The organism is Streptomyces cinereospinus (assembly GCF_042430725.1).
Taxonomy (GTDB): Bacteria; Actinomycetota; Actinomycetes; order Streptomycetales; family Streptomycetaceae; genus Streptomyces; species Streptomyces cinereospinus.
Genome location: NZ_JBHMCY010000026.1, coordinates 1 through 93408, shown reverse-complemented (window position 1 = coordinate 93408; position 93408 = coordinate 1). Strand labels below are relative to the sequence as shown.

General features: G+C 73.0%; 69 protein-coding genes, 1 tRNA gene, 1 other RNA gene and 4 pseudogenes. 28 read left to right on the top strand and 47 right to left on the bottom strand.

The genetic code is table 11. The features are described 5' to 3' along the window. Together ACFF45_RS15930 and ACFF45_RS15925 are read right to left on the bottom strand one after the other, a co-directional pair. Window positions 1-654: DUF2510 domain-containing protein (locus ACFF45_RS15930; protein ID WP_381346682.1), on the bottom strand; the 654-nt coding region annotated here is incomplete at its 3' end. 133 nt (window positions 655-787) lie between these two features. Continuing rightward, the gene (locus ACFF45_RS15925) at window positions 788-2194 is read right to left on the bottom strand and encodes an FAD-binding oxidoreductase (RefSeq protein ID WP_381346681.1); all 1407 of its coding nucleotides are present in this window, start codon (window positions 2192-2194) and stop codon (window positions 788-790) included. A 91-nt stretch (window positions 2195-2285) separates the two neighbouring features. Between ACFF45_RS15925 and ACFF45_RS15920 the strand changes: the two genes are divergently transcribed. Continuing rightward, window positions 2286-3752, top strand: a complete 1467-nt coding sequence (locus ACFF45_RS15920) for a tetratricopeptide repeat protein (protein ID WP_381346680.1) — start codon at window positions 2286-2288, stop codon at window positions 3750-3752. 6 nt (window positions 3753-3758) lie between these two features. Here ACFF45_RS15920 and hppD read toward each other — a convergent pair whose 3' ends face one another. Continuing rightward, complete coding sequence (hppD, locus tag ACFF45_RS15915) at window positions 3759-4904, bottom strand: 4-hydroxyphenylpyruvate dioxygenase (protein ID WP_381346679.1); 1146 nt, start codon at window positions 4902-4904, stop codon at window positions 3759-3761. A gap of 124 nt (window positions 4905-5028) precedes the next feature. On the opposite strand from hppD, the gene ACFF45_RS15910 reads away from it, so the two are divergent. Genes ACFF45_RS15910 through ACFF45_RS15890 form a run of 5 tightly spaced genes read left to right on the top strand, consistent with a single transcriptional unit; the run spans window position 5029 to window position 9243 of the window. Beyond that, on the top strand, window positions 5029-5499 hold the full coding sequence (locus ACFF45_RS15910) for an Lrp/AsnC family transcriptional regulator (RefSeq protein WP_381346678.1): 471 nt from the start codon (window positions 5029-5031) through the stop codon (window positions 5497-5499). Between the two features lie 58 nt (window positions 5500-5557). Then, entirely contained in the window at window positions 5558-6205 is a 648-nt protein-coding gene (locus ACFF45_RS15905) for an ABC transporter permease (protein WP_381346677.1), read from the top strand. Then, window positions 6198-7430 carry a betaine/proline/choline family ABC transporter ATP-binding protein gene (locus ACFF45_RS15900; RefSeq protein WP_381346676.1) on the top strand — a complete coding sequence of 411 codons (1233 nt, stop codon included), beginning with the start codon at window positions 6198-6200 and terminating at the stop codon, window positions 7428-7430. Before ACFF45_RS15905 ends, ACFF45_RS15900 begins: the two co-directional genes overlap by 8 nt. Continuing rightward, window positions 7427-8287 (top strand): ABC transporter permease, encoded by an 861-nt coding sequence (locus tag ACFF45_RS15895; protein WP_381346675.1) that lies wholly within the window; start codon window positions 7427-7429, stop codon window positions 8285-8287. Before ACFF45_RS15900 ends, ACFF45_RS15895 begins: the two co-directional genes overlap by 4 nt. After that, window positions 8284-9243 (top strand): glycine betaine ABC transporter substrate-binding protein, encoded by a 960-nt coding sequence (locus ACFF45_RS15890; protein ID WP_381346674.1) that lies wholly within the window; start codon window positions 8284-8286, stop codon window positions 9241-9243. Before ACFF45_RS15895 ends, ACFF45_RS15890 begins: the two co-directional genes overlap by 4 nt. Before the next feature lie 49 nt (window positions 9244-9292). On the opposite strand, the gene ACFF45_RS15885 is transcribed toward ACFF45_RS15890, so the two are convergent. The 4 genes from ACFF45_RS15885 to ACFF45_RS15870 all read right to left on the bottom strand — a co-directional run bounded on the left by ACFF45_RS15885 (window position 9293) and on the right by ACFF45_RS15870 (window position 15187). Next, entirely contained in the window at window positions 9293-10084 is a 792-nt protein-coding gene (locus ACFF45_RS15885; RefSeq protein ID WP_381346673.1) for a S16 family serine protease, read from the bottom strand. Window positions 10085-10663: 579 nt separating this feature from the next. After that, window positions 10664-11305, bottom strand: coding sequence for an IclR family transcriptional regulator (locus tag ACFF45_RS15880; RefSeq protein WP_381346672.1), 642 nt, complete (start codon window positions 11303-11305; stop codon window positions 10664-10666). A 378-nt stretch (window positions 11306-11683) separates the two neighbouring features. After that, window positions 11684-13480: a DEAD/DEAH box helicase gene (locus tag ACFF45_RS15875; protein WP_381346671.1), complete on the bottom strand. Its 1797-nt coding sequence runs from the start codon at window positions 13478-13480 to the stop codon at window positions 11684-11686. A 261-nt stretch (window positions 13481-13741) separates the two neighbouring features. Beyond that, window positions 13742-15187: an MFS transporter gene (locus ACFF45_RS15870; protein WP_381346670.1), complete on the bottom strand. Its 1446-nt coding sequence runs from the start codon at window positions 15185-15187 to the stop codon at window positions 13742-13744. 179 nt (window positions 15188-15366) lie between these two features. Here ACFF45_RS15870 and ACFF45_RS15865 point away from each other — a divergent pair. Then, window positions 15367-15438 (top strand) — tRNA-Cys (locus ACFF45_RS15865). Between the two features lie 408 nt (window positions 15439-15846). On the opposite strand, the gene ACFF45_RS15860 is transcribed toward ACFF45_RS15865, so the two are convergent. From ACFF45_RS15860 to ACFF45_RS15820, 9 genes and pseudogenes are all read right to left on the bottom strand, one after another. Further along, complete coding sequence (locus tag ACFF45_RS15860; protein WP_381346669.1) at window positions 15847-17025, bottom strand: SUKH-4 family immunity protein; 1179 nt, start codon at window positions 17023-17025, stop codon at window positions 15847-15849. Between the two features lie 244 nt (window positions 17026-17269). Next, on the bottom strand, window positions 17270-19579 hold the full coding sequence (locus ACFF45_RS15855) for a xanthine dehydrogenase family protein molybdopterin-binding subunit (RefSeq protein WP_381346668.1): 2310 nt from the start codon (window positions 19577-19579) through the stop codon (window positions 17270-17272). Beyond that, window positions 19576-21519, bottom strand: coding sequence for a 2Fe-2S iron-sulfur cluster-binding protein (locus tag ACFF45_RS15850; RefSeq protein ID WP_381346667.1), 1944 nt, complete (start codon window positions 21517-21519; stop codon window positions 19576-19578). Before ACFF45_RS15850 ends, ACFF45_RS15855 begins: the two co-directional genes overlap by 4 nt. Next, window positions 21516-22409 carry an FAD binding domain-containing protein gene (locus tag ACFF45_RS15845; protein WP_381346666.1) on the bottom strand — a complete coding sequence of 298 codons (894 nt, stop codon included), beginning with the start codon at window positions 22407-22409 and terminating at the stop codon, window positions 21516-21518. Before ACFF45_RS15845 ends, ACFF45_RS15850 begins: the two co-directional genes overlap by 4 nt. A 329-nt stretch (window positions 22410-22738) precedes the next feature. Continuing rightward, window positions 22739-24364, bottom strand: coding sequence for a beta-N-acetylhexosaminidase (locus ACFF45_RS15840; protein ID WP_381346665.1), 1626 nt, complete (start codon window positions 24362-24364; stop codon window positions 22739-22741). Window positions 24365-24368: 4 nt separating this feature from the next. Then, window positions 24369-25223: pseudogene (locus ACFF45_RS15835) on the bottom strand (carbohydrate ABC transporter permease). Window positions 25224-25254: 31 nt separating this feature from the next. After that, window positions 25255-25560: pseudogene (locus tag ACFF45_RS15830) on the bottom strand (extracellular solute-binding protein); the annotation flags it as partial. Between the two features lie 298 nt (window positions 25561-25858). Continuing rightward, window positions 25859-26143: a DUF3039 domain-containing protein gene (locus ACFF45_RS15825; RefSeq protein ID WP_189699146.1), complete on the bottom strand. Its 285-nt coding sequence runs from the start codon at window positions 26141-26143 to the stop codon at window positions 25859-25861. A gap of 51 nt (window positions 26144-26194) precedes the next feature. After that, the gene (locus tag ACFF45_RS15820) at window positions 26195-26767 is read right to left on the bottom strand and encodes a YqgE/AlgH family protein (RefSeq protein ID WP_381346664.1); all 573 of its coding nucleotides are present in this window, start codon (window positions 26765-26767) and stop codon (window positions 26195-26197) included. 263 nt (window positions 26768-27030) lie between these two features. On the opposite strand from ACFF45_RS15820, the gene murA reads away from it, so the two are divergent. After that, window positions 27031-28371, top strand: coding sequence for a UDP-N-acetylglucosamine 1-carboxyvinyltransferase (gene murA / locus ACFF45_RS15815; RefSeq protein WP_381346663.1), 1341 nt, complete (start codon window positions 27031-27033; stop codon window positions 28369-28371). Between the two features lie 97 nt (window positions 28372-28468). Here the strand turns inward: murA and ACFF45_RS15810 are convergent, their stop codons facing one another. The 8 genes from ACFF45_RS15810 to ACFF45_RS15775 all read right to left on the bottom strand — a co-directional run bounded on the left by ACFF45_RS15810 (window position 28469) and on the right by ACFF45_RS15775 (window position 38445). After that, a complete protein-coding gene (locus ACFF45_RS15810; protein WP_365454050.1) occupies window positions 28469-28750 on the bottom strand; it encodes an HU family DNA-binding protein in 282 nt (93 codons plus the stop codon). Window positions 28751-29080: 330 nt separating this feature from the next. After that, window positions 29081-30514: an NAD-dependent malic enzyme gene (locus tag ACFF45_RS15805; RefSeq protein WP_381346662.1), complete on the bottom strand. Its 1434-nt coding sequence runs from the start codon at window positions 30512-30514 to the stop codon at window positions 29081-29083. Window positions 30515-30912: 398 nt separating this feature from the next. After that, entirely contained in the window at window positions 30913-33210 is a 2298-nt protein-coding gene (locus ACFF45_RS15800; RefSeq protein ID WP_381346661.1) for a HelD family protein, read from the bottom strand. Between the two features lie 118 nt (window positions 33211-33328). Further along, a complete protein-coding gene (locus tag ACFF45_RS15795; RefSeq protein WP_381346660.1) occupies window positions 33329-34096 on the bottom strand; it encodes an anti-sigma factor family protein in 768 nt (255 codons plus the stop codon). Between the two features lie 50 nt (window positions 34097-34146). Further along, entirely contained in the window at window positions 34147-34731 is a 585-nt protein-coding gene (locus ACFF45_RS15790; RefSeq protein WP_381346686.1) for a sigma-70 family RNA polymerase sigma factor, read from the bottom strand. Window positions 34732-34897: 166 nt separating this feature from the next. Further along, window positions 34898-35491: a CGNR zinc finger domain-containing protein gene (locus tag ACFF45_RS15785; protein WP_381346659.1), complete on the bottom strand. Its 594-nt coding sequence runs from the start codon at window positions 35489-35491 to the stop codon at window positions 34898-34900. Window positions 35492-35782: 291 nt separating this feature from the next. Further along, entirely contained in the window at window positions 35783-36955 is a 1173-nt protein-coding gene (locus ACFF45_RS15780; protein WP_381346658.1) for a uroporphyrinogen-III synthase, read from the bottom strand. Window positions 36956-37059: 104 nt separating this feature from the next. Next, on the bottom strand, window positions 37060-38445 hold the full coding sequence (locus ACFF45_RS15775; RefSeq protein WP_381346657.1) for a nitrate/nitrite transporter: 1386 nt from the start codon (window positions 38443-38445) through the stop codon (window positions 37060-37062). Between the two features lie 300 nt (window positions 38446-38745). Between ACFF45_RS15775 and ACFF45_RS15770 the strand changes: the two genes are divergently transcribed. Then, a complete protein-coding gene (locus ACFF45_RS15770; RefSeq protein WP_381346656.1) occupies window positions 38746-38991 on the top strand; it encodes a hypothetical protein in 246 nt (81 codons plus the stop codon). A 318-nt stretch (window positions 38992-39309) separates the two neighbouring features. Here the strand turns inward: ACFF45_RS15770 and ACFF45_RS15765 are convergent, their stop codons facing one another. The 6 genes from ACFF45_RS15765 to ftsE form a co-directional block, all read right to left on the bottom strand. After that, window positions 39310-40293, bottom strand: coding sequence for an extracellular catalytic domain type 1 short-chain-length polyhydroxyalkanoate depolymerase (locus tag ACFF45_RS15765; protein WP_381346655.1), 984 nt, complete (start codon window positions 40291-40293; stop codon window positions 39310-39312). Between the two features lie 107 nt (window positions 40294-40400). After that, window positions 40401-40769, bottom strand: a transfer-messenger RNA (tmRNA) gene (gene ssrA / locus ACFF45_RS15760). Window positions 40770-40912: 143 nt separating this feature from the next. After that, window positions 40913-41392 (bottom strand): SsrA-binding protein SmpB, encoded by a 480-nt coding sequence (gene smpB, locus ACFF45_RS15755; RefSeq protein ID WP_381346654.1) that lies wholly within the window; start codon window positions 41390-41392, stop codon window positions 40913-40915. A 60-nt stretch (window positions 41393-41452) separates the two neighbouring features. After that, window positions 41453-42616 carry a S41 family peptidase gene (locus tag ACFF45_RS15750; RefSeq protein WP_381346653.1) on the bottom strand — a complete coding sequence of 388 codons (1164 nt, stop codon included), beginning with the start codon at window positions 42614-42616 and terminating at the stop codon, window positions 41453-41455. Window positions 42617-42683: 67 nt separating this feature from the next. Further along, window positions 42684-43601 carry a permease-like cell division protein FtsX gene (ftsX, locus tag ACFF45_RS15745; protein ID WP_381346652.1) on the bottom strand — a complete coding sequence of 306 codons (918 nt, stop codon included), beginning with the start codon at window positions 43599-43601 and terminating at the stop codon, window positions 42684-42686. 39 nt (window positions 43602-43640) lie between these two features. Further along, a complete protein-coding gene (gene ftsE, locus ACFF45_RS15740) occupies window positions 43641-44330 on the bottom strand; it encodes a cell division ATP-binding protein FtsE (RefSeq protein ID WP_189699163.1) in 690 nt (229 codons plus the stop codon). A 255-nt stretch (window positions 44331-44585) separates the two neighbouring features. On the opposite strand from ftsE, the gene ACFF45_RS15735 reads away from it, so the two are divergent. After that, window positions 44586-44777 (top strand): hypothetical protein, encoded by a 192-nt coding sequence (locus tag ACFF45_RS15735; protein ID WP_381346651.1) that lies wholly within the window; start codon window positions 44586-44588, stop codon window positions 44775-44777. Between the two features lie 123 nt (window positions 44778-44900). On the opposite strand, the gene ACFF45_RS15730 is transcribed toward ACFF45_RS15735, so the two are convergent. The 4 genes from ACFF45_RS15730 to ACFF45_RS15715 form a co-directional block, all read right to left on the bottom strand. After that, window positions 44901-45614, bottom strand: a complete 714-nt coding sequence (locus tag ACFF45_RS15730) for an LPXTG cell wall anchor domain-containing protein (RefSeq protein ID WP_381346650.1) — start codon at window positions 45612-45614, stop codon at window positions 44901-44903. A gap of 295 nt (window positions 45615-45909) precedes the next feature. Continuing rightward, on the bottom strand, window positions 45910-47016 hold the full coding sequence (prfB, locus tag ACFF45_RS15725; RefSeq protein ID WP_381346649.1) for a peptide chain release factor 2: 1107 nt from the start codon (window positions 47014-47016) through the stop codon (window positions 45910-45912). Between the two features lie 48 nt (window positions 47017-47064). Beyond that, window positions 47065-48297 carry a serine/threonine-protein kinase gene (locus ACFF45_RS15720; RefSeq protein ID WP_381346648.1) on the bottom strand — a complete coding sequence of 411 codons (1233 nt, stop codon included), beginning with the start codon at window positions 48295-48297 and terminating at the stop codon, window positions 47065-47067. Window positions 48298-48405: 108 nt separating this feature from the next. Then, on the bottom strand, window positions 48406-50112 hold the full coding sequence (locus ACFF45_RS15715; protein ID WP_381346647.1) for a serine/threonine-protein kinase: 1707 nt from the start codon (window positions 50110-50112) through the stop codon (window positions 48406-48408). A 430-nt stretch (window positions 50113-50542) separates the two neighbouring features. Here ACFF45_RS15715 and ACFF45_RS15710 point away from each other — a divergent pair, with 430 nt between their 5' ends. The 6 genes and pseudogenes from ACFF45_RS15710 to ACFF45_RS15685 form a co-directional block, all read left to right on the top strand. Next, window positions 50543-54466 carry an FHA domain-containing protein gene (locus ACFF45_RS15710; RefSeq protein ID WP_381346685.1) on the top strand — a complete coding sequence of 1308 codons (3924 nt, stop codon included), beginning with the start codon at window positions 50543-50545 and terminating at the stop codon, window positions 54464-54466. A gap of 174 nt (window positions 54467-54640) precedes the next feature. Further along, window positions 54641-56023, top strand: a complete 1383-nt coding sequence (locus ACFF45_RS15705) for an ABC transporter substrate-binding protein (RefSeq protein WP_381346646.1) — start codon at window positions 54641-54643, stop codon at window positions 56021-56023. Window positions 56024-56099: 76 nt separating this feature from the next. After that, complete coding sequence (locus ACFF45_RS15700; protein WP_381346645.1) at window positions 56100-57380, top strand: ABC transporter permease subunit; 1281 nt, start codon at window positions 56100-56102, stop codon at window positions 57378-57380. Beyond that, the gene (locus tag ACFF45_RS15695) at window positions 57377-58252 is read left to right on the top strand and encodes a carbohydrate ABC transporter permease (protein WP_381346644.1); all 876 of its coding nucleotides are present in this window, start codon (window positions 57377-57379) and stop codon (window positions 58250-58252) included. Before ACFF45_RS15700 ends, ACFF45_RS15695 begins: the two co-directional genes overlap by 4 nt. A 167-nt stretch (window positions 58253-58419) precedes the next feature. Next, a pseudogene (locus ACFF45_RS15690) lies at window positions 58420-58943 on the top strand (glycosyltransferase family 2 protein); the annotation flags it as partial. A 418-nt stretch (window positions 58944-59361) separates the two neighbouring features. Then, a pseudogene (locus ACFF45_RS15685) lies at window positions 59362-59727 on the top strand (glycosyltransferase family 2 protein); the annotation flags it as partial. A gap of 606 nt (window positions 59728-60333) precedes the next feature. On the opposite strand, the gene ACFF45_RS15680 reads toward ACFF45_RS15685, so the two are convergent. Then, window positions 60334-60747, bottom strand: a complete 414-nt coding sequence (locus ACFF45_RS15680; protein WP_381346684.1) for an organic hydroperoxide resistance protein — start codon at window positions 60745-60747, stop codon at window positions 60334-60336. A gap of 123 nt (window positions 60748-60870) precedes the next feature. Between ACFF45_RS15680 and ACFF45_RS15675 the strand changes: the two genes are divergently transcribed. After that, window positions 60871-61356 carry a MarR family winged helix-turn-helix transcriptional regulator gene (locus ACFF45_RS15675; protein WP_381346643.1) on the top strand — a complete coding sequence of 162 codons (486 nt, stop codon included), beginning with the start codon at window positions 60871-60873 and terminating at the stop codon, window positions 61354-61356. Window positions 61357-61779: 423 nt separating this feature from the next. Here the strand turns inward: ACFF45_RS15675 and ACFF45_RS15670 are convergent, their stop codons facing one another. Further along, entirely contained in the window at window positions 61780-62406 is a 627-nt protein-coding gene (locus tag ACFF45_RS15670; protein ID WP_381346642.1) for a TetR/AcrR family transcriptional regulator, read from the bottom strand. Between the two features lie 173 nt (window positions 62407-62579). On the opposite strand from ACFF45_RS15670, the gene ACFF45_RS15665 reads away from it, so the two are divergent. Together ACFF45_RS15665 and ACFF45_RS15660 are read left to right on the top strand one after the other, a co-directional pair. After that, entirely contained in the window at window positions 62580-63509 is a 930-nt protein-coding gene (locus ACFF45_RS15665; RefSeq protein ID WP_381346641.1) for an ABC transporter permease, read from the top strand. Then, complete coding sequence (locus ACFF45_RS15660; protein ID WP_381346640.1) at window positions 63502-64377, top strand: ABC transporter ATP-binding protein; 876 nt, start codon at window positions 63502-63504, stop codon at window positions 64375-64377. Before ACFF45_RS15665 ends, ACFF45_RS15660 begins: the two co-directional genes overlap by 8 nt. 71 nt (window positions 64378-64448) lie before the next feature. On the opposite strand, the gene ACFF45_RS15655 is transcribed toward ACFF45_RS15660, so the two are convergent. After that, the gene (locus ACFF45_RS15655; protein ID WP_381346639.1) at window positions 64449-69377 is read right to left on the bottom strand and encodes an NAD-glutamate dehydrogenase; all 4929 of its coding nucleotides are present in this window, start codon (window positions 69375-69377) and stop codon (window positions 64449-64451) included. Window positions 69378-69941: 564 nt separating this feature from the next. On the opposite strand from ACFF45_RS15655, the gene ACFF45_RS15650 reads away from it, so the two are divergent. Continuing rightward, the gene (locus tag ACFF45_RS15650) at window positions 69942-70508 is read left to right on the top strand and encodes a DJ-1/PfpI family protein (RefSeq protein ID WP_381346638.1); all 567 of its coding nucleotides are present in this window, start codon (window positions 69942-69944) and stop codon (window positions 70506-70508) included. A gap of 60 nt (window positions 70509-70568) precedes the next feature. Here the strand turns inward: ACFF45_RS15650 and ACFF45_RS15645 are convergent, their stop codons facing one another. Continuing rightward, a complete protein-coding gene (locus ACFF45_RS15645) occupies window positions 70569-71234 on the bottom strand; it encodes an HAD family hydrolase (protein ID WP_381346637.1) in 666 nt (221 codons plus the stop codon). 421 nt (window positions 71235-71655) lie between these two features. Continuing rightward, window positions 71656-72171, bottom strand: coding sequence for a DUF6912 family protein (locus ACFF45_RS15640; RefSeq protein ID WP_381346636.1), 516 nt, complete (start codon window positions 72169-72171; stop codon window positions 71656-71658). A 316-nt stretch (window positions 72172-72487) separates the two neighbouring features. Here ACFF45_RS15640 and ACFF45_RS15635 point away from each other — a divergent pair, with 316 nt between their 5' ends. Beyond that, window positions 72488-72991 carry an Rv3235 family protein gene (locus tag ACFF45_RS15635; protein WP_381346635.1) on the top strand — a complete coding sequence of 168 codons (504 nt, stop codon included), beginning with the start codon at window positions 72488-72490 and terminating at the stop codon, window positions 72989-72991. A 134-nt stretch (window positions 72992-73125) separates the two neighbouring features. Here ACFF45_RS15635 and secA read toward each other — a convergent pair whose 3' ends face one another. Continuing rightward, window positions 73126-75942 (bottom strand): preprotein translocase subunit SecA, encoded by a 2817-nt coding sequence (gene secA, locus ACFF45_RS15630; protein ID WP_381346634.1) that lies wholly within the window; start codon window positions 75940-75942, stop codon window positions 73126-73128. 330 nt (window positions 75943-76272) lie between these two features. On the opposite strand from secA, the gene ACFF45_RS15625 reads away from it, so the two are divergent. Together ACFF45_RS15625 and ACFF45_RS15620 are read left to right on the top strand one after the other, a co-directional pair. Further along, window positions 76273-76851 carry a GNAT family N-acetyltransferase gene (locus ACFF45_RS15625; RefSeq protein ID WP_381346633.1) on the top strand — a complete coding sequence of 193 codons (579 nt, stop codon included), beginning with the start codon at window positions 76273-76275 and terminating at the stop codon, window positions 76849-76851. A gap of 77 nt (window positions 76852-76928) precedes the next feature. Continuing rightward, window positions 76929-78098 carry a winged helix-turn-helix domain-containing protein gene (locus ACFF45_RS15620; protein WP_381346632.1) on the top strand — a complete coding sequence of 390 codons (1170 nt, stop codon included), beginning with the start codon at window positions 76929-76931 and terminating at the stop codon, window positions 78096-78098. A gap of 14 nt (window positions 78099-78112) precedes the next feature. On the opposite strand, the gene ACFF45_RS15615 is transcribed toward ACFF45_RS15620, so the two are convergent. The 7 genes from ACFF45_RS15615 to mtnA all read right to left on the bottom strand — a co-directional run bounded on the left by ACFF45_RS15615 (window position 78113) and on the right by mtnA (window position 87458). Further along, on the bottom strand, window positions 78113-78859 hold the full coding sequence (locus ACFF45_RS15615) for a response regulator (protein ID WP_381346631.1): 747 nt from the start codon (window positions 78857-78859) through the stop codon (window positions 78113-78115). Between the two features lie 206 nt (window positions 78860-79065). Then, a complete protein-coding gene (gene hpf, locus ACFF45_RS15610; RefSeq protein WP_381346630.1) occupies window positions 79066-79758 on the bottom strand; it encodes a ribosome hibernation-promoting factor, HPF/YfiA family in 693 nt (230 codons plus the stop codon). Between the two features lie 311 nt (window positions 79759-80069). Next, window positions 80070-80939, bottom strand: coding sequence for a ComF family protein (locus tag ACFF45_RS15605; protein WP_381346629.1), 870 nt, complete (start codon window positions 80937-80939; stop codon window positions 80070-80072). 613 nt (window positions 80940-81552) lie between these two features. Next, window positions 81553-83391 carry an LpqB family beta-propeller domain-containing protein gene (locus ACFF45_RS15600; protein WP_381346628.1) on the bottom strand — a complete coding sequence of 613 codons (1839 nt, stop codon included), beginning with the start codon at window positions 83389-83391 and terminating at the stop codon, window positions 81553-81555. Continuing rightward, window positions 83381-85459, bottom strand: a complete 2079-nt coding sequence (gene mtrB, locus ACFF45_RS15595; RefSeq protein ID WP_381346627.1) for an MtrAB system histidine kinase MtrB — start codon at window positions 85457-85459, stop codon at window positions 83381-83383. The genes ACFF45_RS15600 and mtrB overlap by 11 nt, the downstream gene beginning before the upstream one ends. 1 nt (window position 85460) lies before the next feature. Continuing rightward, a complete protein-coding gene (gene mtrA / locus ACFF45_RS15590; protein ID WP_187284748.1) occupies window positions 85461-86150 on the bottom strand; it encodes a two-component system response regulator MtrA in 690 nt (229 codons plus the stop codon). Window positions 86151-86318: 168 nt separating this feature from the next. Next, window positions 86319-87458: an S-methyl-5-thioribose-1-phosphate isomerase gene (gene mtnA / locus ACFF45_RS15585; RefSeq protein WP_381346626.1), complete on the bottom strand. Its 1140-nt coding sequence runs from the start codon at window positions 87456-87458 to the stop codon at window positions 86319-86321. Between the two features lie 140 nt (window positions 87459-87598). Here mtnA and ACFF45_RS15580 point away from each other — a divergent pair, with 140 nt between their 5' ends. The 5 genes from ACFF45_RS15580 to ACFF45_RS15560 are packed head-to-tail and all read left to right on the top strand — an operon-like array spanning window position 87599 to window position 93260. Continuing rightward, a complete protein-coding gene (locus ACFF45_RS15580; protein WP_381346625.1) occupies window positions 87599-88951 on the top strand; it encodes a DUF7847 domain-containing protein in 1353 nt (450 codons plus the stop codon). Between the two features lie 4 nt (window positions 88952-88955). Then, window positions 88956-89768 carry a DUF4129 domain-containing protein gene (locus ACFF45_RS15575; protein WP_381346624.1) on the top strand — a complete coding sequence of 271 codons (813 nt, stop codon included), beginning with the start codon at window positions 88956-88958 and terminating at the stop codon, window positions 89766-89768. Beyond that, window positions 89765-90958 (top strand): DUF4350 domain-containing protein, encoded by a 1194-nt coding sequence (locus ACFF45_RS15570; RefSeq protein WP_381346623.1) that lies wholly within the window; start codon window positions 89765-89767, stop codon window positions 90956-90958. Before ACFF45_RS15575 ends, ACFF45_RS15570 begins: the two co-directional genes overlap by 4 nt. After that, window positions 90958-91947: an AAA family ATPase gene (locus tag ACFF45_RS15565; RefSeq protein WP_381346683.1), complete on the top strand. Its 990-nt coding sequence runs from the start codon at window positions 90958-90960 to the stop codon at window positions 91945-91947. The genes ACFF45_RS15570 and ACFF45_RS15565 overlap by 1 nt, the downstream gene beginning before the upstream one ends. Then, window positions 91947-93260: a DUF58 domain-containing protein gene (locus tag ACFF45_RS15560; protein ID WP_381346622.1), complete on the top strand. Its 1314-nt coding sequence runs from the start codon at window positions 91947-91949 to the stop codon at window positions 93258-93260. The genes ACFF45_RS15565 and ACFF45_RS15560 overlap by 1 nt, the downstream gene beginning before the upstream one ends. The last annotated feature ends 148 nt before the right edge of the window (window positions 93261-93408 follow it).

The window sequence follows — 93408 nt, the reverse complement described above, 5'->3', positions numbered from 1 at the left end:
CGGGGCGCCCGCGCCGGCGTCCTGCCGCCCCTGGCGCGGGGTGAGCGCGCGGAACGTCATCGTGCCCGGGTCCTCGGCCGGCGCCTCCCGCGCACCGGCGGCCGCGCCCGGGGACGGGGCGGACGGCCGGCGCAACACGAAGGTGTTGCCGGAGTCCGCCCCCTCGGACTCGCCGGGCGCGGCGGGTCCGCCCGGCCCGGGCTGTGCCGGGAAGTCGGGGGCGGGCACCACGCCGTCCGGGCGCGCGGCGGAGCCGCTCGCCGGCTCGGCGGGGACGCGCGGGTCGGAGCCCTGGGCGGCGGGCCAGGCGACGCGCTGGTCCGGGTCGCCGCCGAAACCGGTCCGCCGGGCGCGGTCGGCGCCCCAGGCGGAGGCGGGCGCGGGCCGGCTGCCGTGCTGGGCGCCGGAGGCGTCCGGGTGGGCGGACGGGGGGTCCTCGTCGAAGAAGTGCGGGCCGGTCTCCTCGACGGCGGGCTGCGCGGGGCGCGCGCCGGGCGGCGGGGCGAGCGGTTCGCCGTCGGCCGGTGCCGGGCGGCTGGTGCCCGGCACCCAGGCGGCTCCGTTCCAGTACCGGACGTATCCGGGGATGGAGGGGTCCGGGTAATAGCCCTCGCGGGGCCTGTCGTCGCCGGGTGCCGGGGTTGGGGCGCTCATGTCCGTCGTCCCGTATCTGCTCGGGGGTGTTAAGGGGGCCTCCACATCTATCAGACCGGCGCAACCCCCACCGCCCGTCCTGCCGGACCCGCCCCTTTCGAGCATGCTTGTGCTACCTCGCGAAGAGGCCGCGTCAGAACAGTTTGCCGGGGTTGAGGATCCCCAGTGGGTCGAACACCTGCTTGACGGCGCGCTGCATCTCCACGCCGACGGGGCCGATCTCGCGGGCCAGCCACTCCTTCTTCAGCACGCCCACGCCGTGTTCGCCGGTGATGGTGCCGCCGAGTTCCAGCCCGAGCGCCATGATCTCGTCGAAGGACTCGCGGGCGCGCCGGCTCTCGTCGGGGTCCGCCGCGTCGAAGCACACGGTCGGGTGGGTGTTGCCGTCGCCCGCGTGGGCGACGACCCCGATGGTGAGCCGGTACTTCCCGGCGATGCGCTCGACGCCCTCGATCAGGTCGCCGAGCCGGGAGCGGGGCACGCACACGTCGTCGATCATCGTGGTGCCCCGGACCGCCTCCAGCGCGGGCAGCGACAGCCGCCGCGCCTCCAGCAGCAGTTCGGACTCGGCCGCGTCGTCCGCCGGGACGACCTGGCCGGCGCCGGCGGCCTCGCACAGCGCGCCGAGGGCGGCGAGGTCGGCGGCCGGGTCGGCGGTGTCGAAGGCGGCGAGCAGGAGGGCCTCGGTGCTCTCCGGCAGCCCCATCCGGGCCAGGTCGTTGACGGCCCTGACCGTCGTACGGTCCATCAGTTCGAGGAGGGAGGGCACGTGCCCGCCGGCCATGATCCGGCACACGGCGTCGCAGGCGGCGGCCGCGGAGGCGAACTCGGCGGCCAGCACCAGCCGCCGCGGCGGCTTGGGCCGCAGGCCCAGGACGGCCCGCACCACGACGCCGAGGGAGCCCTCGGAGCCGACGAACAGGCGGGTGAGGTCGTACCCGGCGACGCCCTTGGCGGTGCGGCGGCCGGTGGACATCAGGCGGCCGTCGGCCAGGACGACGTCGAGGCCGAGGACGTACTCGGCGGTCACCCCGTACTTCACGCAGCACAGGCCGCCCGACGCGGTGCCGATGTTGCCGCCGATCGTGCACGTCTCCCAGCTGGAGGGGTCCGGCGGGTAGGACAGGCCGTGCTCGCCGACGGCGCGGGCGAGGTCGGCGTTGACGACGCCGGGTTCGACGACGGCGATGCGGTCGACCGGGCTGATTTCCAGGATCCGGTCCATCCTGGTCAGCGACAGCACGATGCAGCCGTCGGTGGCGTTGGCGCCGCCCGACAGGCCGGTGCGGGCGCCCTGCGCGACCACCGGGACGCGCAGGGCGGTGGCGGTGCGCAGCACGTGCTGCACCTGTTCGACCGTGCGCGGCAGCACCACCACGGCCGGGCTGCCGGCCGGGCAGAAGCTCGCCATGTCGTGGGCGTACGAGGCGGTGACGTCGGGGTCGGTGAGGACGGCCTCGGCCGGCAGGCCCGCCAGCAGCCGGTCCGTGAGGTTGCCCTGCGCTTCGCCGGGAGCGGCGGGGATACGGCTCATGATCACAGAGTGTCACCCGGGGCCATCGGTGTGAACCCGTCTGCGGCACCCTTCACCTGCCGGGACGCGGTCGTCGTACTGACGCACAGTGTGCGCCATGGAGACCGGTGTGAAGACCGCCAGCGAGGCCGGCACGGAGAACGGGACGGGCGATCCGCGCGGCGCGGGCGGGGGCCCGGGGCGCCGGCGCGCCCGGTGGGTCACGGGCGGGCTGCTCGCCCTGCTCGTGGGCGCCCTCGTCGTGGCCGGGCTGCTGTGGCTGCCGCGCCCGCAGCCGCGGCCCGCCCCGCCGCCCCGGCTCGCCCCCGCGCAGCGGGCGCTGACCGCGGTCACCGCCGGGGTGCCGGCCGCGCTGCCGGACCTCGTGGAGCTGATCGGCGCGCAGGAGACACGGCTGAAGACGCGTCCGAGGGACGCGCGGGCGTGGGCGGTGCTGGGGGCGGCGTACGTGGAGCGGGGGCGGCGGACGGCCGACGCCGCGCACTACCCGACCGCCGAGCGGGCGCTGCGCACCTCGCTGAAGGTGCGCCCGCGGGGCAACGCCCAGGCGCTGGAGGGCATGGCGGCGCTGGCCAACGCCCGCCGGGACTTCCGGGCGGCGCGCACCTGGGGCGAGGCCGCGCTGAAGGCGGACCGCAAGCGCTGGACGACGCACGCGCTGCTGATCGAGGCGTACACGGGTCTCGGCGACTACGAGGCGGCCCGCGGCACCCTCGACCGGTTGCAGGCGCTGCACTCGGGCCCGGCGGTGATGGCCCGGTCGGCCGCCGTGTACTGGGACCGGGGCTGGCGGGAGGACGCGGCGGCCACCCTCTCGGACGCGGCGGCGGCCGCCGAGGCGCCGGCCGAGCGGGCGGCCTGGCTGGAGCGGGCCGGGCACCTCGCCTGGGAGCGCGGGGACCGGGAGGTCGCCCTGCGGCACTTCACGGAGGCGGTGCGGCTCGATCCCGACCAGCGGGCCGCGCAGGCCGGGCAGGGGCGCGTGCTGGCGGCGCTGGGGCGGACGTCGGAGGCGCTGAGCGCCTACCGGCTGGCCCTCGCCGCCCAGCCGTCGCCGCAGTACGCGCTGGAACTGGGCGAGCTGTACGAGTCGCTGGGGCTGGAGCAGGCCGCCCACGCGCAGTTCGACCTGCTGCGCGCGCAGGTCCGCAGCGCCACCGCGGGCGGGGTGGACGAGGATCTGGTGCTGGGCCGCTTCGAGGCGGACCACGGCGATCCCGGGGAGGCCCTGCGGCGGCTGCGGGCCGAATGGCGCAGGCAGCCCGGGATCGCGGTGGCCGACGCGCTGGGGTGGGCACTGCACCGGGCCGGGGAGCACGAGGAGGCGCTGCGCTACGCCGTGCGGGCCACCGACAAGGAGCAGGGGGGCGGCGTCCGCAGCGCCCTGTACGCCTACCACCGGGGGATGATCGAGCACACCCTGGACCGGTCCGGGCCGGCCCGGCGGCATCTGGCGGAGGCGCTGCGGATCAACCCGTACTTCTCGCCGCTGTGGGCACCGGTGGCGCGCGGCGTGCTGGAGGAGCTCGGCGAGCCGCCGGAGGTGGACGTTCCGGCGGCCTGAGCCGGGTCAGAGGTTGCCGCGCCTGGCCTGCTCCCGTTCGATCGCCTCGAACAGCGCCTTGAAGTTGCCCTTGCCGAAGCCCATGGAGCCGTGCCGCTCGATGATCTCGAAGAAGACGGTCGGGCGGTCCTGGACCGGCTTGGTGAAGATCTGCAGCAGATAGCCGTCCTCGTCGCGGTCGGCGAGGATCTTCAGTTCGCGCAGGGTGCCGACCGGCACGCGGGTCTCGCCGACCCACTCCCCCAGCGTGTCGTAGTACGAGTCGGGGGTGTCCAGGAACTGGACGCCGGCCGCGCGCATCGTCCGGACCGTCCGGACGATGTCGTGGGTGTTGAGGGCGATGTGCTGGACGCCCGCGCCGCCGTAGAACTCCAGGTACTCGTCGATCTGGGACTTCTTCCTGGCGACGGCGGGCTCGTTGATCGGGAACTTCACCTTGAGGGTGCCGTCGGCGACCACCTTCGACATCAGCGCGCTGTACTCGGTCGCGATGTCGTCGCCCACGAACTCCTTCATGTTCGTGAAGCCCAGGACCTTGTTGTAGAAGCCGACCCACTCGTTCATCCGGCCGAGCTCGACGTTGCCGACGCAGTGGTCGATCGCCTGGAAGGTGCGCTGGGCGAGCGGCTCGACGATCGGGTCGGCGGCGGCGTAGCCGGGCAGGTACGGGCCGTCGTAGCCGGACCGGTCCACCAGGGTGTGCCGGGTCTCGCCGTAGGTGGCGATCGCGGCGAGGACGACCGTGCCGTGCTCGTCCTTCAGCTCGTGGGGCTCGGCGACCGGGCGGGCGCCCTGCTCGACGGCGTGGACGTACGCGGCCCGCGCGTCCGGCACCTCGATGGCGAGGTCGACGACGCCGTCGCCGTGCGCGGCCACGTGCTCGGCCAGGAAGTGGCCCCAGGTGGTGGCGGGCTTGATCACCGAGGTGAACACGAAGCGCGCGGAGCCGTTCTCCAGCACGTAGCTCGCGGTCTCGCGGCTGCCGTTCTCCGGTCCGGAGTAGGCGACCAGCCGCATGCCGAAGGCGGTGGAGTAGTAGTGCGCGGCCTGCTTGGCGTTGCCCACGGCGAACACGACCGCGTCCATCCCCTTGACCGGGAAGGGGTCGGCCCGCCGTGCGGTGTCGGGAGTCTGGTGTGTGGTCTGCGTCATAGCCGCAGCGTCTCCCCGGTGACACAAGCTGCGCAATAGTTTGCGTGTTCACTGGGCAATGTGTTCAGCCGCAAGGCCCCGGAGGCGGGCTCTCTGTACAGGATGACCACTGCGGGAGGCTGAGGTGGCGATCGACCGACTGGACGGGCGGATCATCGTGCTGCTGGCGCGGGAGCCGCGGATCGGCGTGCTGGAGATGTCCCGTCGGCTCGGGGTGGCGCGGGGCACGGTGCAGGCCCGGCTGGACCGGCTTCAGTCGAACGGAGTCATCCGCGGCTTCGGCCCGCAGGTGGACCCGGCGGCCCTGGGCTACCCGGTCACCGCGTTCGCCACCCTGGAGATCCGGCAGGGACAAGGGGCCGACGTCCGGGCGCACTTGGCGACCGTGCCGGAGGTGCTGGAGCTGCACACCACGACCGGCCGGGGGGACATGCTGTGCCGTCTGGTGGCCCGCTCGAACGCCGATCTCCAGCGGGTGATCGACCGGGTCGTCGGCTTTGATGGCATCGTGCGGGCCGCCACGGCGATCGTGATGGAGAACCCCGTTCCGCTGCGGATCATCCCGCTGGTGGAGCAGGCGGCGCTCCAGGAGTGAGTCGACGATCAACGGGAAGGCGACGGACGGAGCGACCGACGTGGCGGGGTGAGGGTGTGTGAACTTCTGGGAGTACCTCGGCAACCGCCACCAGCAGCTGCTCGTCGACGCCTACCAGCACGCCAGCGTCGTCTTCCAGTGCATGGTCGTGGCGACCGTGCTCGGCGTGCTGATCGGCGTGGGCACCTACCGCTCCGCGTGGGCCGGCGACCTGGCGACCCTCGCCACCTCCAGCATCCTCACCATCCCGTCGCTGGCCATGATCGGTCTGCTCATCCCGATCGTGGGGCTCGGCGTGCCGCCCACCGTCATCGCGCTGACGCTGTACGGACTGCTGCCGATCGTGCGCAACGCGATCGTGGGACTGCGCGGCGTCGACCCGGCGCTGGTGGACGCGGCCACCGGCATCGGCATGTCCCGGACGAGGCGGCTGGTGCGGGTCGAGCTGCCGCTCGCCTGGCCGCCGATCCTGACCGGCATCCGGGTCTCGACCCAGATGCTGATGGGCATCGCCGCCATCGCCGCGTACGCCTCGGGCCCCGGCCTGGGCAACCTGATCTTCCGCGGAATCGCCTCCCTGGGCAGCGCGAACGCGCTGAACCAGGTGCTCGCGGGCACGCTCGGGATCATCGTCCTGGCCCTGCTGTTCGACGCCGCGTACGTCCTGATCGGGCGGCTGACCATTTCTAGGGGGATCCGTGTCTGAGTCCCATGGCGCGACCATCGAGCTGGAGAACCTGAGCAAGCGGTACCCAAGCAGTCCGCAGCCCGCCGTCGACAACGTCAGCATGGAGATCAAGGCGGGTGAGACGGTCGTCTTCGTCGGCCCGTCCGGGTGCGGGAAGTCGACGACCCTGAAGATGATCAACCGGTTGATCGAGCCGACCGGCGGCCGCATCCGCATCGACGGCGAGGACGTCACCCACATCGACCCGGTCGGGCTGCGCCGCAAGGTCGGCTACGCCATCCAGGCGTCCGGCCTGTTCCCGCACATGACGGTCGCCCAGAACATCGCGCTGGTGCCCAAGATGGTCGGCTGGTCGAAGACGCGGATCCGGGACCGGGTCGAGGAGATGCTCGACCTGGTCGGGCTCGATCCGGGCGAGTTCCACGGCCGCTACCCGCGCCAGCTGTCCGGCGGGCAGCAGCAGCGGGTGGGCGTGGCGCGGGCGCTGGCCGCCGATCCGCCGGTGCTGCTGATGGACGAGCCGTTCGGCGCGGTGGACCCGATCACCCGGGACCACCTCCAGGACGAGCTGATCCGGCTCCAGCGCGAGCTGCACAAGACCATCGTGTTCGTCACGCACGACTTCGACGAGGCGATCAAGCTGGCGGACCGGATCGCGGTGCTGCGCGAGCGGTCGCACATCGCGCAGTTCGACACCCCGGAGGCGATCCTCACCAACCCGGCGGACGACTTCGTCTCCGGTTTCGTCGGCGCCGGCGCGGCGCTGAAGCGGCTGAACCTCAGCCGCGTACGGGACGTGGAGATCACCGACTATCCGACGGTGACCGTGGACGACCCGCTCCAGATCATCTTCAACCGGCTCCGCTCCAGCGGCACCAACGAGATCCTGCTGCTGGACAAGCGGGGCCGCCCCTACAAGTGGCTCCGGCGGGGCGACCTGATGCGGGCCAAGGGCTCGCTGGCCCGGGCCGGGACCCTGGTGCACGACACGGTCACCCGGGACGCCACCCTGCGGGACGCGCTGGAGGCGGTGCTCACGGACAACACCGGGCGGGTCGCGGTGACCGGGCGGCGCGGCGAGTACACAGGCGTCGTCGACATGGAGACGCTGATGAACTCCGTGCACGAACTGCTGGAGGCCGACCGGCTGGAGGCCATGGAGCACCAGCACGACCTGGAGGAGACGCGGTCCGCGCAGACGCACGCGGAACAGGAGGGGCACGGAGGGGAGCCGAAGGCGTGACCACCTCTGCGGACCAGAGCCGTCCCCCCGGCGAGCACGACGTCCACGGGCACGTGTTCCGGGACGAGGGCGAGGTGCCCGGCGACCGGGAGCCGCCGCCTCCGCCGAGCCGGACCGGCCCGCGCGTCGGCTGGCGGAAGCTGACGTTCCTGCCGGCCTTCGTGGTGGCCGTGCTGCTGGCGACCTGGCTGTGGTTCCGGCAGGCCGACCTGGACGCGATCTCGCAGAACGCGCTGTCCGGCGGCCAGGTGTCCGAGGCGCTGTGGGAGCACGTCCAGCTCACCGCGATCTCCACGTTCTTCGTGCTGGTCATCGCGATCCCGCTGGGCATCCTGCTGACCCGCGGGGCGTTCCGGAAGATCGCCCCGGTAGCCATGGCGTTCGCCAACATGGGCCAGGCGACCCCGGCGATCGGCCTGCTCGCCCTGCTGTTGATCTGGCTGGGCGTCGGCCGCCGGGCGGCCCTGATCGGCATCATCGCCTACGCCATCCTGCCGGTGCTGTCGAACACGATCGCCGGCCTCAGGGCGAACGATCCGACGCTGCTGGAGGCGGCCCGCGGCATCGGCATGTCCCCGGCGGGCGTGCTGACCCGGGTGGAGCTGCCGCTGGCGGTCCCGCTGATCCTGGCGGGCGTGCGTACGGCCCTGGTGCTCAACGTCGGTACGGCGACGCTGGCGACGTTCGGCGGGGGCGGCGGCCTGGGCGTGCTGATCACGACCGGCATCACCAGTCAGCGGATGCCCGTGCTGATCCTGGGTTCGATCCTGACCGTCGTGCTGGCCCTGCTGGTGGACTGGCTGGCCTCGCTGGCGGAACTGCTGCTGCGGCCGCGCGGTCTGGAGGTGGGGACATGAGGCGGTTGCCGGTCCTGGCGGCGGTGCTCGCGCTGGCCTCCGGCTGCGGGCTGACCAGCGGCTCCCCGATGGTCGACGACGTGCGGCCCGGGTCGATCGGGCAGGGCGAGCCGCTCAAGGGCGCCGATCTGACGGTCACCTCGAAGGAGTTCACCGAGCAGCTGATCCTGGGCGCCATCATGGGGATCGCCTTCGAGGCGGCGGGCGCGAACGTGCTGGACCGCACCGGCATCCAGGGGTCCGTCGGCTCGCGGGAGGCGGTCAAGAGCGGCGAGGCGGACGCCGGGTACGAGTACACGGGCACGGCCTGGATCACGTACCTGGGCAACAGCGAGCCCATCCCCGACCCGCGGCAGCAGTGGGAGGCGGTGCGCGACGCCGACCGGAGGAACGGCCTGACCTGGCTGGCGCCGTCGACGCTGAACAACACCTACGCGCTGGCGATGAACCAGGCCAACGCCCGGAAGTACGGCACCAGGACCCTGTCGGACGTGGCCGGGCTGGCCGCGTCGGACCCGGAGGCGGTGACGCTGTGCGTGGAGGGCGAGTTCGCCAACCGGGAGGACGGGCTGCCGGGCATGGAGAAGGCGTACGGCATGGACATCCCGCCGTCCCGGATCACCCAGATGGACACCGGGATCATCTACACCCAGACGGCGAAGGGCGGCTGCACCTACGGCGAGGTCTTCACGACCGACGGCCGCATCAAGTCCATGGACCTGGTGGTGATGGAGGACGACAAGAAGTTCTTCCCGAACTACAACGCGGCCCCCGTGATCAACACCAGGACCCTGGAGGAATGGCCGGCGATCACGCGGATCCTCGACCCCATCACCAAGAAGCTGAACAACTCCGTCGCCCAGAGCCTGAACGCGAAGGTGGACGTGGACGGCGAGGACCCGCACCAGGTGGCGCTGGACTGGCTGGTGCAGGAAGGGTTCGTGCGGGAGGGATGAGCGGCCGGGCGGGATGAGCGGCCGGGCGGGATGAGCGGCCGGGCGGGCCTCAGCAGCTGGGGACCGCGCCCGTGCCCCTCTCCAGCGCGGTCAGGGACTGGACCGCGCCCTTCAGGTTGGTGACCGGGATCAGGCGCAGGCCCGCGGGCAGTTCCGACTTGGCGTCGGCGCACTCGGCGCTCGGGACCAGGAAGACGGTCGCGCCGTCCCGGCGGGCGGCCTGGGTCTTCAGGGCGACGCCGCCGACCGCGCCGACCGTGCCGTCGGCCGCGATGGTGCCGGTGCCGGCCACGGTGCGCCCGCCGGTGAGGTCGCCGCCGCTGCCGTCGCCCTCCAGCTTGTCGATGATGCCGAGGGAGAACAGCAGACCGGCGCTGGGGCCGCCGACGTCGGCCAGTTCGAGGTCCACCTCGATGCCCTTGCCGTCGAGGCCGAGGTGGGCGAGCGCGGCCTCGGTCGCCGCGTCCTGGGACGCGCGCATCTGGGCCTCGTTGTGCTGCTCGATCTCCTTGACGGTGTCGCCGCTCGGGTAGACGGCGTCCCGGGGCATGACCGCCTGGTCGGTGCGCCACCAGCCGTCGAGCACGTCACCGAGCCGGACCCGGGTGTCCGGGCCGGTCGCCTCGATGGTCGTCATCCGCAGCTGCCCGCTGGTCTCCCGGGTCGGCGCACCGGAGATGGTGATCACCGGTGTGCCCCGGTCCTCGCCGAGCACGTTCGCCGTCATCCCCGGCTGCGCCACCGAGAACGGCAACGGCGCGAGCCCGGCCACGGCGATCAGACCGACGACGGGCAGGGCGCAGACGGCGAGGGCCCAAGGGCGTGTGAGACGAGAGAGCACGGAGTCAATCTAACGCGCGGGGGTGTCCCCGCCACGGCCGGTCCCGATCCTGTCCGGCGTCAGCGCGGCATTCGCACCACCACCCGTCCCCACACCGTCCGGCGTCAGCGAAGGGGTCCGCACCACCACCCGTCCCCACACCGTCCGGCGTCAACGAAGGGGTCCGCACCGCTGCCAGCCCGTCCCCACACCGTCCGGCGTCAGCGCGACCTTCGCACCACCACCCGTCCCCACACCGTCCGGCGTCAGCGAAGGGGTCCGCACCGCTGCCGGCCCGTCCCCACACCGTCCGGCGTCAGCGCGACCTTCGCACCACCACCCGTCCCCACACCGTCCGGCGTCAGCGAAGGGGTCCGCACCGCTGCCGGCCCGTCCCCACACCGTCCGGCGTCAGCGAAGGGGTCCGCACCGCTGCCAGCCCGGGCCGACACCGTCCGGCGTCAACAAGGGATCCGCACCGCTGCCGGGCTCGATACCGTCCGGCGTCAGGGGGGTACACCACTGCTGGTCGCCGCCGCACCCGGCGTCAGCGCGCGAACGTGTTCGCGCCGCTGCCGGTTCCGGTCCTTCCGTCCGGCCTCAGCGCAGCGCCTCCGCCACCTCGCGCGCCGCGTCCATCACGCGCGGTCCGACCCGCTCCGGGACCGCGTCGGCCAGCATGACCACGCCGACGCTGCCCTCGACGCCGCTCACGCCGACCAGCGGGGCGGCGGCGCCGCACGCGCCGGCGTCCAGTTCGCCCTGGGTGAGGGTGTAGCCAGGGTCGCTGCTGGGGCGCTGGCGGGCGGCGAGGATCGCCTTGCCGGCGGCGCCCCGTTCCAGCGAGTGGCGGAACCCGGCCCGGTAGGCCACGTGGTAGTCGGTCCACGTCGGCTCGACCACGGCGACGGCCAGTGCCTCCGCCCCGTCCACCAGCGTCAGGTGCGCCGTCGCCCCGATGTCCTCGGCCAGCGACCGCAACGCGGGCAGCGCGGCCTCCCGTACCAGCGGGTGCACCTGCCGGCCGAGCCCCAGCACCCCCAGCCCGACCCGCGCGCGCCCGCCCAGGTCGCGGCGGACCAGCGCGTGCTGTTCCAGGGTGGCGAGCAGGCGGTACACGACGGTCCGGTTCACCCCCAGCTTGGTGGACAGCTCGGTGACGGTCAGCCCGTGGTCCGTGTCGGCCAGCAGTTTGAGGACCCGCAGTCCCCGGTCGAGTGTCTGAGAGGTCTCCGCGGTCACGACGCCCACTCCTTAGTGGTGAGGTCGGCAGCCCCCTAGCGGTGGATGCGTCGCCGAGTCCCGTCAGCGACGCGCCTCAGAGGCCGCCGATCGGCTGACGGCCCGGCCGGCGGTCCGGGCCCAGTCGCTTCACGGCTGCGCTCCGCGGCGGCGCTGCCACGGGGCGTGTGCGTAGCGGGACAGTAGCGAGCCGGTCCGCTGAGCGGAAGTCTCCGTCCAGAATCCGGTCAGAGACCGGGAGGGGGTACTCCGGTTTGTCCTCATCCGCACGGGCTCACAGCGCCCCCCAAGGGGTGCGGGGACCGCGCGAGCGACCGCCACCGGCCCGCGGCCGGGTACAGACAGAGGGTGCGCCTCGGCCAGGGCACGGCACCGGCGTCACCGCATGCGCGTGGCCCACTCCTGCACCTTGGCGATCCGCTGCCGCAGCTGCCCCGCCGTCGCCTCCGCGCTCGGCGGGCCGCCGCACACCCGGCGCAGTTCGGTGTGGATGACCCCGTGCGGCTTGCCGCTCTGGTGGACGTACGCGCCGACCAGGTTGTTGAGCTGCCGCCGCAGCTCCATCAGCTCCTTGTGGCTGACCACCGGCCGCCGCTCGGCGGGCAGTTCCAGCAGGTCGGCCTCGGTGTCCGGCTTCTTGCGGCTGTGCGCGATCTGCCGCGCCTGCCGCTTCTGGAGCAGCAGCTGCACCTGGTCGGGCTCCAGCAGACCCGGGATGCCGAGGTAGTCCTGCTCCTCCTCGCTGCCCGGGTGGGCCTGCATCCCGAACTCGGCGCCGTTGTACATGACCCGGTCGAAGACGGCGTCGGACTCCAGCGCCTCGAAGGGCAGCATGTCCTGCTCGCCGGTGTCCTCGTCCTTCTGCTGCTCCGCCTCCTTGAGGAGCTTGTCCTCCTCGGCGTACGGGTCCTCCTCGCCGTCCTTCTTCGGCTTGTCGAGCACGTGGTCGCGCTCGCGCTCCATCTCGTTGGCGAAGGAGAGCAGGTCCGGCACGGTCGGCAGGAACACGGACGCGGTCTCGCCGCGCCGCCGGGACCGCACGAAACGGCCGACGGCCTGTGCGAAGAACAGCGGCGTGGAGATCGTCGTCGCGTACACCCCGACCGCGAGGCGCGGCACGTCGACGCCCTCGGACACCATGCGGACGGCGACCATCCAGCGGTCGGTGCTGTTGCTGAACTCGTCGATCCGGTCGGAGGCGCCCGCGTCGTCGGAGAGCACCAGGGTCGCCTTGTGGCCGGTGATGTCCCGGATCAGCTTGGCGTAGGCGCGGGCCGAGTCCTGGTCGGAGGCGATGACCAGCGCGCCCGCGTCCGGGATCGCCTTCCTGACCTCGGTCAGCCGCTGGTCGGCGGCGCGCAGCACGGCCGGCATCCAGTCGCCGCGCGGGTCGAGCGCGGTGCGCCAGGCCTGGCTGATCGCGTCCTTGGTCATCGGCTCGCCGAGCCGCGCCTCGATCTCGTCGCCGGCCTTGGTCCGCCAGCGCATGTTGCCGCTGTAGGACAGGAAGATCACCGGGCGGACGACGTTGTCGGCGAGGGCGGAGCCGTAGCCGTACGTGTAGTCGGCCGACGAGCGCCGGATGCCGTCCGCGCCCTCCTCGTACGTCACGAAGGGGATGGGGTTGGTGTCCGACCGGAACGGCGTACCCGTCAGCGCCAGCCGCCGGGTCGCCGGCTCGAAGGCCTCCAGGCAGGCCTCGCCCCAGGACTTGGAGTCGCCGGCGTGGTGGATCTCGTCCAGGATGACGAGGGTCTTGCGCTGCTCGACGCGGTTGCGGTGCAGCATGGGCCGTACGCCGACACCCGCGTAGGTCACCGCGACCCCGTGGTAGTCCCTGCCGAGCGGCCCGGCGCTGTACTCGGGGTCGAGCCTGATCCCTATGCGTGCCGCGGCCTCCGCCCACTGCTTCTTCAGGTGCTCGGTGGGCGCGACCACGGTCACCTGCTGCACGACGTGGTGGTGCAGCAGCCAGGACGCCAGTGTCAGCGCGAAGGTCGTCTTGCCGGCGCCGGGCGTGGCGACCGCCAGGAAGTCACGCGGCTGCTCCTGGATGTACTTCTCCATCGCGCCCTGCTGCCAGGCGCGCAGCTTGCTGGCGGTGCCCCAGGGGGCGCGGCCGGGGAACGCCGGCGAGAGGTGATGGGAGGACGAGGAGGCGGCGGTGGTAGTCACGGTCTCCGTGGGGGTCGGGGCGGCGCGGCCGGGTGGGACGACCGGGCCACCCTACCGGCGGCCACCCGCCGCCAGGACGCGAACTCCCCCGGGTCGCCCGAGGGTGGGACCGACGTCACAGCGCCCCACCCGTCCCGCGCCACTTCCCGGTACGGACCGACGCCGCCCACCACTCGGACCGCCTGCACCGCCCACGCCACCGCACCACCTGCACGGCCGACGCCGTTTACACGCCCGCACCACCGGTACCACCGGTACCACTCACCGCCGCCGCAACCGCGTCGTCACCCAGGCTCCCAGCAGCGCCACCGCCGCCATCGGCAGGAACACCGCCGCGAACGCGGCCGGGTGGGCGGCCGTGGTCGCGGTCGCCCCGTGGGTCACCGTGCCGCCGCCCAGGGCCGCGAAGGCGGCGCCGCCCGCGGCGAGCAGGAGGACGTTGGAGAGGCCGTCGGAGATCTGCAGGGCGGCGGAGTTGGTGCCGGCCTGGTCGGGGGCGGAGAGCTGGAGCAGCAGCACGCTGGTGGAGGAGATCACCAGGCCCATGCCCAGGCAGCCGAAGCCCCAGGCGACGGCCACGACCCCGACGGGGACGCGGTCGAGCAGCACGCTCGGGGCGGCGGCGATGGCGGCGGCGACCAGCAGCATGCCCAGCGTCGTCAGGCGCTCCCGGTACGGCTCCAGGCGCGGGCGCGACTGCAGCCATGAGCCCAGCGCCCAGGTCGCCCCGCCCGCCGCCAGCGAGAAACCGGCGAGCGTGGGGGACAGGCCGCGCTGGGTGACCAGCATCAGCGGCACGAAGGACTCCGCGGTGATGAACGACCCCGCCGCGACGCCGCGCAGCAGCACGACCGAGGGCAGTCCGCGCGCCGCCCGGCAGGTACCGCGCGGCAGCAGGCCCAGGACCGCCGGGACCAGCAGTGCGGCGCCCGCCGCGCCGGGCAGCACGGCGAGCCAGCGCAGGTCCTGCGCGGCGTACTGGAGCAGGCCCGCGCCGAACGAGATGCCGAGGGCGAGGCGGATACGGCGCCGGTCGAAGGAGCCCGGCCCGGCCCCGTCCGCCACCGGTCCGGACGCCCGCGTACGGATCCGGGGCAGCGCGAGCGCCACGGGCAGCAGCACCAGCACCGGTATGCCGAGGAAGACCCAGCGCCAGCCCAGGTGCTCGGTCACCGCGCCCGACGCGAGCGGGCCGACCACCGACGGCACCACCCAACTCGCCGCGAACGCCGCTATGATCGCCGACCGCAGCCGCTCCGGATACGCCCGTCCTACCACGACGTACAGCGCCACGATCACCATCCCGCCGCCGAGCCCCTGCACCGCCCGGCCGAGGATGAACAGCCACATCGCCCCGGCCGTGCCGGACAGCAGCAGTCCCGCGGCGAAGGCGGCGATCCCGGTGGTCAGCGGGGCGAGCGGCCCCCGCCGGTCCGACCACTGTCCGGCCAGCACCATCGCGAACAGGCTCGTCGTGAAGTACGCCGAGAAGGCGAACGCGTACAGCGGCACCCCGTTCAGCTCCCGCGCCGCCACCGGCATCGCCGTGCCCACGGCCGTGGCCTCGAAGGCGATCAGCAGCACGACCGAGACGATGCCCACGCTCAGCGCCCGGTACGACCGGCCCAGCACCCCTTCGCTGTCGGGGGCCGACGGGGCGGGCGGGGCGGCCGCGACGTCGGTGTCGCGCGGGTCCAGGGCACTCATACCCGCCAGCGTAAGGGGCACGACCCGATATGACCCCTGTCAAAAGTCGGTGATCGCCTCAGACCTCCGGCGTAGTCCCCCCCTTTCATGAACGGCGTATGGCAGTCCTGTTGCACCCCCGCCCCTTCTCTTGAGGCCCGGCCTCCCCACCCCTACGGTCGAAGCACGTCACAGCACACGGCCGTGTGCCCGAGTGGTTGAGGGACTCGCCTGCAAAGCGGGTTACGCGGGTTCGATTCCCGCCACGGCCTCTGGATGGCCTGACCAGGCAGGACGACAGGGCGGCACCCTTCCCGAGGTGCCGCCCTTTTGCCGTGTCCGTCTCAGTTGCCGTCTCAGTTGGCCGGTACGAGGGCGCCGGCCGCTCCGTCGTCGTCATCGGGCCGGTCCGTCTCGGGCTTCCAGATCGGACCATCCACCACGCGGGTTCCATTCCCGCCACGGCCTCCAGGACCCGAACGGGACGTTCGGCAGAGCGCCGCTCCTGCGTCCAAGTCGTTCGCAGCCGCCCGTAGAACAGGCCTCACCTCCTCGAAGGCGGTTTCCGGAGGGTTCGCCGAGTTTCCCGGCGGCGGAACGCGAGGGGCACGAGGAACGGATGCCGGCACGGACCGATGACGGCTGCGAGGACGCACCCGTTTCGCCCGGCTGCCGAGGTCCTACAGAACGCCGCACGTCTCGTCCCGGAGCAGGTCCGTCCAGGCGTGCCAGCCCGAGCGGTCGACCGTGCCCGTGGGGTCGATCCGGCGCAGGACGTCGATCATCGTCGCCGCGAGCTGGTCGTAGGCCTCGGTCGTCAGCTCGTGGTCCGAGGCGGCGTCGATGGCCTTCTCGCGGTGCAGCAGCCAGAGGGTGAAGGCGAGGGTGGACAGGTCCGTGTTGAGAGGGCGGAGTCTCGCCTCGGGTTCGCTCCAGTTCAGGACCTCGCCCGTGGCGCCGTCGACGACCAGGCTGTTGCCCTCGACGAGGTGGCCAAGGCGTATCAGGTGGCCGGCCCGGTCGGGGAGCCGGTCGGCGGGGAGGTCGCCGGGGCGCTCGTCGGTGTAGTACTCGGTCAGGGTGGGCAGCGGGACGTCCGTGTCGAGGCGGAGGAGGAAGCCGTCCTCGGGCAGGCCGGTCTCGCGCAGGAAGCGGCGGGTCGGTTGGTGGGTGAGGGTGGTGGGGAAGTCGACGTCCTCGAAGCGGGCGATCCGGCCGGGGCCGAACTCCCGGTCCAGCAGGCGCGGCGGCAGGTCCAGGGCGAGGCCGGACCGGGTGCCGGGGCCGGCCATCAGGGCGAGCGGGCGGATCAGCGCCGCCATCCGCCAGTACGGCGGCAGCGCGCCGTCCGGTCCCGTCCCCTCCTCGAACACCGCCAGCAGCTGCCGCGTCGCCTCCGCCACCGCCTTCGGCCCGAAGCGCCCGGCGTAGGAGGCGAACTGGCCGCGCAGATCCGCCAGTTCCTCCGTCGCCGCGGCGAACCGCACCAGCGTCCGCAGCGACGGGGCCAGCGGGCGGCTGTCCATCAGGTCGGGGCGGTCGTGGAAGACGTACGTGGTGGAGACCTCGCCGGTCGCGCCGTCCAGCAGCACCGACTCCGACTGGAGGCCGTCCGGGACCGACAGGCCGCCTATGACGAGCTGTTCGCGCAGCCGGGCCACCAGGCGGTCGGGCTCGGACGTGGAGTCGGCCACCGTCCGCAGGCCGTTGCTGCGCAGGGCCTCGAACGTCATCAGGGCGCTGCCGCCCGGCAGTCCGGGACCCGTCAGCCAGCGGCGCGTGGGCGCGTGGGTGACGTACGGGTCGAGTTGGTCCTCGGTCAGGGTGATCACCGCGACAGCGGCGTCGATCGTGCTCATGGCTCCCCCGGCGCGTGCTGGTCCAGGGGGTACGCCCGCCGTCCGTGCCCGCGCGGCCGTCCCCACTGCCCAGCACACTACGCGCCACCACTGACAACGGCTCCGACCTGCGCGAACAGTCAGCGAACTTCAGCAAGCGAACGTCAGCAGGCGCGTGCCATTGAGCACACGTCACTGAGCGAACGTCAGCAGGCGCATGCCATTGAGCACACGTCACTGAGCGAACGTCAGCGGTCGAGCAGCCTCACTGCCCCGTCACCACCGCCGCCTGCGGCCGGATCGGCAGCCGGTTCACCGGCCGGCCCGTCGCCGCCCGCACCGCCGCGGCGATCGCCGCCGGCGACGCCACGACCGGCACCGCGCTGACCGCCTTGGCGCCGAAGGGCGCGACCACGTCCCGCTCCTCGACCAGCTTCACGATCCGGATGTCGGGCGCGTCCAGCGCCGTCGGCAGGGCGTAGCCGGTGAGGTCGGGATGCCGTATGACGCCCCGGGGCGTGCGCAGGTTCTCCGTGAGGGCGATCCCGACGCCCTGCGTGACGCCCGCCTCGATGCGCGCCGCCAGTTGCGCCGGGTGCAGCACCCGGCCGACGTCCTGGGCGACCGCCAGCTCCACCACCCGTACCGAGCCGAGCTCGATGTCGACGTCCACCACCGCGCGGATCGCGCAGAAGGCGAGCCCGACGAAGGCGTCGCCCTGCCCGGCCCCGTCCAGCGGCTCGGTCGGGTGCGGGCGGCACTGCGCGGTCGCCCACAGCTCCTTGCCCTCCAGCGCCTCGGTCACGGTGGTCGACAGCACCCCGTCGTACGACGTGATCTTGCCGTCGGTGATCTGCAGCAGCTCGGTGGACATGCCGAACTTGTGCGCCAGCGGCTGCAACAGCTGCGTACGGACCATCTTCGCCGCGCGTTCCACCGCACCGCCCGACACCCAGGTGTGGCGGCCGCGGCAGCCGGCGCCGGCCGGCGGCTGGTCGGTGTCGACCGGCGCCACGTGCACCTCGTCGATGCCGAGCGTCTCCTGGACGATCTGCCGGGCGAGGGTGGTGAAGCCCTGCCCGGTCTCGACGGCGGCGCAGAGCACGGTCGCCACGCCGTCCTGCACCTTCACGGTCGCCGTGGAGACCTCGTCGGCGCCCTCCGCGCCGAGCATGTGCACCATGCCCAGCCCGTAGCCGACGCCCCGGCGCACCGCACCCGGTTCGCCCGCGCCCTCGGGGCCGCCGGGCAGCAGCCACTCGTCCTCGGGCGTGTCCTTGGGGAGCCTGGGCAGCGGGAAGTCCCGTACCGCCTGGAGCAGTTCCGCGACCGGTGCCGGGCACGTCACCGTCTGACCGGTGGGCAGGACGTCCCCCGTCGCCATGACGTTGCGCAGGCGCAGTTCCGCCGGTTCGATGCCGAGCTTCTTGGCCAGCTTGTCCATCTGCGCCTCGTAGGCGGCGCAGACCTGCATCGCGCCCTCGCCGCGCACATGGCCGGAGGGCGGGTTGTTGGTGCGTACGGCCCAGCCCTCGATGAAGGCGTTCGGGACGACGTACGGGCCGCAGGCGAAGGCGACCGCCGCGGCCAGTGCCTCGGCCGAGGTGTCCGCGTACGCGCCCGCGTCCAGCAGGATCTGCGCCTCGACCTTCACCAAGGTGCCCTCGGCGTCGGCGTGGTGGCGGTAGCGCAGCAGCGTGGGGTGGCGGTGCGGGTGGCCCAGGAAGGACTCCTCGCGGGTGGCCGTCAGCTTCACCGGGCAGCCGGTCTTCAGCGCCAGCAGGCCGAGCGGGAGCTGGAAGCCCTGGTCCTCGCGGTCGGCGGTGGCGCCGGGCACGCCGGTGACGACGACCTTGACGCGCTCGGGCTCCAGCCCGTAGCAGGCGGCGGCCGTGTCGCGGTCGGTGTGCGGGTCGGTGGAGGCGAGGTACAGCTCCACGCCGCCGTCGGGGCGCGGGACCGCGAGGCCCGCCTCGGCGCCGATGGGGGCGGGGTCCTGACGGCCGATGCGGTACAGGCCCTCGACGACGACCTCGCCGGCCGCGTCGGGGTCGCCGTGCCGCAGCGGGATGTGCCGGATCAGGTTGCCGTCGGGGTGCAGCGGCTCCGCCTCGAAGGCCTGCTCCGGGTCGGTCACCGGGTCGAGCACCTCGTACTCGACGATGACGGCCGCCGCCGCCATCCGCGCGGTGTCCGGGTGGTCGGCGGCGACGGCGGCGATCGGTTCGCCGTGATGGCGTACCAGGTCGGAGGCGAACACCGGGCGGTCGGCCTTGCCGCGTCCGTGCAGCGGGGAGCCCGGCACGTCCTCGTGGGTGACGACGGCCCGCACGCCGGGCATCTCGCGCGCGTGGGAGGTGTCGATGGACACGATCCGCGCGTGCGGGTGCGGTGAGCGCAGGACGGCCGCCCACAGCAGGCCCTCGGCCCACAGGTCGGCGGCGTACGGGAAGGTGCCCTCGGTCTTGGCGCGGGAGTCGGCGGCGGGCAGGGAGGCGCCGAGGCCGTGCGGGAGCGGCTCCGCGGCGGGTACCGCCTCGGCGGTGGTGGTCGCGGTGGCGGCTTCGTCGCTCACGCCTGGCCTCCGTCCTGTCCCTGTCCGTACGGCTGGTCATGCGGTCCGGGCGGTGTCCCGGGGGACTCGAACGCCGACGGGTTGACGCCGGCCCCGGGGCCCGCCTGCTGAGGGATACGCGGTTCGCCGGCGTCGTGTTCGGGCGCGTCCGGCGCGGAGTGCGCCGCGCGCTCGGCGACGACGTCCTGGACGGCCTCCAGCACGGCCCGGTAGCCCGAGCAGCGGCACAGGTTGCCGCACAGCGCCTGGCGGCTCTCCAGCTCGGTCGGCGCCGGGTTGCCCTCCAGCAGGTCGTGCACGGTCATCGCCATGCCGGGCACGCAGAAGCCGCACTGCACGGCACCGCACCTGGCGAGTGCCCGCTGCACGTCCGACGGCTGCCCGTCGACGGCCAGGCCCTCCACGGTGCGCACCTCGCTGCCGGCCGCGGTGACCGCGGGCACCAGGCAGGAGGCGACGAGCCGCCCGTCGACCTGGACGTTGCACGCCCCGCACTCGCCTTGCGAGCAGCCGTCCTTGGCGCCCGCGAGGCCGAGCCGCTCCCGCAGCACGTAGAGCAGCGACTCCCCGATCCACGCGTCGGTGACGGGACGGTCGCTGCCGTTGACGCGCAGCACGTACGAGGCGAGGGGGTGCTCCTCGTGCGGGACGGTGCCGGCCGGCCCCGCCGCCGCGGCGTCCGGCTCGCTCCCGGGACCGGCGGGCACCGGCTCCCCGGCGGACTCGGGCCCGACCGGTACGGTCCCGCTCCGCGCGTCGCCGACCGGTACGGCCCCGGCCTGCGCGTTCCCGGCCTGCGTGTCCCCGGCGGATACGGCCCCGTTCTGCACGTCCCCGGCGGGCACGTCCCCGGCGGGTGCGGCCCCGATCGGCACGTCCCCGGCGGGCACGTTCCCGGCGGGCGCGGCCCCGATCGGCACGTCCCCGGCGGGCGCGGCCCCGATCGGCACGTCCCCGGCGGGCGCGTTCCCGGCGGGCGTGGCCCCGTTCTGCACGTCCCCGGCGGACGCGGCCCCAGTCGGTACGGCCCCGATCGGCACATCCCCGGCGGGCGCGGCCCCGGCCTGCGCGTCCGCCGTCGGAGCGAACCCGGCCGGCGCGGCCTCCTCGGCGGCCTGCGCGGCCGGGCTCCCGGCTCCGGCGAGGTCCTCGCCAGGGCCCTGGGACGGGCCCTCGGCGGCCTGTGCGCCCTCCGGCGCCTCCGGCGCGTCCTGCGGCGCCCCTGCGGGCCGTTCGGGCGTCTGCACGCCCTCCTGGCCCCCCGGCGCCCCCTGGGCACTGCCGTGCCCCGCGGCGCCCGCCCCGGTGCCGTCCGCCGGGTGCGCCTCGGGGGCGTCGGTGGAGAACCGCTGCCCCGCGGCGTGGCCCCACGGCTCCCCGGTGCCGGTGGCCCAGGGCGCGGGCGCGCCGCCCGGCAGCGTGGCCGGCGGCGTGCCGCCCCACTGCTCCACCAGCGCCGACGTCGTGAACTCGCCCGACTCGTCGGGGAGGTCGCCGTTCGCGACCGGGATGGACCACTGCCCGGTCACGTCGTGGCCGGGCGCGGGGGCGGCCTGCGGCTGCCCGGCGTCGCCCTGCTGCCCGGCGGCCTCCTCGAAGTGCCACTGCCCGGCGACCCCGGGGTCGTACGTGAACCGGTCCTGGCCGGCGCCCTGGTGCGCCGCGCCCGGTTCGGGCCACCGCGCCCCTTCAGGGGGCACGCCCCAGGTGCCGGGGGCGGCGGGGTCGGTGCCGGGGCCGGGCGTGACCGTGATCTGCGGCGGCACGTAGCCGTGGCCGGGCGCGGCGAGCGGGCTGTCGGCGGCGGCCAGCAGCGCGTCGATGCCGCCCTCGGGGAGCTGCACGAAGGCGGTGGCGCCGTCGTCGTAGTCGCCCTGGGGCAGCGGGTCCCAGCGTCCGCCGCCCTGGGGCGTGCCCTCTCCGTGCTGGTCGTCGGTCACGACAGCGCCCTCCCCAGTGCTCGTCGGGCCAGCGCGGCGACGGTGCGCCGCAGGTGCAGTACAGCGGGCGGAAGCTGTGGGACCGACCCGTCCTCGGCCTCGGGCGCGTCGGGGATGCAGGCCGCCGCGACGTACTCGCCGAAGGCGGTGAGCGCCTCGGGGACGATCGCACGGCCGTTGTCCCAGTCGATCAGCTGCGTGACCCACTGCTCGGCCTCCAGGGGCCGCAGCGGCATCGGCGCTATGGCTCCCACGGCGCACCGCACCCCCCGCCGGGCCGGGTCGAGGACCAGCGCGACGGAGGCGAGGGCCCGCCCCGGGCCGGTGCGACCGGTCGCCTTGAGGAAGACCTGCGGAGCGTGCAGCAGGGGCACGCGCACGTACCCGATGAGTTCACCGGCGCGCAGCATCTCCACGCCCGCCAGCAGGTGCGACACCGGGACCTCCCGGCGGGCTCCGCCCGGGCCCGCGACGATCAGCGTCGCCTCCAGGGCGGCCAGCACGGGCAGCGCGTCGCCCGTGGGGGCCGCGGTGGCGATGTTGCCGCCCAGGGTGCCGGCGTTGCGGATGTGCGGCGGGCCCGCGGCGCGCGCGGCGGCGGCGAGCGCCGGGATCAGGGCGGCGAAGTCGGGGCGGCCCATGCGCGCGTGCGTGAGTCCGGCGCCGAGCAGGGCGTGGCCGTCCTGGTACTGCCAGCCGCGGATCTCGCTGATCCGGCCGAGGCCGACCAGCGCGGCGGGCCTGAGCTGACCGGAGTTGACGGCGGTCATCAGGTCGGTGCCGCCCGCCACGGGTACGGCGGCGGGCATGGCGGTGAGTGCCGCCACGGCCTCGTCCAGCGTGCCGGGCAGGGTGACGGCCTGCGCCGCCTGCGGTGCGTGCGTGGTCAAACCGGCTGCCCCTTCCCGCTGCCCCACCTGGTCCCGCCTGTGTGGCCGTACGGTACGTGCCGACAGGGCGGACGTGGCAACTCTGGCACATCTTCGCAGCGACCGAGGACGGGGGTCCGCTAGGAGACGTTCGCCCACCTCATCGGGGAGATGGCCCGATTTGCACACACATCACCGCGCATCGCCGGTCAGCAGGAATGGGCACTCTCCGGTGACCCTTGTCCGCTTTTTTTCTCGCTTGTTCGAGACCTGCCCGTTCAGGCCCACCCGCCCGATCGGGCCCGCCCACCCGACCGGGGCTGCCCACCCGACCGGGGCTGCCCGCCGGTCTACCTGACCGGGGGCGGTCCGTCGATCGGGCGGCCGAGGACGCCGGGGCGCTGCTGCCAGGGCCGGGGCCCGGCGGGCGGCCGGTAGGCGACGCCCAGGGCGTCGAGTCGCCGGTAGTGGGCGGCCATCCGGCGTTCGAAGCCGGTGAAGTCCCGTGCCGCGGGGGCGGGCAGGGCGCTCCACGCCACCTCCGCGAAGGCGGCGAGCCGCGGGAAGACCTGGTAGTCCACGCGGGCCTGGTCCTCCATCACCTCGGTCCACACGTTGGCCTGCGTGCCCAGGACGTGCCGGGCCTGCTCCTCGCCGAGCCCCGGGGGAACGGGCTCGAAGCGGTAGACGTCCTCCAGGGTGCGCACGTATCCGATCGGCACGGGCTCGTCCGCGCCGCCGGCCTGCCGGTGGTCCAGGTACACCTGCTGCTCGGGGCACATCACCACGTCGTGGCCGGCCCGGGCGGCGGCGATCCCGCCCGCGTAGCCGCGCCACGAGGACACCGCCACCCCCGCGGGCGGCCCGCCTTCCAGGATCTCGTCCCAGCCGATCAGGCGGCGCCCGCGCGCGGTGAGCCACGTGTCGAAGTGGCCGATGAACCATGCCTGCAACGCGTCCTCGCCGGCCAGTCCGAGTTCCCGGATCCGTGCCTGCGCGGCGGGCGACCGCCGCCACTGCTCCTTCGGGCATTCGTCGCCGCCGACGTGAATGAACCGCGAGGGAAACAGGTCGAGGACTTCCTCGAACACGCCCTCGTAGAAGCGCAGGGTGGAGTCGGTGGGGGCGAGTACGTTCGGAGAGATCCCCCAGGTGTCCCAGACGGTGAGGGCGGTGGTGTCGATGACGTCGGTGTTGCCGAGTTCCGGATACGCGGCGACGGCGGCCTGCGAGTGCCCCGGTATGTCGATTTCCGGGACCACCGTGATATGCCGCTCGGCGGCGTAGGCGACGATCTCCCGGATGTCGTCGTGGGTGTAGTGGCCACCGTGCGGCTTCTCCTCCCACAACGGCGAGGCCCGGTGGCCGATTTTGGTGCGCGCCCGCCAGGAACCGATCTCGGTCAGCCGGGGATACCGCTTGATCTCCAGACGCCAGCCCTGGTCGTCCGTCAAGTGGAAGTGGAGGACGTTCAGTTTGTGCGCGGCCATGAGATCCAGGTAGCGCAGCACACCGTCCCTGGGCATGAAGTGCCGGGCCACGTCGAGCATGAGGCCGCGCCAGCGGAATCGGGGTGAATCCTCCACCCGGGTCAGCGGCAGGCGCCAGGTGCGGCCGGGCAGCGGGGCGCGCCGGAAGGCGTCGGGGCCGAGCAGTTGACGCAGTGTCTGGGCGCCCCAGAAGAGCCCGGCGGGGCCGCCGCCGGCCAGGTCCACGCCGGTGGGCGTGACGGCGAGGCGGTAGCCCTCCGCGCCGAGGTCGCCGGTGACGGCCGGGTCGACCGAGAGGCGGACGACGTCGTCGCCGGGCTCCTGCGCCGGGAGCAGCGGCAGGCCGGTGGCGGCGCCCAGCACGGCACGCAGCCAGCGTTCCGTGCGTTCGGTGCCGGCGGGCGCGGCCAGCCGCGTGCGGGGCCCGAGTTCGAGGAATCCGTCCTCGGGGGCCGTCGTCCGCAGGGGTTCGGGAATCACGTCCACCAGATCAGTCCTTTACCGCTCCACCGAGCCCCGACACCAGTCGGCGCTGCACCAGCACGAAGAACACCAGCTCCGAAATCGTCATCACCGTGGACGCCGCCATCACGCCGCCCCGGTCCGGCTCGTCCGGTGTGCGGAACACCAGCAGGGCCATTGGCAGCGTGGGCTGCGCGGTGTCGCTGATGATGAACGACTTGACGAAGAGAAAGCCGTTCCAGGCCGAGACGAAGGAAAACACGCTGGTGGCCACCAGCCCCGGGAAGACCAGCGGGAAAAGGGTCTGCCGGAGGAATCGCGCCCGGCTCGCCCCGTCGGTGTACGCGGCCTCCTCCAGCGCCCGCGGCACCTTCACGGACCCGCGCAGCATCCGGATCGCGAAGGGCAGTGAGAAGGCGATGTGCGGCAGGATCAGCGAGCCCAGGGTGTTCAGCCGGCCGAAGTCCCGCATGAGGGAGAACAGGAGGAAGAACAGGGGGATCGTCAGCCCCTCCACGGGCACCGTCCGGGCCACCAGGAACATGATCCAGCGGGGTGGTCCGGAAGCGGAACCGGAATCGGGTCACGGCGGTCGCGGCGAGAAACGCGATCAGCGCCGAAACGATCACGACGGTGCCGGCGACGACCGGACTGTCGACGGAGTACCGGCCGAATTCCTGTTGTCGAAGACCCGCCGGAAGGAATGCGGAGAAGGGGCGAGCGTCCACGGCCGGGGGGTCGCCGAATCGGTCTCCCCGGCCGGTTCGAAGGCGCTCAGCACCGTCGAGTACAGCGGGAAGGCGACCACCGCCGCGGTCAGCAGGGCCGCCCCCTCGGCGGCCGCCCGCCACGACCGCCGCACCGTGCCGGCGAAGTGATGCACGGCTCCTCCCCCTGTGTGCGCAGCAGCCGCCGCCGTACGCGATGACGTCGGGGGCGCTCGCGGGGTCGTTGAAGGCGGCCTTGATGCGCCGGGCGCGGGACTCGACCGGGAGGTGATCGGCGGTGACCTCGGTGCCCTCGCGCGCCTTCTCGAAGCCGTCGGCCACGGCCCGGACGACCCGTTCCTCCGGCTCGTCGTCGACCTCCTGGGACAGCCGGACGCGCAGGGTGCCGGTCTGTTCGTCCTTGCCGGAGGAGGAGGTGCCGGACGCCTGCGGGGCGCAGGCGGCGGTGGCCGGGGCGGCCGCCACGGCGGCCAGTCGGACGGACAGCTTCACGGAGTGCCTCCGAGGGATGTCGCGGCATCGCGTTGCACTGTGCGCAACCCAGGTTTCGCTCCGTACGACGACAAGCGGAGGCTATGGACTTCATGAACATGCCCACAAGAGGTCTCCACCACTCCGTGACATGCCGCAGGGGCGCGACGCGGAACCGCGGCGCAGAGCACGGCCGGCCCCGCAGCGGGGGAAACCGCCCGACGGCGGGCACGAGAAGGCCCCCGGGGCGCGCGGCGGCGCACCCCGGGGGCCTCCCGGACTTCGCTCAGGAACGGTCACTCAGCGAACGGCGGGGCGGTCACTTGTCGCCACCCTTGCCCTTGTCGTCACCGCCCGCGCCCATGGATTCGTAGATCTCCTTGCACATGGGGCAGACGGGGTACTTCTTCGGGTCGCGGCCCGGCACCCAGACCTTGCCGCACAGCGCCACGACGGGCGTCCCGTCGAGGGCGCTCGCCATGATCTTGTCCTTCTGGACGTAGTGGGCGAAGCGCTCGTGGTCACCGTCGCCGTGGGAAGTCTGCGGCGTGGGCTCTACGAGTGTCCCCGTACCAGTCCCGCGCTCGGGCTCGAGAGTGCTCATACGGCCAAGGGTACTGAAGCGCACACGCAAGGGTTGAGCGAAGGGCGCCCGTCAGTTGAGCGAGGGGTCGTCGGGGTACGTGGCCACCATCGCCAGCTCGTTGCGCTGACGGCGCAGCACCTCGCGCCAGAGCCGTTCGGGGAACGGCGAGCAGACGTCGCCGGGCTCGGACTCCACGACGTACCAGGCGCCTTCGGCCAGTTCGTCCTCCAGCTGGCCGGGGCCCCAGCCGGCGTACCCGGCGAAGATCCTCAGCGAGCCGAGCGCGGAGGCCAGCAGCTCCGGCGGGGCCTCCAGGTCGACCAGGCCGATCGCGCCGTGCACCCGCCGCCAGCCGAGCGGGGCGGCGTCGCCGGACGCGCCGCCCGGGATGACCGCCACGCCGAGGGCCGAGTCCAGCGAGACCGGCCCGCCCTGGAAGACGACGCCGGGTTCGCCGGCCAGGTCGGCCCAGCCCTCCAGGATGTCGCCGACGTCCACCGGTGTCGGACGGTTGAGGACGACACCCAGCGAGCCCTCCTCGTCGTGGTCGAGGAGGAGCACCACCGCACGGTCGAAGTTCGGGTCCGCCAGGGCGGGGGTGGCCACGAGCAGCCGCCCTGTGAGCGAGGACACCTCGGTCATGCCAGACATGATCCCGCATCTTCCCGTCCCATGGGGAGCCAATCAGGCACCAGGAGTGAACGCGGCTCAGGGCGGACGGCCGCGCCCCGGGCGCGCGGCGCCCCCGCCGACGGCCCCCGTGACCCCATGTGCCCGGTACGGAACGGTTCGTATTGTGACAGAGCTATGACAGTGCTGAGCGGTCCTCGGGCTTACAGCGGAGGGGGCGGCGGCGACTACTCTGTCTCTCCGGCCCTTGCCCAACTCATCGGAACGCGAGATACATGACCGTCAACGACGATGTCCTGCTTGTCCACGGCGGAACCCCGCTGGAGGGCGAGATCCGTGTCCGCGGTGCGAAGAACCTCGTACCGAAGGCCATGGTCGCCGCCCTGCTCGGCAGTGCGCCGAGCCGGCTGCGCAACGTCCCGGACATCCGCGACGTCCGCGTGGTCCGCGGACTGCTCCAGCTGCACGGCGTGTCGGTGCGGCCGGGTGAGGAGCCTGGCGAACTGGTGCTCGACCCGACCCGGGTGGAGAGCGCGAACGTCGCCGACATCGACGCCCACGCGGGGTCCAGCCGCATCCCGATCCTCTTCTGCGGCCCGCTGCTGCACCGCCTCGGCCACGCCTTCATCCCCGGCCTCGGCGGCTGCGACATCGGCGGCCGGCCCATCGACTTCCACTTCGACGTGCTGCGGCAGTTCGGCGCGCGGATCGAGAAGCGCGCGGACGGGCAGTACCTGGAGGCGCCGCAGCGGCTGCGCGGCACGAAGATCCGGCTGCCGTACCCCTCCGTCGGCACGACCGAGCAGGTGCTGCTGACCGCCGTGCTCGCCGAGGGCGTCACGGAACTCTCGAACGCGGCCGTGGAGCCGGAGATCGAGGACCTCATCTGCGTGCTGCAGAAGATGGGCGCCATCATCGCGATGGACACCGACCGCACCATCCGCATCACCGGCGTGGACCAGCTCGGCGGCTACGCCCACCGCGCCCTCCCGGACCGGCTGGAGGCCGCCTCCTGGGCGTCCGCGGCGCTCGCCACCGAGGGCAACATCTACGTCCGGGGCGCGCAGCAGCGCTCCATGATGACGTTCCTCAACACCTACCGGAAGGTGGGCGGTGCCTTCGAGATCGACGACGAGGGCATCCGTTTCTGGCACCCCGGCGGGCAGTTGAAGTCCATCGCCCTCGAAACGGACGTGCACCCGGGCTTCCAGACCGACTGGCAGCAGCCGCTGGTCGTCGCCCTCACCCAGGCCACCGGCCTGTCCATCATCCACGAGACGGTCTACGAGTCCCGTCTCGGCTTCACCTCCGCGCTCAACCAGATGGGCGCCCACATCCAGCTGTACCGCGAGTGCCTCGGCGGCTCCGACTGCCGCTTCGGACAGCGCAACTTCCTGCACTCGGCGGTCGTGAGCGGCCCCACCCGCCTCCAGGGCGCCGACCTGGTCATCCCCGACCTGCGCGGCGGCTTCTCGTACCTGATCGCCGCCCTGGCCGCCCAGGGCACCTCCCGGGTGCACGGCATCGACCTGATCAACCGGGGCTACGAGAACTTCATGGACAAGCTCGTGGAGCTCGGCGCGAAGGCGGAGCTGCCGGGCAAGGCGCTCGGCTGACAGCCGGTACAACGACGGGGCGGCCACCCGGTGCCGGGTGGCCGCCCCGTCGTCGTCTCTCAGACTTCGTACACCGTCCCGTGGTGTACGGGCAGCGTCACTTGCCCTTGGCCGCTTCCTTGAGCTTCGAGCCCGCGGAGACCTTCACGCTGTAACCGGCCGGGATCTGGATCGGGTCACCGGTCTGCGGGTTGCGCGCGGTGCGAGCGGCACGGTGGGTGCGCTCGAAGGTGAGGAAGCCAGGGATGGTGACCTTCTCGTCCCCCTTGGAGACGATCTCGCCGACGACGTCGGCGAACGCGGCCAGCACGGCGTCGGCGTCCTTGCGGGTCACCTCGGCGCGGTCGGCCAGCGCGGCCACCAGCTCACTGCGGTTCATGTTGTTACTCCCGTGTCTTTCTTGCCATTGAGGCGTGCCACGCGGCGGAGCCGCATATCGGGCACAGCGAAGCCGATGCTGCCAGGGTCCTCGGACGGTCCCCGGACCCGGGTCCGTCGTCAGACGCTCGCGCCCAGGGACGCATCCTGCCCCCACCTGCGGCGGGAATGCCAATCCGGCACCCGCAGGAGTCGTGAGAACACCCTAGGGAGTCACACGAAAAGCGCCACTGACCGGCCGCCCACCCTAGGGGGCGGCCGAGGGTACGAGGTTCCACGACGCGCCGGTGGCCGGCGCGGCCGTGGTGATCCTCACAGCACGGCCACCGGATCAGAGGCCGGACAAGGTGTCCGGGGCCGCACCGGCCGCCCTCGCGGCCTCCCGCACCGCGCCCGCGACCGCGCCCGCGACCTTGTCGTTGAACACGCTCGGGACGATGTAGTTCGGGTTGAGTTCGTCCTCGGTGACGACGTCCGCCAGCGCCTTCGCGGCCGCCAGCATCATCTCCGTGTTGACCGTGCGGGACTGCGCGTCCAGCAGACCGCGGAAGACGCCCGGGAAGACCAGCACGTTGTTGATCTGGTTGGGGAAGTCGGAGCGGCCGGTGGCCACAACTGCCGCGGTCTGGCGGGCGATTGCCGGGTCGACCTCGGGGTCGGGGTTCGCGAGCGCGAACACGATCGCGTCGTCGGCCATGGCCGCCACGTCGCCGCCGTCGAGGACGTTGGGGGCGGAGACGCCGATGAAGACGTCCGCGCCGCGCACGGCCTCCTTGAGCGTCCCCGTGACGCCCTCGGGGTTGGTGTTGTCGGCGATCCAGCGCAGCGCCGAGCCGGGGGCGGCGTCGACCAGGTCCTCGCGGTCGGCGTGCACGACACCGTGGATGTCGGCGACGACGGCGTGCTTCACGCCGGCGGCGATCAGCAGCTTGAGGATCGCCGTACCGGCCGCGCCCGCGCCCGACATGACGACGCGGATGTCCCCGATCGCCTTGTCGGCCACGCGCAGCGCGTTGGTCAGCGCGGCCAGCACCACGATCGCGGTGCCGTGCTGGTCGTCGTGGAAGACGGGGATGTCGAGGGCCTCGCGCAGCCGCGCCTCGATCTCGAAGCAGCGGGGGGCGGAGATGTCCTCCAGGTTGATGCCGGCGAAGCCCGGGGCGATCGCCTTGACGATCTCGACGATCGCGTCGGTGTCCTGGGTGTCCAGGCAGATCGGCCAGGCGTCGATGCCGGCGAACCGCTTGAAGAGGGCCGCCTTGCCCTCCATGACGGGCAGCGCGGCCTTGGGGCCGATGTTGCCCAGGCCCAGCACGGCGGAGCCGTCCGTCACGACCGCAACGGAGTTGCGCTTGATCGTCAACCGCCGCGCGTCCTCCGGGTTCTCGGCGATCGCCATGCAGACGCGGGCCACACCGGGCGTGTAGACCATGGAGAGGTCGTCACGGTTGCGGATGGGGTGCTTCGACGCCATCTCGATCTTGCCGCCGAGGTGCATCAGGAACGTACGGTCCGAGACCTTGCCCAGCGTGACGCCCTCGATGCCGCGCAGCTGCTGGACGATCTGGTCGGCGTGCGCGGTGGAGCTGGCCGCGATGGTGACGTCGATCCGGAGCTTCTCGTGCCCGGACGCGGTGACGTCGAGGCCGGTCACCGAGCCTCCGGAGGACTCCACCGCGGTGGTGAGCTGCGAGACGGCGGTTCCGCTCGCGGGCACCTCCAGCCGGATGGTCATCGAGTAGGAGACGCTGGGCGCCGTTGCCATGGCCGACTTCCTCTGCTTTCACCGTGTCGCGGATTGGTGCCGTCCGATCGTCGCACCTACCGCCGAGTACGTGGTAGCCGGGCCGGGCTGCGCTCATCGAGTTCACAGGCGACAGCTGCGATCACCGGACGGTGGGGTTGATTCGGAAAATATCTTCCACCATACGAGAGACGATCAGGCATGGAAAGAGGCCCACGTCACATCGGACGTAGGCCCCACTCCTGGTGTCTCACGTTGAGTGGCACCGACCCGCCATGCTCGCCTCGCGGCAAGTGGTCGCTCGTAGCGACGAAGGTTGGGCCCGGGGGCTTGGATCGGGCCGGTGCCACACCCAGGCTAACAAACGGATCCCGCGAAGCCATTCCCGCCCCGGGACCCGGTCTCCGTCCGGCTCGCCGTCAGTCCCTGAGCAGGTCCGGCACCCCGGCCGCGTCCGGCTCGTCCCGCTCCCCGGAGACGACCGTCAGCTGCTGGGTGGCCCGGGTCAGCGCGACGTAGAGCACCCGCAGCCCGGCGGGCGACTCGTCGGCGATCTCCGCGGGCGAGACGACGACGGTCGCGTCGTACTCCAGGCCCTTGGCCTCCAGGCTGCCGAGCGCCACCACCCGGTCGCCGAGCCCGGCCAGCCAGCGGCGGGCCTCCTCGCGCCGGTTCATCGCCACGACGACGCCGACCGTGCCGTCGACACGGTCGAGCAGCCGGGCCGCCTCCGCGCGCACGGTCTCGCCCAGGGAGGCGCCGGCCGCGGCGAAGCGCGGCTCCACGCCCGTGGAGCGCACCGCCCTCGGGGACCGCGAGCCGGGCATGGCCAGGGCCAGCACCCGGGCGGCCAGCCCGGCGATCTCGGCGGGGTTGCGGTAGTTCACCGTGAGCTCGAAGCGGCGGCGCGGGCGGGTGCCCAGGGCCTCGTCGCGGGCCTCGGCCGCCTCGTCCGGGTCGGACCAGGAGGACTGGGCCGGGTCGCCGACGACCGTCCAGGTGGCGTGCCGGCCGCGGCGGCCGACCATGCGCCACTGCATCGGCGTGAGGTCCTGTGCCTCGTCGACGATGACGTGCGCGTACTCGGTGCGCTCCTGCGCCAGCCGCTCGGCCCGCTCGCGCTGCGACTCCTCCCGCACCGGCATCAGCTCCTCCAGGCCGGTGAGCTGGTCGAGCGGATCGAGCTCGCGCTTCTTCCTCGGGCGGGCGGGGGTGCCGAGGATCGCCTGGAGCTCGTCGAGCAGGGCGATGTCGTGCACCGTGTGGCCGTCACGGCGGAGCGAGCGGGCGACCTTGCGCACCTCGCCGGGGTTGAGGAGCCGCCGGGCCCAGCGGCCGAGACACCGCTCGTCCGCCATGGCCGCCAGGACCGCCCCCGGGGTCAGCTCGGGCCACCAGGCGCCGAGGAACGCGACGAAGGCGTCCTCGGAGGCGACGTCCTCGTCGAACGACGAGCGCAGCTCGGCGGCCAGCTCCGGATCGGTGTGCCGGCCGGCCGCGCCCGACCGCTCCCACAGGGCGTCCAGCAGCAGCTTGCGGGCCCGTGGGCGCAGCAGGTTGACCGGGGCCGTACCGCCCAGCGCGGTGCGCCGGATCCGTTCCAGGTCCCCGGCCTCCAGTTCGAGCCGCCGGCCGAGGGCCACGACCCGCAGGCGCTGTGGCGAATCGTTCAGCTCCAGCGCTCCGCGGGCGGCCTTCCGCACCACCTTGAGCATCCGGTACGAGCCCTTGGCGCGGGCCACGGACGGGGAGTCGTACAGCGTCGCCTCGGCACCGTCCACCAGCGAGCCGATCGCCCGGACGGCGACCTGGCCCTCCTCGCCGAGCGAGGGCAGCACGCCCTCGGTGTACGCCACCAGCAGCGGGGTCGGCGAGACGATCAGGATGCCGCCCGCGTACCGGCGCCGGTCCTGGTAGAGCAGGTACGCCGCGCGGTGCAGGGCGACGGCGGTCTTGCCGGTGCCGGGGCCGCCCTCGACGTACGTCACGGAGGCGGCGGGCGCGCGGATGACCAGGTCCTGCTCGGCCTGGATGGAGGCGACGATGTCCCGCATCGTGTGGCCGCGGGCCTGGCCGAGCGCCGCCATCAGGGCGCCGTCGCCGATCACGGGCAGTTCGTGACCGCCGAGGAACGCCTTCAGCTCGGGACGCATCAGGTCGTCCTCGACGCCGAGGACCCGGCGGCCCTTGGAGCGGATCACCCGGCGGCGCACGACCCGGCCGGGGTCGACCGGCGTGGAGCGGTAGAAGGGCGCGGCCGCGGGCGCCCGCCAGTCGATGACCAGCGGAGCGTAGTCCGCGTCCAGGACGCCGATGCGGCCGATGTGCAGGGTCTCGGCGATGTCGGCCGAGTTGTCCGGCCGCACGGCCCCCTCCGCCGGCTCGACGGCGGTGTAGGCGCCGTCCGGGCCCTTCTTGCCGTCCTTGCCGGGCAGCAGGTCGATGCGGCCGAAGAGGAAGTCCTCGAACTCGTTGTTCAGCCGGCTCAGGTGGACTCCGGCCCGGAACACCTGGGCGTCGCGCTCGGCGAGCGCGCCGGGCGTGCCGACCTGGCCGCGCTGGGCCGCGTCGTGCATGAGGAACTCCGCCTCGTGGATCTTCTCCGCCAGGCGGCGGTACACCCGGTCCAGGTGTTCCTGCTCCACGCCGATCTCTCGGTCGCGTGCGGAGTCCTGGGCGGAGTCGAGCGCGGTTTCCTGTTGAGCCTGAGCGGCCACCGGGCCCCCTTCTGACGTGCTGGGCAGCCGTCCACCGTACGCCAAGGGGACCCCTGAAGGCTACGTGTGAGCCCCGGGTCCGTGACCGTGACGGACCCGGGGCTCGTGCCGCGGCCGGCTACGCGTCGATCTCCACCAGCAGATCACCGCCGAAGGTCATGACCTCGAAGTGGTCGATCTCGTTGGGGGAGAAGGCCGCGCCGCCCTGGACGTAGAGCGGGTCCTTGGCCTGCTCCGTGGTGGCGTCGGGCATGCCGTAGCCCCAGGTGGGCACGGACCAGTTGCTGAGCGTCTCCCGCTCGCCGTTCTTGCCCACGGCGATCAGCGAGCACTTCTCGGGGCCCTTGACGTTCTTCAGCTCCAGCACCGCGTCGGTGCCCCAGGCCTTCTCCTGCATGGCCACGGTGGCGCTGACCTGCGTCGTGGGGTCGGTCGCGGTGACCCGGTCGGGCATCGCGCGGAAGGCGTCCAGGGCCGGGCTGGACGCCTGGAGCGGCCGTTCGGTGCCGCCGGAGTCGTCCCCGCCGGTGGCGGCCACGGAGACCAGCGGGCCGCCGACGATCAGCGCGGCCGCGGCCGCCACCATGTACATGCCACGTCGGCGCTTCTGGGCCCGGCGTTCGGCGACCTCGTCGACCAGCTTCTCGGCCAGCCGCGGACTCGGCCGGGCGGACAGCGACTCGCCGATGGAGGGCGTGCCGGTGCCGGGCAGGTCGGCGAGCGCGGCCAGCATCGGCTCCATACCGGCGAGTTCGTCGAGCTGCTGGGCGCACCACTCGCAGGTCGCCAGATGGGCCTCGAAAGCGGTTGCTTCGGCGTCGTCGAGGATCCCGAGGGCGTAGGCGCCGACGGTCTCGTGCTCGTTCGGGCCCGTTGATCCCTCCATGGGGCCAGACATACCCGGGGCCCCCGCTCCGTATCCCCCGTACGCGTTCATCACGCCGTCACCCCCCGCTCCTCCAGTGCCAGCTTCATCGAACGCAGGGCGTAGAACACCCGCGAGCGCACGGTGCCACTGGGGATGCCCAGCGTCTCGGCAGCCTCATTGACGGTACGCCCCTTGAAGTACGTCTCGACGAGCACCTCCCGGTGGGCCGGGGTCAGGTCGTCGAGCGCGTCCGACAGCGTCATCAGCCACAGCGCCTTGTCGATCTCGTCCTCCGCGGGGATGACCTCCAGCGGCGACGGGTCGACCTCCTGCGGCCGGGCCTGCCGGCTGCGGTGGCCGTCGATCACGATGCGGCGCGCGACCGTCACCAGCCAGGGGCGTACCGAACCGGTCGCCCGATTGAGCTGACCGGCGTTCTTCCAGGCACGGATGAGCGTCTCCTGCACGACGTCCTCGGCGCGCTGGCGGTCTCCGGCGACCAGCCTGAGGACGTAGGCGAGAAGAGGTCCGGCGTGCTCGCGGTAGAGGGCACGCATCAGCTCCTCGTCGGGTTCCGAGGGCTGTGAGGACATGCGATGTCGGGCCCTCGATCCACGTTCCTTGGCCACGGCCGCATCCTTGCGCACGCCCACCTCCGGTGTCCGGGGGTTCCCCCAGTCGGTCGCTCGCCACGGAGTACGGACAGCGGGCGCCATGTGTTCAAAGTGAGGAGACGGTTTTCACGAAGGTGCCGCGGCGCCGGGAGACACGGGCGTACATTCCTCGCCAAGCAGACAGGGAACGGGGTATGACGGTACGTCAGGTCCGTGGCGGGGTGGCGCGCCGCCGGTGCCGGGCCGCCCGCTCCCGGTTCCCGCACACCTCGCTGGAGCACCAGCGCCTGCGCCGTCCCCGGGAGGTGTCGAGGTACACGACGGGACAGCGGTCCCCCGCGCACTGCCGCAGGTCCGCCCGCGCGACGGGGTCGGTGAGCAGTTCCACGGCGTCCCGGGCCACCGCCCCGAGCAGCGCCGCGCGCTCCGGCGGACCGTCCAACGCGCGTACCAGCGTGCCGTCCCGGCCGCGCCGGGCGCGCGGCGCCGGCGGCGCGGTGCGGGCTGCGGCGTTGACCCGGGCGAGCGGGAGGTCGTACGGCGGGGCCTCGCGGGACAGCGTGGCGCTGATCAACGGGTCGAGGTCTGCGCGCAGTTCGCGGAAGGCGGTGAGCCAGGAGGGGCCGACGTGGTCCAACGGGGTGCCCGGCGGGACGAGTCCGCAGCCGGTGATCCAGGCCCGCAGCACCGCGACGGAGCCGAGCCGCTCGTCGGGGTGCCGGGTCGCCAGGAGGTCGAGGCAGATGCGTCCGGTGTCGAATCGCAGCCCGTACGGGGCCGGGACCGTGCCCGGTGCCATGCGCGCCTCACCGCCTCACCGCTCCGCCGCGAGGCGCCGCGGGTCGTCCGCGGCGCCACCGTGGCCGGTCACGCGGCCCCGTGCCCCGTCCGGGCGCCGGAGAACCGCCTCCTCCCACAGTGCCTGCCCGCACCGGCGACCGGTACTCCGCACGGCACGCACTCGGGACGGGCCACCGCACGGACCGGGGCGACCACCGCGGTGCCCCCGCCCGGAGACCGGGGAACCGTTTCTGCCCAAGGACGGCACCGCGGGCACCCCGGCCGGTCACGTGGCCGTCCGTCCCAGGTGTCAGGCGTCGGCGTACTTGGCGTCGGCCGCCGGGTCCAGGGCGAGGCGGTAGCCGCGCTTGACCACGGTCTGGATCAGCTTCGGCGCTCCCAGGGCCGTGCGCAGGCGGGCCATCGCCGTCTCCACGGCGTGCTCGTCGCGCCCCGCCCCCGGCAGCGCCCGCAGCAGCTCGGAGCGGGCCACCACCCAGCCGGGGCGACGGGAGAGGGCGCGCAGCAGCGACATGCCGGCGGGCGGTACGGGCCGCAGTTCGCCGTCCACCAGGACCGCGTGGCCGCGGATCTCCACCCGGTGCCCGGCGACGGGCAGCGAACGGGCCCGGGTGGGCAGTTCCTGGCACAGCAGCTGGACCAGGGGGCCGAGCCGGAAGCGTTCGGGCTGGACCGTCTCCACCCCGCGGGCCTGCAACGGCAGCGCGGTGACCGGGCCGACGCAGGCCGGCAGCACGTCGTGCGCGAGGGCGGCGAGCAGCTCGGCCAGCAGCCCGCGCTCCTCGGCCCGGGACAGCAGCGACGCCGCGGCGGGCGCGCTGGTGAAGGTGAGCGCGTCGACGCCGCGGGAGACGGCGGCGTCCAGCAGCCGGTCCAGGGGCGACAGGTCCTCCGGCGGCATCCACCGGTAGACGGGCACGCCGACGACCTCGGCCCCGCCCGCCCGCAGCGACTCCACGAACCCCGGCAGCGGCTCACCGTGCAGCTGCACCGCGACCCGCCGCCCGTCGACGCCCTCCTCCAGCAGCCGGTCGAGCACCTCGGCCAGGGACTCCGAGGACGGCGACCAGTCCTCGGTCAGACCCGCGGCCCGGATCGCGCCCTTCACCTTCGGCCCGCGGGCGAGCAGCTCGACGCCCCGCAGCCGGTCGAGCAGCGCCTCCCCGAGCCCCCACCCGTCGGCGGCCTCGACCCAGCCCCGGAAACCGATCGCGGTCGTCGCCACGACCACGTCCGGCGTCCGGTCGAGCAGCTCCTTGGTGGCGGCCAGCAGCTCGCCGTCGTCGGCGAGCGGCACGATGCGCAGGGCGGGCGCGTGCAGGACGGCGGCACCGCGCCGCCCGAGCAGCGCCCCGAGCTCATCGGCCCGGCGCGCGGCCGTCACGCCCACGGTGAACCCGGCGAGGGGCCCGTGCTCCGCCCCTTGCTCCGCTTGTTCCGGCTGTTGCTGTGGTTCGTACATAGCTAACTCTCGTCCCGCACTCGAGTCGTTTGCACCTGCATGCCGAGCGAGCCTGTCAACGGTGCGTGACAGGCTCGGTTCGGCTCGATGTCGGCGGTGTTACGTCACACTTCGGCGTAGCTGAGCTGCGACTTCGTCTCGGTGGTGGCCTCGGTGGCCCGATCCTGGCCGGCCGGGCGGCGAAGGTATACGGCCCAGGTGACCACGAAGCAGAGGCCGTAGAAGACGAGGAAGGCGACGAAGGCGCCGGTACCGGAGCCCACGGTCAGGAACGACTGCCGGAAGGCCATGTTGATGCCGAGCCCGCCGACCGCGCCGACCGCGCCGATCAGCCCCATGGACGCCCCCGACAGCCGCCGGCCGTAGGCGGCGGCCTCCTCGCCCCGGAGCCCCATGGCCAGGGCCTTGTTCTGGAAGATGCCCGGGATCATCTTGAACGACGACCCGTTGCCGAGGCCGCTCAGCACGAACAGCACGATGAAGGCGGCCGTGAACAGCGGCAGCGACTCGCGCAGGCTGGCCAGGACGACCACGCCGGTGGCCGCGGCCATGGCGACGTAGTTCCACAGCGTGATCTTCGCCCCGCCGTACCGGTCGGCCAGCGCGCCGCCCACCGGCCGGATCAGCGAGCCCAGCAGCGGGCCGATGAAGGTGACGTACGCGGCCTGCAGCGGCGTCCGCCCGAACTGGGTCTGCAGCACCAGCCCGAAGGCGAAGCTGTAGCCGATGAACGAGCCGAAGGTGCCGACGTAGAGGAAGGCCATGATCCAGGTGTGGCCGGCCCGCACGGCCTCCTTGGCTGCGCCGGAGTCGTTCTTGAGCGACGCGATGTTGTCCATGTACACCGCGGCGAGCACGGCCGCTACGACGATCAGCGGGATGTAGATCCCGAGCAGCACGCGCGGCCCGCCGCCGGCGCCGATGACGGCCAGGCCGATGAGCTGCATCACCGGCACGCCGATGTTGCCGCCCCCGGCGTTCAGGCCGAGCGCCCAGCCCTTCTTCCGCAGCGGGAAGAAGGCGTTGATGTTGGTCATGGAGGAGGCGAAGTTGCCGCCGCCGACCCCGGTGAGCATCGCGCAGAGCAGGAAGGTGGTGAACGAGGTCCCCGGCTCCATCACCACGAAGGCGGCGACGGTGGGGATGAGGAGCAGGCTCGCCGAGACGACCGTCCAGTTCCGCCCGCCGAAGATCGCGACGGCGAAGGTGTAGGGGACACGGACGATCGCGCCGACCAGGGTGGCCATCGACACCAGGACGAACTTGTCCGCCGGGGTGAGGCCGTACTCCGGGCCCATGAAGAGCACCATCACCGACCACACGGTCCAGACGGAGAAGCCGATGTGCTCGGAGAGCACGGAGAAGAGCAGGTTCCGGCGGGCGACCTTCTCCCCGGTCTCCTTCCAGAAGGTCTCGTCCTCGGGGTCCCAGCGCTCGATCCAGCGGCCTCCCCTGCTGCTGGATGCGGGGGCTGTACTCGGGGGTGTCATCACGCCTCCACGGTGCTCCGGGCTCGGTGGTACTGCTCTGAGTGGCTGAGTTCTGAAGGTAGGGAGGGCGCGTTTCCGGTCTGTGGCGGTGGGTGACCGGAAAGGAACTTTGCTCTCACCCCTGGTGCGGGTGGGCTGAGAGGTCGTATGGCGCGCCGCGCCGCCGGAGCCCCGGTCGCCGGGCTCGGGCCGGTCCTCGTCCGGCGGCCACGCCCCGTCCGGCACCCGCGGCCACCCCTCCTTCCGCGCCGCCTCGGCGGCCGCCCGCCGCAGGGCCGCGGCGCCGGGTGCGCCGCCCCCGTGCGCCGCACCGGGGACACCGGCGACAGCGGCACGGGGTCCTCCCGCGGCCGCCGCACCGAGCCGGGCGTGGGCGGGAAGCCCGCCACGGCGAGGACCGGGCACCGGGTCCTGGCCCTCACGCGCTGGGACTCCTCCTCGCCCACCGCCGGCGGCAGCGGCGGCGCCGGCCCGGTCCCCCGCCCCTCGACCAGCCGCCGCGCCAGGGCGGTCCACTCCGGCGTGCGCGGGCGGTGGAGCTGCTGATGCGCGAGCTGCACCGCGCGCCCGTACCGTCGGGCGACGCCGCTCGCGCCCCGCCTGACGGTACGGGCGAGCACGGCCCCGCGGGCGGCCCCGGGTCCCGTCCGGCCCTTCCCGCCCGCCCCGCGACGCCATGCACGCACTGTCGCCGCACCGGACGCCGCCGGGCCGCCCCCCGGCCACGACGGCAATGGCCGGCGTGATGCGAGCGGCAGATCTCCATGCCGCGGCAGGCAACGTCCGCCCCGTCGCGACGCCCGGCACGCACTCTCGCCGCACCGGACGCCGCTCCTCCACGGACAAACGTTGCCCGCCGCGGCACTAGCCGAGCCCCCAGGCCCGCCCGAGCCGGTACGCGGCGCACAGGTTCACGTCGAGCGCGTACGCCCCCGCGGTCCCGCACTGCTCCGCGCCGCTGCCGGGATCGACGGGCTGGCCGTGGCCCATCCCCGTCAGCCCGTAGGTCTCGACGACCGCGCGCCCGTCGGCGCCCCGGAACACCTGGTGCGGGTACCCGGCGACGGTGTCCGTGACGTCGGCCGTCTGGTCGGTGCCGTGCACGTCGGTCCACTGCTTCACCAGGTCGGTCATGTTGACGGGCTTGACGGTGTAGTCGGCCGTGCCGTGCAGGACGGTGAGCGTCGGCCAGGTCCCGGAGTACCCGGGCCGCGCGGCGCGCACCCGGTCGCCCCACTGTCCCGGGGTCTGCGGGGCACCGACGTACATGCACACGTAGGGCGACCCGGCGGCCTGCGCGCAGCCGTACGGCAGCCCCGCGACGACGCCGCCCGCGGCGAACCGCTCCGGGTAGGCCGCCATCAGCACGGCGGTCATCGCGCCGCCCGCGGACAGCCCGGTGACGTACACCCGCCCCGGATCGCCGGCGACGTCGGCGAGCTGCCGGTCCGCCATCTGCGCCAGGGAGGCGGCCTCGCCCTGGCCGCGGGCGGTGTCGCCGGTCTGGAACCAGTTGAAACAGGAGGAGAGGTTGTTGGCGCTCTGCTGCTGCGGCAGCACGACGGAGAAGCCCCAGCGGTCGGCGAGTCGCAGCCAGCCGCTGCCGGTGCCGTACCCGGACGCGTTCTGGGTGCAGCCGTGCAGCGCGACGACGACGGGCCGGCCGGCGGGCAGCCCGTCGGGCACGTACCGGTACATCTTCAGCGCCCCGGGGTTGCTCCCGAACCCGGTGACCTCCTGGAGCGAGGCGGCCGCCGCCCGGCCGGGCGTGAGGACGGCGGCGAGCAGGGCGACCAGCAGGGTCGCCAGGACGGCGAGGCGGGGGTGTGCGGCTCTGGTCTGTGTCATGGGGAGGGACCGTAGAACCGTGAACGACCCCTCGATATGGAGTGAGAGCCCATAAACACGACGAGGGCCCGGTGGTTGAACACCACCGGGCCCTCGTCACATGGAGACTGTGGAGATGGCGGGAATCGAACCCGCGTCCAACGGTGCGGAACCAGGGCTTCTCCGTGTGCAGTCCGCTGTGCTTTTCTCGGCCCCGGAGATCACGCGGACAAGTCTCCGACGGGCTCAGTCACTGTGAGGTTTCCCTTTTCACCCCGTGACCGGGATCAAGGTTTAGTTCCCTAGCTGATGCCAGGATCCGGGTCGGGAACAGCCCCGGGCTGACACTTCGCGAGTCGCTACTTAGGCAGCGAGGGCGAAGGAATCGCGCTTGGTGTTGGCGATTATTGTTTTCGGCCGGTGGTTTACGAGATCATGGCCGCTTCCTCGACACGCTTCCCCTGCTTCGACAGCCGCTGTCGAAACCGATCATCCCCATGTTGATTTTTCAAACGCCGCACCCGCGGTGGGGTGCAGATGCCATCGTACGGGATCAACGTCCGCCGGTGCCACCGTATTCCCGGCGGTCACCCCGCCGTGGCACCTGGTTCAGCGCCGGCCGCCGCCGGGGCATTCCCGCTCAGGCCCGCTGCCGGCGCCGGACCGCCGACATGGCGCGCTCCGCTTCCCGGCGGTCCTGCTTCTCCCGCAGGGTCTGCCGCTTGTCGTACTCCTTCTTGCCCCTGGCCAGCGCGATCTCGATCTTGGCCCGGCCGTCCTTGAAGTACAGGGCCAGCGGCACGATGGTGTGCCCCGTCTCGCCCGACTTGGACTCCAGCTTGTCGATCTCCGCGCGGTGCAGGAGCAGCTTGCGCTTGCGCCGGGCGCTGTGGTTGGTCCAGGTGCCCTGGCTGTACTCCGGCACGTGCACGTTGTACAGCCACGCCTCGTGCCCGTCCAGCTGGACGAAGCCGTCGACCAGCGAGGCCCGGCCCTGGCGCAGCGACTTCACCTCGGTGCCCGTGAGGACCAGACCGGCCTCGTAGGTGTCGAGGATGTGGTAGTCGTGCCGCGCCTTCTTGTTCTGCGCGATCAGCTTGCGCCCTTTTTCCTTAGCCATAGTGCCGACCATTTTCGCACTACGCGGGGGGTGCGGGGGAAGCCGTTTACGCCCCCGGCGCTACCGGCCGAGGCCGTCGAGGACGGTGCGCGCCCGCTCCAGGGCCTGCTCGCCGGCCTCCAGGTCGGGGGTGATGCCGCGGCCGTCGACCTCGCGGCCGGAGGGGGTGCGGTAGTGGCCGACGGTGAGCTCGGCGACCGAGCCGTCGGGCAGCCGGCTGGGCATCTGGACCGAGCCCTTGCCGAAGGTGCGCGACCCCACGACGACCGCGCGGCCGCGGTCCTGGAGGGCGCCGGTGAGCAGCTCGGCCGCGCTCATCGTGCCGCCGTCGACCAGTGCGACCAGGGGCCGGGCGGTGTCGCCGCCGGGCTCGGCGTGCAGGGCGAGCTGCTCGCCGTCGACGTCGTAGGTGGCGACCAGGCCGCCGTCGAGGAAGGCGGAGGCGGCGGTGACCGCCTCGGCGACCAGGCCGCCGGAGTTGCCGCGCAGGTCGAGGACGACCCCCGAGCCGGCCGGGGCCCGGCGGACGGCGTCGCGGACCACCTCGCCGGCCCCCTTGGTGAAGGCGGCGATCCGGACCACGGTGGCACCGTCGGCGAGCCGGCGGACGGTCACGGAGTCGGTGGACAGGCGGGCCCGGCGCAGGTTCTCGGTCCACGCGCGCGTGCCGCGTTCCAGGCCGAGGCGGACGGCCGTACCGGCGTCCGCGCCGGTGGCGTCGCCGCGCAGCAGGGAGACGACCTCGGTGACCGGACGCCCGTCGACCTGCTCGCCGTCGACGCTGCGCAGCCGGTCCCCGGCGCGGATCCCGGCCTCGGCGGCGGGCGAACCGGCGGCCACACCGGTCACCTCGATCCGTCCGTCCCGCTCCCGGCGGGCGGACAGGCCCACGCCGGTGTAGGCGCCGTCGAGGGCCTCCTGGAACTCCTCGTACTCGCCCCGGGAGTAGACGGCGTCCCAGCGGTTGCCGCTGCGGCTGACGGCGCGTTCCGCGGCCTCGACGGGGGACGCGCCCTCGGCCATGGCCTCGGCGGCGGCGCGGGCGACGTCCTGCCGGCTGCCGACGGGGGCGGCGGAGGGCGTCGTCCCGGAGGCGGGGCCGCGCTCGCCCACCGGCAGCGAGCCGGTGGCGGCGCCGGCGACCAGCACGCTGGCGAACACCAAGGTCAGGGCGGCCCCGCGGCCGAAGCGGCGGGGCTGACAGAACAGGTCGCGACCTGACATGCCGGTGAGTCTAGGACAACGCGTAGGGCCGTACGGGCGGTTGACCGTACGGCCCTCTTGGCGTGCGTCACACCTTCAGGTACTTGCGCAACGCGAAGAAAGCGGCCAGGGCGGGCATCAGCAGGCTGGTCGCGAGGATGAGCGGCAGCTTGGTCAGGACGGCGTCCCAGCCGATGAAGGTGATCAGGTTCAGCTTCTCGGCGAGGGCCAGGCCGTGGTCGATGATGAAGTACCGCCCGAGCAGCAGGAAGCCGCACGCGAGAGCGCCGCCGATGAGTCCGGCGACCGCGGCCTCCATGATGAACGGCGCCTGGATGTAGAAGCCCGAGGCGCCGACCAGCCGCATGATGCCGGTCTCACGCCGGCGGCTGAACGCCGAGACGCGCACCGTGTTGACGATCAGCATCAGCGCCACCACCAGCATCAGCGCCATCACCGCCCGCGCGGCCCAGTTCATGCCGCCCAGCAGCTCGAAGAGGTTGTCCAGGGTGCCCTTCTGGTCCTGCACGGACTGCACGCCGTCCCGCCCGTTGTAGGCGGTCGCGATGACCTGGTACTTCTCCGGGTCCTTCAGCTTGATGCGGTACGACTCCTGCAACTGGTCCGGCGTGAGGGAGCTGGCCAGCGGCGAGTCGCCGAACTGCTCCGTGTAGTGCTTGTACGCCTGGTCCTGCGACTCGTACGTCACCGTGTCCACGACCGACATCTTCTTGAGGTCGGTGAGGATCTGCGTCTTCTGCTCCTCGGTGACCGCGCCCTTGGCGCAGTTGGGGTCCGACTCGGCGTCGCTCTTGTTGCAGAGGAAGATCGAGACGTTGACCTTGTCGTACCAGTAGCCCTTCATGGTGTTCACCTGGTCGCTCAGCAGCAGCGAACCGCCGAACAGGGCCAGGGAGAGGGCGACGGAGACGATGACCGCGAAGGTCATCGTCAGGTTGCGGCGGAGACCGACTCCGATCTCCGACAGAACGAACTGGGCGCGCATGGCGTCTGCTTCAAGCCTTTCCGGGATCTGGCTGCGGTCTCAGTGCTGGTAGCCGTAGACGCCGCGGGCCTGGTCGCGGACGAGGCGGCCCTTCTCCAGCTCGATCACGCGCTTGCGCATCTGGTCCACGATGTTCTGGTCGTGGGTGGCCATCACCACGGTGGTGCCCGTCCGGTTGATGCGGTCGAGCAGCTTCATGATGCCGACGGAGGTCTGCGGGTCGAGGTTGCCGGTCGGCTCGTCGGCGATCAGCAGCTTGGGGCGGTTGACGAAGGCCCGGGCGATCGCCACCCGCTGCTGCTCACCGCCGGACAGCTCGCCGGGCATCCGGTCCTCCTTGCCGCCGAGCCCGACCAGTTCGAGCACCTGCGGCACGGACTTGCGGATCTCGCCGCGCGACTTGCCGATGACCTCCTGGGCGAACGCGACGTTCTCGCCGACCGTCTTGTTCGGCAGCAGCCGGAAGTCCTGGAACACGGTCCCCAACTGGCGCCGCATCTGCGGCACCTTCCAGTTGGAGAGCCGGGCGAGGTCCTTGCCCAGAACGTGCACCTGGCCGTGGCTGCACCGCTCCTCGCGGAGGATCAGCCGCAGGAAGGTGGACTTTCCGGAGCCGGAGGACCCCACGAGGAAGACGAACTCGCCCTTCTCCACTTCCAGGGAGACATCCCGCAGGGCGGGGCGGGTCTGCTTGGGGTAGACCTTGGAGACGTTGTCGAATCGGATCACGGATGCACCACGGGTCGCCGGGGGTAGATGTGCGTGACCTTACGCGAAGCGGGGAGGGCGGCGCAGGCACAGGCAGTGGATGTGCGGCGGTTGTGCCCTTTTGTGACGAGGACGGGAACGTCTTGTGAGGCCCGGGCGCCCGCTTCCACGGCCGCCCGCGCCCTTTCCGGAGGAACCTGGCACAGTGGAGGGGAACGTTCGCGTTCCCCGAGGCGTTGTCACGACGAACCGGTACCGGTGCAAGGAGGCGAGCACATGACGTACGACCGGCTGGTGTGCGCGAACTGTGCCGCGCCCGTGAACGAGGGCCGCTGCCCCGTGTGCCGGGCCAACCGTGAGCGGTTGCAGCAGGAGAACTTCTTCGCCGGCCTCAGCCCCATGGCGCTGATCGCCTCGCTGGTGGTGCTGATCGCGGCGCTCGCGCTCCTCGCGCACCAGACCGCCTAGTTCCGCGGCGGGCACTGGTTTCTGAGCTTTCTGACCGGAGTACTGGCCGGTTCCCCCGCGGAGTCGTACGGAAGGGCCCGGAGCACTTGCTCCGGGCCCTTCCGCGGTCACGCTTAGCTACCGTCAGGCAGCCGCACCGCCACTGCCGCCCACCATGCGCGGCAGCACCCGGAAGCCGATGCCGCCGGCGATCATCGTCGCGGCGCCGATCAGCAGGAACGTGGTCTGCGCGGCACCCGTCTCGGCGAGCTCGTCGCCGCCGCCCTGGGCGACGGTGTCGGCGGCCGGGATCTCGCTGCCGGTGTCCGTCAGGGACGAGGAGCCCTCGCCCTGCGCGGAGGCGCCGCCGTCGGGGTCGGTGATGTTGCCGCCACCGGCCCCGTTGCCGTTGCCGTTCCCGTTACCGTTCCCGTTCCCGTTCCCGTTGCCATTGCCGTTCCCGTTGCCCGGGCCGGTCGTCGGGTCCTCGTCGCCGGGGTCCTCGCTCGGGTCCTCCGTCGGCTCGGTCGGCTCGGTCGGCTCGCCCGTGGGCTGCGTCGGCTCGTCCGTCGGAGCGGTCGGGCCACCCGTCGGCAGGGTCGGGCCCCCAGTTGGGATGGTCGGGTCGACCGTCGGGTCGACGGTCGGGCCGACCGTGGGCAGCTGCGGACCCGGGTCGTTGTCGCCGCCGTCGTCGTTGTCGTCCGGGCCCGGCGTCTCGTCGTTGCACAGGACGCCGATGAGGCAGTCCTCGGCCTCGGTGGCGGAAGCGGCACCCGCGGCGGTCAGCGAGGCGCCGGCCGCGATCACGGCGCCGGCCGCGATCCGCGCGACACGGATACGCGTCTTGTTGGTCATCTGGTTGCTACCCCCAGTAGCTGTCGTCAATGAGGCGGCGCTCGGGGGCCGTGATCGACGGGAGTAGCTGAGTGAAGCCCCCCGGTTCACATGCGCCCCAGAGATACGCATGCCACGCTTCACCCTTCCGATTTTTCACAGCAACGTCAAGGTCGTTGCGTACGCGATGTCCTGGTACGGGTTCTTTGCCGGAGACCGAAGCGTGTGAGTGTGATGTAAAACCCAGACATCCAGGAACAGATAAGGCAACTGCCGCCACAGCGGCGGCAGTTGCCTTGTCGACAAAACGCTTCTGTTACTTCTCCTGCTGCTTGCGCCAGCGAATTCCGGCCTCCAGGAACGCGTCGATCTCACCGTTGAACACGGCCTCCGGGTTGCCGACTTCGTGCTCCGTGCGCAGATCCTTGACCATCTGGTACGGGTGCAGGACGTACGAACGCATCTGGTTGCCCCAGGAATTGCCGCCGTCGCCCTTGAGCGCGTCCATCTTGGCCTGCTCCTCCTGACGGCGCCGCTCCAGCAGCTTGGCCTGGAGGACGTTCATGGCGGTGGCCTTGTTCTGGATCTGCGAGCGCTCGTTCTGGCAGGAGACCACGATGCCGGTCGGGAGGTGCGTGATGCGCACCGCGGAGTCGGTGGTGTTCACGCCCTGGCCGCCGGGCCCGGAGGACCGGTAGACGTCGATGCGCAGTTCGGACTCGTCGATCTCGACGTGGTCGGACTGCTCCACGACGGGCAGCACCTCGACACCGGCGAAGGAGGTCTGGCGGCGGCCCTGGTTGTCGAAGGGCGAGATGCGCACCAGGCGGTGCGTGCCCTGCTCGACGGAGAGGGTGCCGTAGGCGTACGGCGCCTGCACGGCGAAGGTGGTGGACTTGATGCCCGCCTCCTCCGCGTACGACGTCTCGTAGATCTCGGTCTTGTAGCCGCGCTGCTCGGCCCAGCGCAGGTACATCCGCTGCAGCCGCTCGGCGAAGTCGGCGGCGTCGACGCCGCCGGCCTCGGCGCGGATGTTCACGAGCGCTTCCCGGGCGTCGTACTCGCCGCTGAGAAGCGTCCGCACCTCCATCTCGTCCAGGGCCTTGCGGACCGCGGCGAGCTCGGACTCCGCCTCGGAGCGGGTGTCCGGGTCGTCCTCCTCCTCGGCCATCTCGAACAACACCGCGAGATCGTCGATCCGCCCGCGCAGTGCCTCCGCCTTCCTGACCTCGGCCTGGAGGTGGGAGAGCTTACTGGTGATCTTCTGCGCCTCGTCCGGGTTGTCCCACAGGGACGGCGCGGCCGCCTGCTCCTCGAGCACGGCGATGTCTGCCCTCAGCCTGTCCAGGTCCAGAACGGCCTCGATCGACTCCATGGTCGAGGAGAGGGACTTGAGCTCTTCGGATACATCGACGACTGCCACGCCTCCCAGCGTAACGGCTGTGGCAACCGATCCCGGCCGCGCCGGGGGTCACGGAGGCGCCGGGGCCGTGCTCCCCGGGTCCCGTGGGGGCGCCGCCTCCTCGCCCGAGACGACCAGCCAGGCGCCGGTGCCCGCGGCCGCAGCCAGCACGACCGCCGCGCCGGCCAGGACCAGGCGGCGGCGCCGGACGGCCGGGCGGTTGCGGGCGGAGCCGGGGCGGGGGGCGCCCGCGGTCCGCGGGGCGCGGGCCGTGCCCCGGGCGCCGCCGGCCAGCTCGTCCGGCGCCGGGACCCGCATCGAGGTGTGGGTGTCGCGGTTGGAGTCGGGCTTCGCGCCCGGGACCAGCGGGACCGCGCCCCGGCGGGCCCCGGCCGGCGGCTGCGGCCGCCCGGCCGGCGGTGCCTGCTGCGGCTCCTCCGGCTCGCCGTCCGGCTCGTCCACGTCCAGCGGGGGCATCCCGCGCAGCATCGGCAGCTGCTCCCGCAGGCGGGCCGCGAGCTCCGACGCGCGCAGCCGCGACGCCGGCGCCTTCGCCAGGCACTGCACCAGCAGCTGCCACAGCTCCTCCGGGATGCCGGGCAGGGGGACGACCGTCTCCGTGACGTGGCGGCGCAGCACCGCGCCGGGGTGGCCGCCGCCGAACGGGGTGAAACCGGCGAGCAGCTCGTAGAGCACGGTCGCCAGCGCGTAGATGTCCACCGAGGCCCGGGGCGGCAGGCCCTCCACGATCTCCGGTGCCAGGTAGTCCGGAGTGCCGATGATCTTGGTGGCGCGGGTCCGGCGGGGTGAGTCGATCAGCTTGGCGATGCCGAAGTCGGTGAGCAGCGCGCGGTGCGAGCCGCCGGGTCCGAGCGGGCCCTGCATGTCCAGCAGGACGTTCTCCGGCTTCACGTCCCGGTGCACCACGCCCGCGGCGTGGGCCGCCGCGAGCCCGTCGGCGACGTCCGCCGCGATCGCTACGGCCGCCTCGGGTGCCAGCCGCCGCTCCCGCTCCAGCCGGGTGCGCAGATCGGTCCCCCGGACCAGGTCCATGACGAGCGCGAGGTCGTTGCCGTCCACCACCAGGTCACGGACCGGGACGACGTTCGGGTGGTCGAGCTTGAGCAGGGCGGTCCGCTCCTGGACGAAGCGTCCGACGAGCTCCTGGTCGGAGGCGAGATCCTCCCGCAGCAGCTTGATCGCGACGGGCCCCTCGGGCCCCTCGCCCAGCCACACCGTGCCGGCGCTGCCCCGCCCCAGGATCTGGTTCGCGGTGTACCGGCTGCCGATCTTCCGTGCCAAGACTGCTCCTACAGACGCGTGTTGTCGCCAAAACTACGCGCCCGAGGAGCCGTCCTTCACCGCGAGGGCGGAAATCACCCGCCAGGTGTCGACAAATCAACACACCCGCTACGGCGTGGAGGCCCCTCCGGACTCACCGGAACCGCCGCCCAGCTCCCCGATCCATCCGGTCACCGTGCCGAACCAGTCGGTGAGCTGCTCCCAGTAGCCCTTGCCCGTGCCGATCCACTCCTGCAGCGGGCTCAGCTCCCAGATCAGCCATCCGGCCACGAACAGGATGACGACCGTGAACAGGCACCCCTTCAGACAGCCCAGCCCCGGGATCCGCATCGGGTTGGCGCCGCGCTGCCGCGGCGGACGCGGCTCACGCGCCGGCCGCTGCGGCTCGGGCGCGGGCGGCGGGGCGTACCGCTGGGGCTGCTGCTGGGGCCGTTGCTGCGGGCGCTGGGGAGCGTACTGCTGCGGCTGCTGTTGCTGATGCTGTTGCTGCTGATGCTGTTGCTGCTGTTGCTGATGCGGGTAGCCGTATCCGGGCGGCGGTCCCTGCTGGGGGCGGGGCTGCTGCTGCGGGCGCGCGACCTGCCGCTGGGGGCGGCGGCGCAGCGGGTCCTGATCGGGGTCGAGGTACTGCACCTGCGTCTGATCGTTGCGGTCGCGGGCGGCGCGCAGCTGGGTCTGCCAGGGATGCGGCTGCTCGGGCTGCTGGCCCTGGGGCAGCACCTGGGTGGGGTCGGCGCCGCCGGGGCCGGTGTTCGGCAGCACGGCGGTGGGGTCGGCGGCGCCGGCCGGGCCGCCGGTGTGGGGCAGCACGCTGGTCGCCGCGTTCGGGTCGTGTCCGGGGGTGCCGTGCGGCAGCACCTGCGTGGGGTCGGCCGCGCCGGGCGTCCCGGGTACGGGAGCGGGGGCCGGGTCGGGGGCGAGGAGCGCGGCGACGTTCTCGGCGGCGGCGATCTGCGCGGAGTTGGCGTGCACGCCGACGCCCTCGGCGACGACCCGCAGCCCGCGCGCGAGGTTCTCGGCGCCGGGCCGCTCCCCGGGGTTCTTGCGCAGGCAGCGCTCGATGACCGTCCACAGCGGTTCGGGGACGGTGGAGGGGCGGCGCGGCTCGGCGCTCAGGTGCTGGTGCAGTACCTCCAGCGCGGAACTGCCGGAGAACGGCGGACGGCCGGTGACCAGCTCGTACAGCAGGATGCCGGCGCCGTAGACGTCGACCGCGGAGGTCTGCGGGCGGCCCTCGGCGGACTCCGGCGCGACGTACGCGGGCGTGCCGACGAACTCGTGGGTGCGGGTCAGGCCGGGCGAGTCGGCGAGGCGGGCGATGCCGAAGTCGGTCAGCATCGGGTGCATCTGGCCGCCGTCCTGCTTGAGCAGCACGTTCGCCGGCTTGAGGTCGCGGTGCACCACGCCGTCGGCGTGGCTGGCGGCCAGCGCGTCGGCGATCTGCGCGGTGAGCAGCGCGGCGGCGACGGGGGTGAAGGGACCGTTCTCGCGCAGGTAGCGGTGCAGGTCGGGGCCGTTGACGAGGTCCATGACCAGGGCCAGCAGGTCGCCCTCGACGACCAGGTCGCGGACCCGGACGATGTTCGGGTGGGTCAGGCGGAGCAGCACGGACCGCTCGCGCAGGAAGCGCATGACGATGTCGGGGTCGCTCGCCAGCTCCTCCCTGAGGACCTTGATCGCGACGGTCTCGCCGGGCTGTCCGGGCACGGCCGCCTCGGCCCCCGCCGTCTCCCGCTGGCGGGCTCGCCAGACGGTGCCTGTGGCGCCGCGTCCCAGCGGCTCCTCAAGGAGGTACTTGCTCCCTACCGGCCGCACGTCATGGCTCCCTGCTGCTTGCTTGCATGGTCCGACCCACTGTAGGGCCTGTCGGACCATTCCCGTCTGCTGCGCGGCCCGCCCTCCGGACGGACGACGGGGCTTGCCGGACAGGCCCTGATGCCGTGGTGGAGGGACCGGGCTGCCCTCGCGCCGAAGCCCCCGGGGAGCTCGTTACCGCACGCGTTGGAAGGAAAGACGCACACCTCGGTCTTCAGGTTGCCGGAAACGGACGTGACCGATCCCGACCGGTCGCCGATGCCGCTTCCGGCAGGCATTTTTGCGGGCAGAGCCGACCATTCAAGATCACTTGCTCCCGAGCGGCGGGCACGTTGTCGGTGGCAGGTGCGAGGATGCGTGCAGTACTGGCCGACGTGCTCGTGCGGGGTGGGGGATTTCCGTGCCCGCGCAGAAGGGACCGCTCACGGCGATGCAGATCCGGCTGACCGTCGTAGACCCGCTGGGCCTGCCCTCCCCCGAGCCGTCGGCCTCGCTCGAACAGGGCGGGTCCGCACCGCCGCGCGACCGGGCCACCAGCCGCGACGTGCTGGTCACGGCGCCCGCCGGGACGGCCCTGGCCGCGGTGGCGTCGGGGCTGGCCTCGGCGGTCTCCGGCGACACCCCGTCCGGGCCCCCGGTGCTGTACGCCGGTGCGGAGCGGCTCGACCTCCAGCGCTGCACCCTGGGCGAGCCGCCGCTGCTCGACGGCGCCGTGCTGTCCGTGGGCCATCCGGCCGCTCCCGAGCCGCATCCCGAGCTGGACGACGCCCCCGCCCGCCTGGACGTGATCGCCGGGCCCGACGCCGGCGGTGTCCACCTGCTGCACGGCGGCGAGATCCGCGTCGGCCGCTCCGCCGAGGCGGACGTCCCGCTGGACGACCCCGACGTCTCCCGCGTGCACTGCGCGGTGACCCTCGGCGCGGACGGCCGCGTCTCGGTCGCCGACCTCGGTTCCACCAACGGCACCTCGCTCGACGGCACGCCCGTGGGGGCCCGGCCGGTGCGCTTCGCGCCGGGCGCGCTGCTGCGGATCGGGGAGTCCACGCTGCGGCTTGCTCCGGCCGGGGGACCGGGGCGTCGGATGGGCACCGCGCCGGACGGAGAGGGCTGCGTGCGGGTGGGGGCGGCGGGCGAGTCGGTCGCGGGCGCGGGCGGGGCGGTCGACACGCGGGCCGGGGAGCAGGGCGCCGCGGGCGCGCGGGCCGGAGAGCCGGGCGGCGCCGCGGGCGCGCGCGCCGGGGAGGAACAGGGCGCGCATCCGCGCGGGGCTGAGGCGCGGGCCGGGGAGCCGGGCGCGGGCGGGACCGCGGGTGCGCGCGCCGGGGGCCTGTCGGGGGCGACGGGGTACGCCTACGGGGGCGCCGGAGGGTGGGGAGCGCCGGGCGGCGATCCCGCTGGAGCGGAAGGTGCAGCTCCGGATGCTTCCCGGGCGGCACCGGACTCCGCCCCGGCCGACCCGTCGAGCCCGGAGCTTCGCCGGGCCACGCGCGAGGAGCGGGCGGACAGCCCGGGCTCCCGCCACGACCAGCGCCCCGGAGCGGGCGCCCACGCCTCACGTCACGAGCAGCACCCGGGAGCGGGCGCCCACACCCCCCGCCACGACCAGCACCCCGGAGCGGGCAGCCACGCCCCCCGCCACGACCAGCACCCCGACGCGGGCGCTCACGCCTCACGTCACGAGCAGCGCCCAGGGGCGGGCAGTCGCGGCCCCCGTCACGACCAGCACCCCGGCATAGGCACCACCGCCTCTCGGCACGACCAGCGCCCCCCTGCTCATCAGGACCGGCACCCGCCCGCCGAGCCGGGCCGCGTGCCCGGGCAGGGCGGACCGCCCCCGGTCGAGCGCCGCGGTGCCGGTGCGGGCCGGCACCCGGGCCCCGGCCCCGCCGCGCCCTCAGGCGACGGCACGCACGGCGGGCGGGCGCTCGACGGCGACGGCACCGGCCGCCGCAAGGGCACGCCGCCGCGCGGCACCGACGTACCGCAGGAGGTGCGCCGGCGCGGCGGGCTCACGGCGTGGGCCCGGCGGCTGACCGGCGGGCGCGGCACCGGGCAGGAGACGGCCGGGCCCGGGGGGTACGGCGAGGAGCCGGCCGGTGCTGCGGCAGTGCCGCCCGTCCGCGCCGACGCGCCCGAGACCTGGCCGGACCCGGCGGCGCTGCTGCTGACCGCGCTCGGCCCCGGCCCCCGGCTGTGGGAGCGCGGGCCGGACCACCCGGAGGCGCTCACCGTGCGGCTCGGCACGGCCGACCGGGCCACGCCGGACGGGTCGGGACTCCTGCCCGCCGTGCCGGTCACCGCCGATCTGCGCGAGGCCGGTGCGCTGGGCCTGGCCGGACCGCGCCCGCGGCTGGCCGGGCTGGCCCGCGCGGTCGTGGCCCAGCTGGCCGCGCTGCACTCGCCCGACACCCTGGAGATCGTCCTGATCAGCACGGACCGGGGGCGTTCCCTGGAGGAGCGCACGGCCGAGTGGTCCTGGCTCGGCTGGCTCCCGCACCTGCGCCCGGCCCACGGCCAGGACTGCCGCCTGCTGCTCGCGCACGACCGCGAGCAGGCGGCGGCCCGCACCGACGAGCTGCTGCGCCGCCTGGACGACCACCTCGCGGACCGGGACGGCACCGGCGCGCGGGCCGTCCCCGCGACCCCGGCGGTGCCGGGCCGAGAACACCCCGGGGCGGCCGGGGCGCCGGAGCGCACCTCGTCCACCGCGCCCCGCCGCCCCTCCTGGGCCCGCCCCGACGACCCGTCCGCCGGTCCCGGACACCCCGCGTCCTTCCTCGGCCCCCGCACCGTCCTCGTCGTCGACGGCGACCCCGGGGGCGCCGCCCTCCGCGAGGCCGTCGCACGGCTCGCCCTGGACGGCCCGCGGGCCGGCATCCACGTCGTCTGCCTGGCCGAGACCGCCCCGGCGTCCCCCGCCTCCCCGGTCACCGAGACCTACGAGGCGGCCTGCGCCGCCGCCCCGGTGTTCCGCGAGTGCGGAGCCGTCGCCCTGCTCAGCGGCGACGTGGCGACAGCCCTGCACCTGCTGCGCGTCGCCCGCGCGGGCACCGCGGCCGGTCCCGCGGCCGCCGCCCCGGTCGGCCACGGCACCGTCGGCACGGTGGACGCCGTCTCCCCCGCCTGGGCCGAGCGGTTCGCCCGGGCCCTGGCGCCGCTGCGCACCGACGCGGCCGCCACCGGCACGCGGCACGCGCGCCTCAGCGCCCCCCTGCCGCAGGCCGCGCGGCTCCTCGACGAGCTCGGGCTCGCCCGGGCCACGCCCGCCTCGCTCATGGCCCGCTGGGCCGACGCCGCCGACGACACCGACGCGCTCGGCGGCCGGGCGCACGCCGTCCTCGGGGCCGGCCCGCGCGGCCCGGTCGCCGTGGACCTGGTCGCCGAGGGACCGCATCTGCTGATCGAGGGACCGCCCGGCAGCGGACGGAGCGAACTGCTGCGCGCGGTCGTCGCCTCGCTCGCCGCCGCCGAGCGGCCGGACCGGCTGAGCCTGGTGCTGATGGACGGCCGGGACAGCGTGGGCCCGGGCAGCGGGCACGGCGACGGTCTGCACCTGTGCCTGGACATCCCGCACGTCACCACCCACCTGCTCGCCAACGACCCGGTGCGGATGCGGGAGTTCGCGCAGTCCCTGACGGCCGAGCTGAAGCGCCGGGCCGAGCTGCTGGGCCGCTCGGACTTCGCCGAGTGGCACACCGGACGCGCGGTGTCCGGCCGTATGGTCAGCCAGCGCTCGGCGCCCCCCGCCGGCCCGGGCACGGGTGCCGCCGACCTGGACACTCCGCCCAGCACCACTCTGCGGCTGCGCCCGGCCGCCCGCCGCCCCACGGACGAGGTGCCCCCGCTGCCCCGGCTGGTCGTGGTCGTCGACGACCTGGACGCCCTGGTCACGCCCCCGCTGGGTGCTGCGGGCCGGCCGGCGGCCGGGTCCGTGATGCGCGCCCTGGAGGCGGTGGCCCGGGACGGTGAGCGGCTGGGCGTGCACCTGGTGGCCGCCGCCGGTTCGGGCGGCCGGACCGCCGAGTCCGAGCCCGCCCGGCGGGCCGCCCTGCGCGTCGCCCTCGACGCGCCCACGCCCGGCCCCGACGAACCGGCGCCCGGCCGGGGCCGTCTGGCCCGTCCCGACGGGCGGGTCACGCCGTTCCAGGGCGGCCGCGTCACCGGCCGCATCCCGCGCACGGCGACGCTGCGGCCGACCGTCGTCTCCCTGGAGTGGCACCGCATGGGCGACCCGCCGGCCCGCCGCCCGGTGCGCGAACTGGGCAACGGGCCCACCGACCTGGCCCTGCTGGCGAGCGCGCTGGAGCGGGCGGCCCGGGAGGTGTCCGCCCCGCAGGTGCCGTCGCTGCTGTGAGGGCGGCCCCCGGTCGTGCGGCCGGGGCCCGGCCCGCCCGCTGAACAGTCACGACGCGGTCACGATCACCGCTTTGGCGCGGTTCGCGCTCTTGCCGACCCCACGGACCCGGCGTAGACCAGTCCCACGGGACAGCGCTCGAACGTTCGACGAGGAACGAAGAACGGGGCCGTAATGCACAGCAGCATCACCACCAGCCGCACCCGGACACGCAGGACCGCCCGCGCCGCCGCGGCCGCACTGGCGGGAGCGCTGGCGCTCTCACTCAGCGCCTGCGGAGGCGACGACGACGGCGCGAACGAGGGCGGCGGCGGTGCCCAGGAGACCGCCACCACCGTCACGCTCCCCAAGCTGAACGGCGAGACCCTGGAGGTCGCCGCCGTCTGGACCGGCCCGGAGCAGGCCAACTTCAAGAAGGTGCTCCAGGAGTTCGAGAAGCGGACCGGCGCCAAGGTGACCTTCGTGCCCGCGCAGGACCCGATCATCAACTTCCTCGGCTCGAAGATCGCGGGCGGCGCGCCGCCGGACATCGCGATGCTCCCCCAGGTCGGTGCCGTCCAGCAGGCCGTGCAGAAGGGCTGGGCCAAGCCGGTCGGACCGCGGGCCCAGGAGCAGCTCCGCAAGAACTACTCACCGGGCTGGCAGGACCTCGGCAAGGTCGACGGCAAGCAGTACGGGGTCTACTACAAGGCCGCCAACAAGTCCCTGATCTGGTACAACGCGCAGGTCTTCGAGAACGCGGGCGCGGCGGAGCCGAAGACCTGGGAGGACCTGCTCACCACCGCGCAGACGGTCTACGACTCCGGGGTCACCCCGTTCTCGGTCGGCGGCGCCGACGGCTGGACGCTGACCGACTGGTTCGAGAACGTCTACCTCTCGCAGGCGGGCCCGGAGAAGTACGACCAGTTGGCCAAGCACGAGATCAAGTGGACCGACCCGTCCGTCACCGAGGCCCTCACCACCCTCGCGCAGATCTGGGGCGAGGCGGACTACGTCGCGGGCGGCGCGGACGGCGCGCTGCAGACCGAGTTCCCCGCCTCCGTCACGCAGACCTTCACCGGCGGCGACCAGCCGAAGGCCGGCATGGTCTTCGAGGGCGACTTCGTGCAGGTGAACATCGCGGAGACGGACGCCGAGGTGGGCACGGACGCCAAGGTGTTCGCGTTCCCCAAGGTCGGCGACACCGAGCCGGTCGTCTCCGGCGGTGACGCGGCGGTCATCCTCAAGGACTCCGAGGCCGCACAGGCCCTGGCCACCTTCCTCGCCTCGCCGGACGCGGCGACCATCCAGGCAAAGCTCGGCGGCTACCTGTCGCCGAACAAGAACGTGGACCCGTCGGCGTACCCGAACGCGGTGCAGCAGGAGATGGCCAAGGCGCTGGTGGCGGCCGGTGACGACTTCCGCTTCGACATGTCCGACCAGGCCCCGCAGGCCTTCGGCGGCACGCCCGGCAAGGGCGAGTGGAAGGCGCTGCAGGACTTCCTGAAGAACCCCGAGGACATCAAGGGCACCCAGGAACAGCTGGAGGCCGACGCGGCCGCGGCGTACGGAGACTGAGCCGGCCATGGCGTCGGCAGCCACGGCAGGGGTCCCGCCCAGGAAGGACGGGACCCCTCCTCGAAGTCGCAAGAGCGTGACCGGCACCCGCGGGACCGTGGCGGCGCTGTTCCTGCTGCCCGCCCTGGTGCTGCTCGGCGCGCTCGTGGTCTACCCGATCGGGTACTCCGTCGTCCGCAGCTTCTACGACCAGTCCGGCGAGGGCTTCGCCGGATTCGACAACTACCGGGCCCTGTTCACCGACGACGGCATCCGCACGGCGCTGAAGAACAACGTCATCTGGGTGGTGTTCGCGCCCACGGTCGCGACCGCGCTGGGGCTGGTCTTCGCGGTGCTGACCGAACGGGTGCGCTGGGGCACGGCGTTCAAGCTGGTCGTCTTCATGCCGATGGCGATCTCGATGCTCGCGGCGGGCATCATCTTCCGTCTCGTCTACGACCAGGACCCGGACAAGGGCGTGGCGAACGCGGTGTGGGTGGGCGTGCACGACACGTTCGCCCAGTCGTCGGCGTTCCCGAAGGCGCACCCGGGCCGGGAGTCGCCGCTGACGGCGGACGAGGGCGGCTTCGTCACCGAGGAGCCGGTGCGCCTGGGTGAGCCGGTCGCCCTGCCCCTGGTGGGTGTCGCCCCCGACCAGATGCCCGACGGCGCCGCGCGGGCCGTGGCGGCGCAGCCCGACCCGGCCAAGGTCACCGGCACCACCTGGCAGGACTTCACGCGCGGCGAGGGCGTCGGCACCCTCGGCGCCCCGGACCCGTCCGAGCTGGGCTATCCCGGCATGCGGATCGAGGCGGTCAAGGACGGCGAGGTCGTCGCCACGGCCACGGCCGCGGACGACGGCACGTTCGCCCTGCCGGCCGCCGCGGACGGGGCCCTGCTGCGGCTGCCCGCCGACAACTTCGAGGAGCCGTACAACGGGCTGGACTGGCTCGGCCCGTCGCTGGTCACGCCGGCCATCATCGGGTCGTACATCTGGATGTGGGCCGGGTTCGCGATGGTGCTGATCGCCGCCGGGCTGGCGGGGGTGCCGCGCGAGCTGCTGGAGGCGGCGCGGGTCGACGGGGCCACCGAGTGGCAGGTGTTCCGGCGGGTCACCGTGCCGCTGCTCGCGCCCGTCCTGGCGGTGGTCACCGTCACCCTGATGATCAACGTGCTGAAGATCTTCGACCTGGTCTTCATCATCGCCCCGGGCTCCTCCCAGGACGACGCGAACGTGCTCGCCCTGGAGCTGTACCGCAAGGGCTTCTCGGAGGACCAGCCGGGCGTCGCGAGCGCCATCGCGGTGTTCCTGCTGCTGCTGGTGATCCCGGTGATGTGGTTCAACATCCGCAGGCTCAGGCGGGAGGTGCGGCGATGACCAGCCCGTCCGTGCGGGGCAGGGAGTCCCTCGGCGCGCGCCTGGCGGCGGGCGTCAGCGGCGGCCTGGTCCGCGTCCTGCTGATCGTGGCGGGCCTGTTCTGGCTGGTGCCGACGATCGGCCTGCTGCTCTCCTCGCTGCGCACCCCGGCCGACATGAACGAGAGCGGCTGGTGGACGGTGTTCACCGAGCCGGCCGAGCTGACCTTCGCCAGCTACGAGAAACTGCTGGACAACGGCGACATCACCGACTCCCTGCTGAACACGGCTCTGATCACGGTCCCGGCGACCGTGCTGGTCGTGGTCGTCGGCTCGCTCGCCGGATACGCCTTCGCGTGGATGGAGTTCCCGGGCCGGGACTGGTGGTTCCTGGGCGTGGTGGGCCTGCTGGTGGTGCCGGTGCAGGTGGCGCTGATCCCGATCGCCGAACTCTTCGGCGGCATCGGGCTGTTCGGCTCGATGCTCGGCGTGATCCTGTTCCACGTCGGCTTCGGTCTGCCGTTCGCGGTGTTCCTGCTGCGCAACTTCTTCGCGGAGATCCCGCGCGAGCTGCTGGAGGCGGCACGGCTGGACGGCGCCGGTGAACTGCGGCTGTTCGCACGGGTGGTGATGCCGCTCGGCGGGCCGGCGATCGCGAGCCTGGGCATCTTCCAGTTCCTGTGGGTGTGGAACGACATGCTGGTCGCGCTGGTGTTCACCGACTCGGACAGCCAGCCGATCACGGTGGCGCTGCAGACGCAGGTGCGGCAGTTCGGGAACAACATCGACGTGCTGGCGCCCGGCGCGTTCGTCTCGATGGTGATCCCGCTCGCCGTCTTCTTCGCCTTCCAGCGGCAGTTCGTGTCCGGCGTGATGGCGGGCGCGGTGAAGTAGCGGCCAGGACAACCCAGGACGACGACGTCGGGGCGGGCCGGGCAACGGCCCGCCCCGCGGTCCGCGCGGCCCGGTCCCCCGCCTGCCGTACCGGCCGTAACCCGTTCACTCCATCGGCCGTTCCCGGGCAGAACGCCCGCGCAGACCCGCCGGCCCATGGATGCCCCCTGCCCAGGTTCAGTGTCGTCGTCCCCGCGTACCAGGTGCAGGCGTACCTGCACGCGTGCCTGGAATCGGTGCTCGGCCGGTCGTACCCCGGTCGGGAACTGATCGCGGCCGGCGGCCGCTCGCCGGACGCCTGCGGCGCGATCACCGGCGAGTTCGCGGCCCGCGACCCGCGTGTCCGGCCCCGTCCCCTCCCCGCGACCCGCGTATCCGGCCCCGTCCCCTCCCCGGGAACCGGGGGGCCGGCTCCGCCCGCAACGCCGGCCTGGAGCGGGCCGTCGGCGACTACGTCCTCTTCCTCGACGGCGTCGGCACCCTCACCCCGCACGCGCTGCGCGCGCTCGCCGGCCGGCTGACGGAGACCGGGGAGCCGGACCCGCCGGTCCACGGCCACGCCCGCACCGACTGGACCGGCGTGCCCGTCCGCGGCCTGCGCTCCTTCCCGCCGGCGGCGGTGGCGCGCAGCGAGGACGAGCTGATCGGCATCCTCACCACCGGCCCCTGGCGCGGCTCGCGCTCGGCGCAGCCGCGGGCCGCGTTCCGGGCGCGCTCCTGCCCGTACCACGGCGGGCGCGCCGCCGAGCGCGGGTGGGCCACGTGCTCGGCCGGGCTCCGGCGGAGCCGGCGCCGGTCGTGCCGCCGGAGGAGCGGCGGCCGGCGCCGTCGGCCGCCGCATCACGGGCGAACCCCTCGGCAGCCACCATTCCGCAACCTTTCGGTCACTTCACCGTCACCGAAAGCCACTGGCCGCCGTTTCACCTACCAGGAGTCCGCATGCCCCGCAGCTCGTCGCGGCCCACCCCGACGCGGCCGCCCACCTGGCGGCCTTCCGGACGGCCCGGCCGTTCCGCGTCCGGGCCGCGGCGGGTCGCGGCGGGTCGCGGGGCGGGGGCTCCTCGGCTTGAGGCGCGCGCCTCCCGCCGAGCAAGGACGGCGAGAACGGAATGAGCGACATGCCCCGGTTCAGCATCATCGTTCCCTCGCACGGAGTCGAGGGCCGGCTGGCCCGGGCGCTGGAGTCGGTCCTGGCCCAGTCCTTCGGCGACTTCGAGCTGATCACGGTGTGCGACGAGCCGGAGGCTCCGGCGGCCGGCATCACCGCCGGGTACGCCGCGCGGGACCGCCGGGTGACGCCGGCCTACTCACCGCCCTCGGCGGGGCTGAGCGCGGCCCGTACGACCGGGTTGCGGGCGGCCCGCGGCGCCTATCTGCTGTTCCTCGACGGTGACGACGAGCTCCTGCCGGGGGCGCTGGCGGCGCTGGACGCCCGGCTGCGCGAGACGGGGCCGGTGGACGTGCTGCACTTCGGGCACGAACGGGTGCCGGCGCGGGCGGCACGGGACCGGCCGGGCGCCCGGCCGGTCCCCGCTCCGCCGGCCCCCGCGGGACCTTTCCACCCCGACGTGGCCCCGTGGCTGACGGTGGTGGACCGGCCCGTGTGGAGCGCCGCCTACCGGCGCGGCTTCCTGGCGGTGCACCAACTGGGATTTCCCTACGGCCACTTCACCGACCTCGGATGGGGCGGGGTGGTCACGGTGCTGGCGGAGCGGGTCGCGGTGGTGCCGTGTGCGGCCGTACGGCATCTGGTGCGCGGGCCGGGCAGTCCGCTCGCCGTCCCGGGTGAGCACCAGCTCGACCTGCTGGACCAGGTCGAGCTGGTGCTGTTCCAGGCCGGGGCCGAGCGGGTGTCCGGGGCACGGTCGCGGGCCCTGTTCGACCAGCTGTTCGCCGTGGTGGCGGCCGTGGCGGCGGACGCGCGGCGACTGCCCGCGCATCGGCGGCGCACCTTCTTCCGGCACGCGGGCGCGCTCTACCGGCACTACCGGCCCGCCGGGCACCGGCCGCCGGGCGTGCGGCCGTGGCTGCTGCGGGCGGGCGCCTACACGGCGTTCCGCGCGCTGCGGCTGTGCGGCCGCTTACTCGATGACCAGCTCGACCGGGATGTTGCCGCGGGTGGCGTTGGAGTACGGGCAGACCTGGTGGGCCTGCTCGACGAGCTTGCGGCCGGTCGCCTCGTCCACGGTGTCGGGCAGCTCGACGCGGAGGGTGACGGCCAGCGCGAAGCCCTCGCCCTGCTTGCCGATGCCGACCTCGGCGGTGACGGCGGCCTCGCTCACGTCGACCTTGGCCTGTCGGCCGACCAGGCCGAGGGCGCTGGCGAAACAGGCGGAGTACCCGGCGGCGAAGAGCTGCTCGGGGTTGGTGCCCTCGCCGCCGCCGCCCATCTCCGCCGGGATGGCGAGCTGGAGGTCGAGCCTGCCGTCGGAGGAGACGGCACGGCCCTCGCGGCCGTGGGTGGCGGTGGCGACGGCGGTGTACAGCGCGTCCATGGAGAAATCATCCCTCTCACGTCGTGCAGCGGCGGCCCGTCCGGCCGGCCTGACGAACCTGAGTAGAGCACACAATTCAGTTGTCTGCAATTGAATTGTCCGGGCGAGCGCTACCCTGGACCCATGACCACCACGCCCACGGCCGACTGGCTCCGCCTCGACCAGCAGATCTGCTTCTCCCTGAACGCGGCCTCGCGCGCTTTCGGCGGGGTCTACCGCGTGATCCTCAAGGACCTGGGGCTCACCTACCCGCAGTACCTGGTGATGCTTGTGCTGTGGGAGCACGGCGACCTGCCGGTGAAGAAGCTGGGCGAGCACCTGCGCCTGGACTCCGGCACCCTGTCGCCGCTGCTCAAGCGCCTGGAGGCGGGCGGTCTGGTCCGCCGGGAGCGCAGCGCGCGCGACGAGCGTTCGGTGGAGGTGCGGCTGACCGGCGAGGGGGACGCGCTGCGCGAGCGGGCACTTCAGGTGCCGCGCCGGATCGCGGCGGCCACCGGGTTCGACGTCGAGGAGATCCGCGAGCTGCGGGCCCGCCTCGACCAGCTCACGACGGCCCTCGACACGGCGGCCCGGACCGAGGCGGAGAGCGCCACGGCCCGGCAGCGCTGAGACCTGGGGCGCCGGCGAGGGCCGGGCGAGTTCACGGGGCGGCCGGCGCCGGACGCCCGGCGAGGGCGGCCGGGCGAACGCATGGAGCGGCCGGGCGAACGCACGGCACGACCAGGGCCAGACGCCCAGCAGGGATGGCCAGGCGGGCTCACGGCACGACCAGGGCAGAACAAACCCGGCAGGGGCGGCCGAGCGGGCTCACGGCACGACCGGGGCAGGGCGGCCGACGGGGGCCATGCGGGCTCCCGGGGCCCCGTCGGCAGGGAACCGCCGACAAAGTCCGGCGGGATCCTCCGGGCCACCGACGGCGCGGACCCGGCAGGCCCCACCGCAGCACGGGGCCCGCTCCCGGCACGCCCCGCCGGAGCATCCGGCACGCTCCCGGCACGCCCGCCGGAGCACCCCACAGCGCCCCGCGACGCCTCACAACGCCTTGAGTGCCGCCGCCGTCGACCTCGCCAGGGACGCCAGATAGCCCTTGGGCAGTCTCGGGCTGCGGATCACCACCGACCGCCAGTACAGGGGGCCCGAGACGAGGTCGAGGGCGAGGTCCCGGTCGTGGTCCGGGCCGATCTCGCCGCGCTGTTCCGCCGCGGCCACGATCCTGCTGGCGACACCCTCCTGCCCCTCGCGCAGCGCCTTCTGCAGTGCCTCGGCGATCTCGGGGTTGCGGGCCGCCTCCGCCTGGAGGTCGGGGATGATCTGCGAGGCCACGGGGTGGCGCAGCGCCCGGGACGTCGCCTCGTACAGCAGCCGCAGGTCCGACTCCAGGGAGCCGGTGTCCGGCGCCGGCAGGCCCTGCACGGCGATCGCCGACACGACGTCCAGCACCAGGTGCAGCTTGGAGCGCCAGCGCCGGTACACCGCGGTCTTGCCGACCCCGGCCCGGCGGGCGATGCCCTCGATCGACATCCGCGCGTAGCCGACGGCCGCGAGCTCCTCGAAGACGGCCGCCCGGATGGCCTCCGTGACGTCCGCCCGCAGCACCGCCGCCCCCGCGGGGGCCCGGCGGCGCGGTCGCGGCTCGGGCCGGTCGGCGTTCGTCGTCATGCGGACCAGCATAGGGCGTCACGACGAAACGGTTGCGTTCCGACGTGGGAAAGGCCTACGCTCACGTTGCGACGATACGGTCCCGTCCCGACGCAGGAGAACGCGCGGAGACGCGTGGGAAAACACCGGACGACCGCACGCGCGCCCCCACCCTCCGAGCGAAAGCAGCGGATGTGAGCCAGGTCCTCGACACACCGCCCCCGACGACGGCCCGCGCCACGGCCCCGGCCGGCGACGACCTCGCGGCCCTCGCCGCCCGCCACGGCCTCACCGTCAGCGGCGCCCGCCCCTCCCTGCCCCGGTACGTCCGTCAGCTGTGGGCCCGCCGCCACTTCATCGCGGCCTTCTCGACCGCCAAGCTCACCGCCCAGTACAGCCAGGCGAAGCTGGGCCAGGTCTGGCAGGTGATGACCCCGCTGCTGAACGCGGCCGTCTACTACCTGATCTTCGGCGTGCTGCTGCAGACCAAGGACGGCGTGCCGGACTACGTCCCGTTCCTGGTCACGGGCGTGTTCATCTGGACCTTCACGCAGAGTTCGATCCTGGCCGGCACCCGCGCCATCTCCGGCAACCTCGGCCTGGTCCGCGCCCTGCACTTCCCGCGCGCGGCCCTGCCGATCTCGTTCTGCCTCCAGCAGCTCCAGCAGCTGCTGTTCTCGATGGCCGCCCTGGTCGTCATCCTGCTCGTCTTCGGCATCCCGGTCGCCGCGTCCTGGGTGCTGGCGATCCCGGCCCTGGTGCTCCAGTTCACGTTCAACGCGGGCGTGTCCATGATCATGGCCCGGCTGGGCGCCAGGACCCCGGACATCGCCCAGCTCATGCCGTTCGTGCTGCGCACCTGGATGTACGTCTCCGGCGTGATGTGGAGCATCGACCACCTGATCAGCCGGCACGACGACCTGCCGGGCTGGGTCGGCCCCGTACTCCAGGCCAACCCCGCCGCCGTCTACATCGACCTGATGCGCTTCGCGCTGATCGACAGCTTCCGCGCGAGCCAGCTGCCCGACCACGTCTGGATGCTCGCCACGGGCTGGGCCCTGCTCGCCGGCATCGGCGGCTTCATCTACTTCTGGAAGGCTGAGGAGACGTACGGCCGTGGCTGACACCCCCAACGGGACCGCTCCCGACCCGACCCCCACCGTCATCGCCGACCACGTCGACATCGTCTACCGCGTCAACGGCACCGGCGCCGGCCGCGGCTCCGCCACCGCCGCGCTCAGCCGCATCCTGCGCCGGGGACAGGCCGAGAAGGCGGCCGGCGTCCGCCGGGTGCACGCCGTGCGGGACGTCTCCTTCGTCGCGTACAAGGGCGAGGCCATCGGCCTGATCGGCACCAACGGCTCCGGCAAGTCCACCCTGCTCAAGGCCATCGCCGGCCTGCTCCCCGTGGAGAACGGCCGGATCTACACCCACGGCCAGCCCTCCCTGCTCGGCGTCAACGCCGCCCTGATGAACGACCTGACCGGCGAGCGCAACGTCCACCTCGGCGGTCTCGCCATGGGCATGAGCCGCGAGCAGGTCAAGGAGCGCTACCAGGAGATCGTGGACTTCTCCGGCATCAACGACAAGGGCGACTTCATCACGCTGCCCATGCGGACGTACTCCTCCGGCATGGCCGCCCGCCTGCGGTTCTCCATCGCCGCCGCCAAGGACCACGACGTCCTGCTCATCGACGAGGCCCTCGCCACCGGCGACCGCTCCTTCCAGAAGCGCTCCGAGGCCCGCATCCGCGAGCTGCGCAAGCACGCCGGCACGGTCTTCCTGGTCAGCCACAACAACAAGTCCATCCGCGACACCTGCGAGCGGGTGCTGTGGCTGGAACGCGGCGAGCTGCGCATGGACGGGCCCACCGAGCAGGTCATGAAGGAGTACGAGGCCTTCACCGGGGACAACAAGGCGAAGCCCAAGCCCAAGCCCGCACCGAAGCCCCAGCCCGCGGCGGCCGCCGCCGAGGCGCCCCGGCCGTCCTGACCCGCCCGCGCCCGCACGAGGGCGCCCCGAGCCGTTCCCGGCCCGGGGCGCCCTCATCGCCGTTCGGGGGGCTACGAGTGCGAACGCAGCAGGGTCCGCATCGTCCGCATGGCCACCGACAGGTTCGCCAGGTCGAACGAGTCGGAGCCCTGGATCTCCTCCAGCGTGGTGCGCGCCCGCCCGAGGAGCGCCGCGTTCCGCTGCTCCCAGCTCTTGAACCGCTGCTCCGGCGTCGCCGAGCCGTTGCCCACCGCCAGGACGTCCGCCGTGACGGCCGCGTGGGCGGCGTACAGGTCCTCGCGGATCGCGGCGCGGGCCATCGACTGCCAGCGGTCGCTGCGGGGCAGGTCGCTGATGCGGTCCATCAGCTGGGTGATGGTGAGCCGGTCGGCGAGGTCGTAGTAGACCTCGGCGACGTCCAGCGGCTCCTTGCCCGTGCGGTCGGCCACCGAGACGATGTCGAGCGTCGGGAAGGCGGAGGAGAAGCCGGCCACCGGGGTGGCCAGTTCGTCCGGCACGCCCGCCGCGGTCAGCTCGTCGTAGATCCTCTGCCACCACTCCAGGTTCGCGCCGCGCAGCAGCTTGGGCAGCTGCGCCCAGACCTGTTCGACGCGCTCGGCGAAGAAGTCGACGGTCTCGGCGAGTTGCAGCGGCTGCGGGCGGTTGTTGAGCAGCCAGCGCGTGCCGCGCTCGACGAGCCGGCGCGAGTGCAGGCGGATGCGGGTCTGCACGGCGGCCTCGACCTTGTTGTCGAGGGCCTCCACCCCGTCCCACACCGGCGCCTGGCGGAAGATCGCGCGGGCCGCGGTCTGCGCCCGGACGATCTCCTCCAGCGAGGCGCCGGTCTCCTCGCGCAGCCGGTGCAGATACGTCGTACCGCCCGTGTTGACCGTGTCGTTGACCAGCACGGTGGTGGTGATCTCGCGGCGCAGCGGGTGGCTGTCGATGTGCTCGGGGAACCGCTCGCGCAGCGCCGTCGGGAAGTACGCGTGCAGCAGACCGCGCAGGTACGCGTCGTCCGGCAGCGAGGTGCGCAGCAGTTCCTCGGCGACCGTGATCTTCGTGTATGCCAGCAGCACGGCCGTCTCCGGGCCGGTCAGGCCCTGGCTCTGGGCCAGCCGCTCGCGGATCTGGCGGTCGGTCGGCAGGAACTCCAGCGCCCGGTCCAGGTGGCCCTCGCGGGCGAGGTGGCGCATGAAGCGCTGCTGGGCGTGGAGCATGTCCTTGGACTGGGCGAGGGCGTTGGCGATGGCCGTGTTCTGCGCGTAGTTGTTGCGCAGTACCAGGCGGCCGACCTCGTCGGTCATCTCGGCGAGCAGCCGGTTGCGCTGCTTGACGGTCATGTCGCCCTCGCCGACCAGGCCGTTGAGCAGGATCTTGATGTTCACCTCGTGGTCGGAGGTGTCCACGCCCGCGCTGTTGTCGATGGCGTCGGTGTTGATCCGGCCGCCGTGCAGCACGAACTCGATCCGGCCCAGCTGGGTCAGGCCCAGGTTGCCGCCCTCGCCGACGACCTTGACCCGCAGGTCCCTGCCGTCGACGCGGATGGCGTCGTTGGCCTTGTCGCCGACGTCCGCGTGGGATTCGGTGGAGGACTTGACGTACGTGCCGATGCCGCCGTTCCACAGCAGGTCGACCGGCGCCTTGAGGACGGCCCGCATCAGATCGGCCGGGGTCAGCTTGGTGACCTTGTCCTCGATGCCGAGGGCGGCGCGGACGCGCGCGTTGACCGGGATGGCCTTGGCGGTGCGGGGGTAGACGCCGCCGCCCGCCGACAGCAGGCTGGTGTCGTAGTCCTCCCAGGACGAGCGGGACAGCTCGAACAGGCGGCGGCGCTCGGCGTAGGAGGTGGCCGCGTCCGGGTCCGGGTCGATGAAGATGTGCCGGTGGTCGAAGGCGGCGACCAGGCGGATGTGCTCGCTGAGCAGCATGCCGTTGCCGAACACGTCACCCGACATGTCACCGATGCCGACGACCGTGAAGTCCTCGGTCTGCGTGTCCACGCCCAGCTCGCGGAAGTGCCGCTTCACGGACTCCCAGGCGCCCCGCGCGGTGATGCCCATGCCCTTGTGGTCGTAGCCCGCGCTGCCGCCGGAGGCGAAGGCGTCGCCGAGCCAGAAGTTGTACTGCTCGGCGACCTCGTTGGCGATGTCGGAGAAGGTGGCGGTGCCCTTGTCGGCGGCGACCACGAGGTACGTGTCGTCCTCGTCGTGCCGGACGACGTCGGCGGGCGGGACGACCTCGCCGGCCACCATGTTGTCGGTGATGTCGAGCAGTGCCGAGATGAACGTCCGGTAGCTGGCGATGCCCTCCGCCATCCACGCGTCGCGGTCCACGCTCGGGTCCGGCAGCTGCTTGGCGACGAAGCCGCCCTTGGCGCCGACCGGCACGATGACGGTGTTCTTCACCATCTGCGCCTTGACCAGGCCGAGGATCTCCGTGCGGAAGTCCTCCCGCCGGTCCGACCAGCGCAGGCCGCCGCGCGCGACCTTGCCGAAGCGCAGGTGCACGCCCTCGACCCGCGGCGAGTACACCCAGATCTCGAACGCCGGGCGCGGCGCGGGCAGGTCCGGGATCACCTGCGGGTCGAACTTCATCGACACGTACTCGTGCGGCCGGCCGCCCCGCGCCTCCTGGAAGAAGTTCGTCCGCAGGGTCGCCTTGATCACGGTGAGGAAGGACCGCAGGATCCGGTCCTCGTCCAGGCTCGCGACCTGGTCGAGGGCGGCGTCCAGCTCCTCCAGCAGGGCGTCCACGATCTCGCGTCCGGCGCGCTGCCGGTCCGGCGACATCCGCGCCTCGAACAGGGAGACGAGCAGCCGGGTGGTGTGGACGTTGTTGCGGAGGGTGTCCTCCATGTAGTCCTGGCTGAAGGTCGACCCCGCCTGGCGCAGGTACTTCGCGTACGCCCGCAGCACCATCGCCTGCCGCCAGGTCAGCCCGGCGCTCAGCACGAGGGCGTTGAACCCGTCGTTCTCCGCCTTGCCGGTCCAGCTGGCCGCGAACGCCTCCTGGAACCGCTCACGGGCGTCGTCGCCGAAGTAGTCGCCGCCGTTCTGCGCCTTGGGCATGCGCAGGCCGAAGTCGTAGATCCAGGCGACGCTGCGGTCGGCGCAGCGCAGCTCGTACGGCCGTTCGTCCATCACCTCGACGCCGAGCCGGTTGAGCACCGGCAGCACGCGGGACAGGGAGACGGCCTCGCCCTTGCGGTAGATCTTGAAGCGGCGCTCGTCCGGGCCGGCGCCCACCGGCTCGTACAGGCTGAGCGCGAAGTCGTTGTCCCGGTCGAGCCGCTCCAGGTGGCCCAGGTCGGCGACGGCCGCGCGCGGGGTGTGGTCGGCCTTGTAGCCCTCGGGGAAGGCGTTGTGGTAGCTGCGCAGCATCTCGGCGGCGCGCTCCTCGCCGACCTCGGCGTTGAGCGCCTCGGCGAACCCGTCCAGCCAGGAGCGGACCGCCTCGACCAGCCGGGCCTCGATGCGCTCCCTGTCGGTGTCGGACAGCTGCGGCAGCTCGGTGCCCTGCGGGACCCGCACCACGAAGTGCAGCCGGGACAGGATCGACTCGGTGTTCCAGGCGGTGAAGTCGACGCTGATGCCGGCGAGTTCCTCCTTCAGGATCTCGATGATCCTCAGCCGGACGCCGGTGGTGTAGCGGTCCCGGGGGAGGTACACGAGGGCCGAGTAGTAGCGGCCGTACTCGTCCTGGCGCAGGTAGAGCCGCAGCCGGCGCCGCTCCTGGAGGTAGAGCACGGAGGTGACGATGGACTGGAGCTCGTCGACCGGGGTCTGGAACAGCTCGTCGCGCGGGTACGTCTCCAGGATCTGCAGCAGATCGCGCCCGTCGTGGCTGTGGGGCGAGAACCCGGCGCGGCTCAGCACCTCGTCGACCTTGCGGCGGATGACGGGGACCCGGCGCACGGACTCGGTGTAGGCGGCCGAGGAGAACAGGCCCAGGAAGCGCCGCTCCCCCACGACGTTGCCCTGCCCGTCGAACTTCTTGACGCCGATGTAGTCCAGGTACGACGGCCGGTGCACGGTCGCCCGGCTGTTCGCCTTGGTCAGCACGAGCAGCTTGTGCTCGCGCGCCTTGGCACGGGCGTCGGCGGGCAGCCGCTCGAAGGACGGGCTGACCGGGTGGCTCTCGCCGGTCTCGTGGTGCGGGTCCGCGCGCAGTATGCCGAGGCCGGTGCCGGCCACGGCGGCGAGGGAGTCGTCGTCGCGCAGCTCGTACTCGCGGTAGCCGAGGAACGTGAAGTGGTCGTCGGCCAGCCAGCGCAGCAGCTCGCGGGCCTCCTCGATCTCCTGTCGCGGCAGGTCGCCCGCGACGGGCTCCTGCGGCAGCCCCTCGGCGATCCGCAGCGCCGCGTCCCGCATCTTGCCCCAGTCCTCGACGGCCTCGCGGACGTCGGACAGGACGCGCAGCAGGTCGGCGGTGATCTGCTTGAGGTCCGAGCGGTCGGTCTCCCGGTCGATCTCGACGTGGATCCAGGACTCGACGTGCGCGTCGTGCGGGAGGTCACCGGTGGGCCGGGTGGTGAGCACCTCGATCAGCTTGCCGGTGACGTCGCGGCGCACCACCACCTGCGGGTGGATGACGACGTGGATGCCCCGGCCCTGCCGGGTCAGCTCGTTGGTGACCGAGTCCACCAGGAACGGCATGTCGTCGGTGACGACCTCGACGACGGAGTGGCTGCACGTCCAGCCGTTCTCCTCGACCGTCGGGGTGTGCACCCGGACGTTCGCCGTGCCCTGAGGGCGGTTCTCGGCCAGTCGGTAGTGGGAGTGAGCGGCTCCGAAGACGTCGACCGGGTCACGGTCGGTGAGGTCCTCGGGGGCGGTGTGCAGGTAGTAGCGCTGGAGGAACGCGAGTACGGCGTCCCGGTCCAGGGTGCCGTGCTCCGTCGTCCCAGTCGGTAGGTGCCCCCCGACCGGGCTGTTCTCAGCTACCCGGGCGGCCCGATCGAGCAGCTCGGCCTTGGCTTCGTCCAGCTTGGTCTGCATTGTCCTCTGGCTCCTGTCGCGCGCCCTTGCGTGACGTAGAAGGAAGTACGGTTTCCGGCCATCCGACGCGACGTCGTGACGCCGGGTGTCCGGTCTGCTCCGACGCTAGGCCGCAGGGTGAGACGAGCGGGGCGTTATCAGCCATTTCCCACACGCCCGGGGCAAGGGATGCGGCTCTCGGCGGCGTCCGCTCCCGGGATGTGCGCGGCACCGCGGAGCCCTCGACAGCTCCGTCCCGCCCGCGAGGACCAGCGACTGCCGCCCGGACACGGATGTCTTCCACGCTCTCCGGGCGCGGGGCAGGGACACGAAGGTCCCCGCGAACTATCGCGCTGATCACGCCACAAGGCTATCGCTCCTCACCCGGGGCTCGTCATGAGCCGTATGTGTACAAAACCGGGGGCGGAACTTTGACAGTCTGCACAGGGTGCTCCACCCGGTGTCCGTGCCATGCGCCGCCCTGCCCGAAAATCGGCGCGTCCCCTAGGCAAGCGCGCACCACCGAGGCACGTTGGCTGTGGAACCGACGCACTCACGACGCCATCTCACAGGGGAGCGACCCCCATGACCGCCAAGATCCTCATCCTCACGGGCGACGCGGCAGAGTCCCTCGAAGTCCTCTACCCCTACCAGCGCCTCCTCGAAGAGGGCTACGAGGTCCACATCGCCGCCCCCACCCGCAAGAAGCTCCGGTTCGTGGTCCACGACTTCGAACCCGGCTTCGACACCTACACCGAGAAACCCGGCTACACCTGGCCCGCCGATCTCTCCTTCTCGGAAGTCGACCCCGGCCAGTACGCCGCCGTCGTCGTCCCCGGCGGCCGCGCCCCGGAGTATCTCCGCAACGACCCAGAACTCCGCAAGATCCTCAAGTCCTTCTTCGATGCCGACAAGCCCGTGGCCCAGATCTGCCACGGCCCCCTCCTCACCGCCGCGATCGACGGCCTGCGCGGCCGCCGCGTCACCGCGTACCCCGCGCTGGAGCTCGACATGCAGGCGGCCGGCGCCACCTTCCGGGACGCCGAGGCGGTCGTCGACGGCACCCTGGTGTCGTCCCGCGCCTGGCCGGACCATCCCGCCTGGATGCGCGAGTTCCTGAACGTGCTGCGCGCCAAGGCGCCGACGGCCTGATCCACGTCCTCCCGAGGCGGCGCGGCGTCGTCCGAGGCGCCGCGCCGGCGGGCGCGGCGCTCAGGCAGCCATCTCCTCCGCCAGGGCCACGGCCTCCGCCAGCGAGTCCACCACCGGCGCGCCCGCCCCCTCCAGGCTGGGCCGCCCGTGCGAGCCCCCGGTGTAGAGCACGGCCTTCGCCCCGACGTGCCGGGCGGCGAGCGCGTCGTCCGCGGCGTCCCCGATCACCACCGTGCGGGACGGGTCCACCCCGGCCAGCGCGGCCAGGTGCCGCACCATGTGCTCGGCCTTGCTGCCCCCGGACGGGCCGGTCCGCCCGTCGACCCGTATGAAGTGCGCCTCGATCCCGAAGCCCCGCACCAGCGGCACCAGGTCGTCGTGCCCGTACATGCTCAGGATCGACTGGCTGCGCCCGCCGGCCACCCAGCGCGTCAGCAGCTGCTCGGCCCCCTCGGTCAGCCCGCACCGCACCCGGTGCTCGGTGTAGTACCGGTGGAAGGTCTCGTCCATCACCAGCCACTCGGCCTCGGTGGGCAGCCGCCCCATCAGCCGCTCGTAGAACTTCGGCACCGGCACGCAGTACAGCGCCCGGTAGCGCTCCAGCGTGATCGGTTCCAGCCCCAGTTCGGCGAAGGCCGCGTTCGTCGCCCCGATGATCGCGTCGTTGTCGTGGAAGAGCGTGCCGTTCCAGTCCCAGACGATGTGCGCGGATTCCTGCGTCCCCATGCCCGAAAACGTTACCCGCCCGCTCTGACAATCAAGAGAACCGCGTCAGCACGGGCCGGCTCAGCTCCGCGCGGACGGCGCGGGCCGGCACAGGTCGGCGCGGGCGGCGCAGGTCGGCACAGGTCGGCGCGGGCGGCGCAGGTCGGCGCGCGGGCGGCGCACGCTCACACAGACCAGCACGGGCGACGCGGGCGGCGCGGGCGACGCGGGCTCACCCAGGTCAGCATGGTCGGCGCGGCCTCGCCCAAATCGACCCGGGCGGCACGGGCGGCGCGGGCTCACCCAGGTCAGCATGGTCGGCGCGGCCTCGCCCAAATCGACCCGGGCGGCACGGGCGGCGCGGGCGGCGCGGGCTCACCCAGGTCAGCATGGTCGGCGCGGCCTCGCCCGGATCAGCGCGGGCGACGCGGCTGAACGCGGGTCACTCCACCGGCCCCACCAGGTTCGGGATCTCCTGCGTCGCGTACCACAGCAGCTCGTGGTCCTCGGCCCCGTCCACGACGAACCGCGCGTCGTCGTCCCCCTCGTCCGCCGCCCGCAGGGCCCGCGCGGCGGCGGCCACGTCCTGCTCCGCGTCCGCCGAGTCGACGTGCACCGACGCCACCGTGGCCAGCGGTACGGCACCCGCGGCCCGCACCTCCCCCGGCGCCGCCGGGTCGGGCCCCCGCCCGGCGGCGGCGCTCGCCTGGCCGTCGGGGACGTCGACGGCGACCACGACCCGCCGCCGGGGCGCCTCGGGGTCCGCCGCGAGCAGCCGCAGCGACGCCAGCGCGGCCCGGCTCAGCGCCGCGTACTCCAGCTCCTCGATGTCGTCGGAGAGGTACCACGCGCGCAACGCGGGCGTGACCGCGTACGCGACGAGCGGCCCGGCCCCCACCTGACCCGTCCTGTGCGCCTCGGCGAGACCGGGCAGGGTCAGAGGGACATAGACGCGCATGGCTGGCCGCTTTCGTGGTCGGAGGGGCTCCGCAAGCCCGCGTGGAGGGCCTTCAGGATACGTGCGAGGGGTCCCCTTTCGAGCCCCTCCCCACGCCCCGCCGGGCGTCCACCCCGCGCCGCGCATTCACCCGGGTCACCCCCGCACCCACGGGCCTCCACCCCCCGCCGATCACCCGGATAAGTGAACTTCCCGGGCCGCCGCCCGCCGCCCGCACCGGCTTGCCGCCCGCGAACCCGGCCCCGTACAAGATCCCCGTCAGCAAGTTACCGCCCGGTACGCACCGTGGTCCGGGCCCAGCGAAACGGGGACTCCCATGCACAAGGTCATGACCAGGACCGCCCAGCGCCACTCCGCCTCCCGACCCCCGACCCGCCGCGACACCCGCCGCCCCGGCGGCGGCCCGTCCCGCGCCCAGGGCGGCGCCGGCCCGTCCCGTACGGCGCCTGCCGCCAGGCAGCCCGCCGCCGTCCCGCAACCGCGCCCGACCGACCTCTTCGCCGACCGCCTGCTCCTGGTCCTCAGCGGCCAGCGCCCGGTCCACGCCATGCTCCGCCACACCGCCGGCCGCGCTTACGACGATCTGGTCCGCCTCGCCGAACACGGCCCCCTGCGCGTGCGCGGCCCCCGTCCCGTCGTCCGCGACATCGGCTACTGCCAGCCCCGCCCCGGCGCCATCGAGGCCTTCGCCCGCGTCGGCACCGGCGATCGCCTGCGCGCCATGGCCTTCCGCCTGGAACTGGGCCGGGACCACCGCTGGCGCTGCACGGCGATCGAGCTCGGCGGCACCCGCACCGAACGGAACCCCGACGACGACTGACCACGACCGGCCGGGCGCCGCCCCACCGCACGCCGAAGGGCCGGGCACCCGCAGGTGACCCGGCCCTTCGATCCGCTCAATTCGCTCGGTACGTCCGGCGTGCCGTCCGGTCCGTCACGACGCTTGGCGCACCGTCACTTCTTGCGGCGCCGCCCGGCCTTGGCCTGCTTGCGGCGCTCCGCGCGGGTGAGGCCGTCGGCGGCCGAACGCACCGGCTCGCCGTCCTCCTCGCTGAAGTCGCCCTCGATGGTGCCGCCCTCGCCGTCCACGGTCGGCGCCGTGAAGTGCAGGTTGCGCCGCTGCGGCGCCTCCAGCCCCTTGGCCCGGATCTCGGGACGGGACCCGGCCTGCGCGGGCACCGCGTCCTGCTTCTCCAGGGTCGGCTTGGCGTCCTCGACGACGGGGACCTCCTCGACCTGCTGCTCGACCTGGACCTCCAGGTTGAACAGGTAGCCGACGGACTCCTCCTTGATGCCGTCCATCATGGCGGTGAACATGTCGAAGCCCTCGCGCTGGTACTCGACCAGCGGGTCCTTCTGCGCCATCGCGCGCAGGCCGATGCCCTCCTGGAGGTAGTCCATCTCGTAGAGGTGCTCGCGCCACTTGCGGTCCAGGACCGACAGCACGACCCGGCGCTCCAGCTCACGCATGATCTCGGAGCCGAGCTGCGTCTCGCGCGCCTCGTACTGCTCGTGGATGTCGTCCTTGATGGACTCGGCGATGAAGTCGGCGGTCAGCCCGGCGCGGTCGCCGGCCGTCTCCTCCAGCTCCTCGACGGTGATCTTCACCGGGTAGAGCTGCTTGAAGGCGCCCCACAGCCGGTCCAGGTCCCACTCCTCTGCGAAGCCCTCGGCGGTCTCCGCGGCGACGTAGGCGTCGATCGTGTCGTCCATGAAGTGCTGGATCTGCTCGTGCAGATCCTCGCCCTCCAGGACGCGGCGCCGCTCGCCGTAGATGACCTCGCGCTGCCGGTTGAGGACCTCGTCGTACTTCAGGACGTTCTTACGGGTCTCGAAGTTCTGCTGCTCGACCTGCGACTGGGCGGACGCGATCGCGCGCGTGACCATCTTGTTCTCGATCGGCACGTCGTCCGGGACGTTCGCCATCGACATCACGCGCTCGACCATCTGCGCCTTGAACAGCCGCATCAAATCGTCGCCGAGGGAGAGGTAGAAGCGGGACTCGCCCGGGTCGCCCTGACGGCCGGAACGACCGCGCAGCTGGTTGTCGATGCGCCGCGACTCGTGCCGCTCGGTGCCCAGCACGTACAGCCCGCCGAGCTCCTTGACCTCCTCGAACTCGGCCCGCACCGCCTTCTCGGCCCGCTCCAGGGCGGTCGGCAGCGCGGCGGCCCACTCCTCGATGTGCTCCTCGGGGTCGAGGCCGCGCTGGCGCAGCTCGGCCTCGGCGAGGTCGTCGGGGTTGCCGCCGAGCTTGATGTCCGTCCCTCGGCCGGCCATGTTGGTCGCCACGGTCACGGCGCCCTTGCGGCCCGCCTGGGCGACGATCTGCGCCTCCCGGTCGTGCTGCTTGGCGTTGAGCACCTCGTGCTGGATGCCGCGCTTGCTCAGCTGCTGCGAGAGGTACTCGGACTTCTCGACCGAAGTGGTGCCGACCAGGATCGGCTGGCCCTTCTCGTGCTTCTCGGCGATGTCGTCCACGACGGCGTCGAACTTGGCGACCTCGGTGCGGTAGATCAGGTCGGACTGGTCCTTGCGGATCATCGGCCGGTTGGTCGGGATCGGGACCACACCGAGCTTGTAGATCTGGTGGAACTCGGCGGCCTCGGTCATCGCCGTACCGGTCATGCCGGAGAGCTTCTTGTAGAGGCGGAAGAAGTTCTGCAGGGTGATCGTGGCGAGCGTCTGGTTCTCGTCCTTGATCGGCACCCCTTCCTTCGCCTCGATCGCCTGGTGCATGCCCTCGTTGTAGCGGCGGCCGGCGAGGATACGTCCGGTGTGCTCGTCGACGATCATGACCTCGCCGTCGATGACGACGTAGTCCTTGTCCTTCTTGAAGAGCTCCTTGGCCTTGATGGCGTTGTTCAGGTAGCCCACCAGCGGCGTGTTCACCGACTCGTAGAGGTTGTCGATGCCCAGCCAGTCCTCGACCTTGCCGACACCGGCCTCGTGGATGGCGACCGTGCGCTTCTTCTCGTCGACGTCGTAGTCGCCGGTCTCCTCGATGCCCTTCAGCGGCTGCCCGGCCTCGCCGCGCTTGAGGCGGGTGACCAGCTTGGCGAAGTCGCCGTACCACTTGGTGGCCTGGTCGGCCGGGCCGGAGATGATCAGCGGCGTACGGGCCTCGTCGATGAGGATGGAGTCGACCTCGTCGACGATCGCGAAGTTGTGGCCGCGCTGGACGAGCTCCTCCTTCGACCACGCCATGTTGTCGCGCAGGTAGTCGAAGCCGAACTCGTTGTTCGTGCCGTACGTGATGTCGCAGGCGTACTGCTCGCGGCGCTGGGCCGGCGTCATGTTGGACAGGATGCAGCCGACGTTCAGGCCCAGGAACTTGTGGACGCGGCCCATCATCTCGGAGTCGCGCTCGGCCAGGTAGTCGTTGACCGTGATGAGGTGGACGCCTTCGCCGGACAGCGCGTTCAGGTACGCGGGCAGCGTGCCGACCAGGGTCTTGCCCTCACCGGTCTTCATCTCGGCGACATAGCCGAGGTGCAGGGCCGCACCACCCATGAGCTGCACGTCGTAGTGGCGCTGGCCGAGGACGCGCTTGGCGGCCTCGCGCACCGTGGCGAAGGCCTCGGGCAGCAGGTCGTCCAGGTTCTCGCCGTCGGCGTACCGCTGCTTGTACTCATCGGTGAGGGCCCGCAGCTCGGCGTCGGAGAGGTCGACGAAGTCCTCTTCGATGGAGTTGACCTGGTCCGCGATGCGGTGCAGCTTGCGCAGGATCTTGCCTTCGCCTGCACGCATGATCTTCGAGAGGACGGACACGGGGGTTGGTCTCCTTGCCGGTCGGGCCTGGGACGGTTGGTTTCCTTCTGACGTACTGAGCAACGGCCATCGTATGCGAGGACCCGGCCGCGCCGGGAGGCCTGCCGTACCACGGCGGTCCGCCGTCGCCCTTCCGTGGCGGATCCGCCGCCGGTCCGCCGTCGAACTGCTCCGGGAGAACTCCCTTCGCTTCGGCCTTCACACGGGACAACGGACGAGGGTCCCGGATGGTGCCGCGGCGCGCCGACGAATTGTGCGGATCGTGGTCGCCCGCTCACGCTGGGGCAAAAGGCGTGGCGTCCCAGCCGCCCCGGCGGACAGAATCGGCCGATGGAGCCCGTCACGATCGCCACCCCCCGCCTCCGGCTGCGCCCCGTGGGCCCGGACGACAGCGACGCCGTGTACGCCGCGTGCCAGGACCCCGACATCCAGCGCTGGACGACGATCCCCACGCCGTACCTGCCCGAACACGCCCGGACCTTCACGGAGCACGACGTCCCCGAGGGCTGGGCGAACCGCTCGATGTTCACGTTCGGCCTCTTCCTCCCCGGCGGGGAACTGGCCGGCACGCTCGGCATCGTCATGCGCTCGCTCGGCGTGGCCGAGATCGGCTTCTGGACGACCAGGTGCCACCGCGGCCGCGGCTACATGACCGAGGCCGCCCGCGCCGCCTCCCGCTGGGTCTTCGCCGACCAGTGCGTCGACCGCCTGGAGTGGCGCGCCGAGGTGGGCAACACCGCCTCCCGCGCGGTGGCCGAGAAGGCCGGCTTCACCGTCGAGGGCACCCTCAGAGCGGCCCTGAACAACAACGGCGTCCGCCGCGACTGCTGGGTCGGCTCCCTGCTGCCCTCGGACCTGGGGCTGCCGTCGGCGGCCCCGTACCTGCCGGCCCGCGCTCCCGCCACGTGAGCCCCGCCCCGGCCCCCCGGGGACGGATTCCCCGGGCCGTCCCGCACTGTCAGTGCCACCCCCTATCGTTCGAGGACATGACGACCCCGCGCCGCACGGAACTCTCCGCAGCCGAAGCCCGCCGCATCGCCCTTCGCGCCCAGGGCTTCCTGGGCGCGCCCGACCGCAGGGCCGGCGTCCGCGGCATACTCCGCCACCTGGGCGCGGTCCAGCTCGACACCATCTCGGTCCTCGCCCGCTCCCACGAGCTCGTCCCCTACGCCCGCCTGGGCGCGGTCGGCCGCAAGACCGTCGAGAACGCCTACTGGACGGACACCCACGCCTTCGAGTACTGGTCGCACGCCGCGTGCGTCCTCCCGATCGAGGAGTGGCCCCACTTCGCCTTCCGCCGCCGCGCCTACCGCGCCCGCCCCCAGTGGAACCACGAGCTCCCCGACGGCGTCTACGACCAGGTCATCAAGCAGCTGCGCGCCGAGGGCCCCCTGACGGCCACGGAGCTGGGCGGCGCCAAGCGCACCAGCGAGTGGTGGGACTGGTCCGGCACCAAGGTCGCCGTCGAACGCGCCCTGATGTACGGCGAGGTGGTGTGCGTGGCGCGCCGCGGCTGGAAGCGCGTCTACGACCTCGCCGAACGCGCCGTCCCCGAGACGCTGCTGCACGACCGGCTCGACGACACCGAGTGCCTGCGCCGCCTGGTCCGGCTGGCGGGCGAGTCCCTCGGCGTCGGCACCCGCGCGGACATCGCCGACTACCACCGCCTCAAGGGCGAACAGGTGGACACGGTGATCGCCGACTCGGGTCTGGTGCCGGTCACCGTCGAGGGCTGGGGCAAGCCGGCCTGGGCGGACCCGGCCGCTCTGGCGACTCCTCCGCGCGGCCGCCACCGCACCACGCTGCTGTCCCCCTTCGACTCGCTGGTGTGGGAGCGGGCCCGCACCGAGCGGATCTTCGGCTTCACCCACCGCCTGGAGGCCTACGTCCCCAAGCCGAAGCGCGTGTACGGCTACTTCGCGATGCCCGTCCTCGCCGGGGGCCACCTCGTGGGCCGCGTCGACCCGGCCCGCGAGGGCCGCACGCTGGTGGCCAAGCAGGTCTCCCTGGACGGCCCCAAGGCGGTCCCGGCGGTGGCGCAGGCCCTGATCGAGGCGGCGAGCTGGGTGGACTGCACGAACGTCCGCGTGGAACGGGTGGACGCGCCGGACCTGCGCGAGCCCCTGAGCAGGGAACTCAGCCGCGTCCTCGGCTGAGCACCGGCCCGTCGTCAGCGGATCTCGAGGATCTTCTCGCGCATCGCGTACACCACCGCCTCCATCCTGGAGTGCAGCTGCAGTTTCTCCAGGATGTTGCGCACGTGGTTCTTCACGGTGTTCTCGGAGATGAACAACTCCTTGGCGATGTCCCGGTTGTTCATCCCCGTGGCGACCAGCTTGAGCACTTCCAGCTCCCGGTCGGTGAGCCGCGGCGCGGGCACCAGCCGCCGCTCGTCCGTCCGCTGGATCATCGACTTGAACTCGGTGAGCAGCTTCGACGCCATGGACGGGCTGATCTGCGACTGCCCGTCGGCCACCGCGCGGATCGCCGTGGCCACCTCGTCCGTGGAGATCTCCTTGAGGAGGTAGCCGGTCGCCCCCGCCTTGATCGCCTCGTAGAGATCCGCTTCCTCGTCGCTGATCGTCAGCATGATGATCTTGGCGCTGGGCGCCACCTCCTTGATGGAGGTACAGGCCTCGATCCCGCCCCGCTTCGGCATCCGCACGTCCATCAGGACGATGTCGGGCAGCAGGTCGGCGGCCTTCTCCACGGCCTCGGCCCCGTCACCCGCCTCCCCGACGACCTGGATGTCCTCCTCGGCCGCGAGCACGATCTCCAGGCCACGGCGGAACAGGGCGTGGTCGTCCACCACCAGGACACGAATCGGCTCCCGCCGTGAGGAGCCCCCGTCCGGGCCCGTGCCGACGACGCCGTCGTCGGCGTTCCCCGCACGCATCGGTCCGAAGCTGTCCGCCATCGTTCCTCCCCCTGAAGGCTGTGGCCGGTGATCCTGTGCCGTCGCCAACCCAAGGCAACGACCCACCCGTTGGGCCGTTGCGGCCATGATTCCATGCCCGGACGGCACTCCGGTGACGAAGCGGCGGGTGAAGTGGTCGCACACCGGTGCCCCTGGGAGCGCGCGCACACTCCAGGGGCACCCGGATCAGCTGTCGTCCGGAACGGTCAGCCGCCCAGCGGACCGCCCGCCTCGGGTGCGGGCGCCTGAGTGATCATCGTGTCCGTCCTGAGGTGGATCACGCCGTAGTCGTACGCGTGCCGCCGGTAGACGACGCTCGGTTCCTTCGTCTCGGAGTCGACGAACAGATAGAAGTCGTGCCCGACCAGTTCCATCTCGTACAACGCCTGGTCGAGAGTCATGGGTGCCGCGACGTGGGTCTTTTCGCGAACCACGAGGGGGCCGTCACCCTGTACTTCCAGCGAGCCGATCTTCTTCGTGGGCACTCCCTCCGGCTCGTCCGCCTGGAAGGTGCCGCCGTTGACGTTGAGCGTCGCCGCGCCCGGAACGTGGTCGGCGACCTCGGCGGCCGTGAGCCGGCGCACCCCTCGGCGCGTGTGACGCTTGTCGTGCTGCCTGCGCAGCCGGGCATCCAGCTTCTCCGCGGCCAGGTCAAGGGCCGCGTACGGGTCGCTGGCCGCCGCCTCCGCCCGGATCACCGGACCGCGGGAGCGGAGCGTGATCTCCACCCGGTCGCAACGGTCGGCCTGTCGGGGGTTGGGCTCCTTGGACACCTCGACGTCGAGGCTGATCACCTTGCCGTCGAGCTTCTGGATCTTCTCCAGCTTCAGCTTCTCGGCCACGTGCTTGCGGAACCGCTCGGGCACCTCGGTCTTGCGGCCCTTGACGACGATGTCCACGCAGAACTCCGTTCCCGGATCGCTCCGCTTCACTGGCGGAGCATCTCCCTTGTGCACCAGGTCCCGGTGAGTCCCGGAACCTCGGACTCGGCGACGTCCACCTCCTCCCCCATGGACAAGATCTCCACCTGCCGGCGCGGATGAGTGCGGAAAACCCGCGGCACGGCATTCGGATAAGCGAGGTGTGGCCTGCGGCTTTCCCTCACAACTGAACATATCTCGCCCGGACGGATGTCGTCACCCTCTACTGCCGCGTACCTCCGTTCCGGTGAATTGGCCCTCTCGTCACCTGCAACGATGCGACTTCGCAGTCAGTTCCGGTTCATTTCGAAAGAATCCGGTGACGCTGCGACCACCGCAGCGCAGATCACGTCACGGGCACTGTTCGCCTTTCTCGGCACGGCCCCCTCACGGTCCGTGCTCCCTTCCATTGATCCCGTCATCCGTTCCCCTGACCTTTCCCCATGGACTCCCGTGTACACGGACGTCACCACATCTCCGCGCGTCGCGAATGCCGCACGCCCGTAACCAGCAGTTTCCTCCGCCAACTCCACCCGGACGGCCCGCGCCGCCTCGCTCAGCGAGGCGCCCGTCGTCACCAGGTCGTCCACCAGCACCACCGGACCCTCGCGCAGCAGCCCGGCGCCACCCGCGGCCACCGACAGCGCGCCCGCGAGGTTCGCCAGCCGCTGCCCGGCGTCGAGCCCCGCCTGGTCGGCGACCGGCCGCCGCTGCCGCAGCACCGCCAGCACGCGCGCGGGCGTCCCCGTGCGGCGCAGCTCGGCCGCCGCCGCGAGCGCGATCCGCCGTGCCGGATCATGACCCCGCGCCCGCACCGCCGCACGGCCCGACGGCACCGGGACGAGCAGCACCGGCCCGCCGAGCACCTCGGGCAGCCCCGCCCGCACGGCTCCAGCGAGGGCCGCGCCGAGCGGCCGGGCGAGCGGCAGCGCACCCCGCTCCTTGTGGGCCAGGAGCAGGGCCCGCACCTCGTCCGCGTACGGCGCCGCCGCGTGCACGACCGGCAGTTCGCGCGGCTCCGGAACCGGTCGCACCCGGCGTGGCGCGACCCCGCACAGAGCGGCACGGCACTGCGGGCAGAGCACCGTGCGCGGCCTGCCGCAGCCTCCGCACTCGGCCGGCAGCACCAGGTCGGTGAGGTCCTGCCACCACGCCCGCATGCCCACCACTGTGCCAACGCCCGCCCGGGCCCCACCACCCCTGTGGAAACCCGGAGAGCGGCCTGTGGACAACTTCCCACGGGTGCTGCGGACGACCCAGTGCACCCTCACGGCCAGCCGAAACGGCCAACGCCGGGCACCTGACAGGGCGGGACAGAGCAGCCGGACACCTGACATGCGGGCGGCCGGGCGGAGCCGCCGGGCACCTGACAGGGCGGGACAGAGCCGCCGAGTGCCTTGTCTGCCGCATCCGAGCCGGCGAGCTACAAACCTGCCGAGCCGGAGCCACCGATTCACCGACGTGCCGGGACGGCGCCGCCGGGCACCTGACAGGGCGAGCCGGAGCAGCCGGACACCTGACATGCGGGCGGCCGGGCGGAGCCGCCGGGCACCTGACAGGGCGGGACAGAGCCGCCGAGTGCCTTGTCTGCCGCATCCGAGCCGGCGAGCTACGAACCTGCCGAGCCGGAGCCACCGATTCACCGACGTGCCGGGACGGCGCCGCCGGGCACCACTTTTGCCCGGACGGAGCCTCCGAGTACCTGAGCTTCCGAAACGGAACCGCCCGGGTTCCGGAAGGAACGCTGCCCCGGACAGCCCCGAGTAGCCCCCCTCACCCCGGATAGACCGGCGCCGACCCTTCCTTCACCACCGTCTGCCACTGCGCCCCGTCCGGCAGCCGCACGATCCCGTCCACCGAGTACGCCACCAGCGGCAGCCGTTCGTCCTCGGAAGCGGCGATCTCCTTCACGCCGGTCAGCGCGTCCGGCGCCGGCACCTCCGGCACGGACCCGTCGACCTGGACGTACCGCATCTGCTGCACGCCCCCCTCCTCGCGCCCGACCGCCACGAGCCGGCCGTCACCGGCCCAGGACATCGTGGTGACCTCCTCGAACTGCGGTACGGCCGAACGCAGTTCGAGCACCGAGACCCCCGGCTCCCCCGCCCCTTGGTCCCCGGACCCCCGCTCGATCCGCCCGACCTGCAAGGACTGCTTGCCGTCCTTCTCCACGACGAGCGCGACGCGCACACCGTCCGCCGCGACCCGCACGGAGTCGATCCGCCCGTCCAGCCGCGGAACCTGCACCTGAACCGGCTCCCCCTTGCCCTCCGGCAGCATGAGCAGCCGCGGGTCGTCCGGGTTGCGGTCGGCCACCCACAGATCGCCCCGCGCGTCCCAACTCGGCGCGGTCAGCCGGTCCTTCTCCGTCCGGCCCGTGCTGCGCACCACCGGCTCCCCGAGCGAACCGCCCGACGCGAGCGAACCGACGTACAGCGCCCTGCCGTCCAACGCGACCCCGGCCGCGGTGTGCTCGTCGCGCGACACCGCCGCCGACCGCAACGCCCGTGCGCCCTCGCCCAGTTCGCCCGGCACCGGCTCGGCCTGCGCGCTGCGGCTGCCCGCCGGGATCCGCACGAGCCGGTCCTCACCGTCGACGAAGTACAGGTAGTCGGTGCGCCGGACCGACCCGCGCGCCGCGACGGCCGCCGCGCCCTCCTCGTCGAGCACGCACAACTGCGCGTCGCCCACCCTCAGTTCGACCTCGTCCACGGCGGGCGTGAGGTTCTGCAGGGTGAACAGCAACTGGGCTGCCATCTCGTTGCACTTGGCCGGACCGACCCGGGCGGCCTTGTCGTTCAGCGGCACGGTCAGCCGGTTCTGGTCGTCCGGCGTCAGCTCGCCGACGCCCTTGCGCAGCGCCGTACCGGTGGGGAAGCTCGACCGGACCACGGGCCCCAGCCAGGTCGTCGGCCCGCCGAGCAGCAACCGCACCATCTGCGTCATCGGATCGACCCGCCGGCGCACGTACACGGGGTCGGCGACCGCCGCCGGGTGCGCGGACGCGCCCACCGCGGAGTCCGAGGCGAAATAGTACTTGTTGACGGACATGTAGTTGCGCTGGAAGTCCGACTGGCCCATGACGACGCCCTGCGGCAGCCCGTCGATGCGCCACTGCCCGCTCTCCTTGTCCCGCGTGAGGTGCACCTGCCTGCTGTAGGAGCCCTCGGTCGGCGTGTACGACTGCTGCGCGTCCACCAGGGCGATCTTCGTGCCGGTCAGGGTGAACGAGAAGTCGAACCCGCCGTCCCGGGTGCCAGCGGAGTCGGCCTCGGTGTCCGGCCCGTCCGCGAGCACGGTGGTGGACAGCTCCGGCTGCCAGGTCCTCGCGGCGGCCGTCGTCAAGTACTGCTTCGCCGTCGCGTACTTCGGATCATCGCTGGTCAGTGCCTCCAGGAAGCCCTGCACGATCTCCGACGGCGGTGCGTCCTCACGCGGCGGCATGGGAAAGACCCGCACCTGCGTCTCCTGACGGGGCGTCGACTCCACGCCCCGCAGGTCCCCGCGGTCGGGCATCGAGGCACACCCCGCCAGCAGTACGGCACCACAGGTGGCGTACGCCACTGCGCGCCCCGGCGTGCGCCGGGCGTCCCCTCCGCGGTCAGCGGCCACCGAAAGCCTCCCCTTGGTCGTTCGACTCCTCCGGCTCCGGATCCGCCGTACCGAGCGGGGCCGTGGTGAGCGCCGCCTCCACGACCGGCTGATCGCCCTGCCGCCGCGCCCCTCCCGCGGGCAGGGGCACCACGCGCGCGCCGCTGCCCGGCAGCGCCGTCGGATCGGCTGTCGGGGCCACGGCGGACGGCCGGGTCGTGATCGGGTCCCGCGCCGGCGCCTGGCCCGCGCCCGTCGACTGGGCCGGCACGGTCGCGGTCTTCTCCCCGCCGCGCGGCAGCCCGGCGTCGCCGGGTCCGCGGTTGCGCCGCGAGTCCTTGGGCTCCAGCGGGATCGGCGAGCCCCTGAGCGGCTCGTCGGCGGTCCGCGGCAACGTCAGCCGGAACTGCGAGCCACCGCCCGGCTCGCCCCACGCCTGCAACCAGCCACCGTGCAGCCGCGCGTCCTCCAGGGCGATGGACAGGCCGAGGCCCGTGCCGCCCGTGGTCCGCGCGCGTGCCGGGTCGGCCCGCCAGAAGCGGCTGAAGACGCGGGTGGCCTCGCCGGGCTTGAGTCCGACGCCGTAGTCGCGCACCGCGACCGCGACCGCCCCGCCCGCCGCGGCCAGCTTGACCACGACGTCCTTGCCCTCGCCGTGTTCCACGGCGTTGACGACGAGGTTGCGCAGCACCCGCTCGACCCGCCGGGCGTCGGCCTCGGCGACGACGGGCTGCTGGTCGCCCACGACCCGTAGGCGCGTGCCCTTGCGTTCGGCGAGCGGCTCGGCGCCGCTGACCACCCGCCGGACGACCTCCCTGAGGTCGATCGGCTCGGCCTCCAGCGCCGCCGCGCCCGCGTCGAAGCGGCTGATCTCCAGCAGGTCCGACAGCAGCGACTCGAACCGGTCCAGCTGGTCGGCGAGCAACTCCGCCGACCGCGCGGTCACCGGATCGAAGTCCACGCGCGCCTCATGGATGACGTCGGCGGCCATCCGTACGGTCGTCAGCGGCGTCCGCAGCTCGTGCGACACGTCCGACACGAACCGCCGCTGCATCCGCGACAGGTCCTCCAGCTGCTGGATCTTCGACTGCAGGTTCTGCGCCATCTTGTTGAAGGCCTCGCCGAGCCGCGCGATGTCGTCCTCGCCGGTGACCTTCATCCGCTCCTGCAACCGCCCGGCGGACAGCCGCTCGGCGATCCCGGCCGCCATCCGCACCGGCGTCACCACCTGCCGCACCACCAGCCAGGCGATGGCTCCGAGCAGGACCACGACGAAGAGGCCGGCGGTCGCGAGCGTCCCCTTCACCAGGCTCAGCGACCGGTCCTCCTGCGTGAGCGGGAAGAGGTAGTACAGCTGGTACGGGTCGCCGTTGGGGTCGTTGACCTCCTTGCCGATGACCAGGGCCGGCTGGGAGGTTTTGTCGCCGCTGTAGACGATGCGGGTATAGCTCTGCGCGGCCGCCGTACTGCTGTTGACCCGCTCGCGCAGGTCCTCCGGCACGCTCCGGTTGGGGTCCACACCGCCGGAGGCCCGCGGACCGCGGCCACCGCCGCTGTTGTCCCCGGCGGGCAGCGTCACCACGTCGAAGGCGCCCTGCCCACCGCTGGAGAGTGAGGAGACCAGGTCACTCATCCACTGGATGACGTTCTGCGAGGACCGCCCGTCCACCGCGGTCGGGTCCTCCCCGGTGCCGGTGCCGCTCGCCGCCTCGTCGGCCCGCTGCTTGGCCACCGCGAAACCACCCGTGGCCTGGCTCTGCGACGCCTTCACCTTGGCGTCCAGCAGGCCGTTGCGCACCTGCCCGATGACCACGAAACCGAGCAGCAGCACCACACCCAGCGACATCAGCAGGGTGGTGACCACGATCTTGAGCTGGATGTTGCGCCGCCACAGCCGCATCACGGGCAGCAGCGGCCGCCGTACCCAGCGCATGAACAGCCTCAGAACCGGGCTGCCCTGGACTCCGCCCTGGAGCAGCCCGCTCTCCAGGAGCCGTCCCCAGCGGGAGCCCGCCGCCTTCCGGCCGACAGGCCGCCCCGCGCGGGCCCCGGACCTGCCGGGCGCCGAAGCGGCACTGTCCTCGGACATGTCAGCTCGGCCCGGCCTTGTAACCGACACCACGGACGGTCACCACGATCTCCGGCCGCTCCGGGTCCTTCTCGACCTTGGAGCGCAGCCGCTGCACATGGACGTTGACCAGCCGCGTGTCCGCCGCGTGCCGGTAGCCCCACACCTGCTCCAGCAGCACCTCGCGGGTGAACACCTGCCACGGCTTGCGGGCCAGCGCCACCAGCAGGTCGAACTCCAGCGGCGTCAGCGCGATCGACTGCCCGTCCCGCTTCACCGAGTGCCCCGCCACGTCGATGACCAGGTCACCGATGGCGAGCTGCTCGGGCGCGGGCTCCTCCGACCGCCGAAGCCGCGCCCGGATCCGGGCCACCAGCTCCTTGGGCTTGAACGGCTTGACGATGTAGTCGTCGGCCCCCGACTCGAGTCCCACGACGACGTCGACGGTGTCGCTCTTCGCGGTGAGCATCACGATCGGCACCCCGGACTCGGCCCGGATCAGCCGGCACACCTCGATGCCGTCCCGCCCGGGAAGCATCAGGTCGAGCAGCACCAGATCCGGCTTGGACTCCCGGAACGCGGCCAGCGCCTTGTCGCCGTCGGCTACGAAAGACGGCTCAAAACCTTCACCACGCAGCACGATGCCGAGCATTTCGGCCAGTGCGGTGTCGTCGTCGACGACAAGGACTCGTCCCTTCATAAACGACATCATCCCATTCTCATAACGGTGAAGGAGACGCAGGTGATCAGCGTCACCAGCCTGTGACGATAGTCGTACGGGGCCACTACTGTCTGCCCTGGATCACATGTCGCGGCCCCTCTCCCCGCGCGACCGCGCAGGTCGAGGGGCCGGGGACGAAGGTCCGGCCGGCGTCACGTCTCAGCCGACCGTCGCCCCCCGCGACCTGCCGCACACCTCCGCCAGCGCCTCGGCGGTCACGGGCGACACCACGCCCTCCTCGGTGACGATCGCCGTGACCAGCTCCGGCGGCGTCACGTCGAAGGCCGGGTTGTACGCCTGCGTGCCCAGCGGCGCCACCGGGATCCCGCCCCCGGCACCCGTCACCGGCATGCTGGGCGCCGCGATCTCGGTCACCTCGTACCCCGGCCGCTGCTCGACCTCGATGTCCGCCCCCTCCGGGGTCTGCGCGTCCACCGTCGTCACCGGCGCCACCACGATAAACGGCACGTGGTGGTACCGCGCCAGCACGGCGAGCGGGTAGCTGCCGATCTTGTTCGCCACCGAACCGTCGGCCGCGACGCGATCGGCCCCGATCAGCACCGCGTCCACCTCCCCCGCCGCGAACAGCGACCCCGCCGCGTTGTCGGTGAGCAAGGTGTACGCCATCCCGTTGCGCGCCGCCTCGTACGCCGTGAGCCGGGCCCCCTGCAGGAGCGGACGCGTCTCGTCGACCCACAGCCGCCGCAGCCGCCCCGCCCGGTGCGCCGCCAGCGCCACCGCGAACGCCGTCCCCTCCCCACCCGACACCAGGTACCCGGTGTTGCAGTGCGTGAGGATCCGGTGCCCGCCGCCCGGCAGCAACTCGTCCAGCAGCGCCAGCCCGTGCCCGGCCATCCGGACGCTGGCCTCCGCGTCCTCCCGGTGCAGCTGCCGGGCCGCCGCCAGCGCCGCCTCGGCGGCCTGCTCGCCAACGGCCCCGCGAGCCAGCGCGGCGTCGTACGCCGACCTGGCCCGGCGCACGCCCACGGACAGGTTCACCGCGGTCGGCCGGGCGCCCGCCAGCGCGACCGCGGCCTCGTCCACGTCGAAGCCGCGCGCGGCGGCGAGCGCGACCCCGTACGCGCCCGCGATGCCGAGCAGCGGCGCCCCGCGCACGGCGAGCGAGCGGATCGCCTCCACCAGCGCGGGGGCGTCCGTGCAGACCAGCTCGACCTCCTCGCCGGGCAGCCTCGTCTGATCGAGAAGGACCACGACCGGCCCTTCGGGGGGTTCGTCCCAGCGGATCGCCGGAATACCGGTGGACATGTCCTCGCCGGATTGCGCGTACTGATCAGCCATGCGGTCAGTCTGCCCGTTCTGCGACGGACAATCGAAGGTGTGCCGCCAATACCGCGGCCGGTCCCTGGGCGAACACCCCATGGCACGATGTCTGCCAACCTGCCACCGCGCCAGCGGACGGGCACCGTGAAGGAGCGACGATGAACGACACTCCGGGCTGGGCCTCGCCCGGATCCTCCCCGTCCGACGGGCAGGAGCCCGGTGCGACCGGCCCTGCCGAGCCGGCCGGCCGACCCGGCTCCGCGCAGCCCTCCCCACCCGCGGACCAGCCAGGCGCGCAGGCGCCGGACTCCGGCGCGAAGTGGTCCAAGGAGCAGCCGCCACCCGCCCAGTGGTCCGCCCCCTCCGGCCCGCCGAGCCCCGGCCAGGCTCCCCCGCCCCCGCCGCCCGGCCCCGGCTGGGGCGCCGCCCAGCCCCCCGGCGGGCACGGCGGCGGCCACGGCACCTGGCAGGCCCCCGGCGGCTACGGCGGCTGGGGCAGCCAGTGGGGCGGCCCACCGCCCGCGGCCAAGCCCGGCGTGATACCGCTCCGACCGCTCGGCGTCGGCGAGATCCTCGACGGCGCCGTCTCCACCATGCGCGCCCACTGGCGCACGGTGCTCGGCATAGCCCTCACCGTCGCGGTCGTCATCGAGGTCGTCGTCATCCTGCTCCAGGGCTTCGTCCTGGACGAGCGGACCGGCACCGCCGCCCTCGAAGACCCGGACGCCACCCTCGACGAACTCACCCGCGCCATGGGCGACGCGCTGCTCAGCTCCGCCGTCCTGTTCCTGATCACGCTGATCGGCACCGTCGCGGCGACCGCGCTGCTCACCACCGTCACCAGCCGCGCCGTCCTCGGCAAGCCGGTCACCACCGGTGAGGCCTGGCGCGACGCCCGCCCGCGCGTGCTGAAGCTGTTCGGCCTGATCTTCCTGCTGCTGTTCATCGCCCTCGGCGTCGCCCTGCTGGGCGCCGTGCCCGGCATCCTCGTCACCCTCGCCGGCGGGGGCGCCGCCGGCGCCGGCCTCACCGTCCTGGGCAGCCTGTGCACCGGCGTCGTCGCCCTGTGGCTGATGGTCCGCTTCTCGCTGGCCTCCCCGGCACTGATGCTGGAGAAGCAGGGCATCCTCAAGGCGATGAGCCGCTCCGCCAAGCTCGTCCGCGGCGCCTGGTGGCGCGTCTTCGGCATCCAGCTGCTCGCCACGGTCATCGCCAACATCGTCGCGGCGATCGTCGTCATCCCCTTCACGTTCCTCGCCGCGGCGCTCAGCGGCGACGGTGTCAGCGGATTCCTCGACGGCACCGGCGACTTCGGCTGGATGTTCCTGATCGTCAGCGGGATCGGCTCGGTGATCGGCTCCATGATCACGTTCCCGATCACGGCCGGCGTCACCGTCCTTCTCTACATCGACCAGCGCATCCGCCGCGAGGCCCTCGACCTCGAACTGGCCCGCGCCGCCGGTGTCCGTGGCTACGGCCCCGGCACCGCCGACCCCGCGCCCGGGAGCTGATGCGGTGAGCCCGGCCGGGGGAGTCATCGCCGCCTCGCCGCTGCCGCGCGCCGGCGAGGCCGCCGTACGCGCGTGGCTGCGCGCCGGCGACCTGACCGCAGGACCGCCGCACCGCACCGGCGGCATGTCCCTGCCGGCACTGCCCGCCTCCGACGACGAGCCGCCCCTGACGATCCCCCGCGACCCCGCGCGGGAGGCGGCCCGCCGCGAGCTGTCCAAGCGCATGTACCACGAGGACGATCCCGGGCTGTTCCAACGCGCCCTCGACGTCTTCTGGGAGTGGCTCGGCAAAGTGTTCACTCTCGCGTCCGACGCGACCCCCGGAGGCACCCTGGGCCTCGTCGTCGTCATCGCCGCCGTCCTCGCGGTCCTGGGCGCCCTCCTGTGGCGCCTCGGCACCCCGCGCCGCCGGCCGACCTCCTCCGCCGCCCTGTTCGACGACCGCCCCCGCAGCGCCGCCGACCACCGGGCGGCCGCCGAGGCCCACGCGGCCCAGCGCCACTGGAACCAGGCCCTCCAGGAACGCATGCGCGCCATCGTCCGCGCGCTGGAGGAACGCGCCCTGCTCGACACACGCCCCGGCCGCACCGCCGACGAGGCGGCCGCCGAAGCCGGACGCGCCCTGCCCTCCCACGCGATCCGACTGCACACCGCGGCCCGCACCTTCGACGACGTCACGTACGGCGGCCGCGCCGCGACCGAGGCCTCGTACCGCAGCGTGGCCGAACTGGACCGCGACCTGGAGCGCGCCAGACCACAGCTCACCAGCAGCAACGCCCACAGCGCGGACAGCACCCGCCGGGGAGCCGCCGGATGACCACCGAGGTCATGCCTCCCGCCGCCACCTCGGCCTCGCGCACCCCGCGCCAGGTGTGGACCCGCACGCGCGGCATCGCCCTCGCCGTCGCCGTCCTGCTGGCCGGGGCGATCGTGATCGCCCTGGCCCGCTCCGACGCCCAGCGCGGCAGCCTCGACCCGCGCTCCACCGCCCCCCAGGGCAGCCGCGCGATCGCCGAACTCCTCGCCGACCGCCAGGTGTCCACCCGCGTGGTCACCACCCTGGAGGCGGCGCGCGCCGCAGCCGCCCCCGACACCACCCTCCTGGTCGCCGCGCCCGACCTGCTGACGACCCGTCAACAGAACCTGCTGCGCTCCGCGACGACCGCATCCGGCGGACGCACCGTCCTCGTCGCCGCCGGCAGCTCCTCCGTCGAGCGGCTCGCCCCCGGCGTGACCGCGGACCCCGCCACCAGCCTGGAGTCGACCCTCGAACCCCGCTGCGACTTCCCCGCCGCCCGGCGCGCGGGCGCCGCCGACACCGGAGGCCTGCGCTACACCAGCACGCACCTGGACGCCGACGAGTGCTACCCCAGCCAGCGCCTGGCCAGCCTGATCCGCGTCCCGGCAGCGTCCGGGGACGGCGACACCGTCGTCCTCGGCGCGCCCGACATCCTCCACAACGACCGCCTCGGCGACCACGGCAACGCCTCGCTCGCCCTCCAGCTCCTCGGCTCCCGCCCCCATCTGGTCTGGTACCTCCCCTCACTGTCCGACGTCACCACCCCGGACGACGAGCGCGGCTTCTTCGACCTGCTCCCCTCCGGCTGGCTCTGGGGCACCCTGCAGCTCTTCATCGCCGCAGCCCTCGCCGCCCTCTGGAGGGCACGCCGACTCGGCCCCCTCGTGCCCGAGAGACTCCCCGTGGCGATCCGCGCCTCCGAGACCGTCGAAGGCCGCGCCCGCCTCTACCGCGCGGCCGGCGCCCGCGACCGCGCCGCCGCCGCTCTTCGCTCCACCACCCGCTCCCGCCTCGCCCCCCTCGCAGGCGTCCCCCTCGCCCAGGCGCACACGCCCGAGAAACTGCTCCCCGCCCTGTCCTCGCACCTCCACGGCGACGGACGGTCCCTGCACGCCCTCCTCTTCGGCCCACCACCCCACGACGACGCAGCGCTCATCGCCCTCGCCGACCAACTCGACGCCCTCGAAAGAGAGGTACGCCGTCCATGATGGACCCGACCACTGACAACGCCGGGCAGACCGGGGACCCGGGCAACGCCCGGGCCGCCCTGGAGGCCCTGCGCGCCGAGATCGCCAAGGCCGTGGTCGGCCAGGATCCCGCCGTGACCGGCCTCGTCGTCGCCCTCCTGTGCCGCGGACACGTGCTCCTCGAAGGGGTCCCCGGAGTCGCCAAGACCCTGCTCGTCCGCGCCCTCGCCGCCGCACTCGACGTCGACACCAAGCGCGTCCAGTTCACCCCCGACCTCATGCCGAGCGACGTCACCGGCTCCCTGGTCTACGACACCCGAACCGCCGAGTTCTCCTTCCAGCCCGGCCCGGTCTTCACCAACCTGCTCCTCGCCGACGAGATCAACCGCACGCCCCCGAAGACCCAGTCGTCCCTCCTCGAAGCCATGGAGGAACGCCAGGTCACGGTCGACGGCACCCCCCGCCTCCTCCCCGACCCGTTCCTCGTCGCCGCGACGCAGAACCCGGTCGAGTACGAGGGCACCTACCCCCTCCCCGAAGCCCAGCTGGACCGTTTCCTCCTCAAACTCACCATCCCCCTCCCCTCCCGGCAGGACGAGATCGACGTCCTGACCCGGCACGCCGAGGGCTTCAACCCCCGCGACCTGCGCGCCGCCGGCGTACGCCCCGTAGCGGGCCCGGCCGTCCTGGAGGCCGCCCGCGCCGCCGTCGCCAAGACGACGGTCTCCCCCGAGATCACGGCCTACGTCGTCGACGTCTGCCGAGCCACCCGCGAATCGCCGTCCCTCACTCTGGGCGTCTCCCCGCGCGGAGCCACCGCCCTGCTGGCCACCTCACGCGCCTGGGCCTGGCTCACCGGCCGCGACTACGTCATCCCCGACGACGTGAAGGCCCTGGCACTGCCCACCCTCCGTCACCGCGTCCAGCTCCGCCCGGAGGCCGAGATGGAAGGCGTGACGGCCGACTCCGTCATCAACGCCGTCCTCGCCCACGTCCCTGTCCCCCGCTGATGGCACTCACCGGACGCGCCGCACTCCTCGCGGCCCTCGGCTCCCTCCCCGTCGGCCTGTGGGAACCCAGCTGGACCGGCATCCTGGCCGTCAACGGCCCCCTGGCCCTCGCCTGCGTCTGCGACTACGCCCTCGCAGCACCGGTGCGCCGCCTGCGCCTCACCCGTTCCGGTGACACTTCCGTACGTCTGGGCGAGCAGGCCGACGTCACCCTCACCGTCACCAACCCCGCCGCCCGCCGCCCCCTGCGCGCCCAGCTGCGCGACGCCTGGCCCCCCAGCAGTTGGCAGCCGGGCACCGAGGTCGCCGCCTCCCGCCACCGCCTGACGGTGCCCGCAGGAGAACGCCGCCGCCTCACCACCCACCTGCGTCCCACGCGACGCGGCGACCGTCAGGCCGACCGCGTGACGATCCGCTCGTACGGCCCCCTGGGGCTGTTCGCCCGCCAAGGCACCCACAAGGTCCCCTGGACGGTACGCGTCCTGCCCCCCTTCACCAGCCGCAAGCACCTCCCCTCGAAACTGGCCCGGCTCCGCGAGCTCGACGGCCGCACCAGCGTCCTCCAGCGAGGCGAGGGCACGGAGTTCGACAGCCTGCGCGAGTACGTTCCCGGCGACGACACCCGCTCCATCGACTGGCGCGCCACGGCCCGCCACTCCACGGTCGCGGTCCGCACCTGGCGCCCCGAACGCGACCGCCACATCCTCCTGGTTTTGGACACGGGCCGCACCTCGGCCGGCCGCGTGGGCGACGCCCCACGCCTGGACGCCTCGCTGGACGCCGCCCTGCTCCTGGCCGCCCTCGCCTCCCGGGCCGGCGACCGCGTCGACCTGCTCGCCTACGACCGCCGGGTACGCGCCCTGGTCCAGGGCCGCACGGCAGGAGAGGTGCTGCCCTCCCTGGTCAACGCCGTGGCGCCCCTCGAACCGGAACTCCTGGAGACCGACGCCCGCGGCCTCGCGGCGACAGCGCTCCGAACGGCCCCCCGCCACTCCTTGATCGTTCTGCTGACCACGCTCGACGCCGCCCCGGTGGAAGAGGGCCTGCTACCGGTCCTCCCTCAGCTCAGTCAGCGCCACACCGTTCTCGTGGCCTCGGTGGCAGATCCCCACATCGCCCGCATGGCGGCATCCCGCGGAGACGCCGACGCGGTCTACGATGCCGCAGCCGCCGCCCAGGCCCAGTCCGAGCGGCACCGCACCGCCGAACAGTTGCGCCGCCACGGTGTGACGGTGGTGGACGCGACGCCCGACGAATTGGCGCCGGCACTGGCGGACGCGTATCTGGCCCTCAAAACGACGGGCCGCCTATGACCTGACCGGGGCCCTGCAAGCTTTCAAGGGCCCATTGACCCGTAAACGCAGAAAACCCCCGCATCCGAGGATGCGGGGGTTTTCCCAAAAATTGTTCGGCGGTGTCCTACTCTCCCACAGGGTCCCCCCTGCAGTACCATCGGCGCTG

Coding starts and splice junctions, on each gene's coding strand:
- ACFF45_RS15670 (WP_381346642.1), bottom strand. CDS start 62,406: ATGACGACGAACGCCGACCGGCCCGAGCCGCGACCGCGCCGCCGGGCC.
- ACFF45_RS15775 (WP_381346657.1), bottom strand. CDS start 38,445: ATGACACCCCCGAGTACAGCCCCCGCATCCAGCAGCAGGGGAGGCCGC.
- mtrB (WP_381346627.1), bottom strand. CDS start 85,459: ATGTCCGAGGACAGTGCCGCTTCGGCGCCCGGCAGGTCCGGGGCCCGC.
- smpB (WP_381346654.1), bottom strand. CDS start 41,392: ATGGCTAAGGAAAAAGGGCGCAAGCTGATCGCGCAGAACAAGAAGGCG.
- ACFF45_RS15705 (WP_381346646.1), top strand. CDS start 54,641: ATGCACAGCAGCATCACCACCAGCCGCACCCGGACACGCAGGACCGCC.
- ACFF45_RS15675 (WP_381346643.1), top strand. CDS start 60,871: ATGACCACCACGCCCACGGCCGACTGGCTCCGCCTCGACCAGCAGATC.
- ACFF45_RS15625 (WP_381346633.1), top strand. CDS start 76,273: ATGGAGCCCGTCACGATCGCCACCCCCCGCCTCCGGCTGCGCCCCGTG.
- ACFF45_RS15635 (WP_381346635.1), top strand. CDS start 72,488: ATGCACAAGGTCATGACCAGGACCGCCCAGCGCCACTCCGCCTCCCGA.
- ACFF45_RS15580 (WP_381346625.1), top strand. CDS start 87,599: ATGAACGACACTCCGGGCTGGGCCTCGCCCGGATCCTCCCCGTCCGAC.
- ACFF45_RS15785 (WP_381346659.1), bottom strand. CDS start 35,491: ATGGCACCGGGCACGGTCCCGGCCCCGTACGGGCTGCGATTCGACACC.
- ACFF45_RS15750 (WP_381346653.1), bottom strand. CDS start 42,616: ATGTCAGGTCGCGACCTGTTCTGTCAGCCCCGCCGCTTCGGCCGCGGG.
- ACFF45_RS15650 (WP_381346638.1), top strand. CDS start 69,942: ATGACCGCCAAGATCCTCATCCTCACGGGCGACGCGGCAGAGTCCCTC.
- ACFF45_RS15640 (WP_381346636.1), bottom strand. CDS start 72,171: ATGCGCGTCTATGTCCCTCTGACCCTGCCCGGTCTCGCCGAGGCGCAC.
- murA (WP_381346663.1), top strand. CDS start 27,031: ATGACCGTCAACGACGATGTCCTGCTTGTCCACGGCGGAACCCCGCTG.
- ACFF45_RS15570 (WP_381346623.1), top strand. CDS start 89,765: ATGACCACCGAGGTCATGCCTCCCGCCGCCACCTCGGCCTCGCGCACC.
- mtnA (WP_381346626.1), bottom strand. CDS start 87,458: ATGGCTGATCAGTACGCGCAATCCGGCGAGGACATGTCCACCGGTATT.
- ACFF45_RS15655 (WP_381346639.1), bottom strand. CDS start 69,377: ATGCAGACCAAGCTGGACGAAGCCAAGGCCGAGCTGCTCGATCGGGCC.
- ACFF45_RS15620 (WP_381346632.1), top strand. CDS start 76,929: ATGACGACCCCGCGCCGCACGGAACTCTCCGCAGCCGAAGCCCGCCGC.
- ACFF45_RS15730 (WP_381346650.1), bottom strand. CDS start 45,614: ATGACCAACAAGACGCGTATCCGTGTCGCGCGGATCGCGGCCGGCGCC.
- ACFF45_RS15920 (WP_381346680.1), top strand. CDS start 2,286: ATGGAGACCGGTGTGAAGACCGCCAGCGAGGCCGGCACGGAGAACGGG.
- ACFF45_RS15810 (WP_365454050.1), bottom strand. CDS start 28,750: ATGAACCGCAGTGAGCTGGTGGCCGCGCTGGCCGACCGCGCCGAGGTG.
- ACFF45_RS15680 (WP_381346684.1), bottom strand. CDS start 60,747: ATGGACGCGCTGTACACCGCCGTCGCCACCGCCACCCACGGCCGCGAG.
- ACFF45_RS15820 (WP_381346664.1), bottom strand. CDS start 26,767: ATGACCGAGGTGTCCTCGCTCACAGGGCGGCTGCTCGTGGCCACCCCC.
- ACFF45_RS15615 (WP_381346631.1), bottom strand. CDS start 78,859: ATGGCGGACAGCTTCGGACCGATGCGTGCGGGGAACGCCGACGACGGC.
- ACFF45_RS15565 (WP_381346683.1), top strand. CDS start 90,958: ATGGACCCGACCACTGACAACGCCGGGCAGACCGGGGACCCGGGCAAC.
- ACFF45_RS15645 (WP_381346637.1), bottom strand. CDS start 71,234: ATGGGGACGCAGGAATCCGCGCACATCGTCTGGGACTGGAACGGCACG.
- ACFF45_RS15805 (WP_381346662.1), bottom strand. CDS start 30,514: ATGGCAACGGCGCCCAGCGTCTCCTACTCGATGACCATCCGGCTGGAG.
- ACFF45_RS15735 (WP_381346651.1), top strand. CDS start 44,586: ATGACGTACGACCGGCTGGTGTGCGCGAACTGTGCCGCGCCCGTGAAC.
- ACFF45_RS15710 (WP_381346685.1), top strand. CDS start 50,543: ATGCAGATCCGGCTGACCGTCGTAGACCCGCTGGGCCTGCCCTCCCCC.
- ACFF45_RS15825 (WP_189699146.1), bottom strand. CDS start 26,143: ATGAGCACTCTCGAGCCCGAGCGCGGGACTGGTACGGGGACACTCGTA.
- ACFF45_RS15780 (WP_381346658.1), bottom strand. CDS start 36,955: ATGTACGAACCACAGCAACAGCCGGAACAAGCGGAGCAAGGGGCGGAG.
- mtrA (WP_187284748.1), bottom strand. CDS start 86,150: ATGATGTCGTTTATGAAGGGACGAGTCCTTGTCGTCGACGACGACACC.
- hppD (WP_381346679.1), bottom strand. CDS start 4,904: ATGACGCAGACCACACACCAGACTCCCGACACCGCACGGCGGGCCGAC.
- ftsX (WP_381346652.1), bottom strand. CDS start 43,601: ATGCGCGCCCAGTTCGTTCTGTCGGAGATCGGAGTCGGTCTCCGCCGC.
- ACFF45_RS15870 (WP_381346670.1), bottom strand. CDS start 15,187: ATGAGTGCCCTGGACCCGCGCGACACCGACGTCGCGGCCGCCCCGCCC.
- ACFF45_RS15560 (WP_381346622.1), top strand. CDS start 91,947: ATGGCACTCACCGGACGCGCCGCACTCCTCGCGGCCCTCGGCTCCCTC.
- ACFF45_RS15795 (WP_381346660.1), bottom strand. CDS start 34,096: ATGGAGGGATCAACGGGCCCGAACGAGCACGAGACCGTCGGCGCCTAC.
- ACFF45_RS15860 (WP_381346669.1), bottom strand. CDS start 17,025: ATGAGCACGATCGACGCCGCTGTCGCGGTGATCACCCTGACCGAGGAC.
- ACFF45_RS15765 (WP_381346655.1), bottom strand. CDS start 40,293: ATGACACAGACCAGAGCCGCACACCCCCGCCTCGCCGTCCTGGCGACC.
- ACFF45_RS15695 (WP_381346644.1), top strand. CDS start 57,377: ATGACCAGCCCGTCCGTGCGGGGCAGGGAGTCCCTCGGCGCGCGCCTG.
- ACFF45_RS15890 (WP_381346674.1), top strand. CDS start 8,284: ATGAGGCGGTTGCCGGTCCTGGCGGCGGTGCTCGCGCTGGCCTCCGGC.
- ACFF45_RS15605 (WP_381346629.1), bottom strand. CDS start 80,939: ATGCGGGCGTGGTGGCAGGACCTCACCGACCTGGTGCTGCCGGCCGAG.